General features: G+C 51.9%; 88 protein-coding genes, 1 tRNA gene, 1 pseudogene and 1 riboswitch (2 of these 91 cut by a window edge). Of the genes and pseudogenes, 18 read left to right on the forward strand and 72 right to left on the reverse strand.

What is annotated here, in order from left to right; translation table 11 throughout:
• From NFR25_RS02440 to NFR25_RS02505, 14 genes are all read right to left on the reverse strand, one after another.
• A protein-coding gene (locus NFR25_RS02440; protein WP_338024373.1) for an L-threonylcarbamoyladenylate synthase crosses the window boundary here: on the reverse strand, positions 1–1,147 show its beginning. Its footprint begins 1,334 nt before the window's first position; the window shows 1,147 of its 2,481 coding nt (coding positions 1–1,147); its start codon is at positions 1,145–1,147; its stop codon lies beyond the left edge, outside the window.
• A gap of 11 nt (positions 1,148–1,158) precedes the next feature.
• Positions 1,159–2,589 carry an NAD(P)/FAD-dependent oxidoreductase gene (locus NFR25_RS02445; RefSeq protein ID WP_251197666.1) on the reverse strand — a complete coding sequence of 477 codons (1,431 nt, stop codon included), beginning with the start codon at positions 2,587–2,589 and terminating at the stop codon, positions 1,159–1,161.
• Positions 2,590–2,853: 264 nt separating this feature from the next.
• A complete protein-coding gene (locus NFR25_RS02450; protein WP_251197667.1) occupies positions 2,854–3,231 on the reverse strand; it encodes a desulfoferrodoxin family protein in 378 nt (125 codons plus the stop codon).
• Positions 3,212–4,069 (reverse strand): prolipoprotein diacylglyceryl transferase, encoded by an 858-nt coding sequence (lgt, locus tag NFR25_RS02455; RefSeq protein ID WP_251197668.1) that lies wholly within the window; start codon positions 4,067–4,069, stop codon positions 3,212–3,214. Before lgt ends, NFR25_RS02450 begins: the two co-directional genes overlap by 20 nt.
• 67 nt (positions 4,070–4,136) lie before the next feature.
• Complete coding sequence (locus NFR25_RS02460) at positions 4,137–4,364, reverse strand: CpXC domain-containing protein (protein ID WP_251197669.1); 228 nt, start codon at positions 4,362–4,364, stop codon at positions 4,137–4,139.
• Positions 4,365–4,599: 235 nt separating this feature from the next.
• Positions 4,600–5,988 carry a diguanylate cyclase gene (locus tag NFR25_RS02465; RefSeq protein WP_251197670.1) on the reverse strand — a complete coding sequence of 463 codons (1,389 nt, stop codon included), beginning with the start codon at positions 5,986–5,988 and terminating at the stop codon, positions 4,600–4,602.
• Positions 5,989–6,051: 63 nt separating this feature from the next.
• The gene (locus NFR25_RS02470; protein ID WP_251197671.1) at positions 6,052–6,333 is read right to left on the reverse strand and encodes a hypothetical protein; all 282 of its coding nucleotides are present in this window, start codon (positions 6,331–6,333) and stop codon (positions 6,052–6,054) included.
• A 73-nt stretch (positions 6,334–6,406) separates the two neighbouring features.
• A complete protein-coding gene (locus NFR25_RS02475; protein WP_251197672.1) occupies positions 6,407–6,637 on the reverse strand; it encodes a NifU family protein in 231 nt (76 codons plus the stop codon).
• A gap of 21 nt (positions 6,638–6,658) precedes the next feature.
• Positions 6,659–7,330, reverse strand: coding sequence for a uracil-DNA glycosylase (locus NFR25_RS02480; protein WP_251197673.1), 672 nt, complete (start codon positions 7,328–7,330; stop codon positions 6,659–6,661).
• A 13-nt stretch (positions 7,331–7,343) separates the two neighbouring features.
• The gene (gene alr, locus NFR25_RS02485) at positions 7,344–8,606 is read right to left on the reverse strand and encodes an alanine racemase (protein WP_251197804.1); all 1,263 of its coding nucleotides are present in this window, start codon (positions 8,604–8,606) and stop codon (positions 7,344–7,346) included.
• A 70-nt stretch (positions 8,607–8,676) separates the two neighbouring features.
• Positions 8,677–9,300, reverse strand: coding sequence for a hypothetical protein (locus tag NFR25_RS02490; protein ID WP_251197674.1), 624 nt, complete (start codon positions 9,298–9,300; stop codon positions 8,677–8,679).
• 69 nt (positions 9,301–9,369) lie between these two features.
• Positions 9,370–10,662, reverse strand: a complete 1,293-nt coding sequence (gene eno / locus NFR25_RS02495) for a phosphopyruvate hydratase (RefSeq protein ID WP_251197675.1) — start codon at positions 10,660–10,662, stop codon at positions 9,370–9,372.
• Between the two features lie 111 nt (positions 10,663–10,773).
• Complete coding sequence (locus NFR25_RS02500; protein WP_251197676.1) at positions 10,774–11,466, reverse strand: energy-coupling factor transporter transmembrane component T family protein; 693 nt, start codon at positions 11,464–11,466, stop codon at positions 10,774–10,776.
• A gap of 6 nt (positions 11,467–11,472) precedes the next feature.
• Positions 11,473–12,801, reverse strand: a complete 1,329-nt coding sequence (locus tag NFR25_RS02505; protein WP_251197677.1) for a DNA-binding protein — start codon at positions 12,799–12,801, stop codon at positions 11,473–11,475.
• Between the two features lie 166 nt (positions 12,802–12,967).
• A riboswitch (SAM riboswitch) is annotated at positions 12,968–13,056 on the forward strand.
• An 8-nt stretch (positions 13,057–13,064) separates the two neighbouring features.
• On the opposite strand from NFR25_RS02505, the gene NFR25_RS02510 reads away from it, so the two are divergent.
• Positions 13,065–13,592 (forward strand): hypothetical protein, encoded by a 528-nt coding sequence (locus NFR25_RS02510; RefSeq protein ID WP_251197678.1) that lies wholly within the window; start codon positions 13,065–13,067, stop codon positions 13,590–13,592.
• 51 nt (positions 13,593–13,643) lie between these two features.
• Here NFR25_RS02510 and NFR25_RS02515 read toward each other — a convergent pair whose 3' ends face one another.
• Both NFR25_RS02515 and NFR25_RS02520 read right to left on the reverse strand, forming a co-directional pair.
• On the reverse strand, positions 13,644–14,174 hold the full coding sequence (locus NFR25_RS02515; RefSeq protein ID WP_251197679.1) for a hypothetical protein: 531 nt from the start codon (positions 14,172–14,174) through the stop codon (positions 13,644–13,646).
• A 92-nt stretch (positions 14,175–14,266) separates the two neighbouring features.
• The gene (locus tag NFR25_RS02520) at positions 14,267–15,205 is read right to left on the reverse strand and encodes a hypothetical protein (RefSeq protein ID WP_251197680.1); all 939 of its coding nucleotides are present in this window, start codon (positions 15,203–15,205) and stop codon (positions 14,267–14,269) included.
• A 165-nt stretch (positions 15,206–15,370) separates the two neighbouring features.
• On the opposite strand from NFR25_RS02520, the gene NFR25_RS02525 reads away from it, so the two are divergent.
• From NFR25_RS02525 to NFR25_RS02535, 3 genes are read left to right on the forward strand one after another with little or no spacing between them, the layout of a single operon-like run.
• Complete coding sequence (locus NFR25_RS02525) at positions 15,371–16,468, forward strand: helix-turn-helix transcriptional regulator (RefSeq protein ID WP_251197681.1); 1,098 nt, start codon at positions 15,371–15,373, stop codon at positions 16,466–16,468.
• 27 nt (positions 16,469–16,495) lie between these two features.
• Positions 16,496–16,969: a hypothetical protein gene (locus tag NFR25_RS02530; protein WP_251197682.1), complete on the forward strand. Its 474-nt coding sequence runs from the start codon at positions 16,496–16,498 to the stop codon at positions 16,967–16,969.
• A gap of 59 nt (positions 16,970–17,028) precedes the next feature.
• On the forward strand, positions 17,029–18,069 hold the full coding sequence (locus NFR25_RS02535) for a hypothetical protein (RefSeq protein WP_251197683.1): 1,041 nt from the start codon (positions 17,029–17,031) through the stop codon (positions 18,067–18,069).
• A 111-nt stretch (positions 18,070–18,180) separates the two neighbouring features.
• Here the strand turns inward: NFR25_RS02535 and NFR25_RS02540 are convergent, their stop codons facing one another.
• The 4 genes from NFR25_RS02540 to NFR25_RS02550 form a co-directional block, all read right to left on the reverse strand.
• Positions 18,181–19,134: a hypothetical protein gene (locus NFR25_RS02540; RefSeq protein WP_251197684.1), complete on the reverse strand. Its 954-nt coding sequence runs from the start codon at positions 19,132–19,134 to the stop codon at positions 18,181–18,183.
• Between the two features lie 26 nt (positions 19,135–19,160).
• Positions 19,161–19,391 carry a hypothetical protein gene (locus NFR25_RS02545; protein ID WP_251197685.1) on the reverse strand — a complete coding sequence of 77 codons (231 nt, stop codon included), beginning with the start codon at positions 19,389–19,391 and terminating at the stop codon, positions 19,161–19,163.
• Between the two features lie 188 nt (positions 19,392–19,579).
• A complete protein-coding gene (locus NFR25_RS07400; RefSeq protein ID WP_275556930.1) occupies positions 19,580–19,702 on the reverse strand; it encodes a hypothetical protein in 123 nt (40 codons plus the stop codon).
• 238 nt (positions 19,703–19,940) lie between these two features.
• Complete coding sequence (locus NFR25_RS02550; protein WP_251197686.1) at positions 19,941–20,717, reverse strand: SDR family NAD(P)-dependent oxidoreductase; 777 nt, start codon at positions 20,715–20,717, stop codon at positions 19,941–19,943.
• Positions 20,718–21,050: 333 nt separating this feature from the next.
• On the opposite strand from NFR25_RS02550, the gene NFR25_RS02555 reads away from it, so the two are divergent.
• Both NFR25_RS02555 and NFR25_RS02560 read left to right on the forward strand, forming a co-directional pair.
• Entirely contained in the window at positions 21,051–21,932 is an 882-nt protein-coding gene (locus NFR25_RS02555) for a Fic family protein (RefSeq protein ID WP_251197687.1), read from the forward strand.
• A 171-nt stretch (positions 21,933–22,103) separates the two neighbouring features.
• A complete protein-coding gene (locus NFR25_RS02560; protein WP_251197688.1) occupies positions 22,104–22,991 on the forward strand; it encodes a Fic family protein in 888 nt (295 codons plus the stop codon).
• A gap of 69 nt (positions 22,992–23,060) precedes the next feature.
• Here the strand turns inward: NFR25_RS02560 and NFR25_RS02565 are convergent, their stop codons facing one another.
• The 22 genes from NFR25_RS02565 to NFR25_RS02670 form a co-directional block, all read right to left on the reverse strand.
• A complete protein-coding gene (locus NFR25_RS02565; protein WP_251197689.1) occupies positions 23,061–24,134 on the reverse strand; it encodes a type I restriction endonuclease in 1,074 nt (357 codons plus the stop codon).
• A gap of 177 nt (positions 24,135–24,311) precedes the next feature.
• Positions 24,312–25,028, reverse strand: a complete 717-nt coding sequence (gene rplQ / locus NFR25_RS07430; RefSeq protein ID WP_338024374.1) for a 50S ribosomal protein L17 — start codon at positions 25,026–25,028, stop codon at positions 24,312–24,314.
• Positions 25,029–25,038: 10 nt separating this feature from the next.
• Entirely contained in the window at positions 25,039–25,989 is a 951-nt protein-coding gene (locus NFR25_RS02575) for a DNA-directed RNA polymerase subunit alpha (RefSeq protein ID WP_338024375.1), read from the reverse strand.
• Positions 25,990–26,029: 40 nt separating this feature from the next.
• The gene (gene rpsD / locus NFR25_RS02580; protein ID WP_251197691.1) at positions 26,030–26,632 is read right to left on the reverse strand and encodes a 30S ribosomal protein S4; all 603 of its coding nucleotides are present in this window, start codon (positions 26,630–26,632) and stop codon (positions 26,030–26,032) included.
• Positions 26,633–26,651: 19 nt separating this feature from the next.
• The gene (gene rpsK / locus NFR25_RS02585; protein ID WP_021900707.1) at positions 26,652–27,050 is read right to left on the reverse strand and encodes a 30S ribosomal protein S11; all 399 of its coding nucleotides are present in this window, start codon (positions 27,048–27,050) and stop codon (positions 26,652–26,654) included.
• Positions 27,051–27,061: 11 nt separating this feature from the next.
• Positions 27,062–27,433 carry a 30S ribosomal protein S13 gene (rpsM, locus tag NFR25_RS02590; RefSeq protein ID WP_251197692.1) on the reverse strand — a complete coding sequence of 124 codons (372 nt, stop codon included), beginning with the start codon at positions 27,431–27,433 and terminating at the stop codon, positions 27,062–27,064.
• An 18-nt stretch (positions 27,434–27,451) separates the two neighbouring features.
• Positions 27,452–27,565: a 50S ribosomal protein L36 gene (gene rpmJ, locus NFR25_RS02595; RefSeq protein ID WP_006363204.1), complete on the reverse strand. Its 114-nt coding sequence runs from the start codon at positions 27,563–27,565 to the stop codon at positions 27,452–27,454.
• 80 nt (positions 27,566–27,645) lie between these two features.
• Positions 27,646–27,864 (reverse strand): translation initiation factor IF-1, encoded by a 219-nt coding sequence (infA, locus tag NFR25_RS02600; RefSeq protein ID WP_021900705.1) that lies wholly within the window; start codon positions 27,862–27,864, stop codon positions 27,646–27,648.
• 308 nt (positions 27,865–28,172) lie between these two features.
• A tRNA-Lys gene (locus NFR25_RS02605) sits at positions 28,173–28,248 on the reverse strand.
• A 182-nt stretch (positions 28,249–28,430) separates the two neighbouring features.
• The gene (locus tag NFR25_RS02610) at positions 28,431–28,883 is read right to left on the reverse strand and encodes a metallophosphoesterase family protein (RefSeq protein ID WP_251197693.1); all 453 of its coding nucleotides are present in this window, start codon (positions 28,881–28,883) and stop codon (positions 28,431–28,433) included.
• 12 nt (positions 28,884–28,895) lie between these two features.
• The gene (gene leuS / locus NFR25_RS02615; protein WP_251197694.1) at positions 28,896–31,454 is read right to left on the reverse strand and encodes a leucine--tRNA ligase; all 2,559 of its coding nucleotides are present in this window, start codon (positions 31,452–31,454) and stop codon (positions 28,896–28,898) included.
• Positions 31,455–31,561: 107 nt separating this feature from the next.
• Positions 31,562–32,662 (reverse strand): coiled-coil domain-containing protein, encoded by a 1,101-nt coding sequence (locus NFR25_RS02620; protein ID WP_251197695.1) that lies wholly within the window; start codon positions 32,660–32,662, stop codon positions 31,562–31,564.
• 81 nt (positions 32,663–32,743) lie between these two features.
• Positions 32,744–34,264: an IMP dehydrogenase gene (locus NFR25_RS02625; protein ID WP_251197696.1), complete on the reverse strand. Its 1,521-nt coding sequence runs from the start codon at positions 34,262–34,264 to the stop codon at positions 32,744–32,746.
• A gap of 178 nt (positions 34,265–34,442) precedes the next feature.
• Positions 34,443–37,982 (reverse strand): RICIN domain-containing protein, encoded by a 3,540-nt coding sequence (locus NFR25_RS02630; protein WP_251197697.1) that lies wholly within the window; start codon positions 37,980–37,982, stop codon positions 34,443–34,445.
• 210 nt (positions 37,983–38,192) lie between these two features.
• On the reverse strand, positions 38,193–40,208 hold the full coding sequence (locus NFR25_RS02635) for a heterodisulfide reductase-related iron-sulfur binding cluster (protein WP_251197698.1): 2,016 nt from the start codon (positions 40,206–40,208) through the stop codon (positions 38,193–38,195).
• Positions 40,209–40,319: 111 nt separating this feature from the next.
• A complete protein-coding gene (locus tag NFR25_RS02640) occupies positions 40,320–41,306 on the reverse strand; it encodes an electron transfer flavoprotein subunit alpha/FixB family protein (protein ID WP_251197699.1) in 987 nt (328 codons plus the stop codon).
• A gap of 28 nt (positions 41,307–41,334) precedes the next feature.
• Complete coding sequence (locus NFR25_RS02645) at positions 41,335–42,117, reverse strand: electron transfer flavoprotein subunit beta/FixA family protein (protein WP_251197700.1); 783 nt, start codon at positions 42,115–42,117, stop codon at positions 41,335–41,337.
• A 15-nt stretch (positions 42,118–42,132) separates the two neighbouring features.
• Positions 42,133–43,278, reverse strand: a complete 1,146-nt coding sequence (locus NFR25_RS02650; RefSeq protein WP_251197701.1) for an acyl-CoA dehydrogenase family protein — start codon at positions 43,276–43,278, stop codon at positions 42,133–42,135.
• Between the two features lie 14 nt (positions 43,279–43,292).
• Entirely contained in the window at positions 43,293–44,207 is a 915-nt protein-coding gene (locus NFR25_RS02655) for an electron transfer flavoprotein subunit alpha/FixB family protein (RefSeq protein ID WP_251197702.1), read from the reverse strand.
• A 3-nt stretch (positions 44,208–44,210) separates the two neighbouring features.
• Entirely contained in the window at positions 44,211–44,996 is a 786-nt protein-coding gene (locus NFR25_RS02660) for an adenine nucleotide alpha hydrolase family protein (RefSeq protein ID WP_251197703.1), read from the reverse strand.
• Positions 44,997–45,244: 248 nt separating this feature from the next.
• A complete protein-coding gene (locus NFR25_RS02665; RefSeq protein ID WP_251197704.1) occupies positions 45,245–46,417 on the reverse strand; it encodes an acyl-CoA dehydrogenase family protein in 1,173 nt (390 codons plus the stop codon).
• Between the two features lie 152 nt (positions 46,418–46,569).
• Positions 46,570–48,738, reverse strand: a complete 2,169-nt coding sequence (locus tag NFR25_RS02670; RefSeq protein ID WP_251197705.1) for an oxidoreductase — start codon at positions 48,736–48,738, stop codon at positions 46,570–46,572.
• Between the two features lie 499 nt (positions 48,739–49,237).
• On the opposite strand from NFR25_RS02670, the gene NFR25_RS02675 reads away from it, so the two are divergent.
• A complete protein-coding gene (locus NFR25_RS02675; protein ID WP_251197706.1) occupies positions 49,238–49,891 on the forward strand; it encodes a TetR/AcrR family transcriptional regulator C-terminal domain-containing protein in 654 nt (217 codons plus the stop codon).
• Positions 49,892–50,267: 376 nt separating this feature from the next.
• On the opposite strand, the gene NFR25_RS02680 is transcribed toward NFR25_RS02675, so the two are convergent.
• From NFR25_RS02680 to NFR25_RS02695, 4 genes are all read right to left on the reverse strand, one after another.
• Positions 50,268–51,590, reverse strand: a complete 1,323-nt coding sequence (locus tag NFR25_RS02680; RefSeq protein WP_251197707.1) for an MFS transporter — start codon at positions 51,588–51,590, stop codon at positions 50,268–50,270.
• Between the two features lie 569 nt (positions 51,591–52,159).
• Positions 52,160–53,485 carry an MFS transporter gene (locus tag NFR25_RS02685; protein WP_251197708.1) on the reverse strand — a complete coding sequence of 442 codons (1,326 nt, stop codon included), beginning with the start codon at positions 53,483–53,485 and terminating at the stop codon, positions 52,160–52,162.
• Between the two features lie 495 nt (positions 53,486–53,980).
• Positions 53,981–54,226, reverse strand: a complete 246-nt coding sequence (locus NFR25_RS02690) for a hypothetical protein (RefSeq protein WP_251197709.1) — start codon at positions 54,224–54,226, stop codon at positions 53,981–53,983.
• Positions 54,223–55,392, reverse strand: a complete 1,170-nt coding sequence (locus tag NFR25_RS02695) for an acyl-CoA dehydrogenase family protein (RefSeq protein WP_251197710.1) — start codon at positions 55,390–55,392, stop codon at positions 54,223–54,225. The genes NFR25_RS02690 and NFR25_RS02695 overlap by 4 nt, the downstream gene beginning before the upstream one ends.
• A 216-nt stretch (positions 55,393–55,608) precedes the next feature.
• On the opposite strand from NFR25_RS02695, the gene NFR25_RS02700 reads away from it, so the two are divergent.
• A complete protein-coding gene (locus tag NFR25_RS02700; protein ID WP_251197711.1) occupies positions 55,609–56,226 on the forward strand; it encodes a flavodoxin family protein in 618 nt (205 codons plus the stop codon).
• 295 nt (positions 56,227–56,521) lie between these two features.
• On the opposite strand, the gene NFR25_RS02705 is transcribed toward NFR25_RS02700, so the two are convergent.
• On the reverse strand, positions 56,522–57,832 hold the full coding sequence (locus tag NFR25_RS02705) for a CaiB/BaiF CoA transferase family protein (protein WP_251197712.1): 1,311 nt from the start codon (positions 57,830–57,832) through the stop codon (positions 56,522–56,524).
• Between the two features lie 549 nt (positions 57,833–58,381).
• Positions 58,382–59,266 (reverse strand): enoyl-CoA hydratase/isomerase family protein, encoded by an 885-nt coding sequence (locus NFR25_RS02710; RefSeq protein WP_251197713.1) that lies wholly within the window; start codon positions 59,264–59,266, stop codon positions 58,382–58,384.
• Positions 59,267–59,624: 358 nt separating this feature from the next.
• On the opposite strand from NFR25_RS02710, the gene NFR25_RS02715 reads away from it, so the two are divergent.
• From NFR25_RS02715 to NFR25_RS02725, 3 genes and pseudogenes are all read left to right on the forward strand, one after another.
• On the forward strand, positions 59,625–60,632 hold the full coding sequence (locus NFR25_RS02715) for a TAXI family TRAP transporter solute-binding subunit (RefSeq protein ID WP_251197714.1): 1,008 nt from the start codon (positions 59,625–59,627) through the stop codon (positions 60,630–60,632).
• A 48-nt stretch (positions 60,633–60,680) separates the two neighbouring features.
• Positions 60,681–61,892 (forward strand): annotated as a pseudogene (gene gltS / locus NFR25_RS02720) (sodium/glutamate symporter); the annotation flags it as partial.
• A 13-nt stretch (positions 61,893–61,905) separates the two neighbouring features.
• Positions 61,906–62,238 carry a hypothetical protein gene (locus NFR25_RS02725; RefSeq protein ID WP_251197716.1) on the forward strand — a complete coding sequence of 111 codons (333 nt, stop codon included), beginning with the start codon at positions 61,906–61,908 and terminating at the stop codon, positions 62,236–62,238.
• Between the two features lie 256 nt (positions 62,239–62,494).
• On the opposite strand, the gene NFR25_RS02730 is transcribed toward NFR25_RS02725, so the two are convergent.
• Together NFR25_RS02730 and NFR25_RS02735 are read right to left on the reverse strand one after the other, a co-directional pair.
• Positions 62,495–63,979: an NAD(P)(+) transhydrogenase (Re/Si-specific) subunit beta gene (locus NFR25_RS02730; RefSeq protein ID WP_251197717.1), complete on the reverse strand. Its 1,485-nt coding sequence runs from the start codon at positions 63,977–63,979 to the stop codon at positions 62,495–62,497.
• Entirely contained in the window at positions 63,976–65,565 is a 1,590-nt protein-coding gene (locus NFR25_RS02735; RefSeq protein ID WP_251197718.1) for a Re/Si-specific NAD(P)(+) transhydrogenase subunit alpha, read from the reverse strand. The genes NFR25_RS02730 and NFR25_RS02735 overlap by 4 nt, the downstream gene beginning before the upstream one ends.
• A gap of 199 nt (positions 65,566–65,764) precedes the next feature.
• Between NFR25_RS02735 and NFR25_RS02740 the strand changes: the two genes are divergently transcribed.
• Positions 65,765–67,144, forward strand: coding sequence for an MFS transporter (locus NFR25_RS02740; RefSeq protein WP_251197719.1), 1,380 nt, complete (start codon positions 65,765–65,767; stop codon positions 67,142–67,144).
• Between the two features lie 276 nt (positions 67,145–67,420).
• Here the strand turns inward: NFR25_RS02740 and NFR25_RS02745 are convergent, their stop codons facing one another.
• Both NFR25_RS02745 and NFR25_RS02750 read right to left on the reverse strand, forming a co-directional pair.
• Positions 67,421–68,035, reverse strand: coding sequence for a hypothetical protein (locus NFR25_RS02745; protein WP_251197720.1), 615 nt, complete (start codon positions 68,033–68,035; stop codon positions 67,421–67,423).
• 2 nt (positions 68,036–68,037) lie between these two features.
• A complete protein-coding gene (locus NFR25_RS02750) occupies positions 68,038–68,934 on the reverse strand; it encodes a hypothetical protein (RefSeq protein WP_251197721.1) in 897 nt (298 codons plus the stop codon).
• 248 nt (positions 68,935–69,182) lie between these two features.
• On the opposite strand from NFR25_RS02750, the gene NFR25_RS02755 reads away from it, so the two are divergent.
• Together NFR25_RS02755 and NFR25_RS02760 are read left to right on the forward strand one after the other, a co-directional pair.
• Complete coding sequence (locus NFR25_RS02755) at positions 69,183–69,962, forward strand: ABC transporter permease (protein WP_251197722.1); 780 nt, start codon at positions 69,183–69,185, stop codon at positions 69,960–69,962.
• A 9-nt stretch (positions 69,963–69,971) separates the two neighbouring features.
• Positions 69,972–71,792, forward strand: coding sequence for an ATP-binding cassette domain-containing protein (locus NFR25_RS02760; RefSeq protein WP_251197723.1), 1,821 nt, complete (start codon positions 69,972–69,974; stop codon positions 71,790–71,792).
• On the opposite strand, the gene NFR25_RS02765 is transcribed toward NFR25_RS02760, so the two are convergent.
• The 8 genes from NFR25_RS02765 to NFR25_RS02800 form a co-directional block, all read right to left on the reverse strand.
• Positions 71,789–73,033 carry a glycosyltransferase family protein gene (locus tag NFR25_RS02765; protein ID WP_251197724.1) on the reverse strand — a complete coding sequence of 415 codons (1,245 nt, stop codon included), beginning with the start codon at positions 73,031–73,033 and terminating at the stop codon, positions 71,789–71,791. The genes NFR25_RS02760 and NFR25_RS02765 overlap by 4 nt on opposite strands.
• 110 nt (positions 73,034–73,143) lie before the next feature.
• Positions 73,144–74,460, reverse strand: coding sequence for an alginate O-acetyltransferase AlgX-related protein (locus NFR25_RS02770; RefSeq protein WP_251197725.1), 1,317 nt, complete (start codon positions 74,458–74,460; stop codon positions 73,144–73,146).
• A 26-nt stretch (positions 74,461–74,486) separates the two neighbouring features.
• The gene (locus tag NFR25_RS02775; protein ID WP_251197726.1) at positions 74,487–76,013 is read right to left on the reverse strand and encodes an MBOAT family O-acyltransferase; all 1,527 of its coding nucleotides are present in this window, start codon (positions 76,011–76,013) and stop codon (positions 74,487–74,489) included.
• A 119-nt stretch (positions 76,014–76,132) separates the two neighbouring features.
• Positions 76,133–78,040 (reverse strand): glycosyltransferase, encoded by a 1,908-nt coding sequence (locus NFR25_RS02780; protein ID WP_251197727.1) that lies wholly within the window; start codon positions 78,038–78,040, stop codon positions 76,133–76,135.
• Positions 78,041–78,104: 64 nt separating this feature from the next.
• Positions 78,105–80,195 (reverse strand): DUF6541 family protein, encoded by a 2,091-nt coding sequence (locus tag NFR25_RS02785; protein ID WP_251197728.1) that lies wholly within the window; start codon positions 80,193–80,195, stop codon positions 78,105–78,107.
• 18 nt (positions 80,196–80,213) lie between these two features.
• Complete coding sequence (locus tag NFR25_RS02790; RefSeq protein WP_251197729.1) at positions 80,214–83,030, reverse strand: glycosyltransferase family 2 protein; 2,817 nt, start codon at positions 83,028–83,030, stop codon at positions 80,214–80,216.
• A 2-nt stretch (positions 83,031–83,032) separates the two neighbouring features.
• Positions 83,033–83,467, reverse strand: a complete 435-nt coding sequence (locus tag NFR25_RS02795) for a DUF2304 domain-containing protein (RefSeq protein ID WP_251197730.1) — start codon at positions 83,465–83,467, stop codon at positions 83,033–83,035.
• Entirely contained in the window at positions 83,464–84,165 is a 702-nt protein-coding gene (locus NFR25_RS02800; protein WP_251197731.1) for a glycosyltransferase family 2 protein, read from the reverse strand. Before NFR25_RS02800 ends, NFR25_RS02795 begins: the two co-directional genes overlap by 4 nt.
• A gap of 200 nt (positions 84,166–84,365) precedes the next feature.
• On the opposite strand from NFR25_RS02800, the gene NFR25_RS02805 reads away from it, so the two are divergent.
• The 4 genes from NFR25_RS02805 (at position 84,366) to NFR25_RS02820 (ending at position 87,986) form a co-directional block, all read left to right on the forward strand.
• Positions 84,366–85,202 (forward strand): LicD family protein, encoded by an 837-nt coding sequence (locus NFR25_RS02805; RefSeq protein WP_251197732.1) that lies wholly within the window; start codon positions 84,366–84,368, stop codon positions 85,200–85,202.
• Between the two features lie 8 nt (positions 85,203–85,210).
• A complete protein-coding gene (locus NFR25_RS02810) occupies positions 85,211–86,620 on the forward strand; it encodes an oligosaccharide flippase family protein (RefSeq protein WP_251197733.1) in 1,410 nt (469 codons plus the stop codon).
• Positions 86,621–86,736: 116 nt separating this feature from the next.
• Entirely contained in the window at positions 86,737–87,162 is a 426-nt protein-coding gene (gene tagD, locus NFR25_RS02815; protein WP_251197734.1) for a glycerol-3-phosphate cytidylyltransferase, read from the forward strand.
• 11 nt (positions 87,163–87,173) lie between these two features.
• The gene (locus NFR25_RS02820) at positions 87,174–87,986 is read left to right on the forward strand and encodes a LicD family protein (RefSeq protein WP_251197735.1); all 813 of its coding nucleotides are present in this window, start codon (positions 87,174–87,176) and stop codon (positions 87,984–87,986) included.
• 62 nt (positions 87,987–88,048) lie between these two features.
• On the opposite strand, the gene NFR25_RS02825 is transcribed toward NFR25_RS02820, so the two are convergent.
• From NFR25_RS02825 to NFR25_RS02880, 12 genes are all read right to left on the reverse strand, one after another.
• Complete coding sequence (locus tag NFR25_RS02825) at positions 88,049–89,083, reverse strand: glycosyltransferase family 2 protein (RefSeq protein WP_251197736.1); 1,035 nt, start codon at positions 89,081–89,083, stop codon at positions 88,049–88,051.
• Between the two features lie 135 nt (positions 89,084–89,218).
• Positions 89,219–90,817, reverse strand: a complete 1,599-nt coding sequence (locus tag NFR25_RS02830) for a chitosanase (protein ID WP_251197737.1) — start codon at positions 90,815–90,817, stop codon at positions 89,219–89,221.
• A 217-nt stretch (positions 90,818–91,034) separates the two neighbouring features.
• On the reverse strand, positions 91,035–92,015 hold the full coding sequence (locus NFR25_RS02835) for a DMT family transporter (RefSeq protein ID WP_251197738.1): 981 nt from the start codon (positions 92,013–92,015) through the stop codon (positions 91,035–91,037).
• Positions 92,016–93,806 carry an NTP transferase domain-containing protein gene (locus NFR25_RS02840; RefSeq protein WP_251197739.1) on the reverse strand — a complete coding sequence of 597 codons (1,791 nt, stop codon included), beginning with the start codon at positions 93,804–93,806 and terminating at the stop codon, positions 92,016–92,018.
• 295 nt (positions 93,807–94,101) lie between these two features.
• Complete coding sequence (locus tag NFR25_RS02845; RefSeq protein WP_251197740.1) at positions 94,102–95,943, reverse strand: hypothetical protein; 1,842 nt, start codon at positions 95,941–95,943, stop codon at positions 94,102–94,104.
• Between the two features lie 340 nt (positions 95,944–96,283).
• On the reverse strand, positions 96,284–98,128 hold the full coding sequence (locus NFR25_RS02850; RefSeq protein ID WP_251197741.1) for a L,D-transpeptidase family protein: 1,845 nt from the start codon (positions 98,126–98,128) through the stop codon (positions 96,284–96,286).
• A gap of 123 nt (positions 98,129–98,251) precedes the next feature.
• Positions 98,252–101,272, reverse strand: a complete 3,021-nt coding sequence (locus tag NFR25_RS02855) for an N-acetylmuramoyl-L-alanine amidase (RefSeq protein ID WP_251197742.1) — start codon at positions 101,270–101,272, stop codon at positions 98,252–98,254.
• Between the two features lie 112 nt (positions 101,273–101,384).
• Positions 101,385–104,234, reverse strand: coding sequence for a transglutaminase domain-containing protein (locus NFR25_RS02860; RefSeq protein ID WP_251197743.1), 2,850 nt, complete (start codon positions 104,232–104,234; stop codon positions 101,385–101,387).
• 28 nt (positions 104,235–104,262) lie between these two features.
• Positions 104,263–106,071, reverse strand: coding sequence for a hypothetical protein (locus NFR25_RS02865; protein WP_251197744.1), 1,809 nt, complete (start codon positions 106,069–106,071; stop codon positions 104,263–104,265).
• A gap of 30 nt (positions 106,072–106,101) precedes the next feature.
• Entirely contained in the window at positions 106,102–107,034 is a 933-nt protein-coding gene (locus NFR25_RS02870) for a PspC-like choline-binding domain-containing protein (protein WP_251197745.1), read from the reverse strand.
• Positions 107,035–108,710: 1,676 nt separating this feature from the next.
• Positions 108,711–111,200: an N-acetylmuramoyl-L-alanine amidase family protein gene (locus NFR25_RS02875; protein ID WP_251197746.1), complete on the reverse strand. Its 2,490-nt coding sequence runs from the start codon at positions 111,198–111,200 to the stop codon at positions 108,711–108,713.
• Between the two features lie 24 nt (positions 111,201–111,224).
• Positions 111,225–115,343: the 3' portion of a S8 family serine peptidase gene (locus tag NFR25_RS02880; RefSeq protein WP_251197747.1), read on the reverse strand. It continues 3 nt past the right edge of the window; 4,119 of the gene's 4,122 nt are visible here — the last part of the coding sequence; the start codon falls outside the window, past its right edge — the gene reads right to left on this strand; its stop codon occupies positions 111,225–111,227.

Genomic DNA, 115,343 nt, shown 5'->3' on the forward strand with positions numbered 1-115,343 from the left:
GCGCCGCGTTCGCATTCTTGCCATCGCGTGCATGATTGCTCATGCCGTTGGTAACGATGCCGCCTTCTTCACTGGCAGCAGCAACCACTTCCCCACCTGGGCACATGCAGAAACTATAGACGCTTCGGCCATTGGGAAGGTGAATGGCCAGCTTGTATTCAGCCGCTTCGAGCGCAGGATGTGCACTGGCGCTTCCCCACTGCGCTGCATTGATGAGCGCTTGAGGATGCTCAATGCGCACGCCCATGGAAAACGGCTTCTGCTCCATGGCAAGCCCCGCATCACGTGCCAACTCGAAGGTTGCGCGTGCCGAATGCCCGCACGCCAAGATGAGCGTGCAGCAAGGCAGCTCTTCGATCTGGCCCGAACGTACATCCTTGATAGTGATGGACTTGAGCGCACCTTCAGCAAGATCAAGACCGACAAGCTGCGTATGAAAGCGCACCGTGCCGCCAAGCGAGATGATCTCTGAGCGAATATTCGCCACGATGTGCGCAAGATTATCGCTTCCCAAATGCGGATGCGCCTGCCACAAGATGCTCTCAGGCGCACCTGCCTCTACGAACCAATGCAGCACGTGAGGGGTGTAGCGATTCTTCAAGTTGGTGGTCAATTTGCCATCCGAGAACGTACCCGCACCACCTTCGCCGAATTGGATGTTCGACCAGGGGTCCAGCTTGCCGGTCTCGAAGAACCGTGCCACATCCTCAGTGCGCTGCTCAACAGGAGCGCCTTGTTCGATGACCAGGGGACGCAAGCCACACTTCGCCAAATACCAAGCTGCGAACAAACCTGCAGGCCCAAGCCCCACCACAACAGGAGGGATCTCTGGCGCAGCCATAGGTGGGATATCGAGCGGTTCATAAGGTTTGGCGGGATTGATCTGCAGCCCCTTCAGCCTGCGATCCTTCGCCGCTGCACGCTCGAGCAACTTCGCTTCTTCGTTAGGTGCAAGCTCGAGACGGTAGGTAGTGATGAAGTGGATGTTCGACTTCTTGCGCGCATCAACGCTGCGCTTGAGCAACTGAGTCGAAATGATCGTCGAAGCAGGTAATCCCAGCTGATGCGCGATCTGATGGATCGCCTGTTCACGATTCGATTCTAGGCCCGCATCAAGGGTGAGCTTCAACCCTGAGACATCGATCATCGCGCACCCTCTTACAGATCCGAATAGTCGCGCGAAATGCGGCTGCGGAATGAATGCTCCTGCATGAGCGAAATGCCCGCGAGCAAACCAGTTGCCCACGCCCAATGCAAGTTATAGCCACCACACGGGCCATCAACATCGATCACTTCACCGGTCACGTAGAAGCCTGGATTCACGTAAGCTTCCATGGTAGTAGGCACCACGTCTTCCACTGAGATGCCGCCGCGGCTCAGCTGCGACTGATCCACGCTACCGCGATCGGTCACTTTGAGCGAAAACGCTTTGATGCTGGTAGAGAGCAACGTGATGCCCGCTCCACTCACTTCAGAATCAAGTCCATCGGTTGCACTGGGGAGTTCAGCCAAGCCTGAAGCGACCAGCGATTCTGCCAATTCAGGCAGGAAGAACCCGCGCAGAAGCTCACGATACGTATGAGGGTATCCGTTGCGCCGCATCAGCACGCGCGAGCGTTCGAATAGGAATTCTTCAAGCTGGTCAAGAGAATAGTCAGGCGCCAGATCGACAACGATGGTGTCGCCAGGCTCCACGAAGCGCGAAGCGTCGAACACCACGATACCTGAAACACCATAGGGACGAAACAGTAGCTCGCCTTCTTCGGAAAAGCCTCGCTCAGTGCAGCGCAAGCGCACCTTCGCGCGCATGCCATCAAGGTCCTTCAGCAGCGCAGTATCGGTCTGCAGAGGGCCGAGCACGGGAACGGACGGGATCCAATCAAGTGCGCCGAGCACGCCCGTTGGCTGCACATCGGCACGCAGCGCCCCACCGACCGCATAGACCACCATGTCTGCGTGGAAGGCTTGAGGAGACTGCGCCAGTTCTCCTTCTGCAAGCGCATCGCCTAAGTCGAGCGAGTAGCGATCGCTGATCTTAGCGATATTGAACACTTCGATGCCACAATAACGCTCCACGCCGCAGCGATCGAGTTCGGCAGCAAGCACCTCGAGCACCGATGTTGCCTTGTTGGAAAAAGGATAGAGCGCGCCTTCGTTCTGTGCGCTTTCGGTCCATACCAGACCCAAGCTCTGGAACCATTGCAGAACAGCATCTTCGCTCGATCCTCCAGGAAGTTGGCCGAGCGATTCAGCCAGGGGCGAAAGCGTGAAGGCGGTATCGAGCGCTTCGAATACCTGCTCGACGAAGACGGGGCGATTATAAGCCTCAGGCGTGATGCCTTCATGAGAGAAATTGCAGCGGCCGTTACCACTGCGCAAGATGGATGCGCCGATGCGCCTACCTCGTTCAAGGATGACCACGCGCACATCCACGAAGTTCATCTTCGCGATCTTGCCGATCGCGCATGCCGCAGCGATCCCAGAAGCGCCGCCGCCCACGATAACAACGGTGAAGCGGCTTTCCTCGCGCGGGAATTCCGTGGTGCTGGCCTGCGTCTTCGCGGCCTTCTTGTCTTTGCGTCTTACCATGCCTTCAATGATACCAGCAGTACTGCCCTGCAGCAGGACGTTTCACGCAGACAGATAGGAGTAGCAACCTTTTGCCCAGACGCTTTCTGCTCAGATATCTTTTGCTCATAGGACGAAGGCAAGACCATCTGGGACACGTTTTGTCCTAAACGCACACTTTTGCCTCCGTCCCAAAAAAAGAACCTGCCCTCGGAATACCCAAGGGCAGGTTCGACACAACGCTTGTGCTGGCTTGTGCCAGCTTGTGCCGGCTTGTGCAAAAGATTACATCTGATGGACCCAGAGGCCATGGATGTTGCAGTAGTCATAGACCGCAACAGGATTCTCGCCAGGAGCGAGGGTGAACTCTGCTTCTGGCTTGTCACCAGGCTGAAGCTCTACATACTGGAAGCCGCGGTTCGTTTCGAGCACGATCATGGTGATCCAGTGGGTGTCGATCATGGGGTGCTCTTCTGCACCGATCTTGACCTTGATATCATCGGTCACTTCAACAACGGGAACATGCTTTTCTGCAGAAGCATCAACGCTGTCAGGGACAAGCTCGGTCATCTGCTGGCCACAGCAGAACAACGCGGGACCTTCGTCGAACAATTTGACTGCTACATTACCGCAGTGTTCGCACTTAAAGAACTGAAGTTTCATGAGTTTCCTCCTCTTTCCTTAACGAGTTCGGGCCGACTTGCGGCTTTTTCGTTACACAAGCATATATAAGCAGAAAAACGCCCAGAAGTATAAGGGGAATCGAAAGAAGTTGCCCCATTGTAAACCAATCTCCAAACAGGTAGCCGATCTGAGCGTCGGGTTGACGGATGAATTCCACCGCGAAACGGAACAAACCATAACCCAACAAGAACACCCCAATATAGGTGCCACGAGGAAATGGTGGCTTTTTGAACGACATCGCATAGAGCACGATGAACAGCACCAATCCTTCGAGCAGCGCCTCATAGAGCTGACTGGGATGGCGTGGCTCCAACCCCGCCGAACCACCAAAGACCACGCCCCAGGGCAGGTCGGTAGGTGCGCCCCACAGTTCGCCGTTGACGAAGTTCGCGCAACGTCCGAAGAACAATCCGATCGGCACACCGATGATAGCCACATCCACAAGCGATAGATACGGCATCTTCACCAGCTTGGCCGCAACGATGCCCGCAAGCAGCGCGCCCACAAGCCCACCATGGAAGCTCATACCACCATTGGCGAAGTTGAGCACTTCTAAGGGATGCGCCGCATAGAATGCATTGTTGTAGATGAGCACATACCCTAAGCGTCCGCCCACGATCACGCCCACCATGGCACAGATGATCACCGTGCACAGCGCGTTCATGTCGAAACGCATCTTCCAGCGTTTGCCCACGAAATAGATGACCACGGCCGCCAGGATGAAGCCCAGCGCATAGGCAATGCCATACCAGCGCGCCGTAAAGGGCCCGATGGAGAAAGCTATGGGATCGAGTGTTTGATAGAGGTCGTTGAGCATACGACCATTATAGCGAGGAATGCATCGATGAAGGAGGAGCGAAAAGCAACACGGTGCAGGTAGCAGGCTATTCGACCGTGCGACCCATACCTGCGTTCACTTCAGAAGCAGCCTGGAAAACATCGGGATAGAGCACGCCCGGGATGGTCTCAACCGCAGAAACGGTCTGTCCGCAATGATCGCAATGGGCCGCGAACAAGGCCTGGGTATTGCTCAGCACCATCATGGACGAATACGTGCGCAGATCGAGCGCTTTAGCGCCGCAGTTCGGACATTTCACGACCGTCTCTTCCATGACAGGGCCTCCTTCCCTCTTCCTTGTTCCCTGTCCTTGCTCCCTGGGCAACTTCACTGCTTCATTTGAACCTGCCTGCTCCATTTGAGACAAGCTAGTTGGCCTGAAACCGTCACCCTTTTTGATTCGATGATCATATTATGGCCCAAAACATCGCCGGTAATGCCGCCACGCGCGTTTTGCTGCCTAACCGCAACTTTTCGCACAAAACCCCTGCGCGCTCACATCCTGATGATTACAGCTCAGGAACATCGGGGCGGCTATCGCCATAGAACGAGAAGCCGTTCTTGCCCTGAGACTTCGTGCGATAGAGCGCTTCATCGGATTGTGCATACAGCTCGCTGACCGTGGTGGTCAGATCTTCGGCACATGCAACGCCGATGGACACCGTAGGATGAACGTCGGCATCGATGTAGTCGCGTGAATCGAAATCGGCAAAGGCCAGTTCATTGATGCGGTTCACCAAGTAACGCAGGCGCTCACCATCGCTCAGCCCAACTACGAAGGCTGCGAATTCATCGCCGCCGATGCGCGCCACGATGTCGCTTTCGCGCAACGCATCATCCAGATGGTGCGCCAGATGCTTCAGCACTTCATCGCCGAAAGGATGCCCGTACGAATCGTTGATGCTCTTGAAATCGTCGATGTCGATGAGCAACACCGAGCACTTGCCTGAGCCATGGGCGCGCTTGTCGATGACGCGCTGCATAGCCGTTTCGCGATTGAAAACACCCGTAAGGCCATCGTGTTCGGCCATCTGTTTCAGCGTCTCGCGCGAGACCATCTTCTCGGTGATGTCGAGCACTACCACGTAATACCACGCATCGCCGTTAGAATCGACGATCAGGTTACCCCAATCCTCAAGCCAGCGGACCTCGCCATTCTTAGCGATGATGCGGTAAGTGACCTTATTGGAACCAGTTTGCGCCGACTGCTCAGCGATCTCTTTGATCACGCGCTCGCGGTCATCGGGATGGATGAAGCCACGAAACGTATTGCCCGTATGGACGCGGAAATCTTCTTCGTTGCGACACCCAGCCATCTGTACCAGACCAGGACCGATGTAGTCGAATTGGTCTTCTCCGAGCACATCGGATGCGCGGTAGCGGAACAAGCCGCCTGGCGTGCGTGCTAGCATCTCTTCGATCTCTTCCCGCGCATTTGCGAGTTCGATGTTCGAACGCTTGAAGTCGAGTGCCGTTTCGTGCAGCTTGATGTAATTGAGCACACGGCGGTGTGCATAGACCGAATAAGGGCGAATGATCACATCGGTAGCGCCAGCGTTGAAGCCTTCATTGATGAGCTCGTCAGAAATATCGTCGACGATCAAGATGATGGGCGTGTCACCCGTGGTGTCCAGGTCGCGAATGGACGTGACGCACTTGATGGCATCCTCATCCACGCCACGGGTGTCGATGAGATAAGCAGAAAATGGGATGGCACGAACCTTGATATCTTCGATGATCCTCGAGCGATCCTTCGCGATGGTAACGTTACAGGTCCCAGAAAGACGCTGAGCCATCTCACTTTCCTGGAACGGGATCTCAGTGGCGATGAGCACCGAATAATATTTTTCGTCTTGGGCTGTGTCTTGAGTTGCGTCTTGGTTTGCTTCTTGCGTCATGGTCGTGATCCTCTTCTTCGATTCAACTACGTTTCAGAAACATGCTCGCTCGACTATGCGCGCCTAACTCTTACGCGCTTCGAATTCCTTTTCAGCTTCTGCCAGCTCTTCGATCACGGGTCCGTTCGTAAGGAAGAATTCGCAGAACTGGCAAATATCCTTCATGCAATGCTCGCGGTCCAGATCAACACGAAAGACAAGAGCAGGATCCATGCTCACGTGGTGGGTCGGACGGTGGCAAGCAGCAAAATGGCAATCTGCTGGACAGCGTTCACCTGGAATGTTATGCGGACAGCGCGAGAGCATTTCCTCATCGCAGCCACGCGTTTCCCAACATTTTGCCATCTAAGAACCTTTCAACATTCGACGAAGACCAGCGCGCCGCCCCGAAGAGGAAGCGGCGCGAATAGTGCACGGTCTACTGAGCAGGAACCACCTTGGTGATGCCAGGGATGCGCTCCTTCAAGATGCGCTCGACACCATTTGCCAACGTCATCTGCGACATAGGGCAGCCCTTGCATGCGCCCTGCAGCTCAACGGTGACCACGCCATCTTCGCTCACATCGACCAGGGCTACGTCGCCGCCGTCTGCCTGGAGCGAAGGACGAATAAGTTCGAGCACTGCTGCTACGTCAGTCTTTTCTACCATGGGAATCTCCTCATTCTTGCCCTAGTGGGCTGTATCTTCTTGTCTTGCAGCCATTCTATCACGCACGATTGCGCCCACTTGTTGAAAATCAGCTATCAACACATCACGCTTAGAACGATCGTAGATGGCAGCAGCAGGATGGAAGGTGGGCAGCACCAAGAAGCGCCCCACTTCCTGCACCGTGCCGCGCAACTTCGTGATGCCCGTATTGGTACGCAAGATGAATTGCGTGGCGAAATTGCCCAGAGTGACGATGACATCCGGATCGATGATCTTGGTCTGTGCGCGCAGATAAGGAGCGCAAGCCTCGATCTCAGCCGCTTGAGGATTGCGATTTTCGGGCGGGCGACACTTCAACACGTTCGCGATGAAGATATCTTCGCGCGCAAGGCCCGCGTCTTCGAGCAGCTCATTCAAGAACTTACCTGCCGCACCTACGAAAGGAACACCTTGAGCGTCCTCGTTCTTACCAGGCGCTTCGCCGATGACCAGGATGCGAGCGTGTGGGTCGCCATCGCCGAAGACGATGTTCGTGCGGGTCTCGCATAGATCACAGCGAGTGCAACCTTCCACCTGTTCGCGCAGCTCTTCAAGCGTTTCTGCAGGCGCGATGGGATTCGCTGGAGCCGTTCGTTCTGGACGGGGCCCCGCATGCTGCATATGCTTGGTGACGATATCTTTTTCGCTCTTCACAGCTACCAAGCCCTTAAACGTAATAGCGCGGCATACGATGCGAGAACCCGATGGTCACTTCATGCTGGATGGTCGCCGCCTTCTTCGCCATGGTGTCGATAGAGGTGTCCACCATGGCATTCGGACCTGCGATCTGCACCAGGTCGCCGATCTGCGGATCAAGCGTGCGCTGATTAGCGCGCGAACGAATATCCACTTCGAACATGCACTGATCCATGCAGATGTTGCCCACTTGGTTCACCGCACGGTCTTGATACGCGAACTTGATCTGGCCTGAAAGCAAGCGAATGAGGCCATCGGCATACCCAACGGGTACCGTGCAGATCTTCACACTGCCTGGGCTACGATAGTTCATGCCGTAACTCACGCCTTCGCTCATAGGCACCTGGATAACGTTGGTGATGCGCGCAAAGACGCTCATGGCCGGACGCAATTGCACGATACGATGCGTGTCGTTGGCCGGCTGATATCCGTAGAGCGAGATACCCAGACGAGCCATATCGAAGTGAGTCTTCGGGAAGCGATAGATGGCCGCTGAATTGTCGCAGTGCACGATGCCTGGATTGATGCCCGCCGCTTCGAGAGCACGCATGCTCTCGACGAAGCGGTTGATCTGGATCTGGAAGTCGAGCGTTTCAGGAGCATCAGCTGTGGCGAAATGCGTGAAACATCCCTGAAGGTCGAGCGCTCGATGGAAGCTCACTTGCGAAAGGAATTCGATCACCTGGTCGAAGCGCACACCGATACGGTTCATGCCCGTATTGATGGCCAGATGGTACGGCGCCTTCATATTGTGCGCGTCAGCGATCTCCGCATAGTTGATGGCAAAATCGGGCGTGTAGACCGAAGGGATGATGTGATAGTGAAGGAGCAGCGGAACGCTCTCTACGGGCGGTTCGGCCAGCAACAGAATAGGCTCGCGCAAGCCCGCATCGCGCAGCTGAATGCCTTCGTCGATCGTGGCAACGCCTAGAAACGATGCACCAGCCGAGATCGCTATCTTCGCCACCTCAACGGCGCCATGGCCATAAGCATCAGCCTTCACCACCGCCATCAAACGACAACGCTCACCCAGCAACTTGCGTGTGACCATCACGTTGTGCTGGATAGCTCCGCGGTCGATCTCTACCCACGACCAGCGGCGATCCTTTTCAGGCACCGCTTGCAGTTCAAGGTCAGTAAAAGGCTGCACTTCGCTGCCGCGCTCACGTTCACGCGAATACTGGAAGTTCGTATTGCGGTCTTTATACGATCCAGCTGTAAAACCATTGATCATGTTGTCCACCAGCGAACTCCTCTATTACTGCTTATAGTGCGTTACTTGTCAGTAAGACCAATGGGGCCAACTATGCTGCGTTCGAAAGCTCAGAGGCGCCTGCGGAAAGCGTCTGCTGGAGCGCATCCACATCGCCGAGGATCGCATCGCGAAGTGCTTTCTTGCCTTCTTCAGTAGCGAGCACGTCACCCGATTCCTCTTGAGTAGGAACCGTAACAGTGGTGTTGACCGCCTCTTCGTTCTTCAGCTGATCGATGATCATGCTCGCAAGATGCTCCCGCATCTCGTCTTCCGACGCACCCCTGGATAATGCGCTGAACAAGTACTGGGGCATTTCAGAATTCGCATTCTTGATCGCAGAGACGAGCTGCTTAGAATGGATGGATACCTCGACATCGATCGTACCTGTTTCAGAGTTTTCCTTTGCGCCCTTGATCTCATACGAGAAGTCCTCGATCATCGCAGAAGCCAGCTCTTGTTCATCGACGCCCATATTGGTGATCTCGTTCGATTCAGAGCTATTCAGCAGATCGAGCGTGCCACTCTTGTAGTCTTCCAGCATCGACTTAACAGCATCTTCGGCTTGCTGCTCTTTCGACTGACAGCCCGAAAGCGCCACTGCCGCGCCAAGAACGAGCGCGAGCGCCACCAAGAATGCGATGATGCGATGCGTTGTACGTGCGGTCTCTTTCATGAAAATCCCCTCCAATGTTCAAAGGGGCTCCGACCCAGCGAAGCCCCTTTCAGTACCTTTAGTCGCGCTCTAGCGCTTGATGTTGTAGAACGCCTTCATGCCAGCATATTCGCCAGCATCGCCCAGTTCTTCCTCGATGCGGATGAGCTGATTATACTTGGCCACGCGGTCTGAACGCGCCGGTGCGCCCGTCTTGATCTGGCCAGCGTTGGTGGCAACTGCCAGGTCGGCGATGGTGGTGTCTTCGGTCTCGCCCGAACGATGGGACATGACGCACGCATAGCCAGCCTGCTTGGCCATCTGGATAGCCTCCATGGTTTCCGTGAGCGAACCGATCTGGTTCACCTTCACCAGGATGGCGTTCGCACAACCCAGCTCGATACCCTTGGCCAGGCGCTTGGAGTTGGTAACGAACAGGTCATCGCCCACCAGCTGCACCTTGTCGCCGATGCGCTCGGTAAGCTTCTGCCAACCGTCCCAGTCTTCTTCAGCCATGCCGTCTTCGATAGAGATGATGGGGTATTTCGCAACGAGCGCTTCCCAGTAATCGACCATTTCGTCGCTGGTCAGTTCGCGGCCTTCACCTGCGAGCACATACTTGCAGGTATCGGCGTTATAGAATTCAGTGGAAGCCGGGTCCATGGCGAACATGATGTCGGAGCCAGGCTTGTAGCCAGCCTGTTCGCATGCCTTCACGATGTATTCGAGCGGTTCTTCATTGGTCTTGAAGTTCGGTGCGAAACCGCCTTCATCGCCGATGCCGCCGCCCAGGCCAGCATCATGCAGGACCTTCTTCAGGGTGTGATAGATCTCGGCGCACCAACGCAAAGCCTCTGCAAAGGTGGGAGCGCCAACAGGCATGATCATGAATTCCTGGAAGTCAACGTTGTTGTCGGCATGAGCGCCGCCGTTCAGGATGTTCATCATGGGAGTGGGAAGCAGGTTCGCGTTCACGCCACCCACGTATTTGTAGAGAGGAAGCTCAGCCGATTCAGCCGCAGCCTTTGCCACAGCCAGAGAAACACCCAGGATGGCATTCGCGCCGAAGTTGCCCTTGTTCTCGGTGCCGTCAAGCTCGATCATCTCCGCATCGATCGCGCGCTGATCTTCAGCCTCGAAACCGATGAGCGCATCTGCGATCTCTTCGTTCACGTGGGAAACAGCCTTCAGCGTTCCCTTGCCCAAATAACGTTCCTTGTCACCATCGCGCAGCTCAACTGCTTCGAATGCGCCGGTAGAAGCACCAGACGGAACTGCTGCGCGACCCATCGAGCCGTCGTCGAGCGTCACTTCAACTTCTACTGTCGGATTGCCGCGCGAGTCAAGAACTTCGCGACCGTACACATCGATGATGATGCCCATGGAATTTCCTCCTTGATTTGTTTGCATGAGCCTGAGGTTCAGGCAAGGAATAATGATACCATGCCAGGCGCATCGGGCAGCGCAAATTGTGCCCTATTGCGGCAGCAGATACTATATTTTGTGTTTTGGGGTTCGACCAGGGTCATTCAGGCTCGTGCGTCGAGCTGCGCCGTAGCAGCGTGCATCCATAGCTTCCGCCACCGTATTCGCCTGGCGGAAGAAACCCACGAACAGCGGAATGAGCACCACCATCCAGGTCTTCAAGCGGCGCCAGAGCGAGCCCGTATCGAATTGCGCGCCACGCGAAACTTGTGCCAATTTGATGCGGCTAAGCTGCTCGAACACCAGCGGGATGAAACGCAAGGCCAGGCTGAGCGTGAAGGCCACATCGTCAACAGGGACGCGCAAAGCGCGCAAGGGTTGCAAGATGGATGCAAGAGCATCGGTCAGCTGAGTGGATGTAGTGGTGAACGTTATGACGAAGCTGGCCACGATAACGAGCGAGATGCGCACTACATAGCCGAGTGCATGCATGCTGCGCTCGGCCTCGAACGGAATGGAGTTGCATATCCAGATGAACACCAAGATGGCCGCCGCTGGCAACAATGTGCGCGCATACGTGCGCAGTGGAACGCGAGAGGCCAGCATAACAGCAAACAAGATCGCCGCGCACGCCCCCACCCCGATCCACGAGGGCACGCACAGAGCCACGATCGAGAACAGTATCAGTACGAGCAACTTCACCCGCGCATCGACCGCGTGCACCACGCTCCCTGTAGGTATGTACGCCATGAAGCTGTTCATGTTGCGCTATCCTAGCACACGCTTCACGCGATCGATATTCTTCTGCAAGCCTTCGAAAATGAAGTCCACGCGGCCTTGCATCGACGGATCTTCATCAAGGAGTTCACAGGCCCATTCAGGAAAACCTTCAAGCGCGCCAATATCGAGCCAGGAAGTATCGTAAACCAGACGCAGCTGACTGCTCACATCCTCGTTGAATGGTTTCGAGAGAAAATCAGCTGTGACGAATTGCAGCTCTTGCATGGACAGGTTGCACCACAGGCTCGTTCCTGTATCGAAGATGGGTGCCGGTCGATACTCTAGCGTCTCGACATTGCGTATCAATCCGAAATTGCGCCAATGGCGATCAGTGTTTGCCATGATTGCATCGATCACGATCATCTTGGAAACTGCGGCTTCCGCACCCTCAACACCAAGAGCAGCGCAACATTCGAGATAGTGGCGATGCTCGTTTCGATGAGGTTCGCGTGAAAGCACTTCATTCACATAGACCGCAGGAATGAATTCTTCATCAGGAGAAACGAAGCAAGGGCATGAACTTACCCACGAGTTATTCCAGGTTTCTACTGCATAGGGAACATAATCGGTCGGTTGCAAAATGCGCGAACCCAGGTTGCTCGCGATAGCTTCATTGAAGGGCTCCTGGTCGTATGATGTGCCGCCTTTTAGCAAGAGGAACTCATTGTCGCGCGAAATCCAGCGTTTCGAGAGCATTCCATCCGAGGTGTTGTCAGGCGAATCCAGGCCCACATCAGCAAGCCATTCCTCAGTCTCCGCCTCAGTGAAGGGATTACTGAAGAAGTTAACGTCCTTCCACGCTATCTTACTCTCATAGGGACGGATCCAATACTGATCTGACAGCGAAAGCCCCATACTGCGGAAAGGCAGATCATAGGTTTCAGCGATTCCCAGCTCGGTAAGTTTCTTTTCGATGCCTGTACGCGTGCGCGGAATGGTGCGGTGTCCCCACCAATGAGTGAGCGCCTCTTTGGACGCGGAAGTGCCGCGCGGCGACATGACGGAAAGCGGGGCGCGCGAGGCATCGAAGATCTCATCAGCATCGAAGAATTGGCCTGTTGCGGAGTCGAAACGAAAAGACAGTACTTCGTGATCGCGGTTCATCAGCATGAAGCGCGGACTATCAGAGGCGCCATGCTGCGCAGGTCTGCCAGCCTGAGGTTTCGCGCTCGCACGGCTTTGCACACTGCGGCTATCGACCAGCCACGAATTGCCAATCTTCTCGGCATTGAGCGAGCCATTCTTGATAAGTTGCAATACGCGAGCCCTAGAAATACCTAATTGCTCAGCAGCCTCTGCAGCGGTCATATCAAACATAGCTAGATCCTTAATACTTCTAAATCTATAAGTATTATATCAAACTTATATTTTCAAAAATACTTATAGGTTTATAAGTATTTTATCTATGAACCAACAAAAGCGAAGAACAAAATTGACAAACCGAAAAATCTTGATTTATTCTAAGCATGTTCTTGCACAAGAACTTTTATCAAGAACTGGCGAGAGACTTAGCTCTTTGACCCAGTGCCAACCTACCAATAGGCAAGGTGGTAATGCTGAGATCGATGAAAGGAACAGTTATGACTATCTCTGCAAAACAAAACAACAACCATAAACCCCATATGCTTCTCTCTTTTAGGCGTGTAAAGAACTTCTATACACCCGTAGTTCACGTCAACTCAACTTCAACAAACGTAACTTCTAGTCTTAAATATCAAGTTGAAGAATCTCTCAAGGACTTAGAATCCGAGCTTAGAGAACGAGGTAAGGACTATGTGTTGCATCTTGAGCAAGACGATCGCGAGGTTATGCGTAGATGGGATGTCTATTTGAACGGAGAGCACTTCGCGACATTCGATGAAGATTACGCTTACGACTGCTTTGATATCAGCGGGACTCATTTCAAGGATAGTATTGCAGCTCTAATTGAGCTGTCTGAAATTGAACCCCTAACCGAACTCGAAAGAGAGATCTATGATGCCCAAATCAAAGCTGCAAAGATGATCAAACATTCGAAGTTCTCTGACCGAGTCAACTCCCTAACAAAAGAAGAAGCTAGCTTGCACAAGGATCTGGACAGAGCATTCAGCCGCATAAAAAGAATGTAAAACAAAATGTGTCCGGGGATTCTCCCGGACACATTTTCTAAACCAGTAGTTTTATAGATACCGTCTAAGAGCTCTTCGTTCCAAGTTTTCCTTTTCATATGCTGCATCCTCAAGAATTTTATCTACAAAGACTGGTATATCGCTCAGTGCGGTCTTCTTTAACCAGCGAAGCTTGTCCATGTTTTCTTGCTTGATCATTTGGTTAAAGGAAACATGTATAGCATTTCGAAGGTCTTTAGCGATCTTTTCGATCTCAATAAGCTCATCTTTGTTCAATTGAACAAACCTTATAAAGCTTTTCACATCTAAAAAACTTTTAAACGGTTCTTCTCCTAAATATGCGCGGATAGGTGGCGAATAGTCTCTAATATGGCAGACAAAGCGAAATGTCGAAATTTCGCCTGGCTCCTTCTCTCCAGAATGTATCTGCTGTCCTTCTTCTATCCACTTGTCTAGGAGCTGCTCAATAGCTTCTGGTGTATCGGCCTCCTCCTTAACTTCCGCGATTAACTCGTAATAAGGGCGTTCGGCGCCTTCTTTCATCCTTGGAACTCTAGCTTCCTTAGTCAAAACAAGCTTCATCCTATATCTCCCTTCTTACAGACCCGCCAAGAAATATTATGGTTTCCTAAATATACCCGAGAGGTTTATTTACTTTACGCTAATACAAATCATCAGCCGAGATCCAGCTTTTTTACCTTTCTGGAAATTGAGCTGCGCAAGTTATACGAGGCCTTAAGCGCTTGTTCGTGTCTAGCATCTCTTTTTGCTTGAAAAACATAATCCAATACAGCGCTATCCTTATGGCCGGTCGACGCTAAAAGTAGAATAACATCGCTACAATCTAACAGGTATTTTTGATATTCGTCGCATAGGTCCGATGGCCCGCTCAAGAAGAAGTTGGTAATTCCTCGAATCGCAAACTTGCCTTCCTTGTCTCTAAGGATTGCAAGCTGCGTCATCTGACGATGGTCAGAGAAAAGATCAGGACGAACATGATTGAGCAAGCTTGCAAGCTGTTTTATGTCAATGACTTCTGCTTCTGCAACCGATCGAGGGATGCCTCGAGCCTCACCATCAGAAAGGTCTTTCCATTTAAACACCTCAATCAGCCACCTGATCAAATCAGATGCTTGCTCGTCGTCTAAATTTAGAAGATTCTGAAGGTCGACGGTGTCACCTTCAAGCCATGCTTTACGACAAAAATACACTCCATTATCAACTTGTCTCGCCATTTTAGAGATCTTTTGTGCAAGTTTCTTTTTTAAGTCCTTGCCCAGATTAGTGTTGTTTAGACGGTAATAAGCAACTTCTTTATTCTCGAGTTTCATCATATAAAGAATAAAGGGCATATCCAACGTGTCGACATCTCCCCCAGATGCTACATGCTCAGCATAAGCATCAAAGGTACTTGCCATGAGATCGTAACTAGCACAATAAATATGGGCAGGAATGGGCCTGATATCCTTTATCCAATCCAACCCCATGCCTGATTTCTTCCAGAACCAAATAACGGGATTATCGGAGCAAAGCAAAGAAAAGAAAAGCCTGCGCCGTTCTTCAAGAAGATCCGGGCCTTCTTGCTCTTCAGGATTAATAACATGATCGTCCATGATCAATCACCCTTTGCGTTCGTTTGGTCAATGTCGGAAAGAGTCTAATCCTTACTAAATAAGAATGAGTCCCTTTATTGGGACTCAAGAAGTCAAAAGTCTCTCTATTCTGTATTTGAAATAGTTAAAACGACTCTCGACGTTTTGAGCACAAGAGGAGCAATTATGGCGAACCGACCAAATCAAAAACTCAGATTGCTGCACCTCGCAAAGATCCTCTTTGAACAAACCGACTCTAACCATGGCTTAACAACAAAGCAAGTGATTGAAGAGCTTTACAGTGTTGGATATGAAGCTGAACGAAAGGCAATTTATCGCGATATTCGCGCTTTAAAATCGTTCGGTCTTTCGATTCAGCAGAAGTCTGGTAAGGAATGGTACATTGCTTCGCGGCCATTCGATTTGCGTGAGTTACTGTTTATTTCGGACCTTATTCAGAGCTCGCCTACGCTAACAAAAGAGCTCACTGATACATTGCTTGCAAAGATTCACTGTTTCTGCAGCGCGAATCAAAGAAGGCTCTTTCGAAGGCAAAGCGAGACTGGGTATTCCGTAAAGCAAGATAATGAGCAGGTTTTGACCAACCTTGAACAAGTATGCAATGCACTCCAAAACAAGAGAGCGATCGAGTTCAATCCGAGCTATAGAACAAAGGGGGGCTTAAGTGACACTGACAACAAGAAATGTGTCTATCCCATTAAGGTCGAATTAAGTGAAGGCTTTTACGATGTTACCTATTTCGACCCAGCAGGCGAGTTCTCAACTTATCGCCTTGACCATATGGAACAAATCAATGTTCTTGAAGAGCATGAGAAACGCAGCCCAACAAAAAAAGAGCTGGTGCATCGATGTCAGGCAACGGTAAAAACACCTGTTGTTCTTGAATCCAAAATGGAGGATCTTTCTTTAGTTCATGACCGCTTCGGTTCTCAGACCGAAACTATTGAAAAAGCTGGTGGTTTCATTCGATCCTATGTGCGGGCTCCTCTTGACGCTTCTTTCTTTAGTTGGGTCATTCAGCATTATCCAAAAATCAGGCTAATCTCGCCAGAAAAAGCAGTAGAGGCATTCAATAAGAAGATCGAACAGATACATCGCTCCTGCAAGATGAATCGGATGCTCCTATCCTCTGGGGAGTTCAAGGAGTTGACAAGATATTTAAAACAAGCAGTTGAAGACCTGATCGAAGAAGACCGGGCAGGAGCTAAATTCGAAACCGAAGATGATTTTTGTGAGGTAGCTGCTGACAAAGTTGAGAGCTAGCTTAAAAATCACGAAATAAAAGATGGCATGCCCCACAAACAGCCAACTGAACTTTCTTCAGGCTCTCTTTATTTTGGTTCTATAAACCGCCAGCAATACAGAGCTTATGGGCAAACTATTGGCGATGCCATCTTATTCATAGGCCCGCAAAATTATGCAGCTGCAGGCAGGAAGAAATATTTCACGGATAGCAACTCCCGCTACAACTCGAGCAAAGGAGGAGCTTTTACTTTTGAGCCGCTCCCTCTTTCAAGCTCGTGGGAAGGGAAATATTCGAATAAGACCTACCCGCTAGATCGATATCATCACTACGAGCTTCAACGGAACACTTCAACGAGAAAAGACCGCGAGGCGCTTTATGTTGCATGCGAGCCAAATACAAAGCCACCGAACAAATCTGTGAAAGTTCATCTCGACCCCTGGATGGGCGAAGCTCAAGGCAATGCTCCCCTATTTGCCATATTTAAACACTGGCAACGGCACGCATATAGATTCTCTTAATCAAATTCACCTCAACTGTTATTCAGAGTGCAACTCTAATCTTAAAAGGAGACCCTTTGATGGAAAAATTAATAAACCTAGATGAAGGCCATCTAGAACTGAAAAAGCACATCTCCACTTACGCTGCAGCGCAATGTAACAGGATTCCAAATTGTTTTGCAGGTCTCAAAGGCTTAAAAACAAAAGAGGTAACTACTATCTTCTCTGACGAAGAACCTGTGGGAACCGCTTTCGCTCTGAAGATTGCAGCATTTGCTGGCATCAAAAGGTATCCAGTATTCGTAATTATGCCAGGAGTGGATCCTAAATCATTCGATGACTTGCTACTCGGTTCTTATTATGGAGAGTTTTTATCCCAAATATCACCTAAGCTGTTGGAAACTGATCAAAAGCTATGTCGCGCTCTAGCCAAGCTTTTCTCTTATATTTACGTAACCACAAGCGAAATGAGCCAAATAGACCAGATTGGCAGAGGGATAAGTAGACTCTCTGCCGCCTTTCCTGCAGTACTTGTCTTAGACCACAGAAAACACCCGGATAAGAGCAGCAGTTTATCCGGTAAAGATTTTTTTTCAAAGCTTAAACGGCTAGCTATAAAACTCAATCTCGCAGTCCTTGTTGTTCTTGACTCAAAGGGTTCTGAACCGGATGAAATAAAAGAGGCCCAAAAAGAAAACTACAAAAGCCACTTTATCGAGCATGTTGACAGAGCGTTAATCTTGGCTGCCAAAAATGACGAGAATATTGTTGATGTTATTGATTATGAGCAAGCTAGCAATAACAAGAGCTCTTTCAAACTCCGGGTTAAATCAAGCGGGAACTATATAAAGGTCATTGATTATTTTGAAGCGGATAAGAGCTCTCAAATAAGAAGTCTCGAGATAAGTGATCGCATGAATATAAAAAATTCTCCTGATCGAATTACTTCAATCTTAGACAATGTCATCAGACCTATTTGTAATGAGGAAGAGCTTAACGGCTACGCGAAAATAGAAATAGGCGCTTGGACTCGTAATCGCATTCCTGAAAAACTTCGATTTACTCTTATTGTAGGTTGTGCAGCTTCAGGACTCGACGAACCAAGGTTCAGAACTTGGTAACAATCTCAAGGATGAGAGGTTGAATTATATGCCTCTCCAAAAAATAAGGGTGCCAATCCGTATCAGCACCCAAAAACAAATATGCTTCCCAGGCAAGCACTTACAAAAACACTAAGAATTGATTAATCTAGTGAAATTAGATACAGCATCGGATAATCGATACAAAGTCATTATTGAATCAAAACAATCTCTCAGTTCCGCTTCAACAACCATATCCCACCCGCCAGTATTGTGGAGTACAGGCACATTGATACGCAAAGCTGCGGACTTGCTTGCTTTCTCTGCAAAGATATTTCGCAATCCGAGATAATTAAGCTGTTCGGCGATCTCTTTGACCTCTTTCATTTCGCTCGCCGAATTGGGAATTATGAGGCAAACCTGACCCTCTTGAAGTTTGTGAAGGATATAGACACCCCTCAGCTGTGTTCGATATTGTATCCAATCCCCCAACTTTCCTTCTTGAGTTGCCATGTCGAGAACTGAATAGTTGTCTTCTTGGAACTTTTTATAGTTCCTCAAAAAGCCTTGCTTAATTTCGTCGTGCTTTGCAGGTTTTTTAGCATTACCAATCGCGACGCTAATCTGCTGTCGAAACAAATAGCTCATTGCATCGTTCTTCGTTTCCAAGAATGATTCGCATTCCTCGTACGTAATCGAATACTGATATTTTTTCGCCTCCTCGTTTCCTTCTAGATAGCGCCTTGGGCAAAAAATAAACACACAGAAATCGGAATATTCACCTTGGTCCACAGAATGACTGCCTCTTTCAAAATAGCGGGCACATTGATTCTGCATCGCCCCTGCATCAACTTTATCCTCGATAAGCAAACCTATTCGAATCCCATTTTGTTCGACAATTAGCTCAATATCTGACTCGCCCAAGCTGCCCATAACCTTAGAATGCTCAGCGGCAACCAAACGCACACCTGTGGAATCTCGGCCTGTTTTTTTAAGGAGCATTTCCAGAAAATCTTGGTAATAAGATGCCATCTGGATAAACAAGAAATCCATATCTCGCTCATACACTTTGTCAAAATGATATTCGGTCAATTGCTCTACCACCATTCAGAATTAACTGCACTCTATTGACGCTATAGATTAGGGCTGAAGTTTCCGTAGCCCATGTTGTAATGATTGTTAGAGTATCGACTAACGAATTCACTTGCATCGGACCAAGTGTAATAATCTGTCATCTCCATCACATCAGGCTTCTCAAGCAAAATTGGATAGAGGTCACTAAATTGCACCTGGATACATGAGTTGTGAGCGTTGTTGATTGCTACTCCCTCATCCATCCAGGAGCTAAAATCATTGTTCGCCATTTTCCACCTTTCTCTCAAACCTAATAGTACTATAGCCAATGCTTTCACCACTTAAGTACCATGAATAGGACTAGGCATCATTAAGCAATAACAGAATCCTCGGCCATAGAGCATCAATACACTGAACAAAAGAGGCGCCCACATGGGGCGCCTCGGGAAGTTTCACATTCAACGAAGAGAATCGCTAGTTACTTGATGCCAGCTTCCTTCATCTCTTCTTCCATGAACTTCTCTTCGGTCTCCTCTTTAGCATCAGCTTGTTCTTCTGCTTTCAGAGCGTCAAGATCTTCTTTTACTTCATCCGGCGTCATGGCGATCAGCCACCTTTCTTTAGAATCAGAGCCCGTATTCGCGGTCCATCTCAAGCCTCGAAGGGTTCTGATTCCTCGGGGTGATCAAGCGGAACGACTAACGCGCTGTCTCAACTGACACCCTTATTATTCACCCTTTTGGGCTTACACAACGGCAGGTCAGGCGTTGTTTACCAGTTATTAGGATTCTTGTCACCTTCCCGTTACCGACGCAGGATGACACGAAGCGAAAGCAGCTCTACATTGCGGTATAACCGCCATCCACAGGAAGCTGCACGCCCGTGACATAAGCACTATTCGGGCTTGCAAGGAAGATGGCTGCTGTATCGAGCTCGCCCGCGCTGCCGTAGCGCTCTTCGGGGATCATGGTCTTAGCGTTCTGCTGGAAGAATTCGGAATCCAACGTCTCCTGCGTAAGCGGGGTGCGGAAGTAGCCAGGGCAGATACTGTTGACCGTGATGCCATACTTACCCCATTCAGCAGCCAGTGCGCGCGTCAGATTCACGACGCCGCCCTTGGCAGCATGATACGGAGCAGAACCAGCAACCTTATTACCGACCAGGCCATACATACTGGCAATATTGATGATGCGGCCATACTTTGCAGGAATCATGGCCTGTTTGGCCACTGCACGAGCTACCTTGAAGCTCCCGAACAGATCGATGTCCATCTCGTTCGCGAACTGCTCGTCAGTGATATCTTCAGCTGGAGCGACCGCGCCCGTGCCCGCATTGTTCACCAAGATGTCAATGCGACCGAAGGTCTTCATCACTTCCGCTACCGCTAAGTCAACGTTTTCCGTATCGGTAATATCACAACGAATCGCCAGCGTCTCTACGCCGAATTCATCGGCGATCTCTTTAGCAACCTCTTCGATGAGCTCCTGGCGACGTGCCATGACCACGATCTTGGCGCCCTGATTTGCCAACGCCTTTGCCATCTGCACACCCAATCCGCTGGATGCACCCGTTACGATAGCCACTTGATCATGCAAGTCAAAATAGTTCTTCGTCATTGAGAAAACCTTCCTTTAGCTGTGTTGACCTTGCCAAATTTGAAACATGCGCATCATGTTAACAGAGTAAAACCCTTCGTTGGTTTCAAGCAAGTTACGCCTTCTTAGACCTCAATGCAATTGGATTGCCGCAACAATGGGACACTTTCAAGACCGGCTCTATTTTGCTCCAAAACAAGCAGCACTCAACCAAGGCGGGGCAAACCTGTCCCGGACAGTTCGACCCCCAGCCCCAAACTGCCCTGGACACTTTGGGGCCGATTCCGAAAGTGTCCGAGCGTGCTGTATCATTGAGAAGCACCTATATCGAATACGCAAGAAGGAGGTGTGGCCATGACAGCAGATTCACCAGACGGGTTTGAGTACGAACCATCGAGCAAGCACTCATCACCCAAAAGCCGTGAACACTATTGGGCTGTAGCCATCGGCCTTCAGCAGGTTGACGGACTTGAGGTTTCACCTTTCTTGCGTGACGTAGCGGACGCGCACATCCGAGGCGACCATGATCTGGCAGAGGTTGGCTCGCTCATTCGTGCGCATCATGAAAATGGCGAACACGAAGCATTTCGCGAAGCCGACCATGTCAGCCATCGTATTGCCGAGATCTTGTCAAGCAAAGTCTTCTTCCTGTCGCCCGATTTCCTCATCCACATCCATCGCCACCTCTTCCAGGACCTGGACGCATCCGTGTATCACCCTGGCGAATTCAAGACCGAGCGCATGGTAAAGCAAGAGGAGATCCTCAACGGCGATAGCGTGCTTTATGCCGACCCTTCTACCTACGAAATGGCGCTCCATGGTGCCTTTGAGCGCGAACACGCCAAGGACTATGGCGCGTTCGATGATAAGAACTTCAAGGATTTCTGCCAAGCCATAGCCTTCTTGTGGCAGATCCATCCATTCTATGAAGGCAACACGCGCACCATTGCTGTATTCTCAGAGCTGTATCTGAACTACCTTGGGTTCGATATTTCCAATGAACCATTCGAGAAGCATGCGCGCTACTACCGCGACGCACTGGTCCGCTCCATGTATCGCAACGCTGCCGCGAACACGTTCCCCACGCTCGAATTCCTCATGTCTTTCTACGGAAATGCGATCGGCCTGCGTAACGATACGCTCGATCGTGAAGCGCTCATTTGCTCCGCCCTCTTTGACAACCCAGAGCTTCTCCGCAACGTAAGCCCTCTCCAAGCCCTCCATAAGAAGAATTAGCAGACCCAAAGCTCTCTCTGCTGTAATTTAGTTTCGATCACAGTCGAAACTATGCGGAAGAGCTTAGAAGGAAAATCGTTGAAATTGCCGACATCGGCAAGAAATTGCTTCCGATTTGCTAAAATCTATATATAGGAGTTTGCCGATATCGGCAATATCAGAAGGGTTGAAATGGAATTCCTTTCCGCAAAGGAGATTGCAAAACAGTGGGGCGTTTCTGAGCGAACCGTTCGAAACTATTGCGTCCACGATCAGATTCCTGGCGCTTTCAAAACGGGAAAAACCTGGAACATTCCTGCATCAGCAGATAAACCCGCGCGTCACCATGCCAAAGCCCCTTCCCCGCTCCTCACGAGCCTAAGAGAAGAGCAAGAAGCCCAACTAAAAGGCGGCATCTATCATCGCGTCCAGATAGAACTGGCCTACAACTCCAATCACATAGAAGGCAGCAGACTTTCGGAAGAGCAGACACGCCTTATCTTTGAGACGCACACCATCGGGTTCGAAGATAGCGACATCCGCATCGATGACATCATCGAAACGAGCAACCATTTCAGGGCTATCGACTATATAATCCATCATGCACAGCAGCCACTCTCACAAGCTATGATCAAAGATCTTCACCGTATCTTGAAGACGGCAACAACAGACGCGACCAAGGATTGGTTCGCCGTGGGTGATTACAAGCTGCATCCAAACGAAGTTGGCGGACGAATGACCGTAGAGCCTGAAGCGGTTGAGCCTGCCATTGCGAACATCCTAGCTAGCTACAACAAGATTGCACATCCTACTCTGCATGACATCATCGAGTTTCATGTACAGTTCGAGCGCATTCATCCCTTCCAAGACGGGAACGGCCGCGTGGGCAGACTCATCATGTTTAAGGAATGTCTTGCGAACGATGTCGTTCCCTTCATCATCAGCGACGAGATGAAGCGTTACTACTATCGAGGCCTGAATGAATGGCACCGCGAACCTGGTTTCCTTACCGATACGATCCTAACTGCTCAAGACCGCTTCAAGCGCTACCTCGACTACTTCCGCATCCTTTACAAATAAATGAGATATTGACCTACATCAATATCTCATTTATTCATAGAAACACTATTTGTAGTCTATTGCGCTGTTTTAAGAATTTGCCCAATATTTTGCCATTCGAATAAGCTGGTCTTTGTGGCTATAAATGTCCTCAAGAGACTCCAGTTCATATCTAGTAAATTCTTTGTTTTCATTTGGAATAAAAATATACTTTGTAGAAGCATCAAGCTGAAGTCGGCAAATCGGTTTTCTATTATTATCTGCGAAGAATATCGCAAAGTAGGATTCTGCATCGCGATATGTTACCTGCGAAGCAGATACATGCTCAGCCAAAATCCCACGAATAATATAATATGCTTCTAGTTCTTCCTCCGTAGTGACAATCTTTGTAGCACGGGCGGCCTCATCTTCTTCTTGCGCCTCTTCCTGTGCTTCTGTTTCTGTTTCAAGAGCAGCTGCAAGTCTCCTCTTTACTGTTTCGTCAGCCATATTTTGGAAAGTTCGTTTCACCATAGGCTTAAACTTTTCATATGCATTCTGAGTAAGACGACCCTCATAGATTCCTTTAAGAACACATCGAATAAAATCTTCTGACGGGTCATCCAGCTCAGCTAAGATCTTTTCCCTGATCAAGCTGCTGTATTTTAAGTCTTCAGCGTGGGAAATAATCTGACCCGAATCGAATTCAGGCTTACAAAATTTTTTCAACTCCGCAATTGACGATCCGCGCAAATCAAGTAAATCAATCTCTAGGAATGGAATCTCATCCATGAGGTTGTTTTTATCTAAATCTGTATAAAAAAGATAGGTGACACCGTTTGTCAAAATACCGAATCTTGCTGTTGGAGTTGCATTGAAATAGCGATAGAGTTGTGTGTCATAGTGGCTTTTATGCAAGCTGTCGCTTGCAGCTTTGCATTCAATTAAGATTATCGGCTCCCCATTTTCTAAAATAGCATAATCAACTTTTTCGCCTTTTTTAGTGCCACGATCCGCATCGTATTCTGGACAAACTTCATTATGATCGAAAACGTCATATCCAAGCGCTTGAATCATTGGTAGAACTAAAGAGTTTTTTGTTGCTTCTTCCGACTGAAGACTGTCACGCACCTCTCTAGCTTTAGCACCTAGCACGCGAACATCTTCGCTAAAATCTCTATCCATAGAATCCTCCTCATGCATAGCACACATAGTTCTCCTACTGTTTATCTTGCCTCATAAACAACATTTGTCAAATACCATCAGGGATAACACTTAGAGGTACCGTAGCGAATGCCCTCCAGGCAACAAAAAAGCGCCCCGTGGGGCGCCTTTCGCATCATGTGATGTTGGAGCGGAAAGCTACTTGGCCTTCTCTTCCTTTTCAGCCGCGGCAGCTTCGGCATCCTTAGCAGCAGCTTCTTCGGCCTTTTCAGCCTCTTCCTTCTGCTCCTCTTCAGCCTTGGCGTTCTCCTTAGCTTCTTCCTTGGCCTCCTTGGCTTCTGCTTCTGCAGCAACTTCAGCCTTAGCGTCTTCAGGCTTTGCGCCTTCTGCTTCAGCTTCCATCATCTTAGCCTGATCTTCAGAAAGCTCTTCAGCTACGTCTTCTGCAACCTTAGCTTCTTCCTTCTTAGGAGCAGCCTTCTTAGCGGTCTTCTTCGGCGCAGCCTTCTTCTCGGCCTTAGCGTCGTCCTTCTTGGCTTTCTTCTTCTTGCCAACAGGCTCGCTCACAAGCTCCATGATGACCATAGGAGCGTTGTCGCCCTTGCGGTTACCCAGCTTCATGATGCGGGTGTAGCCGCCCTGGCGATCGCCGAACATGCCCTGCTCGACCTTCTCGAAAACCTCGCGGACCAATTCCTTGTCACCCAGAGCAGCAATAGCTAGACGACGAGAATGCAGGTCGCCCTTCTTTGCCCAGGTGATGATCTTATCAACGTCAGGACGAATTTCCTTAGCACGAGCCTCGACCGTCTTGATGCGGTCGTTAGTGAACAGCGCACCTACCAGGCTCTTGCGCATAGCCTTGGTGTGGCTGGAGTCAGTGCCAAGCTTGCGTCCCTTTTTCTTGTGTCTCATCTTGTATCTCCTATTGCTTCAAATTGAGGTCCATCGAGATGAGCTTATCCTTAACCTCTTCGATGGACTTCGCACCAAAGTTCCTAATATTGAGCAGGTCGTTTTCGGAATATTCGACCAGCTGACGAACTGAATGGATGCCAGCGCGCTTCAAGCAGTTGTAGGAACGAACGGAAAGGTCCAGATCCTCGATCTGCTTGTCCAACTCAGCATTGGTCTCCTGGCTTTCAGGAGCGAAGATGGAAACCACCTCGCCCTCTTCATCCTCTTCGATCTCATCGAGAGAAAGGAAAGCGCCCATGTACTGGTTGATGATGTTCGCTGCACGGCAAACTGCCTCGGTGGGGTTGATGGAACCATCGGTCTCCACTTCAAGGACCAGCTTGTCATAGTCGGTACGCTGACCAACGCGCGTGTCGCTGACATTCATGGTGCAGCGACGGACTGGCGAGAACAGCGAGTCAACATGGATGATGCCGATAGGATCTTCCGTACGCTTGTTGCGCTCTGCAGAAACGTAGCCACGACCAACGCCAATGCGGATGGTCATATCGAGCGTACCGCCATCAGCGACCGTAGCAATGACATGCTCGGGGTTGATGAGGGTGAACTCGGTGGGAACGTCCAGGTCGGCGCCAGTGACCGTGCAAGGGCCTTCTGCATGAACATGCGCAGTAGCTTCAGTGTATTCGCTAGAGAGCGCACTGAAGACCAAGCCCTTAACATTCAGAACGATATCGGTGATGTCTTCGATGATGCCTTCGGCAGTTGTGAACTCGTGCTGAACGCCTTCGATCTGGATCGCGGTTGGCTTAGCACCATCCAGCGAGGAAAGGAGCACGCGACGCATGCAATTACCCAAGGTGTAACCGTAGCCACGCTCGAGCGGCTCAACAATGAAGCGAGCAACAAGATCGTTCACTTCTTCGGTTGTAACTGTCGGCCTCATGAACTCTGTCATACCGTATAAGCCTCCTTAAATACCGCAGGGGTAGCGTAGATTACTTCGAGTAAAGTTCGACGATGAGCTGTTCGTGAATGTCCAGGTCGATCTGGTCACGCTCAGGAAGCGAAAGAACGCTGCCCTGGAGCTTTTCGATGTCGACCTCGAGCCATGCAGGAACCAGGCGACCCTCGTTGGAAACGAGTGCGCTCTTGATGACCAGCAGGTCCTTGGACTTAGGACGAACAGAGATAAGGTCGCCAGGACGCACACGATAAGAAGGAATATCGACATGCTTGCCGTTCACCTGGATATGACCATGGGTAACGATCTGACGAGCCTCCTTGCGGGTCTTGGCGAAGCCGAGACGGAAGACAACGTTGTCAAGGCGAGACTCCAGGATCTGCATCAGGTTAGCGCCGGTGATGCCGGGCATTGCCTTTGCGCGATCGAAGTAGCCATGGAATTGCTTTTCCAGCACGCCGTAGATGAACTTGGCCTTCTGCTTCTCACGAAGCTGCATGCCGTATTCGCTTTCCTTACGACGGCGCTTAGGCTGACGAATGGAGCTCGATTTGCTTTTACCGGTGTAGCCGAGAACGATAGGATCCAAGCCCAGTTGACGGCAACGTTTGAGAACCGGAGTTCTGTTAATAGCCATGATTAACTGATCCTTTCATTTAGACGCGACGACGCTTGCGCTGACGGCAACCGTTGTGCGGGATGGGGGTGCAATCCTGGATGCTTGCCACTTCGAGGCCTGCTGCCTGCAGAGAGCGGATGGCGGTCTCGCGACCAGAACCAGGGCCCTTCACGAAAACAGAGACCTTCTTCAGGCCGTGCTCCATAGCGGTCTTGGCTGCTGCTTCAGCTGCCATCTGTGCTGCGAACGGGGTGGACTTACGGGAGCCCTTGAAACCAACCGTGCCAGCAGACTGCCACGAGATCACATTTCCCTGAGGATCGGTGATAGAAACGATCGTGTTATTGAAGGTAGATTTGATATGAGCTGCACCAACAGCAATATTCTTGCGCTCAGAGCGCTTGATGCGGGTGCGGACGTTTTTCTTAGCTGCCACTTACAACACCTCTACTTATTCTTCTTGCCGCCGATTTGCTTACGCGGACCCTTGCGGGTACGTGCATTCGTGTGGGTACGCTGACCACGAACGGGCAGGCCACGACGATGACGCAGGCCACGATAGCAACCGATCTCCATGAGGCGGTTGATGTTCTGGCGAACCTCACGGTGGAGGTCACCTTCAGTGGTGATGTTTGCGGTGATATAGTCACGGAGCTTAGCCAGATCATCCTCAGTAAGATCGCGCACGCGAACATCGGGGTCTACGCCGGTTTCCGCGAGGATCTTCTTAGAGGTGGTAGGGCCAATGCCGTAAATGTAGGTCAAGCCGACTTCAATGCGCTTATCGCGAGGAAGGTCGACACCAACAAGACGTGCCATGAATCGATTCCCTTCTCTTTAACCTTGACGCTGCTTGTGGCGTGGATTTTCGCAGATGACCAAAACCTTGCCATGGCGTCGAATGATCTTGCACTTGTCGCACATTTTCTTGACCGAAGGACGTACCTTCATAATTAATTCCTTTCGGTTATGCGTTCACTTTATAAACACGTCCAGCCGCAGACGGTAGTTTGTAAAACGAAAACGGTTACTTACTTATAGCGATAGGTGATGCGACCACGATCGAGGTCATAGACGGAAAGTTCGACCTGGACCTTGTCGCCGGGAAGGATCTTGATGTAGTGCATGCGCATCTTGCCCGAGATATGGGCCAAGATCTTGTGGCCGTTTTCGAGCTCTACGCGGAACATTGCGTTGGGCAGCGCTTCGAGAACCGTACCCTCTAGTTCGATTGCATCTTCTTTAGCCAAGATCGCTCCTCTAGTTTCAGCAAAGACATTGCTTCCATACCGCACTTGCCTGCTTCGTGGGTGGTCCAACTGGGCCGACTCTGGGTTAAGAGCCTGCCATCAGGGTATTTACCCTGTTTTACCGCGCAGTGAACCACGGCACACAACGTGCAAGCCTTTCAATTCTAGAATAACTCCATGCACCTTCACAATTTCTCCACAATTCGCATCGCCGAATGGTTTTTCACGTGCGATCGGTAGGCGAATAGGAGCCGCGGCGCTTTTAGTCCATAAAAAAGTCTCGCGGAGGCGAGACTGGATGGTTGGAATGGTGCGCCGTGAGGGAATCGAACCCGCGACCTTGGGATTAAAAGTCCCCTGCTCTACCAACTGAGCTAACGGCGCATATGCAAGAAAGTATTCTATCTTTGAACCTACAGGCGGTCAACGGGACAAACGGGTGCCAGGTTCATTTTCGTCCTGGACAGCGTACCGATCCGTGTTGGCCCGAGCGCGGATCCGTCCAATTGCCTTGATGCTGAGAACCTTCTTGCTCCAGACGGCTTGTCCAGCGCCAAAGCGTTGGATCATAGTTCGATGAACTCTACAGACTTCACCTTTCCATCGTCGATGAATAGGCGCGCCACACTAGGAGCGCTACCACCGCGAGGGCGCGAAGGGCTACCCGGGTTCAAGAACAGCACGCCATCGGCGCCATATTCTTCACGCGGAATATGAGTATGACCGTGCACCACCACCTGCACGTCATCAGGAACTGCGCCGATATCTTCAGGACGATGCACCATGCGAAAACGCACGCCACCCAAAAGCGGTGAAGCGATGTTCTTCACGGAAGAACCCAGGTCATAGCGATCACAATTGCCACGCACGCAGATAGTAGGCGCGATGGTCTCCAGTTCATGCAACACCATCGGGCGTTCGATATCCCCCGCGCACAAAATGTAGTCGCTGCCGCGAAGCGCCTCGTAAGCTTCTTCGCTCAAATGGCCGTGAATATCTGAAACAACTCCAACGATCATGGCACACAGGTCTTATTTCACCACGATGTTCACAAGGCGACCTGGGATGACGATGACCTTTACCACGTCCTTGCCTTCAAGTGCCTTGGAAACTGCAGCCAATGCCGTTTCACGCACCACATCTTCAGCAGCTTCAGCATCGACCACAATGCGCGTCTTCACCTTGCCGTTGACCTGCACCGCAAGCTCGACTTCGTTAGAAACAGCCAGCGACGGATCGTACTCTGGCCATGATTCTTCATGCACGGAATCGCCGTGATCGAGCGGCGTGTGCCACAGCTCCTCAGCCCAATGAGGAGCAAAAGGAGCCATCACTTTCACGAGCGTTTCGGCCATATCAGCATCGAACGCCTTCAGGTCCGCATTACCCTCGCGCACGTCAGCAGGAACTGCACGCAGGTATTCACCAACGGCATTCGAAAGTTCCATAACGGCTGCCAGCGCCGTGTTGAAGTTATTGCGCTCGATATCGTCGACCACCTTGCCCACCAAGCGATGGCGCTCACGATTGAGCTTCTCTGCCAACACTTCGGGGGTGTCTTTGCTCGAGCCTTCTTGATAGAGCGCATCGTCGCCTGCCTTACCCACCAGGTCATAGATCTGACGCCACAAACGATTGAGGAACTTGTACATGCCCGCCAGACCGTCTTCGTTCCAGAGCTTCTCCTTATCGGGAGGACCCATGAACAGCATGGCCGCGCGCACCGCATCAGCGCCGTAGACATCGATCATTTCCTCGGGCGAGACCACATTGCCCTTGGATTTGCTCATCACATCGCCATGTTCGTCCAGCACCATGCCTTGGCACAGCAGATTCGTGAAGGGCTCGTCGAAATCGAGCATGCCCGCGTCACGAAGCACCTTCGTGAAGAAACGGCTGTAGAGCAGATGCAAGATGGCGTGCTCGATGCCGCCGATGTACTGATCGACCGGCATCCAATAGTTCGCCTTGGCTGGGTCGAAAGGTAGTTCGGTATTATGCGGGTCGGTATAGCGCATGTAGTACCAACTGGAGCATGTGAAGGTATCCATGGTGTCGGTCTCGCGCTTGGCAGGCGCACCGCACACAGGACACGTGGTATTGATGAACGATTCATGTGTTGCCAGCGTTTCACCCGCTGCTAGATCGATATCTTCAGGAAGCAGCACGGGCAGCTGATCTTCAGGAACGGGAACCACGCCGCAGTGCTCGCAGTGGATGGCTGGAATGGGGTTGCCCCAATAGCGCTGGCGCGAGATGAGCCAATCACGCAGGCGGAATTCCACCGTGCGCTTGCCCTTGCCCATGCGCTCAAGCTCAGCGACCACTGCCTCTTCAGCAGGCGAATGCTTACCACCCACCAGGCCCGTGTAGGGACCGGACTGCACCAGCACGCCTTCAGCAGCGTAAGCTTCAGGCCAGTCGACTTCAGTGACCACCCTACCCTGCTCGTCCTTGAGCTGAGGGTAGAGCGGATCATCTTCAGAGAGGATGATGGGGATGATGGGCAGGTCATATTTACGTGCGAACTCGAAGTCGCGCTGGTCGCCACAGGGAACTGCCATCACAGCGCCCGTGCCATAGTCAGCAACCACATAGTCGGCCACCCAAATGGGCACCTTTTCACCATTGACGGGGTTGATCACGTAGCGCCCCGTGAAAACGCCATGCTTGTCGTGGTCGCCTTGGGCGCGCTCGACAGCGCTCACCTTCTTAGCTGCTTCCACCAGTTCCATAACAGGGGCTTCATATTCGGTACCTTCGACCAAGCCCTTCAGGCCTGCATATTCTGGTGCCAGCACGAAGAAGCTACAACCGAAGAGTGTGTCAGCACGCGTGGTGAACACGGTGATGATCTCGTCTGTGGGGTTGCCATCAAGATCGCACAGCGTGAAGTCCACCTGCGCACCTTCAGAACGACCGATCCAGTTCGCCTGCTGCTGTTTCACGCGCTCGGGCCAGCCATCGAGCTGGTCCAGGTCGTCCAGTAGTTCCTGCGCGTAGTCGGTGATCTTGTAGTACCACTGGGTCAGGTCACGCTTCTCCACTTCGGAGTCGCAACGCCAGCAGCGGCCCTCGATGACCTGCTCGTTCGCCAGCACGGTCTGGCAGCTTGGGCACCAATTCACTGGTGAATTGCGGCGCTCCACCAGGCCACGTTCCCAGAACTTCAGGAATATCCACTGACCCCAGCGATAATAATCCGGATCGCACGCCACCACGGTGCGGCCCCAATCGAACGAAAAGCCCATGCGCTTGAAGGAAGCTTTCTGCGTGTCGATATTCTGATAGGTCCATTTCGCAGGATGGCTGTGATGCTTGATCGCAGCATTTTCAGCGGGCAGGCCGAATGCATCCCAACCCATGGGGTGCAACACGTCATAGCCGCGCATGCGCCAATAGCGCGCAACCACATCGCCGTAGGTGTAGTTGCTCACATGGCCCATATGGATATCGCCCGACGGATACGGGAACATCTCCAAGATGTAACGCTTCGGACGAGACGTATCCTCGGTCACTTCGTTGGCGCCATTGTCTTCCCAGACGCTTTGCCAGCGCGGTTCGATATCGTGCGGATTGTATTCGTGCATGGGTGATCCTTACGTGTAAAACGTGAGCATATGGAAAAGATTATAGAACGAAACGCTGCGCACGTGGCTGAGGTGGCCACGGTTGCGCAAAGAAATGCCTGAAATGCCTAAAGGAAGCGGTAACTAACCGTGCGCAAGCCCCAGGCCTGGCAAGTATTGAAACCAAAGGCTTTGAACACACCTGGCTGCAAGTCGAGCGAACGCGAACCGCCGCCCATGTTACCGCAGTCGTTCACCGTTGCGATGACCGTGCGACCGTTGTACTTGATCTCTACCTTACGGCCAAGATAGGAACGATAATTGGGCCATGCCATGGGAACGGCAACGCCCATGGAGGTATCGTTGCAAATAGCGCCCGTTGCGGTAGTGCCAGGGTTCGGGGTGGTCTTATCCGAAGAGCCGCCATACGCAGAAGCGATACCCGTATGCCAGCCGCTGCCAGTAGGCGCAGTCACATCAGATCCCGAAGAACTGGAACCGCCTGAATTGCTCGAGCTGCTCGAACCGCTCGAACTGCTGGAGCCAGAATTGCCAGTGTTCCAATTTTGACTGATAGAAGCTTGCGGGCGTTCCTGTTCCTTCAAAGAATTGGCCTGCTGCTGGAGCGCTTCGATTCGAGCACGCTCAGATTCGATAGAGGAAACCTTCGAAGAAGCCGAAGCCACGATCTGTTCTGCCTGATCTTTCTTCTCCTGGGCCTGTGCAGCAAGCTGCTCTTGCTCGTTCTTCTGCTGATCGAGCTCATCAAGGACTGAATTGAACTGCTCCGAGCGCTTCTTCTGCTCGGCGATCTGCTCAGCCTTCTGCTGTTCGATGGAGCTGTAATAGGTAACGTTGCGGATGAACGATTCCATGGAATCAGATGCAAGGAATACGTTCACCAAAGAGCTGGTAGCTTCGTTCTTGTATGAAGAAACGAGCACCTTGCCCAGTTCCTTCTGACCTTCGAGCAATTCAGCCTGAGCCTCTTCGGCCTTTGCGGTGGTCTCGCTGATCTGAGATTCAACTTCAGCGATGCGGGACTGAATGGCGTTATATTCGCTTGCGACCGTAGAAAGCTGAGCTTCAGCGGCACTGAGAGCTGCTCGCGCATCAGATAGTTCGTCTGCCTTCGCATAATTGCTAGGCAGAAGCGGAACGCACATCGAAAGAACAAGGCAGACACAGAGCGCGAATGCCGCGATTCTTGTTGTGAACTTCGTACACATAGCCTTAAATGCTACCGTAGTTACCCTCTTCGGGCAAACAAACGCAACCTTTCAGCGGCCTCTAATGGTACTTAGCGGCACTTAGCGGAGCGAATTGCCCGTATACGGAGTCTTGTCGCGCAGCACAACGTCGTGTGCGCCACCCTCTACGATCGAGGTTGCGCTGACCACTGTAAGCTTGGCCTTCTGCTGCAACTCGGGGATAGTGAGCGCGCCGCAGTTGCACATGGTAGAGCGCACCTTAGCCAAGCTAAGATCGACGTTGTCTTTGAGCGAGCCCGCATAGGGAACATAAGAATCCACGCCTTCTTCGAAGGTCATGCCCTTCTTGTTGCCACCTAGGTCGTAGCGCTGCCAATTGCGAGCGCGCGCGGAACCTTCGCCCCAATATTCCTTCATGTAGTTGCCGTTGATGTTCACCTTGTTGGTGGGGCTTTCATCGAAGCGCGCGAAGTAACGACCCAGCATGAGGAAGTCGGCACCCATAGCCAAAGCAAGGGTCATGTGGTGGTCGTAAACGATGCCGCCATCAGAGCAAACGGGCACGTAAACACCAGTTTCCTCGAAGTATTCGTCACGCGCTTTAGCAACTTCGATGAGCGCAGTTGCCTGACCACGACCGATACCCTTCTGTTCACGAGTGATGCAGATCGAGCCGCCGCCAATGCCCACTTTCACGAAGTCAGCGCCAGCATTGGCCAAGAAACGGAAACCTTCGGCATCGACCACATTGCCTGCGCCTACCTTGACCGATTCACCATAGTGTTCACGGATCCAGGCGATGGTGCGGGACTGCCATTCGGAATAGCCTTCGGAGCTGTCGATGCAGAGCGCATCGGCACCAGCTTCCACCAACGCAGGAACGCGCTCTGCGAAGTCGCGCGTGTTGATGCCGGCGCCAACCAAGTAACGCTTATGGTCGTCCAGCAGTTCGTTGGGGTTAGACTTATGGCTTTCGTAGTCTTTACGGAAGACCATATAGAGCAGGTTGTCGTCCTTGTCCACGATAGGCAGAGAATTCAGCTTGTTGTCCCAGATGATGTCGTTGGCAGTCTTGAGCGATGTGTCCGCATCGGCCACGATCAGCTCAGAGCGCGGGGTCATGAATTCCGTTACCGGTGTGGAAAGATCCATGCGGGAAAGACGGTAGTCGCGACCCGTAACGATACCGAGCAGCTTGCCCTGAGATTCGCCGTTTTCCGTGATAGGCATGGTGGTGTGGCCGCGACGCTCTTTCAGCTCGACCACGTCGGCCAGCGTTGCTGTGGGCGGAAGGTTCGAGTCGGAGCGCACGAAGCCTGCCTTGTGATCCTTCACGCGGGATACCATGGCCGCCTGGCTTTCGATGGACTGAGAGCCATAGATGAAGGAGATGCCGCCCTGCTGCGCGAGCGCAACAGCCATGCCGTCATCGGAAACAGCCTGCATGATAGCGGAGACCATGGGGATGGAAAGCGTGATGGAAGGCTCTTCGCCGCGCTTATATTTCACCAGCGGAGTCTTAAGACTTACGGCTTCAGGGATACACTCGGAAGAGGAATAGCCCGGCACCAACAGATACTCATTGAAGGTGCGTGAAGGTTCGCTGAAAATGTAAGCCATCTAAAAACTCCTCTGCTTCGAAAATCCTGGTAATGTTCCTATTATAAGGATGCTGCGGAAATTTGCATCACCTATCGCGAAAATTCCTTTTTCGCGAACAAAACACGCATGAAATAAGAAGGAGAATCTTTTAGATTCTCCTTCTTATTAATACGCTGATTATGATCAACCTGCCAAACTAGCTACCACTTTGACTGCTACCTTGGAAGTCGTAAACGATTACGTAATACCAAACGCCCTTAGAGTTCTTATAAGCTGCAACTCCTGCTTTTTTCGCAGAGCTACATTGCATCATCTTCCGATGTCCATCAGAACCTTTCCAAAACTGAACTACCTCGTTTGCGGTCTTCTTCCAGGTCGAGTACTGAAGGATATCGGTTCGATTTGCTCCTGTAACTCCAAGGCGGTGAATCAAACTACCTCGATTTGAGCATCCTACAGCAGAATCATATGCCATGTTCGCATAACTATTATCCCACGCAACGCGCGAATATCCCTTTGATGCTCGATAATTGTTGTATGCATCAAAAATCTGTTTTGCAAGCGTGTACTGCTCCGCATTCATTTTCGTACCGTTACTTGCTGCTGTAGAAGTGGTCTGGCCATATGGCTTCGTTGCTGTTAGATGCCAAGACTGCGCTCTGGTTCCATTTGAATCCCAAATTAGAACATTTGCACCATTCACATTGGATCCACCTGACACGTCAAGAGCTTTGCCTGTTCCCTTATTGATGAACACATAGCCACCGTACAGCGAGCGATATGCCTTCCAGAGCTGAGCACCAGAATTATTCCAATCCCATTGCTGCACATTAGTGCCATTGGCTTTATTTCCACCCTTCACATCAAGCACTTTACCCGAATTAGCGTTCACGATGCGGTAATAACCACTGCCCATAGCTTCAAGCTTCCAGACTTGTGCGTTAGCTTTAGTATCGGCCCATATCTGCGCATTACCGCCGTTTGCTTTACTTGATGCAGACATATCCAAATACCTAGAGCCTACTGCTGACTTGAATGTGAAATACTGGCCACCTAAATTTGTAATGGCGGGCTGAGAATAGCTTACTTTACTAAGGGTCCAGGACTGAGCTTTCGTGTTGTTTTCTGTCCAAATTTGAACATTGGTTCCAGGCTTATTGGATCCAGAGGAAACATCAAGAGCCTTACCAGTTGCCTTGTTGATGAAAACATATCCACCATACTTCGACTCATAAATCTTCCAAAGCTGAGCTCCAGAGGTATTCCACTCCCACTGGCGAACATTCGTTCCATCAGCATTATTGCCACAATATACATCTAATGGAAGATTTGAATTTGCATTAGTAATACGGTAATAACCACTACCCATATTGGTAAACTGCCAAACTTGTGCGTCCGCTCCATTTGTTGTCCAAATTTGAGCATTGCCGCCAAGAGCAATGCTCGATGCGGACATATCCAACATCACATTGCCCAAAGCGCTTTTCACGCGATAATACCCATTTGCAGGCGTAACCGCTTTCTTCTGTTTTGTCGAGCTAACATATTTGCCATTAGCATTAACGTAGTATGCTTGATTGTCGACCCAGGCGTTAAGAGCCATCCTGCCTTCCGAGCCAACCCAATAATCACCTATCCATGCGTCAGTAGCCATTGCTCCAGAGGATTTGTAGTAGTACCAGTCGCTGCCTTCCTTGTTCCAGCCTGTAGCCATTACGCCATTGCTGCGGAGCAGGTAAGTATCATTCCCGATCTGGTACTTCTCAGTAACCATCTCACCGTTTTCGTCCAGGTAGTACCACTTTCCGCCAGACTTGACCCAACCCTTCTGGGCAACGCCTGAATTATTGAAGTAGTACCATACATCTGATACCTTCAGCCAGCCCTTGGCCATAGCGCCCGAAGACTTCAAGTAGTACTTCTTGCCATTTTCAGTGAACCAGCCAGTCTTCATTACACCGTTAGAAGGATCGAGGTAATACCACTGACTTCCGGCCTTCGTCCAACCCTTGGACATAGCGCCAGAACCGTTGAAGTAGTACCAGTTGTTCGAGATCTTCTTCCAACCAGTCTGCATCACGCCGTTGCTATCGGCATAATAGCGAGAGCTTCCCACATTGAAGAAGCCAGTCTTCATGGCACCCGTGGAAGCATCGAGATAATACCATTTTCCGGAGAGCTTCTTCCAGCCCTTGGCCATCGCTCCAGAGCTTTCGTGGTAATACCAGTAGGAACCATCTTTGACCCAGCCAGTGCGCATCCAACCATTTGCGTCGAAACGATAGGTGCTACCAGCAATAACCTTAGAGCAGCTCTTCGCGTAGGTGCCGTCAGAGATCTTGTACATCCAATGGCTACCGCTCTTTACCCAAGCTTCCTTGCCGTTGATCTTAAAGGTAATGGTCTTGGTGCCGGTGTAATTGCCTTTACCCGTGATAGTAATGGTGGCAGTACCTGCATTCACGTTGTTTCGATAGATCAGAGTATAGTCCGTACCGTTTTTTAAAACAGTCGAATCGCTCTTAACAACAGGAGTAGGGGTAAGCGACTTGCCAGTGTAGTTCTGGTCTGCGACCGAAGCTGTGGCAGAGGAAATATTCTTTGCATCGATTCTGAACGTGATTGTCTTGGTTCCAGTATAAAGACCCTTACCGGTAATAACTACCGAAGCAGTGCCCACATTGATATTGTTGCGATACGAAAGGGTGTAATCCGTACCTTCTTTAAGTGCGGAATTTCCGTATTTCAGAGATGGATTGGGCAGGATAGCCAATCCAGTATAAACGTAATCCGAGACAACGCCCACCGAACAACTTGAAACATTCACCTTAGTTACTGCTGGTGGCTCATTTGAACTACCAGTAGTACCAGAAGTGTTCTGCGGGGAGACTTTACCCTCGTGACCAGTTAAATTTAGCCAAGCCTCAAGTGCTGAGAGATCTTTAATTGAATTTCCTTGACATTCCAATTTAGTCAAATTTGCATTGTTGCTGATATCAAGCGAAGTCAATTTATTGGACCCGCAATTCAAAGTCAATAATTTAACGTTATGCGAAATATCGAGTGCAGTTAAGCCCAGGCCGAAAAGAGTAAGATTCTCAAGAGAACTATTTGTCGATAAGTCGATCGAAGTAATATCACTACAATATTCGCACGCGAGAAGTTTGAGCGCCGTGCATCCATGGACATCTAGTACATTAAGGGACTTCACATTAAAGAATGCCGCATGTTCTAAAGCTTTGCAGTTTGATGCATCTACATTTTTTATTGAACCCGAATCACACCTTAAATAGGTTAATGAGGGACAGCCTTTTACAATAAGGTCTTCCCCTTGATAATTTATCAAACGTATATTTTTCAGAGACAAACAAGCTGTACAGTCTAGAGTAGCAATCTTAGTCGTACTATCCTCTGAAGTAGCAATGCTTGTAACAGGTTTTCCATCAATCTGATTTGGTACGATTTGTTTGCTATTTGTACCGATCTTCGTAATCTTAATTCCACCAACATTATTTGAATCGTCTTCATACTCAAAAGAAGAACCATCAGGCGCAGTATAAGTTGCAGCGTAGCTAGCCTGCAAAGGTATAACGCATAGGAAAAGTGCTGCGAGCAAACAGACGCAGCCGATTACGAGCTTCCCCTTTAATGAAAAGTTGCCGAGAGGTTCAGCAGCTACGATTTGCTTAGAAGAGCTGCCCCCCCCCAGAATTTTTTTGGAAGATCCTTGGAACATCAAACTCTCCTTAAGCCATAACCACAAAGCTTTAAAAATATAGCATATTTTTAAAGCTTTGATAAGGTGCAATGCTATTCGGAACAACGATCTAGCGCGGCGAATCTACAAAACCTAAAGCAGGGTATTGGAGTTCGAACCCTTAACATTCACTCCAAGTAAAGTCCAAGTGAACATGGAATGAACGGTTTTCGTGAAAGGTGCCTTTAGTTATTCAAATTGGGCTTCAGCCAAAACTTCAGCAAGATCCTTCACGGGCATTTGGGAATCGTGGGCAGCAACGCCGTCAGTTAGCATGGTCAGGCAGAACGGGCATGCGGTAACGAGTGCATCAGCCTTGGTCTGAAGCGCTTGTTCGGCACGCATGTCGTTGATCTTGGTGCCCTGTGGCTCTTCCAGCCACATATGACCACCGCCGGCACCGCAGCAGAAGCTCTTGGATTCATTGCGCTCCATTTCCACCAACTGCGCACCAGCACCCTGCTTCAGTACGTTGCGCGGTGCATCGTACTGACCATGATAACGACCCAGATAGCACGAATCATGATAAGTGACCTGCGCATACTCGCACGAGCCTGCCTTCAGCTTGCCTTCTGCGATCAGCTGCGCCAGCAATTCCGAATGATGCAGCACTTCGAAGTTGCCACCCATCTGCGGATAATCCACCGAAAGCGCCTGCAAACAATGCGGGCACTGCGTGACGATCTTCTTCACGCCCGCCTGTTTGAGCGTCTCGATGTTCTCTTGCGCGAGCATATAGTAGACGTATTCGTTGCCCAAGCGACGAGCCGAATCGCCGCAGCATTTCTCGGCATTGCCTAAGATGGCAAAATCCACACCCGCCTGCTTCATTAACTGCACGAAGGCGGTCGAGACCTTACGACTGCGCGCATCGTAAGCACCTGAGCAACCAGGCCAGTAAAGATATTCCGCATTTGGATTCTCTTCGATAGTGGGTACATCCAGATCCTTGGTCCACTCGGTGCGCTTCTGCCAACCGATGCCCCACGGATTGCCATTGGTCTCCAAATTGCGGAACGTCTGCTGAGCTTCGGGTGGGAATGCGCTTTCCATGCATACCTGGTAGGTACGTGCCTTGATGTCCTTTTCAGGATGGACCACACGCGCGGGACATTCTTCTGAACAACTGCGGCAGGTGGTGCACTGCCACAGAGCCTCTTCCGAGATCACGGTGCCTACCACGCCCTCTTCGAGCAGTGTCTGTTGCTCTTCGGTGCGCGCATCTTCAGGCACTTTCAGCAAGATCTTGCCGCGCTCGAGGTTCTGCGCTGCCATATTCTGGATGAAACGCATGGGTGAAAGTTCTTTGCCGCTCAGGTAAGCGGGACAATTCTCCTGACAGCGGCCGCACTTGATGCACGCTTGCGCATCGAGCAAGTCCTTCCAGGTATATTCCTCCAGTGTGCGCACGCCCATGGTCTCAAGTTCTTCGTCTTCGAAGTCGATGGGCTCGAGCGTGCCCGCGGGCTTCAGCGAACGATAGTAGTAGTTGCCAGGGATGAACAACACATGCGCCATCTTGCTATAGGTGAAGAACGCCAAGAACGCGAATGCCAACACCAGATGGCCCCACCAGATGATCTGATGCGTGAGAGAGAGCGCTTCAGGGCTCATGCCCGAGAACATGAGCGCGAACACATAACCCACGGGCGACCAGATGGCCCACGGGTCGTTCGTGCCAACGATGCGCAACCCTTCCGTTGCGAAACCAGAGAGCAAGATGACCAGCAGCAATGCCAGCCATACGATATCGGCAGTGTTAGTCTCCAGGTTACTGTTGATCTTCGCCGCGCGGCGCACCAGCGCAATGATCACGCCAACGATGCAGACCAAACCTGCCAGATCGATGCCAAGCGATATGAAATACAGGTAGAAGTCGCCATAGAGAATAGGGATACCGAAGTGGTCTTGCAGCGCCACGAGCGTAGTCGCCACCAGCAAGAACAGCATGCCCCAAAAGATGAATAGATGCATGATGCCCGAAGACTTCTTACGCACCACACGCTTTTGGGTGAACACTTCCTTGAACGCGCCGAAGAAACGCTCGCTCTTATGATCTGAAAGCTCTTCGGGAGCGCCCAGTTTCCAAAGGCGATAACGACGATAGAAGAAGATCGCGAAGCAGACGACCACACCTACGAACAGGACATACATGAACCAATGGCTTGGGATGTTCCAATAAAGCTCGCGTGTTGCTTCTTGCATGGTGCTCCTTTATCTTCAGCGTTAGTTTCGGGAGAGATAGTGGCTAGTGCCTTGCGTTGCTCAGGGTGCGCTCACGCGCGAACGCTACCCAAGGCTTATGGTGGCCAGCGCTTACGCTTTCAGCTTCTTAACTTCTTCGGTCATCAGCGGCACCACTTCGAACAGGTCCGCCACAATGCCATAGTCGGCAATGCGGAAGATGTCTGCTTCGGGGTCGTTGTTGATCGCCACGATGCATTGCGACTGACCCATGCCTGCCTGATGCTGGATGGAGCCCGAGATACCGCATGCAATATAGAGCTGCGGAGCCACGATCTTGCCAGTCTGGCCCACCTGGAACTGCTTGTCGATCCAACCTTGCTCGACGGCTACACGCGATGCACCAACGGCAGCGCCCAGCTCATCGGCCAGCTGCTCGAGCACCTGGAAGCCTTCGGGGCCTTTCACGCCACGACCACCAGACACGATGAATTCTGCGTCGCGCAGATCAACGCGATCAGATGCCACGCGCAGCACGTCCTTCACGATCTGGCGAATGTTACCAAAGCCCGCTGGAGCCTCGCGCACGATGGTAGCGGTGCGGCTCGTATTTGGCTCTGCGATGGTGAATGCCTTGGGGCGCAACGTAACGATATTCAGATCGTCATTGTTCGTAAACGCGCACTTCTCCAGGATCTTGCCAGAATAGGGTGCGCGCACGTATACCGGCTGGCCGCCTTCGTCCTCGATAGCCACGATCTCAGAGATGAGGCCAGCATTCTGGTGCTGCGCCACTACGGGTGCGATGTCTTGGCCCGTACTGGATGCCACGAACATGATAGTGTCTGGATGGTGAGCCTCGATCAGCCCATCAAGTGCTGCCGCATAGGCGTCAACGGTGTATTCAGCCAGCGCTGGATCGTCAACCACGATCACCTGATCAGCGCCGTACTGTGCCAGTGGTGCTAACGCGGCATCGTCCACATTGCTGCCGAAGACCACCACGCTCACCGTTTTGCCCTGCGCATCAGCCAAACGGCGCGCTTCGCTCACTGCTTCGAACGTGACCTTACCGATCACACCATCTTTATATTCTGCAAAGACCCAAATGGTTGCCATAGTTTCCTCCACGCTTAGGGAATTGTGTTTAGAGCACTTTTGCTTCGCTTGCCAACAAGCCTGCCGTTTCTGCAACTGCATCAGGCACATCGCCTTCAACGATGCGACCGCCTTCACGCTCAGGCTTCAAGGCGTATGACTTCACTACTACCTGAGCAGCGGCTGGCCCAACCAAAGAAGGATCGATGCCGATAGCAGCAAGATCCTTGGTATCGATCGGCTTCTTCTTGGACTGCATGATGTCACGCACAGTAGGATAGCGTGGTTCAGCCAAGCCTTGCTGTGCAGTGAAGAGTGCAGGGAGCGCCACCGACACGCGTTCAACACCGTCGTCCAGCTCATGATCGACCAACGCGGTTTCGCCCTCCAGCTCCAGGCCAGTGATCCAACCTACCTGAGGAATTCCCATGATGGCCGCCACACGTGGAAGCGTCTGTGCTTGACCCGTGTCGCCAGACTTGTAGCCGCCCATGATGATATCGGGCTGCTCTGCTTCAAGGACTGCCGCAAGGATACGCGCCTTAGCAAGCGGGTTGGTGGTGTCGATGTTCGCGTCTTCGATAAGGATCGCTCGATCTGCACCCATGGAGAGCGCATGGCGAATGGCTGGTACATCGTCTTGCGTACCGACGGTGACCACGACCACTTCCCCACCGTTTGCTTCTTTCAGCTGTACGGCCTTCTCGACCGCGAATTCCGCGTAGGGGTCGATGATGAGCGCAGCACCATCGGTCACTACCTGGCCATCCGCATCGAGCGTGATGACCGCTTCAGTGTCGATGGTCTGCTTTACACAAACTGCTATCTTCAAGTCAAACTCCTTTGGTTAGAGCGCGAATTGCTTGCGAACTTCATCGGCGATGATGCGGCGCTGGATCTGGTTGGTGCCGCCAAGGATGGTGAATGCCTTAGCGTCGCGATAGTAACGCTCGACAGGATACTCCTTGCAGAAGCCATAGCCACCATGGATCTGCACCGCATTGGTAGCAGCCTGCTGGGCCGCATCCGAGCAGAACACCTTGGCTGCTGCCACGCGTTCCTTCACATCGCGCGCATCGTTCACGAATGCATCGATAGCGTCATCGATCAGACCATGCGAAGCTGTTGCCGCGATGCGCATGTCGGCCAACATGAACGAGACCGCTTCGAAGTCGAACACAGGCTGACCGAACTGCTTGCGACCTTCCGCATACGTTGCCGAAGCCTTCAAACTGGCGCGCGTGATGCCAAGCGCCGTTGCCGCCAGCGCTATACGTCCGCGATTGAGCGCATGGAACGCGATCTGGGCACCCTGGCCGACTTCACCGATGAGCGCATCACTGGCTACTTCAACCTTATCGAAGAAGATAGGACACGTGGGAGAGCCATGAAGACCGAGCTTCTGCTCGTGCGCGCTGATCACTACCCTTTCATCATGTGCGTCAACGATGAATGCTGCAGGCTTCCTTTCGCCATCCACATCCACCTGTGCGAACACGCAGAACAGGTCGGCTACTTCAGCATTTGAGATGAACATCTTGTTGCCGCTGATCACATAGCCATTCTCAGTAGGCTTAGCGCTGGTGGTGAGCGACCACACATCCGATCCTGCATTGGGTTCGGTCATCGCGAAGCTGATCTTCTTCTCGCCCGCGATGATCTCGGGCAAGTAGGTATTCTTCTGCTCATCGGTGCCATAGGTCATGATGGCATCAGCTCCGATCGCAGCTACGAACAACATCAAGGCCACCGCCGGCGACTCTTCAGCTAGGCGCGCCACGCACTGAGCCCAGCAGTTCACGCTCACCGCGAAACCGCCCTGTTCTTCAGGCATCGCAAGACCGAACAAGCCCTGTTCAGCCAGTACATCGTAGATATCCTGCGGAAACTCGTCCTGCTCGTCGATCTCCGCCGCGCGATCAGCGATGATATCGGTGCACACACTGTCCACCATCGACAAGATCATGCGCTCTTCTTCTTGCAGTTCGTACATGGAAACTCCTTTGGTTACTTGAGCGGATGCGCTTTGAAGTATTCGATCATCCGGGGAACAACGGTATAGAGATCGGCTTTGCTGCCGTAGTCAGAATGCTCGAAGATGAGCGCGTAGGGATCGGTGTTCACGCACATGATGGTAGTGGCGCCATCGCAAGCGACCATGTGCTGTGCCTGGCCCGAAATACCGAGCGTCAGATACAGATCGGGAACCACCGTACTGCCCGAAATACCTACGAGCGCTTCTTTAGGAAGCCAGTTCTCGGCTTCATAGATGGAGCGAGAACAACCCAGTTCAGCATCGATGAGCGAACAGAGCTCACGCACCATATCCAAGTCCTTCTCTTCTTTGATGCCGCGGCCAACGCTGACGATGCGCTTGGCGCTGGGCAGGTCGACATCGCCCTTGACGCGCGGGCCTACCTCGGTGCGTTTGACCTCGTAGGAGGGCTCAACGAAAGGCACCATCACCTCAACGTTGTTGCCACTAGGTTCTGCATCAGGAAATGTTGCTGGACGCACGAAGAAGAACGAGGTGGTACCGTCTTCACCCTTGTACTTACGATTCGCCAGACCACCGAAATACATGGTGCTGGCTTCTTTTGCGCCTGGCATCGCGTTCACGTTCGATATCACGCTGCCACCCACGCGTGCCGCCGTTCTGCCCAACAATAGTTGGATACGGCGCGAAGATTCAGCGAACACCGCGTCCGGTCTTTCTTGCTCGATCAGATTCGCCAAGGCAACGTATGCATCTTCCATCATGCGGCCTTCAGGAACCTCAAGACGATAGACCTTGTCGGCCACACCGTCCACCACCTGCGTGGTGGGGAGCGCCACCAGATCGACCTCTTCAGCGAACTGACGCGCACCAGCGCAAAGCTCGCTCACGGGCTGTTCGCGTTCTGCGATAACGAAGATCTTCATCGCTTATGCCCCTTCCGTGGTCAGGTAGGTGTGGACCTGTTCGATGAACTGATCGATTCCTTCATCGGTCGCCTCGAAGAACACCATCTTGCGTGGCGTGGGTTCAGGAACCTTAGTTTCCAAGATCTGATATTGAGCCGCGGGAAGTTCGCACTGGATATCCGCCAGCGTCAATTCATGAACGGGCTTACGACCCGCGGTCATGATGTCCTTCACCTGGCAGATTCGCGGCTGCGCCATGTCCGAGAGCACCGAGAGAACAGCCGGGGTCTGCACCTCGATGTGCTCTATCTCTTCATCCAGCTCGCGCGTTACTTTGATGGTATTTCCTTCGGCCTTGAAGTCAATGACAGCATTCACATTGGGAATGCCCAAGATCTCTCCCAGCTGGATGCCCATCTGGTGAGCATATACGTCTGCAGAACCATCACCGCAGATGATCAGATCGATATCGCCGATCTTTTTCACAGCTGCCGCCACCGCCTGAGCGGTCTGGTGCGTTTCTGCATCTTCCAGTGCATCATCCATGACCAAATACACTTCGCTCGCACCACGAGCAGCGACGTTCTTGCGCATGGTGGTGTCATGGATCTTGGTATCGCCCACCGTTAATGCGATGAGGTTACGATCTTCAGGATCTGCCTCCACGAACTGAGCAGCAGCTTCGATCGCATTCAGGTCATAGAGCGAAACGATATGGGGAACAGCTTGGTAGTCGAGGGTCTTGTCGGAATTGGTGCGGATAGCCACATCATCATAGACCGACTTGAAACAAACGAGAACGTTCATGCATCTCCTCTTAGATTCAGATTCTGGTGCATTCGTGCGAATACGAAAGACCAACGAGAACAATAGCAAAGCATACGATAAACCTTAGAGAACGCCATTGAGAATCGAACATGAACCTGGCGCTTGACATAAAAGCCAAGCAAAGCGAAATGCCCGTTCAATGCAGCTTTCTAAACCCTATCGAAAAACAAAGGAGGAAGAGTTGCCCCTTCCTCCTTCATAATCCCTATGTGAGAAGCTAAAAAGGCTTACAGTTCGTCCTGGTTGCCCTTTGCATACTCTTTGAGGATGCCACGGCCAGCGATGTGGACCATGATCTCGACGGTGCCGCCACCGATCTGGAAACCACGGCAGTCGAGCATCAGGCGAGAAACGCGAGTTGCGTCGGTGTAGCCGAGGCCACCCATGAGCTGGAGAGCACGGGAGCAAACGTCGGTAAGAGCAGGTGCACCATAGCGCTTCAGCATAGCTGCGTCGTTGTTGACCGGAATGCCGTTGTCGAGCTTCCAGCAGGTACGATACAGGAAGTTACGGGTGTTGGTCAGAGCGATCTGCATCTCGACGATGTGCTCCTGAACGAGCTGGAAGGTCTTGATGCCGACGCCGAACTGCTGACGCTCGTTGGTCCAAGCGCAAGCGTCGTCCATTGCTGCCTGAGCCTCACCGAGAAGCTCTGCGAGGAGAACGCAACGCTCCCACTCGAAGTTCTTCATGAGCTGCAAGAAGCCCTTGCCCTCTTCACCGAGGAGGTCCGACTCGTTAACGATAACGTTGTTGAAGTGAACCATAGCGAAGGGGTTGATCTGCATGCCGATCTTGTTGAGCGGCTCGAGGACAACACCAGGGGTGTCCTTGTCGACCAGATACATGGACATGGACTTGTTCTCAGGAGAAGGATCCTCGTCCTTGCAAACTACGATGAAGCCGTTTGCATGCTCTGCAAAGGTAACCCAGGTCTTGGTGCCGTTGATCTCGACCTTGCCGTCGCCGATCTTCTTAGCAGTAGTGGTCATGTAGATGTTTGCGGAACCTGCTTCTGGCTCGGAAATAGCGAGGCAGTAGGGAGGGTAACCGTTCTCATAGTAGAAGTCGCAAGCATACTTGATCTGCTCTTCGGTACCGAATTCGCAAACGTCGAACATGATCAACAGGTTTGGAGCCATAGGGACGTTACCACCGATGTGGCAAAGCTCTTCGATGGCAATAGCCATGGTGACATGATCGCAGGGGGTTCCGCCGTACTCAGCAGGAATACCGAGCTTACCAAAGCCCTCGTCTACCCAAGACTTAGCAATTGCCTGGTCGATGCCACGGTTCTTGTAAGCCTCTGCCATCTTCTCCTCGGGAAGATGTTCTTTACCCCACTTGCGGATGTTCTCACGCAGCAGCTTCTGCTCATCAGAGTAGCTATAACTAAGCATACTTTTCCTCCTTCAGGAAATCTTTCCTCTTGAACCTTACTTCTTATCTTATGGCGGGCAGAGCTCCAACACTGCCCGCTTAAGATCAACTAGTGCTTGGTCTTTCGACCTGGGGATATATCCCCGTGTAACCAGATTTAGCCAGTTACGGTTTAGACAGTTACGTCAGGACCAGGAGCAGCCTGCATGTCAACAGGGATCTCCTCGTTGATGGTCATACCGATCAGATAACCGTCACGTACAGCCTCGAGAAGACGCTTATACTCTTCGGTCTTATAAGGATCGTGCGGACCAACGCCAGCCCAGGTGGTGTGCGGTGATGCATTACCGATGAGGTGCAGGTGGCCTTCTTCGACAATGCCACGAAGCTCATCGTAGAAGTCGGTGTTGTCGACGCACTTGGTGCCCGTGATGATGGTGTCAGCGGGAACGGTGAATACCTTACCCTCTTCATCCTCACATACAACGCCTTCTTTGTTGTATTCCTTGACCTTGGTGGAGGTGAGAATCTTAACACCTTCGCTCTTGAGCTTACGCAGCTCAGGATTACGGTCGATGATGCCGATCTCTGCGCCAGCCTTCTTAGCCTCTTCGATAACGGTGACCTCACGGCCTTCGTTCATGGAAGAAGCAACTTCGATGCCAGCGAAGCCGCCGCCGATGACAGCAAGACGCTTGCCAACGAGCAGGTGGGTGCCGATGCCCCACTTCATGAGACCCAGCGGTGCGCCGAGGATGCCCATGCCGAAGCAGGACAGACCCCACATAGCGCCCTTACCCGGGGTGCCCTGGCCTTCAACGAGACCCTTCAGTGCGTGGGAATCGATGACGTTCTTGTTGTCCTTGCCAGGAACGTTCGGGGAAACGGTCTCAGGACCAACAGCGAGGATGACCTCGTCAGCGCCGAAGTCCTTGATGTAAGCGGTGGTAACAGGAGTGTTCAGGCGCACATCGATGTTGAGGCGCTTGATCTCTTCGTTGTACCAATCGACCATAGGAGGCAGTTCGTCATTAAGAACCTGAGCGAGGTTCAGAAGACCGCAAGCCTTCTTCTTCTGATCGACAACGGTGACGTTGACATAGCCACGCATGCGCATGGTACGAGCAGCTTCAAGACCAGAAGGACCAGCACCGATGATGAGGATCTTCTTCTTTGCCTCGTCGCCACTTACCTTGTGGTCCTCAGGCAGACCATACTGGGAGAAGTAGACGTTAGCGTTGACCGAGCACTTGCAGGGCTTACCAACGAAGATGTTGTCGAGGCAGCGCGAGCAAACGATGCAAGGACGGACCTCGTTAGCACGGTTTTCCTTGACCTTGAGGCCGATCTCGGGCTCAGCGATCCAGTGACGAGCCATACCAACAGCGTCGCCAGAACCGTCTTCGATGATCTTTTCGCAAACATCGAGGTGATTGATACGGGTACCAGGGAAGGTAGGAAGCTTGGTGTACTGCTTTGCAGCCTTGGAAAGGTAGATGAACTCGCCTTCTGGAACAAGCTGGTTAGCAACAGGACGAGGAGCCTCATGGAAGCCAGCCTGGATGGACCATGCGTCAACGCCGTGCTTCTCGACGACTTCGATGACCTCCTTGAGGTCTTCGAGACGCTGACCACCTGGCATGAGGTCGTCTGCAGAATAACGAATGAGGATCGGGTAGTCTTCGCCGCATACACGATGGATCTCATCGATGATGTCGGTGAGCAGACGGCAGCGATTCTCAGTGGATCCGCCGTACTCGTCGGTACGATGGTTGGAGTACTTGGAGATGAAGCGCATGACCATGTAACCGATACCAGCGTGGATCTCGATGATGTCGATGCCTGCGGTCTGGCAGCGCTTTGCAGCTTCGCCGTACTGCTTGACGACGAGCTGGATCTCTTCTTTGGTGAATTCGCGCTCTGGCATGCCTACGAACGGACCAGAGACAACGTCCTTAGAAGGAGCGTAGCTGAGCAGCTCGGACTTTCCGTCGGGGCGCCACTCGTAGCAGAGCTGCAGCTGAGCTGCGAGCTTTGCACCATGCTTGTGGCAAGCCTCAGCGGTGCGGGTAAGACCAGGGATAAAGCAGTCGTCCCATACACCGCACGCACCAGTGGTGGTGTGGTATTTCGGATGGGTGTCAAAACAGTCGCAAACATAGCAAGAACCGATCTCGATAAGACCAGCTCCACCGATTGCGCGCTGCTCGTAGAAGTCGACCAGGTCGTCACCAATGGCATAGTTATCGGTCTTCTCGATAGTCATTGGCAGCATGACGAAACGGTTACGAATTTCTACGTTGCCGATTTTGAACGGCGTGGTAAGTGCCTCGTATTTCACTGCACAGCCCCTTTCTACAGAACATGTGTACCACTCGTTATTCCTTTAGAGCTCCATCGTTATTACTGACATAAACGGTTTAGGCGCGTATTGAACCATGACCTACTACTTTCGGCCATCGTTCATACATAAAACTGTTTTTATCAGTAATGACGGATGGTTAGTCAGCTCCTCTGCTATAAGTATTGTAAAGCAGTTGTTACGTTTATCGATGGACATTATGATTTTTTTGTTGGTCCATAGGTAAGATTTATGAGTTTTTTCATTCGGCGTTGATGCTACTGGCTTGGAAATACCTATCAATGGTTGCTTATCGATTTTTTGGCTTCTACACAATTTTTCAAATTTGACCAATTAGCCTAGATGACTATAATGATGCAAACGGGCAGCACTTCCTGTGCGCGTATTCTAGTTCGTATCTTTCATCAGGCGAAACAGAGTATCGCTTCCAAGCAAGCTCCCGCATGAACCACACGCCTCTTTAAGGAAGGGCGGCCATATGGGGCCACTTGATACGAAATTGCTCATCGCTGACGCGTTCGTAGAGCTGTGCGATGAAATGCCCTTGAAGAAGGTATCCATCTCGGACATCGTGGCGCGCACCAATAAGAACCGCAAGACCTTCTACTATCACTTCGTTGATAAAGAAGCGCTGATCATCTGGAAGTTCCGCTATGATCTTGGTCAGGCGCTCCAGCGCAAGTTCCCCGAGAGCATCCTGGTCTACGAAGAGCCCAGCGAAGACTCCGTCTCGCAGTTCCCCTTCTATATCACGCAGAAATCAGGTGTGCGATCGCTGGACCATTCCAAGTTCTTCGATGTTTTCGCAAGCGTTCTGGAAAAGCGCCGTACATTCTACACTCAAGCGCTGCTCGAAACGGGCCCGCATGCATTGCGCAACTATCTCTATGACCTGTATCTGCCCGCGCTCAAGAATGACATCGACATCATCTTGGCGAATCGCTATCTGCCAGAAGAGAATATCGAGTTCTTGAGCGAATTTTATACCTGCGCGTTCTTGTACTACTTCATCCGCAAATGCGACCAGCCTGTGGTGAAGCACCTTATCAGCAACGCAGGTCCATTCTCGAATCTCATTCACAGCTCGCTCGAGATGGAGATCAAAGAAGCCCAGCTTCGTCGTAACCTCTAATCCCCTCCCACCGCAAACCTTTTTAGAACACCTTGGGGCTGGTCCCGAAACTGTCCCTTTTTTTACCCGTGCACGGTGCTGCGGCTGTAAGGTGAGCGTGCATAACTTACTCTGAACACAAATTTAAAGGACCAGGATCAATCGCAGATTGATCCGCGTGATAATGCATGAGGCAGTGCAGCGCATGAGCCGAAGGCGAACAGCGCCAGCGGGCTAAGTTATGGACGACCACCTTGCAGCCGCAGCACTCCAGCAGATTCTCAATATGACAATCGAGCACGATGCGAATGCTTCAAAATGCAAAAAAGAAGAGCACCCCTGCGGGTGCCCTCCTTTGATTCAGGTTAGTCTCTCTCAGACTGTTCGATAAATTCGATTAGTTGGTAACGAACTTATCAGCTGCGTCCCTCTTACCTGCACCATAGCATGCAGTACAGAGGACGTAGATCAGAATCATGACGATGATGTCCAGGATGAAGAAGAAGTCCCATCCGAACGACTGGTTGATAAGTGCCAGACCAGATGCAGCGAAGCCGCCGACCAGGTTGACAGGAATCAGGATGACAGAGTAGATCTTGTCATAGTGCAAGTCGCCAAAGATCTGACGGGTAAGGTACGGCAACAACGTTGTAACGAACGCGTAGATGAAGCCGTAGATAAGACCGCCACCGAAGAGGATCGGGAGGATCTTGTTGTAGCCGCCGAACCAGATGCCGCAGATACCAAGGATACCAGTAACGACACCAACGATAAGAGCGAGCTGAACAGACTTGGACTCGAAGATACCAGTACAAATCTTACCGATCATCATACCGACCATGGAGAATGCCTCCAGAGTACCGGACATGATCATGAGCTCAGGAATTGCATCCTGGGTACCCGGGATAACAGCAACAACGCCCTGATAGAAGTTGGTGTAGTGCTGCGGGTAGATACCGCAGATGTTCATCAAGCAGCCCGCGATGATGAGTACGTAGAAGTACCAACGGGTGTAAGCGACCTTGGGCTCCATACCCTTCAGGTGAATGTCTTCGTCGTCGATGACTTCGCCTGCAGCGATAGGTGCACCGTATGCCTTCAGTCCAACGTCCTCAGGAGCGTTGCGGAGGCAGAGTGCGGTCCAAGGAATGGTGCCTACGAGGCAGAGTGCGCCGAACACCATGTAGAGGTTACGCCAGGTATCCTCGACCAACAGGTTCGGGCCGAGAACGAACTGACCAACGATGTTCAAGACAGCGCCACCTGCACCAGTCATTGCGTAGGAAAGACCGAGTGCGAAACCGAGCTTTTTCTTAAACCAACGGCCAAGAACACCAGCAGTCATCAGCCAGAGCAGAGTGATCTGGGAGAAGCCGATGAAGATAGCCTCAACGTACCACATCCAAATTGCAGTGTTCTGCGACATGCAGAAATATGCGCCAGTTGCGCAGACACCTGCAAGGGTGCAGATGATACGAACGTCAAACTTCTCGAGCAATACACCGACGATTGGCGAGAAGATAACTTCGCAAATGTAAACAATGGACATGTAGAGAGAAACGTCGGAGACCTGAACTCCGAACTGCATCGCGACTGGACGATAAGCCAGACCCGGGCAGCTGAAGGTGATAGCACTAGATGTAAAGATACAAATCATGCAAGTAAACAGAACCAAGAAATGACGAACTGTAAACTTCTGTTCTTTAACATTTTCAGCCATAACCCCTCCTTCTTCTCGTGGACCGCTCGCGCGATCCCGCTTCCTTTACATGCAACCATTCTTTGGGAGGCTCGGTGTAATTTCTCCCTAAGGACAATTGCACGCAAGGGCACACAAATGCCCTCACCAGTATTTTGTGCCTCCATTTCACCTTCAAAAATGGTCAGATATCAAATTTTGTCCAATAGAAATTCCCCGTGAACGCGTTATACTATGCCCCTTTTTGAACATGTCCATCCTCATAAAACACCAGGTAGATTGCCAGTTTTTCTTCGCCTTCAAAACGCGAGCGATTTTTTGGGCCTCGAAAAAAATCTGAGAATTCTTCGTTTCTTTGGCTTTGAATCGAATAATCGGAAGCTTTTTCCTATGTATCGAGCGCAAAACCACTATGAAGATCGTCATCGAACCCATGCAAACCTGCAGATTGAGCTATCAAAGTACGGTCGATCAAGGGCACGAGGATCTTGAGTTCCCCGCTCCTACCCCCCCATACGAAAACTGGGTGCCCGGCCCGAAGGCCAGACACCCAGTAATAAGTAGGTGCTCTTGATCGAAGCGATCAGATATTAGTGAGCAGAACCTGCAGCCTTGTCACCGCGATAGTCCTTGGTACCCCACTTCACAACGATGAAGCCGATGACGAAGCAGGCAACTGCAACGATGAGGCCAACGATGAAGTACCAATCCCAGCCTGGACCCTGGTAGATAAGAGCCAGACCAGAAGCAGCGAATGCGCCAACGAGGTTAACAGGCATCAAGATGACCGAGTAGATCTTGTCGTAATCCTTCTCACCGAACAGGAGTCGCGTGAGGTATGGAAGAACGGTGGTAACCAACGGATAGAGCATACCGAAGATGAAGCCGCCGAAGAACAGGGGCAGGAGCTCCTTGTTCATGCCGCCGAACCAGATGCCCAGCAGACCGACGAAACCGCAAACAGAACCGAATGCAAGAGCAACGGTGACGTTACGGGATTCGATAGCGCCGATGGTGACCTTACCAACAGCCATACCGATCATGCAGCATGCCTCAAGGGTGCCGGACATGATCATAAGGTCTGGAATGGTGACGCCTTGAGCATCAACAGCAACCACGGTCTGATAGAAGGTGGTGAAGTGCTGCGGATAGATGCCGCCGATGTTGAACAAGCAGCCAGCGATGATGAGTACCCAGAAATACCACTTGGTGTAAGCGACCTTAGCAGGGATACCCGGAAGCTCGATATGAGCAGAGTCGATGACTTCGCCCTCTTCGATCTCTGCACCGTATGCCTTCAAACCGCAATCCTGAGGATAGGAGCGGATGGCGAACAGGGTGAAGGGAACGGAGAGCACAGCAGCTGCGATACCGTAGAACAGGTAGAGATCGCGCCAGGTCTCTTCAACGAGCAGGTTCGGACCGAGGATGAACTGACCGATGAAGTTGAAGACTGCGCCGCCCAGGCCAGTCATTGCATAGGAGATACCCAGCATGAGACCAAGCTTAGCCTTGAACCAGCGGTTCAGCAGACCAGCGACCATCAGCCAAAGAAGGGTGATCTCGCCGATGCCCATGAAGAAGCCAGAGACGTACCACTGCCAGAGCTCAGTGTAGGTGGACATTGCGCCGATACCCACAGAAGTGAAGAGCGCTGCGATAGTGCAGATGATGCGTGCGTCGAACTTCTCGAGCAATGCGCCGATGATGGGAGAGAAGATAACTTCAGCGAAGTAAACGATCGACATATAGAACGACACGTCAGAAACCTGCACACCGAGGTAATTTGCTACCGGACGATAGCAAAGGCCAGGACAGCTAAAGGTGATAGCTGCGCAGCCAAAGGTGCAGAAGACGCAAGTCAGAACAATGAGAATATGACGAGCGGTCATCTTCTGAGTTGTAGCTGTTGCCATAACTTCTTTTCCTTTCCGACGACCCACGACAGATGTCGCGAAGACGTCACACTTTCCTTTACTTTCAATACAGCTTGTGAGATCACCTGGCGGTACTCGGTTCATTTCGTCAGGTGATACCACAGGGGAATATCCCCCATATAGTATTTTGATGGGTGGTTTTTTGCTCAAAAATAGTCAGGTTTGCAAATCTGACCACTTGACGAGCTTTTTTCATTATGCGTTTTGGCTTTTCGTGTTGGATTTTATATATAGGTTCCTGATAATTCATAGACTAAAACTATTGTTGACGGGCATAATCAACTTAATGTCCAAAAATGAACGTGTTTTGGACGCGTTCAAATGAACCGTGAACACGTTTTGAACCCGTTCACGGAAAAACAAAAAGAGAACCGCGGGCAAACCTGCGGTTCTCAAGCTTTGAAGATCTGTTCTTCGGAGGTGCGCTACGTTGCGGCGCGGCGCAGTGCGTATGCGCAAGTGAGCGAGAAGTGCTTAGCGCTTCTTCTTTTTGCCGCCCTTCTTGCCGCCTTTGCCCTTCTTTGCCTTGTAGGCCTGTCGCGCTTTCGTATCGATACGGATCGCCTGAACTACGAAATACAGGAAGATACCGTAACCGATGATGCCCACGCCGATCAGGTTCAGCAGATTGAAGCCAGCGTTGTACATATACATGATGACGAGGGTCGTAATAGGATTTATGATGAGCGCATAGATCCAATACTTAGTGCTCTGTTTCATTGAACATCTTCCTTTTCGTACTTTTCCATGATGAGCGGAGCAGAGATGTAGACCATGATCTGGTCAGTGCCTTGGGCTATCTGGTTCCCGCGACAGTCTTCCCAAATGGAACTTACTCGTGAATCTTCAGTATACCCGAGTCCACCGAGAATCTGCATCGCATTACTGGCAACCTCGGTCGCGGCCTTGGGAATGTAGCGCTTCATGAGCGCCACTGACAAACGTTTGTTGGATGCGTCATTCTCGATATCCCACACAGCGCGATAGAGCATCATGCGCATGTTATAGAGGCTCACTTCCATATCGGTGAGCAACTGCTCGATCTGCTGGAACTGACTGATGGGCGTACCGAAAGCCGTGCGGTTGCGAGCGTGAGCCACCGCATCTTCCATGGCGGCTTGGGCCATGCCCACCGAAGATGCGCAGATGAACACGCGGCCAAATTCGAGCAAGCGGAACAACTGGCGGAAGCCGCCTTCATTGCCACTCAGACGATATTCAGGTTTCAGCTCCACGTCTTCGAAGGAAAGCGACGCAAAGGGCAGCATGGATTGACCGATCTTATTGATGGGATACGCACGGATACCATGCAGATTGCGCGGGATGAGCCAGAATGCCAGCGCGGGATACTTCCCTGGCGTTTCTTCGTCCTTGTCGATAGCGGCCACCAGGATGTTGGGAGAATATTCGCCGTTGTTCACGTAATTCTTCCGGCCATTCAAGATGATCTTGCCATCCACGGTCTTCGTGAAGGTCTGCATGCCCATGGAATCGGACCCTGCTGTAGGCTCTGAGATGGCGAACGAGAACATGAGACGTCCAGTCCTGCGATAGAACTCGAGCGCATCGGAAAACGTGGTCGATTCAGCGAACCAATTCATGATCTGCAGATTGAACAGATCGTTCTGGAATGGCAAAGTGGCGCCAGCGCAGCGTGAGAGCTCTTCGAGGATGAGCGTCTGAGACATGATGTTATGCGCGAAGGTCTGCTCCGTGGGCGATTCAAAGCTGAAATAAAGATCGGTGAACCCCTTCACGACATCGTCAGGCAACCCTTGATCGCGCTTCCACTGGAAGACGCGCTCAGGCGTGAAGACCGTTTCTCCGAAATTGCGAAAAGCAGCAATGAGTCGCTGTTGCTCGGGTGAAAGAGCAAAGCTAAACATAGTTCCTCTTTTGTAGTGTATTCAATAACCTATTTAATATAGTAGTAGCGTATAGGATAGCGCCGCTCTTTTGAAGCACCAAAACGGCTTGAGTGTCCAAAGAGCATCTGGCAAGACGCAACCTATAGAGCTTTCCAGTAAGTACGCAGCACGAGCGATCCGTCCGATTCCGTATAATTGAGGGTGTGTTGAAGTTTCAAGAAGAGGGGGATCTCTATGAAGATCTTAGCGATCAATGGCAGCCACCGCGTAGGCCAGAACACTGACTACCTTATCAACCAGGCGCTCACTGCCGCGGCAGAACTGGGCGCAGAGACCGAAGTGATCGAACTGGCCGAGAAGAACGTAGAGTATTGCACTGGCTGCAACCGTTGCTTGTTCAAGCCAAAGTGCAGCATCAAAGATGACGATATGGAAGAGATCAAGGCGAAGATGCTCGAAGCTGACGGCATCATCTTCGCATCCCCTGACTACTTCTCGAACGTATCTGCGCGCATGAAGTGCTTCATGGACCGCACGCGTCCGCTGCATATGGTTGCGAATCAGCTCAAGGGCAAGGTTGCTGGCTTCATGACCATGTCCGGCCTGGACAATTGTGGCTCTGAGTCCACTAGCGCAGCACTGAATCAGTTCTGCGCCACCCATGAGATGCTAGTCGTTCATCCGCGCCCCGAAGGACCCGTTATCGCATCGAGCATCACTGGTTCGCTGATGGCAGGTATGAAGGACGGCAAGCCTCAGTGGCGTCGTTCGGTTGCCGACGACCCCATCGCGCCCGTTGTTGCCCGTCAACTTGGCATCGACATGACGGAGCTCATCAAGAAGATCGGCTAGCTTCCACGGGTTATTCCGCAGGGAGCGGGGTTGGAGGGGCAGAGTCTCGGATCCACCCGTTTTGCTGTTCGCCCTTCGGGCTCATGCGCTGCACTGCCTCATGCGTTTTACGGAACCCAGTCATTCGACTGGGTTCTTTTATTAGTTAGTGTTCAGAATAAATCTACGACCCTGCCCCTCCAACCCCGCTCTCTACGCACAACGTATTTAGGGGGCTAGCGAGATTTTAGATTCGCGTAAATAAAAAGTCCCACCCGTTACCGAGTGGGACTTCAAGAAGCATGTTAACTGGTTATTACCAGTTGCAAGGTGCTTCGCCTGCAGCCTGACGCTTGGAGACGAAGATCTTGTCTTCGATCTCAGGACCATCATAGACCACTACGCCACCGTCTTCAGCGATCTTGGCGATCTCGTCGTCGGAGTAGCCATAATCCTTCATGAATTCAGCGGTGTGATAGCCGATCGGCTTGGAGAGGATGACCGGAGGATCACCATAGGAGCCGAAGCGAACAGGAGTCATAGGCAGTGCGCGCTTGCCCCATGCGTCGTATTCGACCATACGGAGTGCGTCGTTGTCGTAAGCCTCTTCGTCCTTCACAACGTCGGTGTAACGGAAGCACTTCTGAGCAGGAACCTGGTTCTCTTTGAAGATAGCCATCCACTCGTCGAAGGTCTTCTTTGCGAAAGCCTCTTCGAGCCACTCGATAACTTCGACGTTCTTGCCAGAAGCCTTAAGAGAGGTGAGGTTGTTGGTGTCAGGATTGTCAACCTGATCAGCGCGATCGAACAGACCCATCATCATCGGGTAGTACTTATCGTACTGAGGCATGCAGATGTAGATCCACTTTTCGTCATAGGTACGATAGGTGTTGTTGAAGGGGTTAGGAACGTGCTTACGAGACTTAGGATATGGAGCACCGAACTGCGTAGCACAGATACCGATGTTGCCGCCCCAGATAGCGCCAGCATAAAGGTTGGTGACGACCTTTTCGCCCTTACCAGTACGAGTGCGGTTGAACAGAGCACCCAGGATGCCCGTTGCAAGCATGTGGCCGACGTTGTAGTCGCCGAATGCCTGAGGAGCGATCGCAGGAGATTCGCCGTCCTCACGGAAAACGTTAGCAACGCCACCGCGAGCTGCCCAGCACACTGCGTCGAAGCCGGGGCTGTCCTTTTCAGGGCCATATTCGCCATAGCCACGCATCTGTGCCCAGATGAGCTTCGGGAATTCCTTGTGAAGGGTTTCGTAGTCGAGACCCATCTTGATGAGAGCCTTGTCGCGCAGATTGTTAACGAAGATGTCTGCGTCAGCAAGAAGCTTCTTCATGAACTTCATGCCTTCCTCATTCTTGAGGTTGATGGAAACGAAGTTCTTGTTGGTGTTGTTAAGGTCGATCGTAGGATCTTCCATGTCGGTCTGCTCGCAACCAAAGCCGGGGCCCTGAGTACGCTGAGCGTCGCCGTAAGGGGGCTCTACCTTGATGACCGTTGCGCCCATTTCAGAGAGGCAACGAACCGCAGCAGGAGCAGCAACCCATTCGCAGAGTTCAACAACTTTAACGCCAGCAAGTGGGCCATAGCCATTGAGCTTTTCTGTAGTTGACATACAGAATATCTCCTTTCATTCCTCACCGGTAATTTCGGTTCCTTTCCAGTATGACCTTACGCCTTATGCGTGTGGATGGTCAGTAATGAATCTTTGTCCGAACGGCCGAAAATTCAGCTCGAAAATTTCAGCGATTTGCTGCTGTTTTTCGCACGAATCATTGCTGATTTGCGGATAATTTCGTCAAATTGAGGTTCGCTTCATGGACACTTTCTTTGTTTTGTCCGTAAATAAAAGTCGGTACCGCAAGCAGCGAGACTGCAGGGGTGGGGTCTCGGATCCACCCGTTCCGCTGTTCGCCTTCGGCTCATGCGCTGCACTGCCCCATGCTTTGTCTTGCGAACTCAGCAAGCTGAGCTTCGTCTTATCAAGTTGGCGTTCAGAGTGAATCCGAGACCCCGTCCCCCTACCGCCTCATTGTTTGCGCATAGCGTCTTCAGTGAACAGGATCGATGCCCGCTTCGATGACAAAAAAGGACCCAGCGTAAAGCTGGGTCCTTGAAGTTCCGTTCGTTTCGCACGGGGCGAAACCATAGGGAAGGGAGTGGCTTAGAGATTGTTCGTGATGACGTACTTCTCGGGATGAGCCTTGACTTCCTCGCGGTTCTTCGGGTTCATCTTCTGCATGCCCCAATATGCGTCCTGGGTGTTTGCAGCCAGAACCTGGTTGCGGTTCTCCATCTTGACCTGGTCGGCCAGAGACAGACCGTCGAGAGAGCTCTGGAGAGCTTCCTTGGTAAGGCGCAGACCGAACGGAGAAGTCTCGCGGCAGATCTCCTCAGCCAGCTTGACAGCCTCTTCAACAACATCGTCATCAGCGACGACCTTGACAGCATAGCCCCACTCAGCGAGGGTCTCTGCCTTGAAGCGGCGCGGGTTCATGAGGATCTCGCATGCACGAGCATAACCAACGATCTTCGGGAGATAGAAGGAGCCGGACATGTCGGTGCCGGTATAACCGATGGAGAGGTAGCCAGCGTTCATCTTGAAGGATTCGCCGAGGATACGCATGTCGCAAGCGGTTGCGATGGAAAGACCGCCACCAACTGCGAAGCCCTTGAGAGCGCCGATGATGGGCTGCTCGCACTTAGCCATGTTGAGAACCTGGTCGGAGCACATACGCTGCATAACATAGAAGTCGCGCTGGATGCGGCCCATGTCCTCAGGAGGATCGAGGAACAGGTCGTTCAGGTTGAAGCCAGCGCAGAAGGAATTGCCTTCGCCGGTAAGAACGATGACGCGGCAGTCCTTGTCGTAGCGGACGAGGTTCAAGAAGTCGTTGAACTCAGCCATCTGCTCATAGGACATTGCGTTGAGGTTACCCGGATCGTTGAAAGAGCAGATATAAACAGGACCACGCTGTTCAATCGTCAGCTTTGCATACTTGTCGTAGGTAAACTCTGGCAAATGATATGCCTCTTGGTAAACGCTCATACGTTTCCCCTTCCATTTCTGAAACTAATAAATTTAGCGTTTATTCATCGTAGGTTTCAATGTTTCGGTTGTCAATAAACAATCGCGGCAACCTGCGTAGGTGAACACGCGTTTCGCCCTTTGAGCGGCGCGAATGGTAGCGACCTGGGCATCCTTCGTCTGAAGCAACTGGCATGCACGAGGGTAGCCGATACAGCGTTTTGCCACTGCGGATAACGAGCCGAGGCCGGGCAGCCCCAACGCGTCACTGCTAAGACACTGACGCGCACAAGACGAACAGCGCTCTATTTGTAAGGACCTTTCCCACTATCTTCTAGTAAAGTAAGAAGACCCCGAACAAATGAACGAAAGGTTTCCTATGAAGCGCTTTGCTGCTTTGATAGCCGTTCTTGCACTTGCACTGTGCTGCATGAGCGCCTGCTCGCAAAACGAAGAGCTGCGCCTGGGCACGGGCAACAACGAAGGCATGTACTACCAATTCGGTTCGCTCTTGGCCGAAGAATCGCAAAACGACGATGCGGTGCCCACCGTCTCGGTCGAGACCACCGCAGGATCGAGCGCGAACCTCCGTTTGCTCTCTCAGGGCTTCTTGGATATGGCCATCGTGCAGGCAGATACCCTGAATGACGCTTATAACGGCACCGGGTTCTTCTCGAATTCAGGCGAATACACTGGCTACAGTGCCGTAGCTGGCCTCTACACCGAAGTGTGTCAGATCATCGTTCCTGCTGATAGCGATATCTATTCGGTCGAAGACCTCGCAGGCAAGACCGTAAGCTTGGGCGAGCGCGAATCGGGCGTGTTGCAAAATGCGCTGCAGGTGCTCGATGCCTACAACTTGCAGGAATCAGACTTCACGGCAGAATACTTGAGCTTCTCGGATTCGGCTGCTGCCATGAAGGAAGGCTCGATCGATGCCGCCTTCATCACCGCAGCGATCCCCACCCCAGCAGTGACCAACCTCTCCGAGAGCATGGGTGTTCGCGTGGTCTCGCTCGACCCCTTCGCAGTGAACGTTCTGACCAAGCGCCATAGTTATTACACGCCCTGCACCGTTCCTGCTGGCACGTATGCGGGCCAGAACACCGAGGCTCAGACCGTGGGCGTGCGCGCAGTGCTGGTTGCCCGTAACGACGTACCTGCCGATCAGGTAGCCGCCATGATGGCGCTGCTCTTCGACGGCGAGGTCGATTTCGCTGGCAAGTTGAAGAGCTCGATGCAGCCACTGGTGATCGAGGCCATCGAAGGTATCCCTATCGCTTTCCATCCTGGCGCAGGTGATTTCTATGCTGAGCAGGGAATCAACGTGACCGTGATGGATGTTGATGATGAAGGCAGCTCGGTCAACGCAAGCCAAGACGATTAACCCACCCGTCCCTTCGGGCTCGCGCAATGGCTCGCCGGCCCGCCTGAAGAAATAGATAAGGATAAGCCCATGGCTGAAGTTTCATTCGATATGTATCAAACGCTCGCGATAGCAGTAGTGGCGCTGCTCATCGGTGCATGGTTGAAGACCAAGATCAAAGTGCTCGACCGTTTGTGCATTCCCTCCCCTGTTGTGGGCGGTTTGCTCTTCTCGATCATCACGTGCGTGCTCTACGTGACGGGCGTGGTGGACTTCGCTTGGGACGACACGTTGAAGACCGTCTGCATGGTGGTGTTCTTCACTTCGGTGGGCTTCCAAGCGAACATCAAAGTGCTGAAGAGCGGCGGCAAAGCGCTGATCATCTTGCTCTTCTGCGTGCTGTTCTTGATCGAGGCGCAGGATATCATCGCGGTGGGAGTAGCTAATGTGTTGGGCATCGATCCGATGATCGGCCTTGCAACAGGCTCTATCTCCATGGTGGGTGGCCACGGTACCGCAGGCGCATTCGGCCCCGTGCTCGAAGACTTGGGCGTGACTGGCGCGACCACGGTCGCCACAGCCGCAGCGACCTTCGGCTTGGTAGCAGGCTCTCTTGTTGGTGGCCCCATCGGCAACCGCCTGATCAAGAAGAAGGATCTGCTCAAGACGCGCGTTATCGCAGACGATACTCCGCTGGTCGAAGAGGAAGAGAAGCATCATCGCTCCATTTCCCAATATGCGCCAGCAGCCTATCAACTTGCGATCGCCATGGGCCTAGGTACGCTCGTTTCCTATTTGCTTTCCATGACCGGCATGACCTTCCCCATCTATATTGGCGCTATGATCATTGCAGCCATCATGCGCAACATCGGTGAATACACGGGCAAGATCACCATCCACATTGGTGAGATCAACGACCTGGGTGGCATCTGCCTTTCGCTGTTCTTGGGTATCGCCATGATCACGTTGAAACTGTGGCAGCTTGCTGACCTGGCGCTGCCGATGATCATCCTGCTCACCTGTCAGGTGATCTTCATGGTGCTGTTCGCGCGCTTCGTGGTGTTCAATGCCATGGGCCGCGACTACGATGCGGCCGTGCTCACCGCTGGTAGCTGCGGTTTCGGCATGGGTGCCACACCGAACGCAATGGCGAATATGCAGGTTTTGACCGATAAATATGGACCTTCTGTTAAGGCCTTCCTCTTGATCCCGCTCATCGGTAGTATGTATGCCGACTTCGTCAACAGTTTGAGCATCACGTTCTTCATCAACTTGTTGTAGAGGATGGTTTGCAATGTTTAATAAGAAGCATCACGATCAAACGAAGCCCAGCTCAAAGCCCAGTTCCGAAGCAGTATCCGCGGCTGACAATCTGGGCAGCAATGCAGGCGATAATGTCGCGCTGCCTGAAGTGCATACGGGCAAGGTTGACGTTCCTGGCGATTTCGAGCGCGAACAGCATTGCGATGAGAAGCAGAGCGTAGTGTTTGATACCCTTGCGGTACCAGAGTTCCATACGGGCAAATGCGAACAGATCGACTCTACTACCGAGGAAAAGCCTCATCACAAGCATGGCTTGTTCTCTGATCTGGCGCGCACGCTCGTGAACGGCACGCCCGACGATTAGAGGGCGTTCGCTGAACCATACACAGTGCTGCGGATGTAAGGTGAGGGTGCAGAACTTACTCTGAACACTAACCAAAAAAGAACCCAGCTAAGCTGGGTTCCGTACAATGCATGAGGCAGTGAAGTGCATGAGCCCGAAGGGCGAACAGCGGAACGGGTAAGTTATGCAGCATTACCTTGCAGCCGCAGCACCCCAAAAGATTCACCATTTGAACCTGTCCCCAAAGTGTCCGGGACAGAATTGAACCCGTCCCCAACTAGAGCGCGTGGATGATCGCCTCTACGGAATCCTTTGCGTCACCAAGGAGCATATCGGTATTTTCGTTATAGAACAGCGGGTTCTCTACACCAGCATAACCAGCGTTGCCGATAGAGCGCTTCGAGACGATGACGTTGTTCGCATCCCATACGCGCATGACCGGCATGCCTGCAATAGGTGAATTCTCGTCCGTTTCAGCTGATGGATTCACCGTATCGTTCGCCCCGATGACGAGCACCACATCGACCTGATCGAAATCGTCGTTCACTTCATCCATCTCATACACATGGTCGTAGGGCACTTTCGCCTCTGCGAGCAGCACGTTCATATGACCGGGCATGCGGCCAGCCACGGGATGGATGGCGAATTTCACGTCGACCCCACGCTCGATGAGCTTGCGCGTGAGCTCTGCCACAGGGAATTGCGCCTGTGCCACCGCCATGCCATAACCAGGAGAGATGACCACGGTCTTAGCCTGCTTCAAGCGCTCAGCAACTTCTTCGGGCGTAACTTCAGTATGGGTAAGATCGCCTAGATCCTGGCTGCTCGAAGAAGAGCTCGATCCCCCATCGCTGCCAAAACCACCCAAGATGACCGAGATGAACGAACGGTTCATACCCTGGCACATGATGTAGGAAAGATACGCACCAGAAGAGCCAACGAGCGCACCAGTGATGATGAGCAGGTCGTTACCCAGCGTGAAGCCAGCCATAGCGGCCGCCCAACCAGAATAGGAATTCAGCATGGAGATGACCACGGGCATGTCGCCACCGCCAATAGCGAGCACCAGATGCGCGCCCAGGATGAGCGAGACCACCGTGAGGATAGCGAGCGGAACGAAGCCCTGGTCAACGCCTTGGGTAGCCACGAACCAACCGATGCAGACCAAACAAACGACGAGCATGAGCAGGTTCAACAGATTGCGCCCAGGCAGCATGAGCGGCTTGCCAGAGATGCGCGCAGAGAGCTTCAAGTTCGCGATGATCGAACCCGTGAGCGTGACCGCGCCGATGAACACAGCAAGACCCACTTCGCCCATATGGAATGCGCCTTCATAAGTGCCATCGCCCGGTGTTGCCAAGAATGAATTGATGCCGACGAGCACCGCTGCCGCACCCACGAAGGAATGGAGCAGCGCGACCAACTCTGGCATCGCGGTCATCTGGACGCGCAGGGCTTTCCAGACACCTATTGCAGCACCGATGAGCACTGCCACCAGGATGAAGCCGAGGGTAGCAAGGGGCATCTGATCGCCTTCGACCGTAGTGGCCACGATGACGATGATGAGCGCTGCCGCCATGCCGATGATGCCGAACACATTGCCGCGCATAGCGCTCTTCTGCTTCGAGAGGCTTGCGAGCGCGAGGATGAACAACAGCGCCGCCGCGATATAAGCGAGCGATTCCGAACGATTCAGGATCTCTTGCACGAGGTTAGGAGCGCCTGCTGAGAGCGAATCGAGCGCGAGAATGCTTCCACTCATTTGGAGCTCCTTTCGAACATCTTGAGCATGCGTCGGGTGACCAAGAAGCCGCCGAAGATATTGATCGAGGCAAGGGCCACAGCAACGAACGACAGGCCAACGATGAGCGGATCGGATGAGCCGATCTGCAAGAGCGCGCCCACTACGATGATGCCCGAGATCGCGTTTGTCTCAGACATGAGCGGGGTGTGCAGCGTATGGGAAACGCCTGTGATGACGTAGAAACCTACCACGCAGGCGAGCACGAATACGATGAAGTGACTGGACATGGAAGCTGGTGCGGCCACGATGAGCAACACCGCAAGAACGCCAAGGAGCGCCTTCCACCACAGACCACGGAAGCGCGAAGGTTCTTCTTGCACCTCTTCTGCAGTGGAGGCGCCTTCGGCTTTGGCTTTGGCGTCGGTTTGAGCCTGGCCTGGGGCCTGCGCCTCGGCAGGTTTTGCTGGTGCCGGCGCAGCTGACACCTGAACAGGAGGTGGTGGCCACATAAGATTGCCATCGCGAGCAGCGAGCATGCCACGCACGACCACATCCTCTTCATCCCAAACTGGCACACCATCCTTCTCAGATGTGACCAACTTGAGCAGATTCACGATGTTCTGGCCGAAGAGCTGCGAAGCCTGGCCGGGCAAGCGACCAGGAAGATCGGTATAGCCTACGATGATGACGCCGTTTTCGGTAACGGTGACCTCACCAGGCTTGGTGAGCGCACAATTGCTGCCCAGATCGGATGCGCCCATATCCACGATGACCGAACCGGGCATCATGCATGAGACCGCCTCTGCGGTGAGCAACAGCGGTGCAGGGCGACCAGGAACTTGCGCCGTGGTGATGACGATGTCGCTGGCTGCAGCTTGTTTAGCGTAGACCTGCTGGGTGCGAGCCTGATCGTCTTCGTCGAGCTCACGAGCATACCCATCGCTGGATTCTTGCTGGACTGGGATCTCCACGAAGGTGGCACCGAGGGATTGGACTTGATCGGCCACATCGGCACGCACGTCAGTAGCAGATACTTCTGCACCCATCGAACCAGCGGTGCCAATAGCTGCAAGGCCTGCCACGCCCACGCCGATAACGTAGACCTTCGCGGGAGCCACACGACCAGCAGCGGTGACCGCACCAGCGAACTGGCGGCCGAACACGCTGGCAGCCTCGATGACCGCACGATAACCCGCCACGTTCATGAGCGAAGAGCGTACGTCGAGCGACTGGGCGCGCGAGATGCGCGGCACTGCATCGAGAGCGATAGCGGTGATGTTGCGCGCCACGCATTCCGCGATAAGCTCGCTGTTATTCTGAGGATCAAGACGTGAAAGCAGTGTTGCACCCGATGCCATCTGAGCGACCTGCTCGAGCGAAGGTGCATCCAGGCAAACCACCATGTCTGCTGCCCAAGCATGCGCCGCATCGACCACGCTTGCGCCCGCTTCTTCATAATGCGCGTCATAATAACTAGCCAGTTCACCTGCGCCACGCTCGATCGCAACTTCATAACCGAGCGCGATGAGCTTCTTTACCGTGTTCGGCGTAGCTGCAACAAGCGTCTGACCCGCGCGTGTTTCTTTTGGAATTCCAATACGCATAGTTAACCCCTCGTATTTTTGAAGCCTCCATTATAGCGCTACGGCCTCTTGCGCGAAGGATATTCGTGCATGAGTTTTACAACTTGTTAATCTTGCATCGACCCCTCCTCTCTGAAGGTAAGATCAAACAAAGCTGCGCTGCATCATATGGACGCAATATGACCGAGCAGGTCCAGCGAACGGGTCTATACTGAGTATCGTGGAAACGAAGAAGCATTACAGACCGATCATCGTTGCATGCGCATTCTTGCTGCTGTTCGTGAACGTAGGTTTCACGTCAACATCGTTCAGCATCTATCAGTCGTATATCGTCGACCTACCTGGCGTGGGTGACGTAGGTGGGTCGGTCGTGGTTACTGTGCGCACCTTCGTAGCGCTGGTCTGCATGTTCTTCACGGGATTCTACTACCGTCGCATCGATCCGCGTATCGGCTTCTTCGTGGCAACGTTGTTCACGGTGCTTGCATTCGTGCTGTTCGGATGTGCACGATCGCTAGCGGGCCTGTGCTTTGCGAGCTTCTTCGCGGGCATCGGTTACGGTCTGGGCGGCATGGTGGCATCCACGTTCTTGATCGGCAACTGGTTCCGTGGGAAGGTGGGCTCAGTTTCAGGCATCGCCACCATGGGAAGCGGTGTGGCAGCGATAGTCATTCCCCTGCTGGCAGGATGGCTGATCGATGCGTTTTCGCTCTCCGTTTCGTTCTATGTTGAAGCAGCGCTGGCTTTGGTAGCAGCACTTGCGCTGCTCGTATTCGTGCGCGCAAAACCTGAGGATGTGGGAGCAAAACCGTTCGAGGCGAAGAAAGCGGCAGTTGAAGATGCCGAATGTGCGACCGCACGTAAGGCTGAACACGCTGATGCCGCCGCGTCAGAGAACGATCATCGCCACAAGCATCGCCGCCACCACTTTCATCGCGTGCATCACTATCACCACCTGGGTCCATTCGCACAACCCAAGGTGAATCTGTCCATCGTGCCGCTACCTAAAGCGTCGTATCTTGCGATGATCGTGGCCATCGTGCTGCTTGGCGGTGTATCCGTGGCGGGGTACAACTACTTCGGCATCCTGCTCACCACCCAAGGCATCGATATGGGTGTGGCCGCCGTGCTCATATCGCTGGCGGGCGTCTTCCTAACCGTGTCGAAGTTCATCGTGGGCGTGGTATGCGACCGTTTCGGCACACTAGCTGGATCGTTCTTGTTCTTCATCCTGCTCACGCTTGCTATGCTGTTGTGCGCGCTCATCGGCGCAGGTGGCATTCCCGAAGCTGCTGCAGCAGCAGTGATCTTGGGCATTGGCATGCCGCTTGGCACCACGGGCATCGCGCTTTGGTCGCTCGAATTGAGCTCGGCTGAGCAGATGTTGAAGACCATTCGACATTTCCAGCTTGCCTATGCCTTCGGCGGATTCATCTTCAACTTGATGCCTGGCGTATTGTGCGCTTTGACCGGCACCTATACCACCAGCTATTTCGCGATGATGGGCATGACCATCGTGTGCGCCATTATCGTGATCACGGTTTATGCTCACCACATCACTCGCAGCGAAAAAGCTGCCGAACTAGATGCCGCTCGCTAACCGGAGACGGATTCAAAACTGTCCCCAAAAATGGTGCACGGTGCTGCGGATGTAAGGTGAGCGCGCAGAACTTACTCTGAATACCGTCAAATAAAAGAACCCAGCTAAGCTGGGTTCCGTAAAATGCATGAGGCAGTGCAGCGCATGAGCCCGAAGGGCGAAACAGCGCCAGCGGGTAAGTTACGCACGATTACCTTGCAGCCGTAGCATCCCAGGTGATTCGCAATTTGAACCTGTCCCCTTTTTGTCCCGGACAGAAATGAACCCGTCCCCAGGTTAGTTGACTTTGGGAACTTCAACGCGATCGAAGCCGGCACTGCCAGTTGCCACCATGCGCTCGAGCGGCATGACGATGAGCCCGAGCTTCGGGGTATAGCAATATACCTCCATACCACGCTTGCAGCGGAACGTGCATTCGAGGCATGGATCTTCGTCGCAATAGGCGTAGGCATCTTCATCGGCGAACGCGAAGACAATGGGCGGCCATTTCTTCGGCGTGACATATTTGGTCATCACGCCCGTGAAGGTCTTAATAGCGAACCAGCGCGGTTCATAACCAGGCTCGACCACCTTCCAAGTAACGCGAAGCGCATTGTGATCGTAGCTGCCCACGATCTGATAGTCCAGGTCGAGCTTGTCCTTCACCTCAAGGTAAGAGATGCCTTCAAGGCGCTCCATAGGTTTGCCGCAGCATTCAGGATGAAAATCGGTATGAGCATAGGGCAATTCCGCTACTTGCGAGCGATGATTGTCGCTCATGGTTATCTCGACATCGCCGTCAACGCCCTGCAACACAGCGCCACATTCTTGGCAGCGAAAATAGGGGATAGGAACCGGGGTTACGCGCGGCTTCCACGTTGCATGGGTGCGCGTAGGGCTGAATTCCGCCATGGCTATTCCTCCTCGGTCTCGTCCTCTTCTTCGTACTCTTCTGAATACGCGAAGAGATCGTTCTTCTTCGTGAAATAGACAGACAGGATGATGGCCAACGCGATGGCCAAGAACGCGATCACGAACAGCGCGCTGCGTGTAACGATGCCAGTCACCGCCGCACAAACGATGCAGAGGATGATGATGGCCACAGGAACCGTAACCGCGGTGCGTTCACGAGAGGCGCGGGCACGCACCAGCGCATCCTGACGCAGCGATTCGTCGTCACGACGCGCACGAACATCGCGGTCCGCCCATTCCATGATCTTGCGCTGGACCTCAGGCGGGTACGAGTTGAAGATATCTGGATGCGGAAGCAGAAGATAATCGGTATCCGATTCGACGACCGTAGTGGTGCCTGCATCGCCCTTTGCAGAGCGGCGCTGCTTATCGTCTTCCCACAGGAAATCGTAGTTGTTCGCATTATCCTTCATCGTATTCGCGGAACCTTTCGCATGAGCGTTTGCGTTTGCGTTGGCATTCGATCGATCATTCGCCTTCGAATTCTTCTTGTTCTTGCCCTTGTTGGGGTTAGGGGTGTTGTTAGAGCTGTTGGGTGCACCATTATTGGAGCCCTGTGCGTTCTTCGAGCCGTTCGAGCTATTGTTAGTGGAAGAAGGAGGATTCGAGCCCTTGTTCGAGCTACCCTTCCCCGCATTGTTCATGCTCTTCTGATCGCCCTTGGACCTGTCGGCCTTGTTCGAAGCGCCCGAATAGTCTGGGGCTTCATCACCAGAGACCACTGGAAACCCGAACGCAGGGGTAGCCTGCGAGTCGAATGGTGAAGCGCTGGGGTCGAAATCGTCAGCGAAGAAGGACGATCTGCCACTGTTGCTGGGATTATAAGAATCGGCGCTCACGGGCGTTGCTCCTTGGTCTTAGATAGAGTGAACCGTATATTGCATGATACCACGTAGGAGCAGCGAGCCTTTGCGCCTGCACTCAATTGCACATAAATACGCACTGGTATGCCCCAAGTCGCGCTTCGCCGCATAATCAACGGCCTTCATCACCCGAATTGATATAATAGCTCTTTGAATTGAACGCGACTTGCAAGCGCATTCGGCACCGCCCAAAGCGCCACAGCAAAACCACTAGAGGATCTGACTTGGCTAACCAGACGAAGCTCTTCAGCAAGCATAATTGGTTCATCCTCACCTCGCTCGTGAGCAAGGACTTCAAGCTGAAATATCGCCGCAGCGCGCTGGGCATGTTTTGGTCGGTCTTGAATCCCTTCCTGATGATGTGCGTGCTCACAGCTGTATTCAGCTTCATGTTTCGCTTTGATATCGAGTATTATCCACTCTATCTTATCTTGGGCACCACTCTTTTCACGCTGATGGGTGATTCAACGTCGAACGCCATGAATTCGATCATCGATTCGGCACCGCTCATCAAGAAGATCCGTATCGAGAAGATTCTCTTCCCGCTTGAAAAAGTGGTATTCCAGCTGATCAACTACTGTCTTTCGCTCATCGCAGTGGCTGTAGTGATGATCTTCTTCCAAGTAGCTCCCACCATCAACTTACTGTTCTTGCCGCTTCTATTGTTCTACGTACTGCTCTTCAGTGCGGGGTTGGGCTTTCTGCTTTCTGCGCTCGTAGTGTTCTTCCGCGACATCGCGCACCTATGGAGTGTTGTCATCACTGCCTGGACCTACGCCACGCCGCTTTTCTACCCCATGAGCATCCTACCCGACTGGATGCAATCTCTCATGAATTTCAATCCGATGTATCACTACGTCACCTACCTACGTGACATTGCGCTATGGGGCATCACGCCCAGCCTCGAGCAGAACCTGATCTGCTTCGCCATGGGTGCAGTGGTGCTGGCCATCGGCTACCTGGTATTCCGTAAGCTCGAGAAGAAATTCATCCTTTATGTTTAGGGCGCATCGATGAGCAAGAATAACGAACAAATAGCCCCTAACCAAACCTATCTGAAAACGACCGAATTCAACGACGATCAGCTTGAGACCATGATCGAGGTCAGCCATGTGAGCATGATCTTCAACATGGCCACCGAACAACTCCATAGCTTGAAGGAGTACGCTATCTCCATTGCCCGTAGGAAGCTTTCATTCAAGGAATTCCGTGCGCTCGACGATGTTTCTCTTACGGTGAAGCGCGGCGACGTGTTCGGTGTGATGGGGACGAACGGGTCGGGCAAATCAACCCTGCTCAAGATCATCGCGGGCGTTCTCGATCCTACGAAGGGTACCTGCGAAGTGAATGGCACTATCGCGCCACTTATCGAACTGGGTGCGGGCTTCGACATCGAGCTGACTGCTCGCGAGAACATCTATCTGAATGGTGCGCTGCTGGGTTATTCAAAAGAATTCATCAACGAGCACTTCGACGAGATCGTCAATTTTGCCGAGATCCGCCCGTTTCTTGACATGCCGCTGAAGAACTATTCTTCTGGCATGGTGGCTCGCATCGCTTTCGCAATCGCGACCGTTATCATTCCTGATGTTCTGATCGTTGACGAAGTGCTCTCGGTGGGCGACTTCATGTTCCAGCAAAAATGCGAACGCCGCATTCGCAGCTTGATCCGTGACCATGGCGTGACCGTTCTTATCGTTTCGCATAATAGCGACCAGGTCGAACGCCTTTGCAACAAGGCTATTTGGATCGAAAAAGGCCACACGCGCATGATCGGCACCGCTGAAGAAGTGTGCGAGATCTACCGTTCGATCGGCGGGCGCGCTGGAAGCGAAGAGTCGGAATCGCTGGTCTATAACGTTATGAATAGCCCCATCGCACCTGATGAAGAAAGCGTTCAGGTTATTTCGGGCAAGGATCGTTACGATATCGCCTCCCAGCTTTTCGAGCAGTCCTTCCCGCTCTCAAAGAAAACGTCGGTGGTAATCGCTTCAGGCGAAGATGCTTCTTCGTCCCTGCTTGCTAATGCGCTTGCAGGCTCGCTCGAATCAGCACTGCTGCTGGTAAAGCATGGATCGATCCCTGAAGAGGCTCTGAACACCCTTGAGTCCACACAAGCCAGTGAGCTTTTCGTGGTGGGCTCGGATCCCTTCGTTTCTGAAGGCGTGGTCAAAGAGCTTGCACTTCATACTGAAGCCACCATCAATATCGTTGCTGGTAATACCTTGCAAGAGCTGACCCTATCCGTGTATCGCGCTGGCATCGATTATGGATCTGGCTGGGGAGACACCGCTGTCATCACCTACGATGGCTGCATCGGCGATGTGGTTTCCTTGATGCCCTTCATCTACGCGAACAAGGCTCCCCTGTTCTTCAGTGTCGCGAACAATCAATTAACTGAGGAAGTGAGCGATCTGTTTGCTACCAAGCAGTTCAACCGCTTGATATCTTTAGGCGGCCTGAGCTTTGATCTTATCGACCACTACAAAGAACAGAGCTTCGAAGTTACCAGGATCGTGGGAAGCAGCTTGGCGGATGCGAGCCGCATGATCAATGAGTGGCAAACTGAACAAGGTCTTGCTCCCAAGGATGAAGTGGTGGTTGCTTCGGTCTGGGGGCTGCACGATGTCTTGTCCATCGGTGCCTATCTGGGATTGCGCGGAGCATTCATCTGGCTCGAAGACTCCCAAAGCTTGGACAGCATCGCGAACATCCTTGGCTTCGTTCAGGATCACGCCGCGCATCTTGACCAGGTCACTTTCATTGGCGATGACACGCGCTCCAACAAGAATGACCAACAATTGATCGCGAAGGCACTCAAAGCTGCTCGCTAGTCGCCCTTACGCGTAAAGACATTCCTTAAAGATCGCATCGGAGCAGTCAAGGCGCGGCCAGCCTTGAAGCTTACACTGCCACGAATATCGTCGATCGTGCCCAGGAGATGATCGATGGCATCACGATTTTCTCGAGTCCATTCGAACAGTGCGATGTACTCATACCACGTTTTCCAGAAACGCTGAGCAAAGCGTTCTTGCTGCATCAGCGTTTTCGTATAGCCTCGATAAGGGAATGAGATATCTCCGCGTGGCTGTGCCTGAGCGAAGATCTGGTCGACTTGCGATCCCATGTCGAACTGCTCCCTGAGCCCAGCAAGATTGGCCTGCAGGTAGACAGAGGCCTGCTCGTAACCGTCCAACAAAGCAGAGACGATCTGGTCTGCAGACATCTTCGCACCGCCGCGTCCTGAGAAATTCGCATATTGCGCCGCTTGGATGTTCTTGTCATTCAAGTAGCCGAATCCGCCCAAATAGTCATAGACGAAAACGGGCGTGGCCGAACACAAACAATACTGCACGGTCTTGCCGATGGTCACCACTACATCGGCCTGTGCGATCACCTCGGGGGTGACCTCGCGCTCGTTTGCTCCAGCACCAATATGGAGCACCTCGCAACCTTGACTCTTCAACATATCCATGGCTTGATATGCTTCTTCAGGCAGGTGACTCGAAACGAATAAGATCGATCCAGGCTTTGCACCTTGCGCAAGCGCAGGGCGGTCGAAGGCGAACTGCTGCGGCGCAGGATTAGGAAAGACCACTTGTGGGATAGCCGCATTGCGGTCAGCATCATAATAGGGTTCCATCACCTCACGCGCTTCAGAAGAAACAAACACCTCGAGCGAAGCTAACGACTCTTCCAGAAGCGGGATATAAGGATATTCGTCACTCACTTCTTCCATGGCACCCATGTGGTTAAAGATGAAGCAAGGCATTTCCTTCAACAAGATTTGCTGCTGCTCTTCGGTCGCACCATTGAACTGGTCGAGCGCCGCCACGATAGATAGTGGTAAGATCTGGGAGTTCACCCAGATGTAATCGAACGAATACAGATCGAACTGAGCATCTTCATCGAAGACGACATCAATGGCAAGTCGCTCGAACATCTCCTTTGCAGGATTAGCGAAGGAAGTCGAGAACACGGTGACCGCGGCGCCCTTTTCCTTCAAGCAGGAAGCAAGCTGCGCCGCCACCACCGTCGATCCCATGATCTGGGAGATGGTAGTGTGCGTGATCAAGATTCGCTTTTTTCGAAGCCCGCCATTCATAGCAAAACCAACCTCTTTATTTCTGTACCTCTACGCATAGAGAACGTTGTCTGCGAAGAAGCTATTAAACGTATTCCTTGTTATTCAAACGCAAAAAAATCAGGTTTTCTTCGAGACAATCCTGAAATATTCGAAGAATGCGCGACAAATACAACAGCGTCAATATCAGCGTCGCAATTTGCCAAAATCTGCTCTAATGTATCTGAGCTTGTGTCACCCATTGACAAGCTAATTCCTTGTACGAGGCTATTACACGATAACGGCAAAAAGTATTGCAGAGCACCACCATATGAGTCGCTTAGAAGAAGAACGTTCTTATCCCCGTTTCCGGTTTTTATCGTGGCGCCTTCGAGTGTTTCGGAGTAAAGCGTGTAAGCATTGTAGTGTCTCTCTAAACTACCAGCGTCAAAATATCGAACATGCTCACCCATTATCCATTCATGATTTCTGTAATCGACTATAGTCGAGTCTAGTCCATTGCTCACACCAACAAACGGCTCGGCAACGTTCATCGAAGCACTTCGCGCATAAGCGCCCGAATACGGTTCACCTGCAATATCAAAACAATAACCCGCATCCCGCTGCGGTAAGTTAAGAGACTCTGCAATTTGATAATATGCACGTGCAGCCCCTCTATTATTCCAATGATGATCAAAACGATAATAGTCTGCTAGATACTTTGCCTCATCTTGGTCACCATTGTATTGAGCAAAGAGATATTTAGAATTCGTCGAACCGCCTTTATCTTCTAATGCACTGTCCACGATTTCCTGCACCTTTGCATAAGAGATGCTCTCGCATGTCAGATCGTTCAAAGGAGAGTAAAGTGCGGTATCCCACCCTGGAGCAAAATATGTAACAAAATCTATATCGGGATGAGCTTTAGAAAATTCATCTAAGTGTTTGATATAATTTTGAAACGCCTGTTCAGTTTCCTGGGTCATGCGCTGAGGTATTGGAAGAATTCTGTCTTGTCTAGGGATATAGCAGTATGCCGATCCGAAAAACGCTGGATAACTCTCCCAATTAAACAGCGCGTTCGAAGCCTCGATGCATTGACGCTGTAACGCGCCATTCATATAGATTACTTGCGCTTTGACGGGTATGTTATTTCCGATTTTGTTCTCCAAAGCAGATTGAAGTGTCTTTGAAGCGTACCCATCTAAATTCAAGCTTTCCTCGATGTTCGTTTCTACAAGACCGCCCGTTAAATAAGCAGAGTCTTCAGCGGTTAACCAACTAGGAAGGTCGACTCCCCCGCTTCCAATCACAAACACACCAAAAGGACCAAGAAGAAAAATGCAAACGATCACTGCAAAAATCAGATTACGGGACTTCATCGCTACGCCAGTAAAACCAGTATCGTTGCTCTTATATTCAGGTGATACTAAAGACAATTCACTACCTTCTCGTTATACAAATCCTAAAACTGGAAGTAAATGAACGGATTGTACGAACTGGAAACTATTGAAAAAGAAGAGAGGACCAGAATAGCAATGAGCGCAAGATCAACCGCGATATTCACCATGGTCACCACGCGCATACGCGCAGGAATCACCGAAACTGATCGGGCGATCTGAACCTGACACACGGGAACAGCTTCGTTTCCTTTTTCAGGAGCTGCAATTACATTACAATCCGATGCTCCCTCTGCCCATAATTGTATCTTCTTACGCAACCAAGGTGCCCAAGGCAACGATCCGATAATCATTACTGGAATTAGAGAAATATAGCTCCAAGACTGAAGCTCCCATAAAGTTGATGTGCCCGTAAGTCCATATGCACCAAATAGTGCCGCAGTCCATTGAAGAACATTTTGCAGACCTGTCACGGAGAATAAGAGCCAGCCAAAGATGAAAAGCACGATACACCAAACGTGGCTAACGAACGAAGGAAGCTTATTGAGCACTTTCATCATGAAGAATTTCTCAAAAAGGATAAGGGCACCCCAATAGATGCCCCACAGCATAAAATTCCAGGCAGCACCGTGCCAAATGCCCGTAAGAGCCCACACAACCATCGTATTGAATACAAACCGCGGCTGCTTTACACGATTGCCGCCTAAAGGAATATAAACATAATCCCGGAAAAAGCCCCCTAAAGACATATGCCATCGACGCCAGAATTCTGTTGCCGACTTCGAGATATAAGGATAATTAAAGTTTCTTGGGTAATCGAAACCCATCATCTTACCTAGCCCAATAGCCATATCGGAATAGCCCGAAAAATCGAAATAAATTTGAAAAGTATAAGCTAAGACTCCTGACAGACAACCAATAAAACCGATATCAGCAGCCTCTTTCATTAATAAGGAATCTGCTAAAATACCAGCGATATTGGCAAGGAGAACCTTCTTGCCAAGACCCACAATAAAAAGTCTAAGTCCTTGAGTGAACCCATCCATAGTTACCACGCGATGGTCGATAGCATGCTCAATATCGGCATACCGAACAATTGGGCCTGCAACCAACTGAGGGAACATGGCGATATACATACCCATATAGAGCGGATTCTTTTGAGCGACAACTCTGCCACGGTATACATCAACGATGTAAGTAATCGCCTGAAGGGTAAAGAAAGAAATACCAATCGGAAGGGCTAATTCGAGCTCTGCAAGAAATTCTTCACCAAGTGCACGATTTATATTGAATGCAAGGAAACCCTGATATTTATAAAATCCAAGTACGAGCAAGTTCGCAATGATTGCCAACACGAGCACCGTCTTCTTGGAAAAACGCTGATTTGTCTTGGATATTCCCAGGCCCGCAAGCCAGTTCACTGCGATCGAGCCAATCATCAGAAACACATAAACGGGCTCTCCCCACGCATAAAACAATAATGAGAAAGCGAGCAGAACAATATTTTTTACAGCGAGTGAAGGTACTAAGAAATAGATAGCAAAAAAGAGCGGAAGAAATCCAAATAGAAAAATTGTGCTCGAAAACACCACTGGATACTAAATCCTTTACAAAATGCTTTACCTGCAAATATGTTAGCTCAATGCCCAGCCGCACAGACATCCGCTCATTTAAGGAGCGGGATTTCAGGAGGAACGGTCTCCTAAAGTGTCTAACGCAGACTAACCCCTAGATAGTTTTCCCAGAATTCCCATGAGATCAATTCGGGTTGAGCCTGCTTATAGGCTTCCCTTACCTGGCGACCTTGTTCGGCGTAAGCCTTCTTCAAGCCCTTCCAACGCTTCATGAGTGCTGCATAGCGGTCATGATCGATCGTACGCACATTGGCAACGCTGCCATGATGATCAACAGCCACGATGCTATCGGTTAGAAGCGAATCCCATGCGAAATTAGCCGAGCTGGTATAGACTGCATTGCCACGCTTCTTGCGCAGCAGGGCCTTGGGAAGACGGTGACGGTCATAGGGCAAAGTGCGCCATACCTTGATGAAAGCGTTGGCCAGTGATCCGACATTGTCGCCTTTCGCATACTTTTCTGCAACCTGCTCAAGGCCTGGCACGTCCATCTGGGAAAGGTCGACCATCTTTTCGTTCTTAGCACCTTTTTCCTTCATGATCACATCGCCATTAGGTTGCTTGATGAAGTCAGGGCCTTTGAGATAGTCTTCGATGGCATCAAGGAGCAGCTCCACCGTATCGTAGGCCATAAATCTCATGTTGAAGCGGATGTCGCGATCGACGCGCGCCATGAAGAGCTTCTCGCTAGCGATATCGTCCGCCGCGATCGAGATGAGGTAGTTCCTAACATATTGATAGCAGTCGACCGACGCCCTGAAGCGCTCTCCAAAGCCTTCGTGCCAAACGCAAATGCCGTTCATGGTCATGTACTTCGCCTTAGCGCGCAGACCAAAATCAACGTCGTCACAGCGAATGAAGAGCGGCAAGGGAAGGCCACTTTCTTCGATCTTCTTAACGGGAATGCAGTTGAACCACCACGCACCATAGGCATTGGGAACCTCAACGCTGATCGCTTCATTCGTGACGATGTCTTCGGCACGATCCACGAAAAGATCCGACTTCACCTTGTGATAACCGCCAGAACGGCGAACATAGGAAACGTCTTCATACTGCCTGTTGGGTTCGCCGAGCGCGAGCATCGCACCATTGATGAAAGCGTCCTTATATTCGTCCTGCACCAAAGAGAGCAGGTTAAAGGTCCTCTTTATAGATTCAGAAGAGATGCTCACATCATCGTCCATGAGCAGGACGTGCGTGATGCCGCGCTTTGATGCCATCGACTCCATCATGCCACGAGCGAACCCTCCAGCACCACCCGTGTTCTTATTGGGCACGATATGCACGTGTTCGCTCTCGAGCGCTGCTGCATCGAGCGTCTGACCATTATCCACAACGAACATCTCGAAATGCTGCGCGATCGGGTCGTCGCATGAAAGGATCTCTTGCTTCACAAGCTCGATGTTGGGAACGATATATTCTTCCTTCTGGAAAGTGGTGGTGCACAGTGAAAGCACAACGGGATTGATCTTGCTCTCGTCAACGGTCACGCGATAGGCACCGCGCGCAAGGTTCATCGGCTCGTGGGCTTCAAGGGTGAAGCCCACGACCTGTTTATCAGTGGCGGGCATCGGGATGACAAGCTTATACGAGCCAGTCTTGGTCATTTCAACTTCAAGGGCAACCAGACGAACACCGCTTTCAATGGGCTGCGTTTCCGTATCGCCTGAAGAGCGTCCCACCCACTGAAAAACGCCGTCGAGACTGCTCAGTTCAAGTTCAAGAAAAATGTTCTCTACCTGCGCGTACTGCTTCCACTTCCCCAACGAGCAGGCATTGAAATAGGTGAAGAAGTCAAGTGAACCTGAAAAGGTGAGTCCCTCAGCGCTTGGCTGGAAGCTTGAGGTGCTGGGATTAGCCCCTTCCTCGCCCATGACGTGCTTGCAGAATAATTCCCATCCGCCCAAAGGGTCGGGAACGGCAGGAAGAACGATGTTGGATAGAGTGTGATTCACTACGCCCATGTTGCGCTCCGAACGATCCAAAGTTGAATGATCTTGCCTTCCATCATAGCAAACACTCCCCTGTTCGCGGCTGCTCTGCTTTGCTTTAGGAGCTCTGTAGGTCCTGGATCTTGTAAAGCCGCATGTTCTCACTTGCAAGAACTAGTTCGAAGCCTGGCGTATCATCCGCGATAGACTCGATACCCACCCACTGCTCGGGCTTATAGCCTGAGGTGAAGCTCATCTCTTCAGGATCGATGGTCAAGATAAGAACATAATCCGCGCTCGTTTCTTCAACAGCCCTCTTCACCTGGTCATTGGTAGAAATATCTGACAACCCTTCGCGCAAGATCGCACTCTGCTGAGATTCGCCCAACTTGCCATAGCCAGAAATAGAGCGGTAATAGACTGGGAAATCGCTCATGCCATAGGCCATCATCGATCCATCGTGAGGCAAATTCAGCACCACGTCATCTTCGCCGACAATTGCTTTAGCCTGTTCGATGAAATCCTTCTCTGAGTCGGGGTAAGCAACGGCGATCTGACGCGCTGCATGAGTTGCTGTGATGTTCTGCACGTGCTTGAAGAATGGCAGGTTGCCCGGAGCTACAGGCGAATAGATCGCGATGCACACGACCACGACGGTTGCCACGAAGATGATCTTGTTCCGCTTGGTTTGCTGACCTTTCCGAAGTGCAGGCTTGAACAGGTCAAAAAGATGCTGAATGACCTTTACCAGCGCATAGAGACCTAACGCCGCAAGAGGCACGCCAGCCATTCCTACGATCGCTGCCGCACGGTAAGGGTCGGTGTACCAGAAGCCTGAAAGAAAATGCTTGAGCCAGCAATCACCCAGCGAGGCTGCGACGACGAAGATGCAACAAGCAAAAAGATACGAGAAGATGAGCCAGGTGAAGTTCCTTTTCTTCGCAAGGATATAGATGCAACCAATCGCTACCATCAAAGCGACCACATATTGCTGGAGGGGCAATGCCAAAGACATGCTCAAGCAACTGGCCATCGCTTGGGTAGGCATCAGGATGGGCGTCCAATAGTAATTGACGGTCGATTGCATGAAGGGAAGGCTAAAGAGAACCCACCAAGCAACCGCGATAAGAGCGATGATCGCAATACCAAAAAGGAATCGAGAAAGCGAAGTTGAGCGTTGAGCCAAAGAGGGGCGCTTTTTCATGCGGACCTTGCGCAGCGCTGCAGCTGCCGCCCTAGATCCTTCACTGACCACATAGGGAGCGAGTAAGACCACTGCAACGAACACCGCGCTTGGCTGACAAAACGCCTCTGCCAACACACCGCACAAGAAGATAAGAGCAAAAGAGACCCTCCATCGTTTCGTGGCATCGCGCTTGGTTGCGAACAGGAACGATGCGCACAGAAGCGGCGTCATGGTCATGGAAATAAGATTCGGGTAAAGCGGCCAATGTGCAAGCAAGACCCAGGGGTATGCGCCAAAAGCAAAGGTGACGAACGCACCGATGATGAGCGCTTTTCGGTTCGAAGCGAAGAGCGCACGCAGAAGAAGGCACATCGAGAGCGCATAGACGAACACCACGAAGACGAAATTCGTCGCATTCGCAGCAACGGGCACCGACACGCGCAGAAGCGAAACCGGGAAAGCGCTTATGGCGTGCCAAGCAGCTGGATAGTACACCCCCAACAGAGTGAAGGCTGAAGGATAGTCGCTCGCACCATCAAGGTAGACCGATCCATTGAGCGAAGACCATACTCCCGAATCGACGAAGCTGCGAATAAGGTTGTAGTGGAAGACATTATCGTAGGTTTCAGCCGCATGACCCATTGATGGCATCGCGGCCAAATAGAAGAACGCATAGAGTCCAAAGCCAACCGCCACGTAGAGCAAAGGTACCAGACCAAGCTTGCCTTCTGGTTCGTCATCAAACCGCGAGGCGCTCGTTGCTCGCTTCCGCGAGCGCAGTACCCCTACGCCATAGACGACCAGCGCAAAGAGAAGAACGGGCAACCCGATGGTCCACCCTGTTGCCGTTATGCCTGCCTTGCTATAAAGAACCCCCAAAATGCTATAGAGCAAGATAGAGAGCAGGGGGGCAAAGGCTATGGCCTTCCAGCAGGAAAGATGGGCAGCGCGCAACAACAACGTGCTGGGAAGGTACAGAACGAGCGTGATCAATGCGCATGACAAGATGAATTCAAGAACCATGGACTATCCGTATATCGCTTATCGTTTCCTATATCGTTCATAGCGCGCCTGGAGCGCCTCGTAGAATCTTGAATGATCCACCTTTTCAGCGAGACGACGCACGGCGGTCTTGCGCTCTGCGCACACCCGATAATACAAAGGCTTCAAGATGTAGGCCAGATAACCCTTTTCGCGAAGATAGGCAACGCGCTCTATTTCCAGACCAGCCTGCAGCCCAGCCATACGGTCGAGCACCTCTTCGTCGTCCATTTGGCTAAGAATCGCCTCGCCATAGTCGTAGTCGATACGATAGATCAGGCGCCCGTAAAGATCATTCAGGTCGTGCTGCTTCGCAAAGGCAGCATTGTGAGCGATACCTGCCAACATATCGCGTATCTTGACCGCATTCCAAGAAGGCTGCTTATAGTCTTCGCGATAGTAGTAAGTTGGCTCAGGGATAACGTAATAGCGCTTCGCAAGCATATTCGCCCGTACGAAGAAGACCGGATCTTCATACCAGCGATACAAGGGGAAACGCAGCCCCTCTTCAAAAAGTTCCTTGGCATAGATGAAACGAATCCATCCGTAATCGAACTGCTCTTGCTCAATCGTGCGGAATCCTTCTTCGCGAATGGTATAAGGGGTTTCATCGCCATAATAGATCGACCGATCCTTGCCTTCAGGAAGGAACGCCGTGAACGACCCACCACACATCTTCGCATCGTTGGCCAAAGCTGCTGCATAGAGATGTGCAAGGGTGTTGTTTGATGGGTAAAGATCGTCAGGATCGATGAAGGCCAAGTAGCGCCCCTGGGCGATCTCGATACCTCGATTGCGTGCGGCACCCGCGCCACCGTTCAGCTCAAGATATGCGCGGATCCTGTCATCGACCTGAGCGATCTCTTCGATGATGGAAAGCGAACCATCGCTCGATCCATCATCAATGCAGATGACCTGGATATTGAGGTCTTCCTGACCCAGGGCAGACTCCAAGCAGGTCAAAAGATATTCACCTGCGTTATATACCGGAATGATGACCGAGACATCAACTTCTCGATCGTTTGCCGAATGCTCTTGTTCAGGTCCCGCGAACCTTCCCGGGGCAACCTCGATGGCAGGATAGTCCAGCGTGGAAGGCTTCGGCGCCAGGCGAGCTCTGTCGTTATAGCTAAGTCCATCGAAAAGCCCTAAAAGCTCTGCCCACAAACCAACGAGGATCTGCTGATAGATACCCTTGAGCAGTGCTGTATCTTCTATGACCGCCCGGTAGGAAAACGCCCACTCGATCAATGCGTTGAACGTGCGCTTCGCTTCAAGATAGTCGCCCGGCAATGCGGGCGCACCCGGACTCGAGAAATGCGTTGAGTGTTGGATTACCTCACGCCAATAGCCATCGCTCTTCTTCACGCGTTCGAAGTTCGCATAAAAGCCCAAAGCCAAGAGCGGCACGACCAGAGGAAGCGACGCGTCTTGAAGACTTGCAACATCGTAGCGATAGCCCCTCGTTACAACAAAGCCCTCGACACAGACCTCTGTGTGCTTCTGGGCCAATTGGCTACGAAGACTGCGTGCCGCACTTCTGGAAAGATCGCCACACTCGATGGCGCAAAGCTCCTTGCTGCGTATCTGAGCTGCCTCGAAGCTCTTCAGGGTAACCGATGCCAGGAAATCAGCACCATCGACGATGCGCGCATCCGCCTCTGATGCCGCTTTCACTGCTCCAACGAGCGCGGGGTCGTAAGTGTTGTAAAGACAGATGAGTTCGTCGTCTTCCCCGATCATGCCCAGGATAGTCGAAGCCTTCTTCTGAAGCGATCTTGCATCCACATCCATAAGGTCAACGATATAGGTTGTCTGGACCTCGATCGGACCATAATGCTTGCGGAAGAATGCTTCGGGAGATTCGAGCATTTCGGCAATATCGCGACGCAAGCCTTCATCGAACAGGGACAGATCGAGAAAGCCTCGCTGTTTGATGGTACAAAAATCCTCAACGAAACGCTCGAAGAATTCGTAGCGCAGATTCGGCGTGAGCCGCTCAAGATTCCAATGATAGCCGCCATATTGCACCTGGGTCAGGCGCGTTCCCAGCGTATCGAGCAAACCACGCTCTTCTAAGAAGCGCCACATCTCGCTATATTCATCGCAGATGCAGAACACCTTTTGGAGCGATTTGACCGAGGAGTTGCTATTATCGATGCGATAGTGCAAACATGCTTCATCGCTCAAATAAACGCGCTTCGCACACGCGAACACCTTGAAATTGAACGAAGTGTCCTGGAAAGATGCTCCTGACGTTGGCAAGAACGAAATAGCATTCTTTTCCAAAAAACTGCGGCGATAGAGCGCACTCCAAATGGCTGGCTGCGTAAGAAAGATGTCTTGCTGATCGCGCGGATCGAACACAACGCCTAACGGGCAATGTTCAAGATTTGGAAGCACGGGATCTTCGTGAAAATCTTGACCACTCACGTGAGTGTAGAAATTCACCTTCACCACATCGGCATTGTTCTCTTGAGCGAGCACCACCATGCGCTCGAGCCCGTCTTCGTCGATGAAGTCGTCGGATTCGACGATGGCGATGAATTCGCCCGATGCTAGGGCAAGCCCCTTATTCATGGAGTCACCATAGCCTGAATTCGGCTTCGTTATCACCTTTATACGCGGATCGACCGCCGCAAATTCAGCGATGACTTCAGCAGATCCATCAGTTGACCCATCGTTGATACAGATGATCTCGATATCTTCTAGGGTTTGCCTGACCAAGCTCTTCAAGCATCTTCTAAGATACTTCTCTACGTTGCAAATGGGAACAAGAACGCTTACCGCAGGAGATTCGCTTTTCGCAGAAGACACTTCTAATTACCAGCCTTGTCGGTATTGGCAGAGATGGAAATGGTCTCGACTACCACCTCAACGTTTTCTTCTTCCTGAGCTTTCTGCAGCTCTTGATCGTTGCAATAACGCTCGAACTTTTCGATGGCCAGCTGTTGGGTGAGCTCTTTGAGCTTGGTGTCCGTTTGCGAAAGATGAACGCTCAGGTTAAACCCAAGGATGAGCAGAATGAAGATGAACAACAAGAACACCAGGTTCGCTGGTGATATGATGCCCGCAAAATCGGAAATGGCGTAGAAGATCTGCGGGAAGATGCTCAGGATGAGCAGCAAACCTGCAACACAGAACCAAAAGATGGAATCTTCTAGTTTGATCTGGGCGTTACGCACCTTGCGCGTGATGAAGATGAGTGTGAACAGAGAGACCAGGATCAAGCCAATGCGCAAGACGATGCTCATTTCGCACTACCCCCGATCTTCTTGCGGAAGAACTGCACGAACAAGATGGAGATGGCCATCTGAAGCATATACATGAACGAACGCCAGGGATTCAGATAGCTTTCGCCAGCAATGCGTTCACGTACATCGATGGGTACCTCGACAACTTTCGCATTAGCGCGCTTGATCAAATATGACACTGTATCGGGTTCAGGGCCAAAGTTGAGTCCATTGGCCATATAGGCGATCATGCGTTTGTTGAATGCGCGCATACCCGAGGTGGGATCCTTGATGATCTTGCCAGTAGTTATCTTGATGGCTAGCTCAATAAGATTGTTGCCCAACATGCGCATGGAACGGGGCTTCTTCTTATCGACGAAGCGCGAGCCAATAGCGATGTCATAGATCTTCGTTGCCTGAGCAAGTTCCTCGATATACTCCGGCGAATGTTGCCCGTCTGCATCGAACTGAATGGCACAGTCGTAGTTGTGACGAAAAGCATATTTCAACCCTGCCTGGAAAGCGCCCGAAAGACCCAAATTGGTGGATAGGTCGAGAAAAGGATAGTGGTTTTCGCGGCATACCTGCACTGTGCCATCACGCGAACCATCATTGACGATAAGAAAGTCGACTTCAGGTGCTTTTGCCAGCACCGAATCAACTGTTTTCTTCAGCGATTCTTCCTCGTTATATGCGGGAATGATCAAGAGCGTTTTCACGAAAATCCTTCATTTACACGATGTTTAGAATGCGTTTATCTCAAAACGAAATTATACGCCAATATCGAGACAATTTTCCCTTACACTCAAAGTCATCAAAGCTAGATGACGCATGTATCGGCGACCACCCTTTTACTGCATCGTTGAGGCCACAATACGATAGACTAGATATGACGAATAAACGCGGAGAAGGGATAGTTGTGGAGCAGGACGACCTCGTTGCGATCAAGGCGATCGAGCTCGAGATTTTCGATGAATTCCTTCGTCTAGCAGAAAAGCACGACCTTGAATACTTCCTAACTGCTGGCACCTGCCTTGGGGCCGTTCGTCACAGTGGGTTCATTCCCTGGGACGACGACATCGATGTAGGGATGCCCCGTTCAGAATATGAACGCTTTGAGCGCATCGCTCAAGAAGAGCTCGATGATCGATACGTTTACCAAACCATGAATACAGAACCTGGATGCGGATTCGTCTTCGGAAAGATCCGAGCTAAAGACACCGTGCTCTCAGAGTACTACTCTTACCATCTGCCCATGTCCCAGGGTGTGTGGTTGGACATCTTCCCTTTCGACGAAATGCCCGATGACCCAAAAGAACAAAAGGCACTCTATCGAAAAGTCTCCTTCCTGCGAAACCTCTACATAGTGAAATGCGGATACAAGATGCCTACAGGAAAGGGCAGGTTGTTTCCCATTCTCTATTATGGAGCAAAGCTGATCAGCAAATTCGTTTCCCGAAAAGAGATCATTTCAGCGCTTGAGCAAGCTATGACCCAATACCGCGACCTGTCCGCCAACTACTTTTACAATTACGGAACGGCCTATGCTGCTGGCAAAGAGCTTATCCCTCGCGATGTTCTGTTCGAATGCGAGCAAGCGAACTTCGAAGGCCGCGATTGCAAGGTGCCCCGCGATACTGATGCATTCCTCACACATCTTTACGGAGACTACATGACGCTTCCCCCCGTTGAAAAACGCGTAGGCGGTATGCACCATATTCATGAATTCGCCGATAACAGGAAATCTTCGAGGTAACACCTTCCATGGATTACCGGTCCATCCTTTCGAACTTTTCCGTGGCCCTCGGTGCTCAAGGCATGAGCACTCTGGTGGGTCTTCTGACCTCGCTCGTCGTTCCAAAACTATTGGGCGTGGCTGATTTTGGCTATTGGCAGCTCTTCATCTTTTACACTACCTATCTGTCTCTGTTCACTCTAGGCCTGAATGACGGCGTATACCTGATCGAAGGCGGGAAGAAGCGTGCCGAAACCCACAAGAAACAACTCGCTTCGCAGTTCTGGGTCGAATGCGCTTACCAGTGTGTATTTGCAGGCATCATCGTCGCGGTAGCACTTTCCGGGGCTTTCGGAGAAGATCGTTCCTTCGTTATCCTGTTAACAGCACTTTACCTGGTACTGAACAACGCTTCGAATTTCTTCGGCTATCTCTTTCAAGCCATGAATGAATCGAAGCTCTACTCTTTGGCAACCATCATCAACTGCACCACGTTTCTTGTACCGTTACTGATCATGCTCGTTACTGGCGATGCTGATTTCAAGCACTACATCTTCTTCTACACCATCGCTCGCTGCGCTTCCCTTGCTTTCTTGCTCTGGAAAGGACGTGATTTCCTTAGCGCTGGCCTGGTGGGGTTCGGGCGTGCCCTTAGTCTGAGCTGGAAGAGCATTCGTGTTGGCAGTAAGCTTTTGCTCTCGACCACCGCTGGCACGCTCATCTTAGGCGTAGCTCGATTCATGGTCGATGCGAACTGGGGCATTGAAGAATTCAGTATTGTTTCCCTGGCGGTTTCCATCACTTCTTTCGTGATGACCCTTGTCTCGCAAGCAAGTATGGTCTTATTTCCGGCGCTGCGCCAGGCCAAAAAGCATGAAGCTGTTGGATTCTATCTTGCAGCCAGCAACGGGCTTGATGCGCTCTTGCCGCTAACTTATGTGCTCTATGCGCCCATGGCAGCTCTTCTTACGTGGTGGCTTCCTCAATATGAAGCTAGTTTCGCATTGTTCTCCCTGCTCATGCCACTGTGCATCTTCAATAGCAGGATGGGCGTGGTGGGCAACACCTTCTTATGGGTGCTGCGCAAAGAGGGGCGACTCTTAGCCATCAATGTGGGGGCTCTGGCCATAAGCACATTATTCGCGGTCGTTGGCACCTACTGCTTCCATTCTATCGAAGTGGTATTCGGCGGCGCAGTTTTGGCTGTGATCCTACGCTGTTTGTATTCCGAATGGTTCATCTCTCGCGAATTCCAGGTGCATAAATTCAGCTCGTTGACGGGGTCGATCATCGTGACAGTCTGCTTCGTAGTTGCTTCGGCTATTCTGCCGCTGTGGGTGGCATGGGCTGTGATGGTTGGAATCTGTGGCGTCTATGGCTTTGTGAGCCGCAAGCGTGTCGAGCAAGCTCTGAATTTGCTCAAATCCAAATCTGACTAAGCCCTGCTGACAAGGTGAACCTTCAAGGTGGCGTAGGCTATAATGGAGGGGACAAACCGACAACACGCTGCCAGGCAGCATATTAGCCCTTCATCTTCCCTTGAAAGTTGGCCGCTATGAAACGAGTCCTTACCTATGGAACCTACGATCTTCTCCATTACGGGCATATCCGTCTTTTGAAACGAGCCAAAGAACTGGGAGACTATCTTATCGTTGCCGTTTCGTCTGACGAATTCAACGCTGGCAAAGGCAAGAAAGCCTATCACAATTACGAGACCCGCAAAGAGATGCTCGAAGCGGTGCGTTATGTTGACCTGGTCATTCCCGAATCAACTTGGGATCAGAAGATCCAGGACGTGAAAGACTATCATGTGGATGTGGTAGTGATGGGCGGCGACTGGGAAGGCGACCCACGCTTCGAATGCCTGCGCGACTATTGCGATGTGGTTTATCTCGATCGTACCCCTGGTGTATCTACCTCGCAGATTAAAGAGGAATTGAACCTCGGTAACGACGACATCGACGATCTGTTCACGCATTAAGAGGAGAACCGATGAGAGAGCTGGATCGTCGAGAGGTGCAGAAGGTCGAAGTTGCCCTTCTGGAAGAATTCGCAGACATCTGTGAAGCACATGGCTTGAAGTATTACTTGGCCTATGGAACTTTGATCGGCGCAGCTCGCCATGAAGGCTTCATTCCTTGGGATGACGACGTGGACGTGATGATGCCCCGCGAAGACTTCGAAAAGCTCCTTTCCCACTTTGACCAGTGGCGCTTGCGCACTACATCCAAATTCATCCATTCTCGCAACGGCCAATCCCGCTTTCCTTATGGCAGGATCATCGACACCCGAACACTGGTCGATGAAACCTATTGTGAAGGTGGCGAAGAGCTGGGGGCATGGATCGATATCTTCCCTCTTGAAGACATGCCTATAAATGGTGCTTCGCTATTCCGCAAGATCCTGTATTGGAATACGGCGAGGATGTTTGCAGTTTCTGATCCGAAAAAGGGCGCGTCGCTTTTCACACGCATGGTGAAACGCGTTGCCGTTCCCTTTTACCGTCGCAGAGGATCGATTCATTACGCCATGAAAATGGATGATGCAGTGAGAAACTGGGCCGAGCACGACTCATCATGCTATGCCGAGATACTGGGTGTTACCGAGCGAGAAAAGCCTCTACCCAAAGCTTGGTTCGAGCCAGCAACGCTACCCTTCGAAGGTCGCGAATACCGTGTCCCTGCTAGCTTCGATGAAGTGCTTGCTTCTTGCTATGGCGACTGGAAAACACTGCCGCCTGAAGATCAACGTATCCCACACCCAATGACAGTCTTCCTTAAGGACGATGCCGTCTTGGAGGATTAGCGCCTCTCACGCTGCTAGGCCGAACGAGCACGCTCGGAAAATGATCCAACGAGTATAGCCTGCTACCATTTGATGTCGTGACCTGCGCTGATCATAGCACGATAGGCTTGAAGTGCGGTTGCCATCAATCCCGAATTATAGATGATGCGCCCGTAATAGGTCTTACGAAGCGCACCCTTGTATTTGCGCGCATTACGAGCCGAAATGATCTGGTCAGTATTCCACGTGGGGAAATTCTTGTCCAGGTAAACGCGGTTATAGCGCAGCTCATCCTTCAAATCCGCAGTCTTGTCATAAGAAATGCGGAACATCAGCGAAAGCCCCAGATGCAGAAATGCGGCGGCATCGAGGAAATAGAGCAGTTTACCGCTGGCTTCCTTCAAGTAGACTTGCTTCACTTCGAGCATGGCGTTATAGGTGGATTCGATCTTGCTCTTGTCGATGGTGGTCATGATCGAATCATTTCGGATGATGTAATTGACCAACGCATGTGGCGTGAATGCCACCTTCTTCACCATAGGATAGGTAAGCAGATGCAGCATCATGTCATCGAAGATGCGCGGCGGCACTTCGAAGTCGTGGATGTTCTTCAAGATCTCGGCCTTGAAGAACTTATTCCATGGCGCACCATTTAGTTCGAGCAGGCGCTGTGGCTCCTGCTCGACGTAGAACGGCGGGCGCTCTTCGGTCATCTCAGTAGAGAGAATCTTTCCTGTGCCCACATCCACACGATGGAAGCCACCAACAGAGATGTCGGCGTCGTTTTCTTTGGCTGTGGTGTAAAGCATTTCGGCAAAATTAGGCTCCACATAATCATCGCTGTCAACAAAGCCAATATATTCTCCGCGCGCGATGGCGATGGCATCCAAACGACCGCGCCACACGCCTTCATTTTCCTTGTCGATCACCACAATGGTGTCGGGATTCTTCGCCTCGTAATCGCGCAGGATATCGATGCAACGATCAGGCGAACCGTCGTTGATGCAAATGATCTCAAGATTTTCGAGCGTTTGCGCCAGCAGCGAGTCCAAGCAACGAGGAAGATACTTCTCAACGTTATAGCAGGGAATGATGATGCTCGCGGTCTTTTGCGCCATGGTTCGGCTCCGTATCGAATAGGGTCAGTGAAGCTCCGTATAGAGCTATTCCTATTTTAGCTATTATTCACGGAATTCGACGTTTTCCTGCCAAAGGACTTCTAGGACCACTTTGGCCGATTGCGCAATCAGGCATTATTTCAACTCGAACCTATCGCCATACATCGTCCAGCTAAGCGGTCGCGACAGATCCCATTTGCCCTCTTTGATGAAGGTGCGCTGCACAGTGATGCGCGAAAGGTCGCTGTGAGCTTCTTCTTTGAGCATCACCTTGCTACGCGCATCAAGGAACGCTCCAAGATACGTTGCCTCGCTGCCCCCTTGCGCTGGGGTCTTCGCCTTCTTCAATGCCGCTGCGCGAATGCCGCCGAAGCTCTCCGCATCATTGCCCGGACCATGCATCACCAGTGCGTCATAGTAGATGTACTGACCAAGCGGGCTCAAGCCATCGCTTTGCGCAGTCTTCACCGCTGGAAGCATGTATTGTCCGTTCAAGATGGCGTTCTGCGCTTCCTTCATTTGTGGAGTGACACAAGCCTTCTTCCACGCGGAGACAAAACCCGACCCAAGACCGGCATGAGTGCTCGACCCTACCGCAGATCGGAGCGCAGGCAGATAAGGCTGGAGCGGGTTGTTGGCTGGTGCGAGCTTCACGTAGAGCTCTACCACATCGAGCAGGTCGCCCGTTGCCGATGTGAATCCGATGATGCCGCACGTATAACCACGGCCATCGCCGATGTCTTCGATATAGCCATATTCAGCGTTGAAATCGATCGTTGAATTCTCGGCGCTCGAAACCAGCGCGAACACTGTATCGCGCAAGGTTCCTTGAGCGATGGTGCCCACTAGCTTGTTGGCCTCCAGCGTAGCCTGGGGAATGTTGGCAGAACCCGTAGAGCCTGCGGCGCTCGAAGACCCTGTTGTTGCGCTTGTGGGCTTGGTGGTCCACTTGCCATCGGCGCCCACCCAATACTTGCCAGAAATGGTGGTGTTCGTAGCCATGGCCCCCGATTTCGTAAGATAGTACCAATCAGAACCCAGCTTCAACCAGCCGGTCTTCATGTCGCCATTCTTAGCATCCAGGTAATACCACTTCCCTGCCACTTTTTGCCAACCGGTGAGCATCTTGCCATTCGAAGGATCGAGATAATACCATTTGCCACCGACCTTCTGCCAGCCCATGACCAGAGCCCCGGAACTTGCCAAGCGATACCACGCGCCATCTGCCTTCAGCCAGCCAGTCTTCATGGCCCCCGAGCTGCTCAGGTAATAGCGCTTCCCCGCTACGCTCTGCCAGCCCGTGAGCATCTTGCCGCTGCTCGGCTCTAAGTAATACCATTTGCCGCCTGTCTTCAACCATCCAATTCGCATGGCGCCCGACCTGGCATAGAAACGCCATTCGCCAGCCACCTTCGACCAGCCCGTTACCATCCATCCTTTGGGATCGAAGCGATAGGTCTTCCCTTTTATTTGGAGCGAAGTGTTCGCGGGCCAAGTGCCATCCGCATAGCGATACCACCATCCCTTGGATGCCTTCACCCAGCTGCCAGCCGATCGAGCCTGTTCGCCTGCGGCAGCAACCGAGTTGGTCTGGGGCTCCTGGCCTGTCTGGCTCGCCGCAACACGGGCATCGCCGCTCGCATGGGCCACAGGGACACTTGCGGTCCAACAGACCGCACACAAGAGCGCACCGATGATGCACGCAAGCCCAACGCGACTGACGCGAACGAACACTCCTTTGTTCCTCGTGTTATTCCTAGTGTTGCCCACAGATCTCCCTCTCGATCGAGACGACGGCACATTTTGCAGGCTCCCAGTCTAACGATGTTGCGCCCACGGTCTACCAAGCGAAGGTCACACCCATAAGATATGCGCAAACTAGAATGCGCCGAACGCATTCGAGCACGTCCGACGCATTGTTGCTAGGCAATGTAGATATGATCGTTCGCGATCAGCCCTCCGACTCCATCAATCCTCCATGGGGATCCTTCGGCAAATTCTTCTTTCTGCTGAACAGTTCTTTCCAGTCGCTTGCCGCCAGGATGGTGCCACCCATGATAAGAAGACAGCAAACGATCTCGACCCAACCAGGAACCGTGCCCAGCAACACGAAACCGAACACTACCGCCCAAGCAGAATACGTGATGTTCAACGCCATACCTTTCGCCGCACCGATAACGGAGATGCCCTTGTAGTAGAACAAATAGGATGCCGTACCAGCCAAAGCTGAAAGCGCCACTACCGCTGTGCCGATCGTGGGAATCGCGCCGAGCGTGAAGGCCCAGGCACCGAAGATGGGCAGCACTACCACCAGGTACACCAATCCTGAGGTGGTCTCACGAATCTGCAGTGCGGTCTCATTGTCCACTGCTTCGTCGCGCATACCCCAAGCGCAAATGACCGCCTCGGAGCCCCAGCCCACCACGCAAAGCAGTGCGCACACCAGACCAAGGACTGGGTCGCCATATTGATCATTCGTAATGGTTATCGCACCCATGATGCAAATGCCACCGAGTGCCACCAAGAGCGCGATGAATTGCTTCAGCTCCATCTTCTCTTTCAGGAACAGCATGGCCATCAAAGCGCCGAATGCTGGATAGAACGCCGAGATCATGGCTGTATACGCTGGCCCGATATTGTTGATCGCGATGACGTAGCCGCTCATGCCAATAGGGCCGCCAAGTAGCGCGCCCAGCATGACCACCTTGCCACTGCGTGTCTTCAGTGCCGCCACGGTATCTTTCAGGCGCCCACGCAGAGCCATGTAGAAGAACATCCAAATGGCGCAGAATACGTCGTGTAGCGCCGCACTGACGATAGAGGCGAACGCGATAGCCTCCACGGTGTCGATGAACGGAGCCATCGAAAGTGCGATAGCCAAGATGGTAGTGTCCAGCGCCCAGAGGCAGCCGCTCGCTAATCCGTACTTCATTTAATTCTCCTTTTGGGTTTCGCTTGCGTGCTCGTACATCTCGAGCGCTTTGTTCAGATATCGTTTCGCGTACTTGTAATAGATGTAGAACCACTCGCCCACGTTTTCGCCGCGCGATTCCTTATAGAGCGACCACACATACCAACACCAGCCAGCGAAAGCAACGAACGCTAGATTATGGCGCAGCTCTACATCGGTAGGCTTGCGGCCGTAGTAGTATTCCAGCGCCTGGAGCGCCTGGTCTTCCGAAAGCTGCGAACATACCACGAAGGTACCGAAATCGCTGGCGTAATCGGACATGCCCGAGTATTCCCAATCGATAAGGTAGTAGCGATCATCTTCGTCGATCAAAAAATTCAGATAGAAGAAATCGTTATGGGTTAGGCACACGGGCGCATTGTCCTGCTCGACGAATTCCTTCAGGCGTGCGAACTTCGCAGCGCGATCCTTATAGCCGGGGATGTTCTCCACCGCCGAAGGGCCACCGAGTAGCTGCTCGTAGCGCTTGCTTTCCTCGAAAAAATCAAAGGCGCGCTCTACCTGCACAGGTTGCGCGTGCAACTGAGCTGCCATCTCCATAGCGCGCCTCAGCTCTTCGGGATCGAAGGGATCCAGATTGCGACTATTCGCGATGAAGTGAGATATCTTCCAGCCTTCACGCTCGTCCTCGAAGATGTACGTATTATCTAAGCCCATCTCTGCTGCCACCCGCTGAGCGATGCTCTCTGCATGGCGGTCGATCAGCTCTTCGGTACCTACGCCAGGATGGCGATAGACATATTCATCTTCTCCGATGGCAAAATGACACGAGAGATTTGTAAGGCCCTGGCTCAGAGGATACACATCATGGATGTCGTTCTTGTTGCATTTGAGCACCGCTTCGATGTTGTCGAAGATGCGGGAATTGATGTTCTCAAGAAAGTACGGATCGAATGCCCTCACTTCATCGAGAAAATCGAATTCGAAGATGGAGCCTGCTGGGTACTTCTTCATGCGCATGTCGAATTCGCTGATGTGGTCCACATAGAGCTGCTCCCACAGCTTGTCAGCAGTGGCAGGCAGGTCGTATTCGGCCTCGAGCACTTCGATGAAGTGCTGCGAGAAGGCGCGGTCGAAATAAACTTGACCGATCATGTACCAAGCATCTTCGCCGCCGATATGTACTTCGGTGATGCGCTGACCAGCGCCCACTTCCATGCACCATTCCTCAGTGGGGCCTTCCGCGAACTGAGCCGCGTAATAGGCCTTCCACACATAGGGGCGGAAGGGGTTTTCCGTGAAATAGTCGTCTGACGAGCAGATATAGGTGTTACCCAGGATGCTCTTCACAGCCATGATGGATGAATTGTTGTTGCGCGTGGCATATTCTTGATTGATGACAATATCCACGTCGTATTCGTCTTCTAGGTAGAAGAACAGCTCTTGCTTGTAGCCAACCACGATGGTGATGTCTTCGATGCCTGCGTCTTTCAGCTGTTCGATCTGACGCTCGATCAGCACTTCTCCACGCACCTTCAGAAGGCCCTTGGGTTGTTCATAGGAAATGGGAGCCAGACGACGCGAAAGACCTGCGGCTAGGATCACGGCGTTATCGACCTTGTGCTCGTTCAGTTCCGTAAAACCTTTGGGGGTGAGCGTGCCGCCCTCAACGAGCCCCTGTGACACCAAGGATTTGAGCGCGGAATTCACCGAACCTACGGACATCTCTTTCGCTTGCGCGATATCGCGCTGGCTTGAATTCGCCCGAGCGTTGAGGCTGTCGAGCACTTCGAATTCGTTTTTAGTGAGCATGGATCGGTTCGCCTCGTTCACGTTCTGCTAATGTTCAACTTTAATGAATTTAGCATATTTTTGAACATATGTGCGAACGATTCACTTTTGGGCCCGATTTGCGGCCGTTTAGGGGCGTGAACAGTGTGGGCATGACACCTTTTGTTCGCAGCTTAAACAGGACAAGGCCGAGGAAAGCGCGTCTGGAGCAAGAATGGATCTGCACCTTGTTGCCTAGAAAAAAGCGACCCCAACTGATGCTGGGGTCGCTGTTGAGGCTTGAAGTTAACTTAAGCGAGAAGCTTATGCGAACTGATTATTCGCCTTCTTCAGGTTCAGTGTCGCCGTCGCCGTCACCATCGCCAGTTCCGTCACCATTACCGGTGCCTTCACCTTCGCTGCCTTCGCCTTCATTGCCTTCGGATCCTTCACTGTTGTCATCGCCGTCTTCACCGTTGTTGTCCCCGGTGTTGCCTGACTCAGTGTTGTCACCTGTGGTACCACCAGCGTTTCCACCAGTCGTGGTGCCGTTATCGCCGCCGGTAGTGGTACCGTTATTGCCACCAGTAGTGGTGTTGTCCTTGTTGTCGTCGGTGGTGCCAGATGCAGGCTTGTCATCCTCAGAAGCAGCAGGCTTCTTCTGGTCCTTTACCCACTTACCATCCTTGTCGAGGTAGTAATCCTTACCGTCGTCAACGATCCACTTGTCGGTGACCATCTTGCCGTCTTCGCCCATCCAATACCAAACAGACTTAGACAGGACCCAATCGTTCTTCTTCAGGTCGCCATTAGGGTTCGCATAGTACCAGACATTCTTTGGATCCTGGATCCAACCAGTCTTCATAGCGCCCGACTCAACGGAGTAATAGGTCTTGCCCTTAACGTCATAGAAGCCAGTCTGCATCTTGCCGTCAGTAGGATCGAGATAATACCAGGAGCCCTTGCTCTTCAGCCAGCCAGTCTTCATGTCACCGTTAGGAGCATTGAAGTAATACCAGATGTCAGCAACCTTGACCCAACCGGTCTTCATATCGCCATTCTTGGTGTCCAGGTAATACTTCTTACCCTTGGCATCTTCATACCAACCAGTCTGCATAGCATAGTCGGTACCCATGATGTACCACTTGCCCTTGACCTGCTTCCAGCCCTTATGGAAAGCGCCAGAATCTTCAGCGTAGTACCACTTATTGTCTACCTTGATCCAACCAGTCTTCATTGCACCGGTCTTTTCATCAAGGAAGTACTGGGAATTCTTGACGGTCTGCATGCCCGTGAGCATCACGCCGTCCTCGCTCAACAGGTACCACTTGTTCTTGCTCTTCACCCAACCATTGACCTTCATATCGCCATTGGGGGTGTTGAAGTAATACCAGTTATCACCCAGTTCGACCCAACCGGTCTTCATGTTGCCATTCTTGGGGTCGAGATAATAGGTCTTGCCCTTGACTTCCTTCATGCCCTTAGCCATGAGGCCGTCTTCGCCGAAGTAGTACCACTTGTTCTTGACCTTCTGCCAAGCGTCGTTCACTTGAGCGCCAGAAGTCTTGCAGTAGTACCAGTCATCGCCAGAAGCGACCCAGCCCGTGAGCATGTAGCCATCTTTGCCGAAGTGATAGGTCTTGCCATCGATGGTAAGGGCTTCGTCCTTAGGCCAAGTATTGTCGGTGTACTTATACCACCAACCCTTGGAATCGTGCACCCACTCACCCTTCTTGGCGGGAGTAGTAGTGGTGTCGTCCTTATCTGCGGCATCGTCCTTGTCGGCGTTGTCGTCTTTGTTGGCGTCGTCTTTGTTGCCCTCATCGGTCTTATCGTCAGAGTTGCCATTGTCGCCGCCAGCCTGATTACCATCGCTGTTGCCGTTGCCAGTCTCGCCATCGGTACCGTTGCCGGTTTCATTACCGTCACCTTCGGTGCCGTCGGTAGTGCCGTTACCCTCAGTCGAGCCGTTGCTGTCGTCAGTATCGGTGCCTTCGCCGTCACCATCGGTCTCGGTCTGTCCAGCGTTCGTGTCGCCTCCGCCAACTACTTCGTCAGCAAATGCCTGAGAAGCAACGAAGACCGAGCAGCACAGCGCCAAGAGCACCGTGGCCAATGCAACGACTGCGCGCTTCGAGAGCTCGCCGAGCGTTACTGCGTCATTAGATGAATTCTGCATCCAACCACCTCTTTCATGTGTCGCGTTTTCTTCTTAATACCAGGCTAACATGCAAAAAGATGAAAACAAGCATTGTATTGCGAGTGATTCTATGATTCGTCAAGGGGAGCAGCGCGCACTTCTGCTAGACCTGTCCCTAATCTGTCCCGGACACTTTGGGGACGGGTCCGTTTTTGTCCCGGACAGTTTGGGACCTGTCCCCCAAGTGTCCGACTGGCAGGGGGCAGAAGGAAGCTGCCCCGCTTTGCGCGAACGTTTCAAGGGGCGAGCAAAGAAAAAGCCCTCCGCCAGGACACGAAGGGCTTGAGTGTCCAGTTGGGACACAGTCCGAATTGGACAGTTAGTTGTAGATGACCACCGTGGTGCCAGCACCAATGTGGTTGTAGATCCACTGCGCGTCAGAAACGGCCAAGCGCAGGCAACCGTGTGAAAGGCTGTTGCCCAGTTCGCTATTGGACGCGAGGATGGTGTGGAAGAAGTAACCGCCACTGATCTGCGTGCACCAATGCGCACGGCTATCGGTGCTGAGCGTCATGCGCTTCATACCTGTAGTGCGGAACGTGCCCGTGATGGTAGGCGAACCTGGCGCGCCCGTAACGCACGAGAACGACATGATACGGTTCCAATGGCCCTTCGAGCCGCTGAATACGCCCACACGATGCAGACTACGATCGACCAAGATCAAATATCCCGTACCACTCGAATAGCCCTGAGCCTTCGTTGCCATGTTGTCGGCGCCGATCCACTTGCCCGAAGCGGTAAAGATGTTCGCTTTACCGTTGATGGTATAGGTACCCGTTACCATTGCCGCATTGCTATCGAAGTAATACCAGGTGCTTCCCAGCTTCAGCCAACCAGTCTGAGCGATGCCCGTGCCTGCTTCGCCATAGAACCACTTACCCGCAAGCTTCTGCCAGCCTGAAAGCGTCTGACCTGCTGCATTGGTTAGCACCAGCTTGCCATCTCTATTCTCGCCGATGCGCGTGATGGCGCCCGAGCCAGCAGCGTAACCAACCACATTGTCGCCCAGATCGATCTTGCAATTCGCACGCATAGCACCATCGCTTGCGAATGAGTACTTCATATTGTTGATGGTCTTGAAGTCATTTGCGAACATCAAGCCTTGCTTGTCGCCCTGGAGCCAGTACCATTTGCTGCCCGACTTCACCCAGCCATTGTTCACCCGTGCACCAGATTTGTTGGTGTAGTACCAGTCCGAACCGTTCTGCACCCAGCCAGTCTTCATGGCGCCTGAGCCAGTAAGGTAGTATTGCTTGTTCTTATCGGTGATCCACTCGTTCTTCGCCATCAGGCCCTGCTTGTCAGATTGCATCCAATACCAGGAACGGCCCGACTTCACCCAGCCGCTGGAAATCTGAGCGCCCGACTTGTTGGCATAATACCAATCATTGCCCATCAGGATCCAACCAGTCTTCATAGCGCCAGAACCCGTGAGGTAGTAACGCTTACCCTTATCGGTGATCCACTCGTTCTTCGCCATCAGGCCCTGCTTGTCGGCCTGGAGCCAGTACCAAGACCGGCCAGACTTGATCCAGCCGCCAGTCACTTGAGCGCCTGATTTGTTGGTGTAGTACCAGTCGTTGCCGATCTTCACCCAGCCCTTCACCATCACGCCACTGGCGTTCAGGTAGTAGCGCTTACCCTGATCGGTGATCCACGTATTGGTGGCCATGGCACCGTTCTTATCGGGCTGCATCCAGTACCATTTGCCACCCGACTTCACCCAACCAGTGGCGGGCTTAGCGTTCACGTTCGCAAAGTAATACCAGGTGCCATCAGTGTCCTGCATCCAGCCAGCCTTAGTGGGCTTCTTCTCAGGCTTCACTGCCTGAGCAGGGGCAGGAGTCTCGGTTGCAGGCTTATTCTCGGTTGCGGTAGACGAACCCGTGGTAGCACCTGAGGTGCCGCTAGTAGCGGTATCGGTCTTCGAATCCGCTAAGTCCGCTGCATCGGCGTTGTCATCTTGATCGACTGTTGCTGAAGCAGCAGCATCCTCATCATCTTCGGCAAGCACGGTGGTAGCAGAAGAAGCCCCTTCAGATTCGTCCGCGTAGGCGAACTGTGTGGCAGCGCCCATACAAAGAAGCGCGACCAAAGCTGACAGGATAACACCCGCAGCAGCACTGAAGAACGAACGCTGCGAACCTTCTACGTTTTGGGACATGATCGAACCACCATCTTCTCTTGGAGTAGAACAGACTAAGAATGAGGAATAAATTGTAATACACCAACGAAACGGAATCGCAGATGAAATCCTAATAATTCGCGAAGGATCGAGGTCTGCGTTCTACTGGCAGCCGAGCTTCTCTTTCATGATGGTAGTGAGCTTGGTTCCATAGTTCGCATCCGCAGCCCAACCAGTGCCAAACGGATTAGTAGGAATGCCCAACCATTCGACCAACTTGCTCTTACCGCGTGCATTTACGGGAATCAGATCATAGCGCGGGTCGACCTTCGCCTGATTCAGTGGCTCAGTGCTGGCATAGCGCTTCAAATGCTGAACCTCTGCACGAATACCCGTACGAACATCGGGGAACGAATTGCCAGGCTCTCCGCCGCCCGTTGCGCCAATGCCTGCGAAGTTGAACTGGCCGATCTTCACATCGCCGCCAAAACGCAGCCAACCTGTTTCGAGCATGATCTGGGACCAAACCACTTCAGCGCGCACGCCTTCGGCTTTAGCCTCTTCTTCGATCATCTTGCAGAAATCTTGAATGGTCGCCGCACCGCCAGCACCCAGATCGGCGGCTGGATACGTATAGCCAGCCGCAACATAAGCCTGCGCCATCTTGGCAGCATCTACCTGGGATGCACCCATGATCGGAGTGCCATGGCCTACGAAGGCACCCGACAATTCGAAGAAGCAGGGCTCATCGTCGATGATGTGCTGGCCCGTATACATCTTGCCGTTCTCATCGAAGTAGTACTTCTTGCCACTGATAGTCTGCCAGCCCGTGAGCATCGCGCCTGAACCATTGAGGTAATACCAGGTGCCGCCCAAGCTGAGCCAACCCGTTTTCATATCGCCATTAGCGGTGTTGAGGTAATACCAAGTGTCATTCACTTTGGTCCAACCCGTCTCCATAGCTGCGGTAGCGGGGTCAAGGTAATACCACTTGTTCTTCACCTTCGCCCAGCCAGTGGCCGCTGCACCAGAGCTGGTGATCCAATACCATTGATTGCTCTCCTTGAACCAGCCAGTACCGCGCATAGCGCCAGAGCTGTTCAGGAAGTATTTCTTGCCATCGACCGTTACCCAGCCAGTGGTCATCTTCGCGGTATCGCGGTCAAGCCAATACCACTTGCCCTTCACCTTTACCCAGCCGGTGGCCGCTGCGCCCGAGCTGGTGATCCAGTACCATGAACCACCGTTGTTGAACCAACCCGCACCACGCATAGCGCCAGAAGCATTCAAGAAGTACTGCTTGCCATCGACCGTTACCCAGCCAGTGGCCATCTTCGCGGTATCGCGATCGAGCCAATACCACGTGCCCTTCACCTTTGCCCAGCCAGTGGCCGCTGCGCCAGAGTTGGTGATCCAGTACCAAGTACCGCCATCATTGAACCAGCCAGCACCGCGCATAGCGCCTGAGCTGTTCAGGAAGTATTTCTTGCCATCAACACTGGTCCAGCCGGTAGCCATCTTCGCAGTGCTCTTATCGAGCCAATACCACTTGCCGCCAGTCTTGAGCCAGCCCGTCTGCGCGATACCTGCCTTCAGGTAGTACCACGTAGAGCCGATCTGCTGCCAGCCCGTCTTGGAGGTCTTCGCGCCAGAATCATTGAAATAATAGAATGTTCCGTTCACGTTCTGGACGCCTGTGGCCATGATGCCATTCTCATCGATCCAGTACTGCTTGCCAGCTTCGGTCACCCACTGACCTTTTGCATAGGTGCCATCTGACTGGATGAACTGATAGTTGCCGTTCTCGTCCTTTTCCCATTCGCCCTTCACCAGGCCATAGGTCTTCGCAATGCCTGTGGCGTCAGCCACACCCAGCTTCTTCAAGAAGGAATCATCGGCAAGCTTCTTCTCTTCGTCAGGGTTCGAGATGAAAGCATGCTCGACGATGATGCCCGGAATGCCACGTTGACGCGCAGAATTGATCACCGTGTAATAATCGGCAACACTGCCATCGGAATACTTACTTCCGTTCGCAGAGTCTTTGGTCTTGATGCCACGGTTCGAAAGGCCGAGCGCAACCAATTGGTTCAAGATGTTCTGGCTCAGTTCCTTACCAGTAACATGAGCGTCTTTGTTGTAGCTGCTGCTATTGGGATACCAAACCTCAGCGCCCTTTGCGCTGGTCGCGGATGCAGAATTGATGTGAAGACTGACGAACACCTTCGCGCCCTTGGCGATCGCACGATCAACGCGCTCGGTAAGGCCAACGTATTCATTCTGGCCGCGCGTAATGTACGCTTCCACATCCGCGTACTTATCGAGTTCGGTCTTGCAAGCCTGTGCGATCTTGTAGGTAACATTCGCTTCCTTGAGACCCGTGCTGCCGCCAGCTCCTGGGTCAGAGCCACCATGGCCCGGGTCGAGCGCGATGACGAATTTACCAGCAGGCTTTTCTGCCTGCGTGCTGATGCCGCCAACGATAGCCGCAGCAGCTTCCAGGTCTTCAGCCTCTTCCATTTCGCCCGCTGCATTGAGCGCGTACACGGTCATGCCGTCTTCATCGACTGCCTCGTCTTCGGACTGAGTGCTCAACGTCATGCCCATATCTGCCGCCGCTTCGAAAGAGCAGTTGTCCCCTTCTTTGGCAAGATCGACCACTACAGCAAGCGTATCGCCCGCCGTGGTCTTAACGTTGGCCTTCATCTCGATAAGACGATAGACCCCAGGACCTTCGGTCTGGATGGTGAACAAAGCTGCCGCATCGGCGCACTTTTCAGAGACTACTTCGTGCCTGGTACCCTGCGGATCTTCATAGGTCAACGTAGCCGAAGAGACACTCAAATCATCATCGACAGCCACCGCGATCTGTTGATCGCCGCCTGCGATGATGTCAGGATCGCCAAAATACACGAATCCGAGCGACCTTGCTTCAGGCTGCTCATCGGACTGAGTTGCAACAGCTGCCGCTTCAGATTCTTGAAAGCTGCTCTCCCCCGAACCGCCCTTCTCCGCATCGAGCGCTTCATTGCTGCCAGCGTCTTCGACCTGCGAAGCAACAGCAGGGTCGGCCGTTTCAACATCATCAGCAAAAGCTGGCTGCGAAACCGCCGGCATAAGAGAGACTATCAGTACGATCGAAAGGAAAACTCGAATGAGCGAAGAAGAAAAACTGGTGCGTTCCAAAACGTCCTCTTTCGTAATCTGTGCTGCGTTTAAGTTATTCATACGTACAAGCATTATATAGGGAGACTGTGCGCCTTCACGAAAAGACCGCGCGACCGAACAACCAACGGCGCTATCTGGTGCGGTCCCACTTGCCGCTCGCGTTCACGTGATATTTGCCGATCCATGTGTTGGTGGCCATCACGCCGTCAGAGCCAACATAGTAGTTGCCGATCCACTTGTTGTATTGCATGGCACCTGAGCCATTGAAATAGTAATACTTCCCGCTGATCTTCTGCCATTTGGTGAGCATGGCGCCCGACCCGTTCGAGTAATACCACGTGTTGCCAACCTTATAGAAGCCCGTGCGCATCAGGCCATTGGATGGATCGAGGTAGTACCATTTGCTTCCTACCTTCGCCCAACCCTTAGCCATGACACCAGACGACTTGTAGTAATACCAACCAGAACCTTCTTTGTTCCAGCCCGTCTTCATCGCGCCATTAGAGGTATTGAGATAGTACGTCTGGCCACTGATGGTCTTCTTGCCCGTTTGCATGATGCCGTCGCTGGCCAGGTAATACCACTTGCTACCGCTCTTGATCCAGCCCGTCTTCATCGCGCCATCGGTGCCGAGCCAGTACCATTTGCCACCCGACTGCAGCCACTTGGTCTTCATATAGCCAGAGCCGTCGAAGTAGTAGCGCTTGCCGCTGATGACCACCCATTCATTCTTGGGCCACGGCTTGCTCTGTGCGGCTTGAGTCTTGGCGTCATAAGCGAACCACCATTTACCGCCCGACTTCTTCCAGGTTCCCGTTACAGGTTTCGCGCTTGGCTGAGCTTGCGTGGTCACGGGGGTTGGCTGCGTTGGGACTACGGCGCTATTGCTGCCTGAAGGGCTCGATGCCGCCGGCGGTGTTGCAGCTCCGCCGCTCGAAGAACCGCCAGAACTTGAACTTGAGCTCGATGCTTGATTGATGGCGAACGAAACGGTCTTCGAGCCGTTGTAGTTATTGATGCCCTTGATGGTTGCCTGAGCAGTACCAACATTCACGTTGTTCGAATAGGTGATGGTGTAGTCTGTGCCCTCTTTCAAGGTGCGCGATCCGTCCTTCACCACAACAGGGCGCTGCGCTTTGCCGTTATAGGTAACTGCAGGAGCAGAGATGGTCACCTTGTCGATCGACTGCGCCACGATGTCGAAAGTCGAACTCTTCGATCCGGTGCAGTTTGCATTCGTGGGCATGATGGTGATGGTCGCTTTACCCACATTGATATTATTGCTGTACACGTAGGTGTAGTCGTTCGTAGGTAATACGCCGTCACCAGTGCGCACTGCTGGGGTGGGCGTTATCGCGCTGCCCGTATAGGTCTTCTGCGACCATGGATAAGCAAGTCCATCAATGGCAACCAAGCTCAGATCAAGTTGCTTGATGGTGAAGGTCTTCGTAATGGTGCCCGAATAGTCGCCCATGCCCGTGATGGTCACCACAGCAGGCTTGGACGCCGTGCTGGCTTCGATATTGTTGGAATAGGTGAGCTTATAGTCGGTGTCGGCCACGAGGCGCTTGCCATCGAGCGTCACCGTGGGCTTTGGCTCGAACGCCTTACCATTGAAGGTCACCGCCTCGATAGCAGAAACCTCTGCGCCTTCGAGCGAATACGCTGCTTGGCAGGTTATCGCATTGTTATCGTAAGCAGCCGCAACCTTAACGTTATTGTCCCAATCATGCTCTTGGATCTGATGAGCAACCAAAGCATAGACGACATTCTTATAGTTATCAGGCCAAGAAGCGTTCACGGGCGGAAGCTCGAATGAGGTCTCTTTGGCAGCAAGTTTAGCCTTAACGCTATAGACGCCACTCGTATCCTCAAGATAGGGCTTGGCGAATTGTGTGATCTCGCCCGACTTGATGAAATAATTGTCAGCATAAGCGTCCGCATCGAAAGCAGCTCTATTCTGAAAACCTACCGCATAATTTCCGTCCCATTTCGTGTGCACCTTTTCCATGACACTGGTAGGCAATGCGAAATAAAGGCGCTTCAGATCAAGACCTTGTTGATTGGAGCTGCTGGAATCATTCCAGGTCGTATCGATGTTGTACCACGTGCCATCGAGCTTTGCGCCCGTCCATACGTGAAAATCACCCTGAGAATCCACGCGACGCGTTTCGATACCAACCTTGTTCAGCAGCTTGACGTATGCCTCGTGATAACCCTCACACGTAGCCAAATGGCGGTTCAATGCCGACTCTGCACTGCAATACATGAGCGAATTATCGTAGTCAGTATTGTCGACCAGCCAATCATTCAGCCAAAGCGCGTAGGCGTACTGGCTCGTATCGCCTTTGGCAGCGCATTCCTTCTTGCACTGATCGGCAACTTCCGCAACGATCGTCTCAACGCTCTTCATGTCAGCTGTGGCGGGCACTGTAAAGGGGATCTCGAATCGAACATAGGAATCAAACGATTTGGTCCCATCGCTATTCACGCTATAGGGCATGACCAAGAACGAAAGCTTGTAGTTTCCAGGCGTATAGAACGTATCTTCGAAATAGTCGAGATCGCTATAGCCTTCGCCAAATTTTCCTCGGGTCGAATCAACAACAGGTTCCCACCCGTTCGAGGTTTCTATGCTAAGAGCATTGAGCTTGTAGAGAAGATATGGCTTCGTGTTTCCTGAAACGTGGTAGGTGAACTTGGTTGGCTTTTCACTTTCGAAATCGTTGTCGTAGGTGACCGCTGCAGAAAGCGTCGTGGAGGAATACGAGGTCACCTTTGCTTGAACTCTAACCTCGTTATCAGCAGTTACGATAGCGCCACTTGCTGTGCTGCTTTCGGCTGCCTCAGGTTCTGCCCACGCGAAGTTCGGTGCCACAACGAACGCAAGAACGAACGCCAGCAGCGCGCATACGAAGGCAGCACTCGCACGCTGGCTGGCGCTCCCCTTCGCTCGTATGTTCTGCAACGTGTTCGTCATCGCGGTTCGCATCTCCTAGGCGCGCGCCCTAGCGCGTCTGATCCCATTTTCCGTTCTTGTCCACGTGGTAGTTACCGATCCACTTATTCTTGGCCATCTTGCCATCAGATTCGAGGTAGTAATTGCCTACCCACTTGCTCTTCTGCATGACGCCAGACTTGTTGAAGTTATAGAAATCGTTGTTGAGGCTTACCCAGCCTGTGACCATAGCGCCGCTGGAATTGAGGTAGTAACGCTTACCACTGAGCGTAAGCCAGCCAGTCTGCATCATGCCTGTTGAGGAGTTCAAGTAATACCACTTGCCGCCAACCTTCTGCCAGCCTGCTTTGCGCGCGCCATCGGAGCCGAAGTAATACCACTTGCTGTCAAGCTGAGCCCAGCCTGTGAACATCGCGCCGTTGCTGGTGCTGAGATTATAGGTCTTGCCGCCGATGGTCTTCCAGCCCTTTTCCATGATGCCAGTGGAAGGGTTCGTGTAGAACCACTTCTTCCCAACCTTGGTCCAGCCCTTGGACATAGCGCCAGAGCTCTTGAAGTAATACCAATTATTGTTCAGAAAGCGCCAACCCGTGAGCATCACGCCATCGCTGTTGGAGTAATAGCGCGCGTTGCCTACGTTGTAGAAGCCCATGCGCATCTGGCCATCGGAGGAAGGATCGAGGTAGTACCACTTGCCACCACTCTTGAGCCATCCTTTGGTCATCGCGCCAGAGGACTTATAGTGCCACCAATACATTCCTTCTTTGTTCCAGCCAGTGACCATCGCACCCGACGAATCGTTCAAGTAATATTTGGTGCCACCGATGGTCTGCTTGCCGCGCAGCATCTTGCCGTTGCTGCCCATGTAATACCATTTCTTGCCGCTCTTGACCCAGCCAGTCTTCATAGCACCGCTCGATGCAAGGTAATACCAATCGTCACCCTGCTCTAGCCAACCTGTACGCATCCAACCTGCGGAGTCAAAGAAGTAGCGCTTGCCACCAATGGTGACCCACTGGCTTGCAGGGTAAGATTTCTTCTGAGCAGCTGCGGTGCTCGAATTGTAAGAGAACCACCATTTACCACCCGACTTGCGCCAGGTGCCTCCTACACTAGGAGCGGCTGTCGGGGTGTTCGTAGAAACAGTCGAAGGTGATGACGAACTTGATCCATTCGAAGCGCTGTTGTTCGAGCTGTCGCTGATGCCGCCCGAAGACGCGATCTTGAACGTGCGCACCGCGAAGCTGGAACAAATGCTGCTCTCGTTCGTCGGGCGAATAGTGACCGTAGCCGTACCAGGACTGGTGTTGTTCGAATACTGAACGGTGTACGCATTGGACGGAACCGTGTAATTACCAACCTTGACGCTAACGGCTGGCTTTACCTGCGCGCCACCTTTATAAGCATAGGCCTGAGAGGACAAACCTGCGATAGTAGCATGAGACAGGTTAACCTTGATCTGGTAGACCGCTTTTATGGTGCCAGTGAAATTGCCTTTGCCTGTGCACACATAGGTTGCCGTACCAGGACCAACGCCATTTTGAAGATCGAAGGTGTAATCAACGCCCTTAACGAGCTTCTTCGTCTCGCCATTCACTTTGACATAGAGATCGAAATTCTTGGGCGCGGTCTTACCCGTATATTCAACAGGGTCACTGCCGTTTTCCCAATGGATCTCTGCATTCGCAATAGAGGTAGCTGCCTGCGTAGTGATATCCGCCTGCGCAGAAATATCAGTGCCCGCCTCTTCTTCAGCAGCGGAAGCCACTGCTGGAACGAACGCGAACAAGAGCGCAGCCAAAGCTACGCCCATCGCCCATCTTAACCAGTGCTTGTTCAGTTCTTGCGTCTTGTTCATCAAAGTTGATTCCTTGCCAGTCCTCTGCTCTTATTTTCGTGTGGCATCCCAAAGGCCATTAGCGTTGACGTGATAATTTCCGATCCAAGTGTTAGTGAGCATCTTGCCCTCAGAGCCAACATAATAATTGCCCACCCACTTGTTCTTCTGAAGCACGCCCGAGCTATTGAAATAGTAGAAGTTGCTCGTGGCCTGTCCGCTCATGGTGGTGGTTATCTTGTTCCAGCCCGTTAGCATGTCGCCATTAGCGGGATCAAGGAAGTAGCGCTTTCCGCTCAAGTCGAGCCATGCGGTCTTCATGGCACCCGTGGACGTATCCATGTAATACCATTTCTTTCCGCTCTTGACCCAGCCTTTGGTCATAGCACCAGAAGAACCATAATGGTAATAGGTACCGCTCTCCTTGCTCCAGCCTGTGATCATCACACCTGAAGCGTTGAAGTTATAGGTCTTCCCGCTGATGGTCTGCTTGCTAGTTTGCATAGCTCCATTGCTGGCCATGTAATACCACTTACCACTAGACTTGAGCCAGCCTTTGGTCATGGCTCCCGATGATTTGTAGTGATACCAGACAGAACCTTCTTTGTTCCAGCCTGTCTTCATGGCACCCGATTTCGCATCAAGATAATACGTGGCATTGCCGATGTTCTTCTTGCCTGTCTGCATGATGCCATCGCTTGCCATGTAATACCACTTGCTGCCTGACTTCTGCCAACCCGTCTTCATGGCACCATCGCTGCCAAGCCAGTACCACTTGCCGTTATACGAGAACCATTTCGTGTTCATATAGCCACGGCTGTCGAAGTGATAACGCTTGCCCTTGATGATGACCCATTCGTTGGATGGATACGACTTATCCTGGGCTTTGGTGGTCTTCGAATCGTAAGCGAACCACCACTTGCCGCCTGACTTCTTCCACGTACCCGTTACGGTTGGCGCTTGAGGAGCAGATTGCGTGGTCACATTAGTTGCACCATTGTTAGCCGTGCTCGAATTAGGCGCATTAGAGCCCGAGTTCGACGAGCCATTCGAAGAGCCGCTTTGGGAGCTTCCATTAATGTAGAACGCTATTCTCTTTTCTCCTGAAAAATTACTGCTCTTGCTTTTGAGGATGATTGAAGCAGCCCCTGGGCCTGTCTGATTTGTGTACCCTGCAATATAAAAATCGTTCGAAGTCAAAGTGTACGAATGGACCACTTTTCCGTTTTCGTATGTGTCAAGCTTTAGGGAAATGCCTTCTTGCGTTATTGGTCTTCCAGTGTAGCTTACATTGCTGCTAAAGCCACTTTTTATTTCAACGGTGGTCATTGGGGCAGGAGTTATGGTGTATGACTTAGTAATGCTACCTTCCCAATTCCCGATGCCTGAGATAGTTACAATGTATTCGCCTGCTTGCCAAGGAACGCTATTCAATGAAGCAGAGTCGCTTTTTCTTTTGTAAGATAGAACATAATCCACGTCTTCAACTAGATTGAGATCTGTTCGGTTAGGTCTCAAAATTGGCTTCAGGCTCTGTCCCGTAAACGTCCGATTCGCAATTGTCAGACTACCAAATGCAGCGCTAATATCTCTGATAATTGACACAGTGAATACAGAACTCCCATATGATACCGATGCCTTAACGCCATCAAATGTCTGATCTGTCAAAAGTGCCGCTGTCTGTGAATAGATTAGGTTTTCTGGACTATCGATATAAACGGAAATATTCTCACTAACAGGAGGTGCTTCAACAGTATAAGATGCCTTTCCAGAAAAAGACTCCTTCGTAATACGCTCTTGTACTATATCGGCCCAAGTTTGAAGCTCTACGCCATTTCTTGAGTAATAATAGTAGTTATTGACAAGTGACCTTGCTTGACGGTCCTTATCGACTGAGTAATCTTTATGAACAAACTTGATTTGCTCATCCGTAAGACCGAAGCATAGATACTTAAATCCACGAGGGGCGTTAGCCTTGTCAATAGCTACATCTATATGGGTCCATTGACCTTCAAGTCGAACGAGCGTCCACGCCTGTCCACCAGCTTCAACCTTTCTTACATCATTATCGGAAATCCCCATCTGAATCAGTAAGTAAGCAAAAATCGAGTGAAAAACTTGGCTGCTAGTTCCCTTGCCTTTCGCTGGATCGTTAAAAATAGAACTCAAGCTTGTGTCAGTGTTTGTGGGGTTATATACAGCATCCAATGACATCATGAATTCGTGCGCCGTGAATGCTTTTTCGTAGTCAGAAAGCGACTTGAACTTATCGTAATTTTGATTTTCGCCGCAAAACATACCATCAATTATCTCGTATGCAGAAGCATTCGGCTCATCTGAATCGTCTACACCTTCAGAGGGTTCTTCGGTAGCACTGAGACCGCTTTTCAAAAATAGAATGTTCTCTTGGTCGTCTGTTTCAGCAGCCTGATCATCGGTTAAGATATCGGTCGCAAGCTCTTCGGCGCTTGCCGTCTCTGACCCCTGCACGCCTTCGGCCGTAGCGAACGCCAGCCCTGGCGTGAACGCAAGGGTGAATGCGATCATGCATGCGAGCACAGCTTGATATGCACGCATCATGCGCTCGCTCTTGAAGCTTCGAATCATATGTTGCAACTCGTTCATCATAAACGTCCTACCTAGATTCGCGGTGACCAGCTTTACGCGGTTGCGACCCACTTGCCGTTACCGTCCACATACCACTTGTTGTCGACCCAAGTATTCTTGGCCATCACACCATCGGAGCCAACATAGTACTTGCCGCTGATCCACTTGTTCTTCTGCATGTAGCCAGACTTGTTGAAGTAATACCAATTACCGGCAAGTTCGCCCCAACCCGTGATCATGGCACCTGAACCCTGAAGCCAGTAGGTCTGGCCACCTGTTGTGAGCCAGCCAGTGCGCATACGGCCATTGTCGCTTGGATCGAGGTAGTACCACTTGCCCTTCAGCTTCTGCCAGCCAGTCTTCATGGCGCCAGATGAGGTGTAATACCACCAGCCAGTTCCTTCTTTGCTCCAGCCCGTGATCATAGCGCCAGAGGATTTGAAGTTGTAGGTCTTGCCACCGATCGTCTGCTTGGTATTCTGCATAACGCCATCGCTGGCCATGTAGTACCATGTGCCCTTGATCTTCTTCCAACCAGTCTTCATCGCGCCATCGGAACCAAGCCAATACCACTTACTGTTGAGCTGCAGCCAATTAGCCTTCATCCAACCAGAACCGTCGAAGTAGTAGCGCTTGCCGTTGATCATGGCCCATTCGTTCGAAGGCCAGGACTTGTTCTGGGCCTTCTTGGTGGTGGCGTCATAGGAGAACCACCAACGGCTACCCGACTTCACCCACTTGCCCGTAACCTTGATCGGATACTGTGGGGTCGAGTTGATCTTGAAAGTCTTGGTGATCGAGCCTGAGTAAGAGCCCTTGCCCTTGATCACCATGGTTGCTGTACCAGGATTAACGTTGTTGCTGTAGGTGATGGTGAAGTCCGTACCATTCTTCAAACGCGTGCCATTGAGCGTGAGCGTGGGAACAGGCGTCTGAGCCTTTCCGTTCGCATCATAGCTCGCGCGAAGATCAGAGATCACCAGCAAAGGCGAATTCAAGCTCTTGATAGAAACCTTGTAGACGCTCTTCTGTGGCGTTGCATTGTAGGAAAGATCGATCAGCACAGCCTTCCCACCAAACGAAGAAGGTGAACTGTTGGAAGCCTCTGCCAAGTACTTCGCTGCGTTATCGCACATGATGATGTACGTAGCAGGATCTGTCTTCAGGGCATTACCGACATAATTCGCAGCAGTGAGCTCGAAAGAGATCTTGCCGCTCCTCACTTGATTGGCGATCGTGCTCTTCAAAGAAGCACTCCACGTAGGCATCGCGTTGGTCACGCCTGATTTTGCCATGTAGTAATTGAGCTTATAGTTAGTTGCGGTCATGCCCGAAATGGGGCTAAAGCCACTATGGAGCTTCTTCATCTGTGCGTCGGTCACGCCGAAGAACAGATGATTCCAATTGGCATCGCGAGAGCTATCGGCTGCCACGTCAACATGCATATTCTGGCCACCATCGACCGTGACCAGATTCCATGATCTACCATCAGCAGTTACCACGCGATTATTGACGCCCGCTTTGCTGAGGATAAGGTTCATGGCCTGAGCGAAGCTTTGGCTCGTACCCGTTTCGTAGAACAGAACTGCCGTAGCGCCTACATAGCGAGTGTTCGATGCTTCCTTGACCTTCAGCGTATTGATGATGTAATCGTGCGCGTACAGCACCTTTTCATAAAGGTTCGTACGCTTCTTGCATTCATCGGCGATCGCCTGGATCTTGGCATCAAGCGTAGAGACGTTAGTGCCAGACGTAATTCTAAAATATGCATTTACGTAGCTTTCTGCGCTAGATCCGTTCTTTCTGGCTGTAACTCGTACACGGTAGTCACCGGCGGCTTTAAGCCTATACCATTGGCTTGCTTTACCATTTATTCCATAATCGGCAGCAGGAAGAAAGGTGTTGTATCCTTCGATCTCGGGCGTATACGCACCATTGATCTTAAGGTCGATACCATCGATCTTAAAGGTGTAATCCTTAGATGTAACGGTATTGGGTCCGGTGGTAATACCAAGCTCGAACTTAACCAGGACAGCATCTCCATCTACGCTAAAATTTGCCTCAACGCTGATTGGCATACTTGCATTACCGGAATGCTCAGGTGCGTGATCAGCTCCAACAAAAGTGCCACCTTCACCTGATTGCGTAGTAATAGATTGAGCTTCGATTGAAGCTTGATCGCCTTCGCTGGCTACCGCAGCTTCACTGTCAGCAGAGCTAGCCGACTCCGCATTCTCAGAACCTAGCGTTGCCTCAGTAGAGATTCCAGTAGCAACATCGACCTCTCCTGCTTCTGCAACAGCAGCGTCCGCTTCCTGCGAAACAGAGCCCTGTTCGATAGAAGACTCTTCTGCAGCGCTAGTTGTTTGATCAACCTGTTCCTGGACAGAGTCTTCTTTGACCATACCGCCTTCGGTCGCAAAAGCCAGGCCAGGCGTTATCGCAAGCGCAAGCGACAGCAAGACCGCAATAGCCGCCTTGATGAATTTACTCGAGCTAAGCTCTGCTGTCTTTCCCGAGATCATGTTCTGAAAACCGTTCATTCGCATTTTCCTTCGATTTGCTGCCTATCGTGTTCTGCCAGTCCACTTGCCGTCAGAACCAACCCAATATTTTCCAACCCACTGGTTAGTGAGCATCTTGCCATTTCCATCGACATAGTAGTTGCCTACCCATTTGCTCTTCTGCATATAGCCAGACTTGTTGAAGTAGTACCACGTGCCATCGATCTTGATCCATCCTGTGAGCATGCGCCCATCAGGCGAGAGCAGGAAGTACGTCTGCCCACCTACTGTGAGCCAGTTGACGCGCATTGCACCCGAGGAGGTGTCCATGTAGTACCACTTACCACTGCTCTTGACCCAGCCTTTAGCCATCGCGCCCGAAGACTTGTAGTAATACCAGGTGTTGCTCTCTTTGTTCCAGCCCGTCTTCATGGCGCCGGAGCTGGTGTTCAAATAATACGTTTGGCCACTGATCTTCTTCTTGCCAGTCTGCATGATGCCGTCACCAGCCAGGTAATACCACTTACCACCCGTCTTGATCCAGCCTGTCTTCATGGCGCCATCGGTGCCAAGCCAATACCACTTTCCGCCCGATTGCAGCCATTTCGTCTTCATCCAGCCAGAGCCATCGAAGTAGTAGCGTTTACCGCCAATGGTGACCCAGCGATTGTAGGGGTAGTTCTTTCCACCCTTCAGCGAGGTGGTCGACTTCGCATCGAGTTGGAACCACCATTTGCCACCCGACTTCTTCCACGAGCCCGTTACTGCGGGAGCATCGGGTGCTGATTGCAAGACCACGTTGGTTGCGCCGCTGCTATCGGGAGCATTGTTGGTCGAATTATTCGAGTTGTTGGAATTATTCGAATTGTTCGATCCGCTCGAATTGTTTGGATTGTTGGTCGAGCTGCCCGAGTTGGAGCTACTCGGGGCGTAAATCGAAAACTCGCGAACAATGGTGCCCGTATAAGGGTCCTGGCCCACGATCACCATTTCATAAGTGACATTCTTTTTACTATCACCGATAGGAAGGACTGAATCTTTTTGACCCTTTATTCGATAGTAAATTCGATAGTCTGTTCCATTCTTAAGGACTTTACGTTCGGGACCGTACTTATCGAACGTAACCGTCACGTTTTGAGAGCGAACTTCGCCATTGTAGTTAAAATCATTAATAAAGCCATCGACTGTAGTAGTGGTCTTGTTGAGGGAAATGTCACTAATTTTGAACGTCGCGGTAATTTCGCCCGTATAGCATTTACCAGTGCCAACGATTCTAATTTGTGCCTGACCTGCTTTTGTGTTGTTTGAATAGTACGCCGTGTAATCAGTGCCTTGGGTTAATGCCTTCCCGTTATACGAAACAGTAAAGGATGGCCTGATTTCTTTCCCTGTATATTCCTGAGTTGGGATGGCAGATACAACAACGCCATGACTTAGGTCGCGAGGAGTAATCGTAAAATCACAGTCCCTGGTCACGGCCGTAAACATTGCTCGTCCTTTAAGCTTAACAGAAGCTTTACCAGGCTCAATATTGTTACTGAACCCTATGATTTGAAAATCGCCTGCGGAACCTTCTTTAAGAGTCATACCGTTATAAGTGGCCTTGATCTGCGGTGCACGAATTTCACTACCCGTATACTCTTGATCTGCAACTTCTATAGAAACCTTATTGAAGTCATAAAGAATACTGAAATGTTGTTCGATGCTGTCTTTGTAATTCCCTATTCCAACAATTGTTGCAGTGGCCAATCCTAAACTGGCGTTTGTGTTGCTGCTAAATTCGACCTTATAATCAGTACCCCTGGTCAATCGCTCCTGATTTACACCAGAATAAACAATGACATCCCCAATCGGCTCCACTGCGGCTCCCGTATAAATCTGATCAGGAATCGATGAAACGGTTGCATTTTTGATGCTGGCCGCCTGGATTCCGAATGTAGCCGACTTGGTTCCGTCGATATTTGTATTCGTGCCTTTTGATATAGTTACCGTTGCTGTACCCACATTGATGTTATTCGAATAAGTTGCCTTATAGTCAACATTGGGTGTTAAGGTCTGAGTTTGACCATTTACCTGCACTCTCACCGTGATAGCGGGCTCTTGAGGACCGCCTGTATAGGTTTGGACAGGAATAGGAGTAATTGTTGCGTCAGCAAGATTAATAGCTTCAGCAGTCTGACTTAAATCACTCGATTCAACGCTGATCTCTTTAGTAATCGAACGGGTGTCGATAGTTTTATGCGTTGCCGTGAGCGTAGCCGTGCCTGGGCTAACAGCGCTTATGGTGCCAGTATTAGGATCGACTGCAAGGACATTAGGGTTACTGGAGGTCCAGTCCCACTCCTTAGGATCGATGCTCTCATTATCTGCGCAGCACAACTCCAGCGGAACTGCTTTTTCACCATTAGCAAGAACGCTCTTGCCTGAGATCTCCGCACTCAAGATCTGCAGGGCACGATAGGCATCCACTTCGCCATAACCCGTTTCCCTGTCCCAGCCTTTTGAGCCAAGATCGGTCGCTGTTTGTTCAAGGATCTTACGCGCATCTTCTGCGGTCAAGCTAGGATCATAGGCAAACAGCAACGCTGCAACGCCCGACACTGCAGGGGTTGCCATAGAGGTACCTGTCTTATAGCCGTATTCCGAATCACCAGTATTGACCGCACTCACAATGCTCGTTCCTGGTGCAGAAATATTCTTGGCAGTGCTAAGGTCGCCGTCGGCAACGTTATAGTTCGATCCTGCATAGCGTGATACGTTGAATGAACCTGAGGCATCGTTCAAAGTGCTTGAAGTGCTATCGTGGGTCAAGTTGATAACAGTAAAGCAGTCCTCATAATCGCCAGGGATACAGTTATAAGGTGGTACCGCCGTACCCGCCGCATTACCAGCTGCACATACCGTAAGAATGCCTTGCTTCTTGGCCTTAGTTATATTCTTGTAAAGAGCATCGTCTCGATTGAGCGCGCCCTCTCCGCCTACGCTCATATTCACCACGCGAACGTTATGCGCTTTTGCGTTAGTCTGCACACCGTTAACTTCCATAAGCCAGGCATAAGCCTGAGCCAACGTTGCAGTAGTAAAGTTCTGCGTGTCCCCAACGCTTGCTTTAATAATGACCAGACCTGCATCATAAGAAATGCCCGCAATACCCTTGCCATTATTTGCATCCGCCGCAATGATACCTGCCACGTGGGTTCCATGTCCATTCTTATCAGCTACAGCATCAACTCCTGGGGTGTTGGTCTCGGAGTTGTAGGTCGCGCGAATGTTGTACACCAGGTCTTCGTGAGTGGCTCGGCAACCAGTGTCGATCACGGCAACCGACACCTTTGGTGAAGTAGCAGCGTCGTCTTTGCACTTCGCAATGCCCCAAGCCTTGTAGGCATTCATCGAAGTGAGCATCCATTGCCCCGATGCGCTCGGGTCATTCACTTTCACCGCTGCAGCTGTATCGATCGACTCGGAAGAAACGAAGCCCTCGCCCGTGCTCAGAGCGGTGAAGAGCTGACTTACGGTATCAAGATCATTTTCGGGGGTTTGCGCGGAAGCAGACTCGCTCTTTGCATCGTCTTCTGGATCAACAGAGCCATCCGCCTCCACAGAACCTTCACGAGCATCGTCAACCACAGAAGCCTCATTGACTTCAATAGCGACTTCATCAGCGCTCGAAACGTCTTCGAGCTGATAGTCAGAAACGTCGCCCTCGAGCGGATGATAGATATAGTTCGGCTGGGCCTGCAGGCCTGCAGCTCCCAGCGCCTCAAGGGCATTGCTCATGGCAACATCGCCATTGATGCTCACTTGAACGAATCCAGCAGAAACATCCTGTTCAGATACAGTTTTCGTCTCAACGAAATCCGTGTTTTCGAGCACAGCATTCAAGGCCTCCATATCGGTCGCATCATCGACCAGCAGGAGCACCTTGCCCTTTTCGTATTCACCATATGTTGAGTCGCTTACAACTTCCACCACATCGTTTTGCGGCTGTGCGTTGGTCACCTCGACCACATCTTCAGTGAGATTCGTGGTCTGACCTGCACTGGAGTTCGACTGCACCTCTGCGGTGCGCAGGTTGAAGAAACCTGCTCCAACCACCAATGCTATTGCAACAACGAAGCAAAACGAGGCGAGAACACCTCTTGGGCGGCGAAGTTTCGCGCGCTTGCTTTCATTCCTATT

The sequence above is a fragment of the Anaerotardibacter muris genome, assembly GCF_943192915.1.
GTDB lineage: Bacteria > Actinomycetota > Coriobacteriia > Coriobacteriales > Eggerthellaceae > Anaerotardibacter > Anaerotardibacter muris.

Bases quoted from the DNA above. Each gene is read 5' to 3' on its own strand.
- NFR25_RS02735 (WP_251197718.1), bottom strand. From the start codon at position 65,565: ATGCGTATTGGAATTCCAAAAGAAACACGCGCGGGTCAGACGCTTGTT.
- NFR25_RS02510 (WP_251197678.1), top strand. From the start codon at position 13,065: ATGACTATCTCTGCAAAACAAAACAACAACCATAAACCCCATATGCTT.
- NFR25_RS02660 (WP_251197703.1), bottom strand. From the start codon at position 44,996: ATGAACGTTCTCGTTTGTTTCAAGTCGGTCTATGATGATGTGGCTATC.
- tagD (WP_251197734.1), top strand. From the start codon at position 86,737: ATGAAACGAGTCCTTACCTATGGAACCTACGATCTTCTCCATTACGGG.
- NFR25_RS02685 (WP_251197708.1), bottom strand. From the start codon at position 53,485: ATGGCAACAGCTACAACTCAGAAGATGACCGCTCGTCATATTCTCATT.
- NFR25_RS07400 (WP_275556930.1), bottom strand. From the start codon at position 19,702: ATGACGCCGGATGAAGTAAAAGAAGATCTTGACGCTCTGAAAGCAGAA.
- NFR25_RS02445 (WP_251197666.1), bottom strand. From the start codon at position 2,589: ATGGTAAGACGCAAAGACAAGAAGGCCGCGAAGACGCAGGCCAGCACC.
- NFR25_RS02700 (WP_251197711.1), top strand. From the start codon at position 55,609: ATGAAGATCTTAGCGATCAATGGCAGCCACCGCGTAGGCCAGAACACT.
- NFR25_RS02490 (WP_251197674.1), bottom strand. From the start codon at position 9,300: ATGAAAGAGACCGCACGTACAACGCATCGCATCATCGCATTCTTGGTG.
- NFR25_RS02565 (WP_251197689.1), bottom strand. From the start codon at position 24,134: ATGGATAGAGATTTTAGCGAAGATGTTCGCGTGCTAGGTGCTAAAGCT.
- NFR25_RS02710 (WP_251197713.1), bottom strand. From the start codon at position 59,266: ATGAGCGTTTACCAAGAGGCATATCATTTGCCAGAGTTTACCTACGAC.
- NFR25_RS02690 (WP_251197709.1), bottom strand. From the start codon at position 54,226: ATGAAACAGAGCACTAAGTATTGGATCTATGCGCTCATCATAAATCCT.
- NFR25_RS02560 (WP_251197688.1), top strand. From the start codon at position 22,104: ATGGAATTCCTTTCCGCAAAGGAGATTGCAAAACAGTGGGGCGTTTCT.
- NFR25_RS02535 (WP_251197683.1), top strand. From the start codon at position 17,029: ATGGAAAAATTAATAAACCTAGATGAAGGCCATCTAGAACTGAAAAAG.
- NFR25_RS02625 (WP_251197696.1), bottom strand. From the start codon at position 34,264: ATGGCTTACATTTTCAGCGAACCTTCACGCACCTTCAATGAGTATCTG.
- NFR25_RS02845 (WP_251197740.1), bottom strand. From the start codon at position 95,943: ATGCAGAATTCATCTAATGACGCAGTAACGCTCGGCGAGCTCTCGAAG.
- NFR25_RS02465 (WP_251197670.1), bottom strand. From the start codon at position 5,988: ATGACGCAAGAAGCAAACCAAGACGCAACTCAAGACACAGCCCAAGAC.
- NFR25_RS02835 (WP_251197738.1), bottom strand. From the start codon at position 92,015: ATGAAGTACGGATTAGCGAGCGGCTGCCTCTGGGCGCTGGACACTACC.
- NFR25_RS02820 (WP_251197735.1), top strand. From the start codon at position 87,174: ATGAGAGAGCTGGATCGTCGAGAGGTGCAGAAGGTCGAAGTTGCCCTT.
- NFR25_RS02705 (WP_251197712.1), bottom strand. From the start codon at position 57,832: ATGTCAACTACAGAAAAGCTCAATGGCTATGGCCCACTTGCTGGCGTT.
- NFR25_RS02515 (WP_251197679.1), bottom strand. From the start codon at position 14,174: ATGAAGCTTGTTTTGACTAAGGAAGCTAGAGTTCCAAGGATGAAAGAA.
- rpsM (WP_251197692.1), bottom strand. From the start codon at position 27,433: ATGGCACGTCTTGTTGGTGTCGACCTTCCTCGCGATAAGCGCATTGAA.
- NFR25_RS02520 (WP_251197680.1), bottom strand. From the start codon at position 15,205: ATGGACGATCATGTTATTAATCCTGAAGAGCAAGAAGGCCCGGATCTT.
- NFR25_RS02725 (WP_251197716.1), top strand. From the start codon at position 61,906: ATGTTTAATAAGAAGCATCACGATCAAACGAAGCCCAGCTCAAAGCCC.
- NFR25_RS02810 (WP_251197733.1), top strand. From the start codon at position 85,211: ATGGATTACCGGTCCATCCTTTCGAACTTTTCCGTGGCCCTCGGTGCT.
- NFR25_RS02875 (WP_251197746.1), bottom strand. From the start codon at position 111,200: ATGAACGGTTTTCAGAACATGATCTCGGGAAAGACAGCAGAGCTTAGC.
- NFR25_RS02650 (WP_251197701.1), bottom strand. From the start codon at position 43,278: ATGTACGAACTGCAAGAAGAAGAGCGCATGATCTTGTCGATGGTGGAC.
- eno (WP_251197675.1), bottom strand. From the start codon at position 10,662: ATGGGCATCATCATCGATGTGTACGGTCGCGAAGTTCTTGACTCGCGC.
- NFR25_RS02635 (WP_251197698.1), bottom strand. From the start codon at position 40,208: ATGCAAGAAGCAACACGCGAGCTTTATTGGAACATCCCAAGCCATTGG.
- NFR25_RS02500 (WP_251197676.1), bottom strand. From the start codon at position 11,466: ATGAACAGCTTCATGGCGTACATACCTACAGGGAGCGTGGTGCACGCG.
- NFR25_RS02695 (WP_251197710.1), bottom strand. From the start codon at position 55,392: ATGTTTAGCTTTGCTCTTTCACCCGAGCAACAGCGACTCATTGCTGCT.
- NFR25_RS02825 (WP_251197736.1), bottom strand. From the start codon at position 89,083: ATGGCGCAAAAGACCGCGAGCATCATCATTCCCTGCTATAACGTTGAG.
- NFR25_RS02540 (WP_251197684.1), bottom strand. From the start codon at position 19,134: ATGGTGGTAGAGCAATTGACCGAATATCATTTTGACAAAGTGTATGAG.
- NFR25_RS02620 (WP_251197695.1), bottom strand. From the start codon at position 32,662: ATGTGTACGAAGTTCACAACAAGAATCGCGGCATTCGCGCTCTGTGTC.
- rpsD (WP_251197691.1), bottom strand. From the start codon at position 26,632: ATGGCTATTAACAGAACTCCGGTTCTCAAACGTTGCCGTCAACTGGGC.
- NFR25_RS02545 (WP_251197685.1), bottom strand. From the start codon at position 19,391: ATGGCGAACAATGATTTTAGCTCCTGGATGGATGAGGGAGTAGCAATC.
- NFR25_RS02785 (WP_251197728.1), bottom strand. From the start codon at position 80,195: ATGGTTCTTGAATTCATCTTGTCATGCGCATTGATCACGCTCGTTCTG.
- alr (WP_251197804.1), bottom strand. From the start codon at position 8,606: ATGATCAATGGTTTTACAGCTGGATCGTATAAAGACCGCAATACGAAC.
- NFR25_RS02450 (WP_251197667.1), bottom strand. From the start codon at position 3,231: ATGAAACTTCAGTTCTTTAAGTGCGAACACTGCGGTAATGTAGCAGTC.
- NFR25_RS02505 (WP_251197677.1), bottom strand. From the start codon at position 12,801: ATGTTTGATATGACCGCTGCAGAGGCTGCTGAGCAATTAGGTATTTCT.
- NFR25_RS02745 (WP_251197720.1), bottom strand. From the start codon at position 68,035: ATGGCGGAATTCAGCCCTACGCGCACCCATGCAACGTGGAAGCCGCGC.
- NFR25_RS02665 (WP_251197704.1), bottom strand. From the start codon at position 46,417: ATGCTTAGTTATAGCTACTCTGATGAGCAGAAGCTGCTGCGTGAGAAC.
- NFR25_RS02680 (WP_251197707.1), bottom strand. From the start codon at position 51,590: ATGGCTGAAAATGTTAAAGAACAGAAGTTTACAGTTCGTCATTTCTTG.
- NFR25_RS02550 (WP_251197686.1), bottom strand. From the start codon at position 20,717: ATGACGAAGAACTATTTTGACTTGCATGATCAAGTGGCTATCGTAACG.
- leuS (WP_251197694.1), bottom strand. From the start codon at position 31,454: ATGCACGAATACAATCCGCACGATATCGAACCGCGCTGGCAAAGCGTC.
- rplQ (WP_338024374.1), bottom strand. From the start codon at position 25,028: ATGAGACACAAGAAAAAGGGACGCAAGCTTGGCACTGACTCCAGCCAC.
- lgt (WP_251197668.1), bottom strand. From the start codon at position 4,069: ATGCTCAACGACCTCTATCAAACACTCGATCCCATAGCTTTCTCCATC.
- NFR25_RS02730 (WP_251197717.1), bottom strand. From the start codon at position 63,979: ATGAGTGGAAGCATTCTCGCGCTCGATTCGCTCTCAGCAGGCGCTCCT.
- NFR25_RS02715 (WP_251197714.1), top strand. From the start codon at position 59,625: ATGAAGCGCTTTGCTGCTTTGATAGCCGTTCTTGCACTTGCACTGTGC.
- NFR25_RS02630 (WP_251197697.1), bottom strand. From the start codon at position 37,982: ATGTTCCAAGGATCTTCCAAAAAAATTCTGGGGGGGGGCAGCTCTTCT.
- NFR25_RS02525 (WP_251197681.1), top strand. From the start codon at position 15,371: ATGGCGAACCGACCAAATCAAAAACTCAGATTGCTGCACCTCGCAAAG.
- rpmJ (WP_006363204.1), bottom strand. From the start codon at position 27,565: ATGAAGGTACGTCCTTCGGTCAAGAAAATGTGCGACAAGTGCAAGATC.
- NFR25_RS02840 (WP_251197739.1), bottom strand. From the start codon at position 93,806: ATGCTCACTAAAAACGAATTCGAAGTGCTCGACAGCCTCAACGCTCGG.
- NFR25_RS02655 (WP_251197702.1), bottom strand. From the start codon at position 44,207: ATGAAGATCTTCGTTATCGCAGAACGCGAACAGCCCGTGAGCGAGCTT.
- NFR25_RS02475 (WP_251197672.1), bottom strand. From the start codon at position 6,637: ATGGTAGAAAAGACTGACGTAGCAGCAGTGCTCGAACTTATTCGTCCT.
- NFR25_RS02675 (WP_251197706.1), top strand. From the start codon at position 49,238: ATGGGGCCACTTGATACGAAATTGCTCATCGCTGACGCGTTCGTAGAG.
- NFR25_RS02860 (WP_251197743.1), bottom strand. From the start codon at position 104,234: ATGACGAACACGTTGCAGAACATACGAGCGAAGGGGAGCGCCAGCCAG.
- NFR25_RS02610 (WP_251197693.1), bottom strand. From the start codon at position 28,883: ATGATCGTTGGAGTTGTTTCAGATATTCACGGCCATTTGAGCGAAGAA.
- NFR25_RS02555 (WP_251197687.1), top strand. From the start codon at position 21,051: ATGACAGCAGATTCACCAGACGGGTTTGAGTACGAACCATCGAGCAAG.
- NFR25_RS02760 (WP_251197723.1), top strand. From the start codon at position 69,972: ATGAGCAAGAATAACGAACAAATAGCCCCTAACCAAACCTATCTGAAA.
- NFR25_RS02850 (WP_251197741.1), bottom strand. From the start codon at position 98,128: ATGTCCCAAAACGTAGAAGGTTCGCAGCGTTCGTTCTTCAGTGCTGCT.
- NFR25_RS02640 (WP_251197699.1), bottom strand. From the start codon at position 41,306: ATGGCAACCATTTGGGTCTTTGCAGAATATAAAGATGGTGTGATCGGT.
- NFR25_RS02575 (WP_338024375.1), bottom strand. From the start codon at position 25,989: ATGACAGAGTTCATGAGGCCGACAGTTACAACCGAAGAAGTGAACGAT.
- NFR25_RS02460 (WP_251197669.1), bottom strand. From the start codon at position 4,364: ATGGAAGAGACGGTCGTGAAATGTCCGAACTGCGGCGCTAAAGCGCTC.
- NFR25_RS02865 (WP_251197744.1), bottom strand. From the start codon at position 106,071: ATGAACAAGACGCAAGAACTGAACAAGCACTGGTTAAGATGGGCGATG.
- NFR25_RS02530 (WP_251197682.1), top strand. From the start codon at position 16,496: ATGCCCCACAAACAGCCAACTGAACTTTCTTCAGGCTCTCTTTATTTT.
- NFR25_RS02795 (WP_251197730.1), bottom strand. From the start codon at position 83,467: ATGAGCATCGTCTTGCGCATTGGCTTGATCCTGGTCTCTCTGTTCACA.
- NFR25_RS02470 (WP_251197671.1), bottom strand. From the start codon at position 6,333: ATGGCAAAATGTTGGGAAACGCGTGGCTGCGATGAGGAAATGCTCTCG.